The sequence below is a fragment of the Ammoniphilus sp. YIM 78166 genome (assembly GCF_004522215.1).
Taxonomy (GTDB): domain Bacteria; phylum Bacillota; class Bacilli; order Aneurinibacillales; family RAOX-1; genus YIM-78166.
This window is the reverse complement of the sequence record NZ_SDLR01000004.1, coordinates 576,717-692,059: the sequence shown is the minus strand read 5'-3', so window position 1 is coordinate 692,059 and position 115,343 is coordinate 576,717. Positions and strand designations below refer to the sequence as shown.

112 protein-coding genes and 1 pseudogene (2 of these 113 cut by a window edge) are annotated in these 115,343 nt (G+C 43.2%); 21 read left to right on the top strand and 92 right to left on the bottom strand.

The genetic code is table 11. From position 1 onward, the window contains the following. The 5 genes and pseudogenes from ggt to EIZ58_RS19990 all read right to left on the bottom strand — a co-directional run. Positions 1-60, bottom strand: a pseudogene (gene ggt / locus EIZ58_RS34505) (gamma-glutamyltransferase); its annotated part reaches 1,689 nt to the left of the window's first position; the annotation flags it as partial. A gap of 10 nt (positions 61-70) precedes the next feature. Next, entirely contained in the window at positions 71-703 is a 633-nt protein-coding gene (locus tag EIZ58_RS20005) for a cohesin domain-containing protein (protein ID WP_134702628.1), read from the bottom strand. A 61-nt stretch (positions 704-764) separates the two neighbouring features. Further along, a complete protein-coding gene (locus EIZ58_RS20000; RefSeq protein ID WP_134702627.1) occupies positions 765-4,442 on the bottom strand; it encodes a gamma-glutamyltransferase in 3,678 nt (1,225 codons plus the stop codon). A gap of 35 nt (positions 4,443-4,477) precedes the next feature. Continuing rightward, positions 4,478-6,412, bottom strand: coding sequence for a TRAP transporter permease (locus tag EIZ58_RS19995; RefSeq protein ID WP_134702626.1), 1,935 nt, complete (start codon positions 6,410-6,412; stop codon positions 4,478-4,480). Between the two features lie 3 nt (positions 6,413-6,415). Continuing rightward, entirely contained in the window at positions 6,416-7,453 is a 1,038-nt protein-coding gene (locus EIZ58_RS19990; protein WP_134702625.1) for a TAXI family TRAP transporter solute-binding subunit, read from the bottom strand. 222 nt (positions 7,454-7,675) lie between these two features. Here EIZ58_RS19990 and EIZ58_RS19985 point away from each other — a divergent pair, with 222 nt between their 5' ends. Both EIZ58_RS19985 and EIZ58_RS19980 read left to right on the top strand, forming a co-directional pair. After that, positions 7,676-8,596, top strand: a complete 921-nt coding sequence (locus EIZ58_RS19985) for a LysR family transcriptional regulator (RefSeq protein WP_134702624.1) — start codon at positions 7,676-7,678, stop codon at positions 8,594-8,596. Positions 8,597-8,689: 93 nt separating this feature from the next. After that, positions 8,690-9,697, top strand: a complete 1,008-nt coding sequence (locus EIZ58_RS19980; RefSeq protein WP_134702623.1) for an NAD(P)H-dependent amine dehydrogenase family protein — start codon at positions 8,690-8,692, stop codon at positions 9,695-9,697. A 125-nt stretch (positions 9,698-9,822) separates the two neighbouring features. Here the strand turns inward: EIZ58_RS19980 and EIZ58_RS19975 are convergent, their stop codons facing one another. Together EIZ58_RS19975 and EIZ58_RS19970 are read right to left on the bottom strand one after the other, a co-directional pair. After that, positions 9,823-10,899, bottom strand: a complete 1,077-nt coding sequence (locus EIZ58_RS19975; protein ID WP_134702622.1) for a M14 family zinc carboxypeptidase — start codon at positions 10,897-10,899, stop codon at positions 9,823-9,825. Positions 10,900-11,647: 748 nt separating this feature from the next. After that, on the bottom strand, positions 11,648-12,682 hold the full coding sequence (locus EIZ58_RS19970; protein ID WP_134702621.1) for an alpha/beta fold hydrolase: 1,035 nt from the start codon (positions 12,680-12,682) through the stop codon (positions 11,648-11,650). A 136-nt stretch (positions 12,683-12,818) separates the two neighbouring features. Between EIZ58_RS19970 and EIZ58_RS33565 the strand changes: the two genes are divergently transcribed. Together EIZ58_RS33565 and EIZ58_RS19960 are read left to right on the top strand one after the other, a co-directional pair. Further along, on the top strand, positions 12,819-13,034 hold the full coding sequence (locus EIZ58_RS33565) for a M14 family metallopeptidase (RefSeq protein WP_167577812.1): 216 nt from the start codon (positions 12,819-12,821) through the stop codon (positions 13,032-13,034). Next, positions 13,009-13,299: a hypothetical protein gene (locus EIZ58_RS19960; RefSeq protein WP_167577811.1), complete on the top strand. Its 291-nt coding sequence runs from the start codon at positions 13,009-13,011 to the stop codon at positions 13,297-13,299. Before EIZ58_RS33565 ends, EIZ58_RS19960 begins: the two co-directional genes overlap by 26 nt. A gap of 69 nt (positions 13,300-13,368) precedes the next feature. On the opposite strand, the gene EIZ58_RS19955 is transcribed toward EIZ58_RS19960, so the two are convergent. Next, on the bottom strand, positions 13,369-13,575 hold the full coding sequence (locus EIZ58_RS19955) for a YqaE/Pmp3 family membrane protein (RefSeq protein ID WP_134702618.1): 207 nt from the start codon (positions 13,573-13,575) through the stop codon (positions 13,369-13,371). Positions 13,576-13,857: 282 nt separating this feature from the next. Continuing rightward, positions 13,858-14,391 (bottom strand): helix-turn-helix domain-containing protein, encoded by a 534-nt coding sequence (locus tag EIZ58_RS19950; protein ID WP_134702617.1) that lies wholly within the window; start codon positions 14,389-14,391, stop codon positions 13,858-13,860. Between the two features lie 265 nt (positions 14,392-14,656). On the opposite strand from EIZ58_RS19950, the gene EIZ58_RS33560 reads away from it, so the two are divergent. Continuing rightward, complete coding sequence (locus EIZ58_RS33560; RefSeq protein ID WP_167577810.1) at positions 14,657-14,800, top strand: hypothetical protein; 144 nt, start codon at positions 14,657-14,659, stop codon at positions 14,798-14,800. Positions 14,801-14,880: 80 nt separating this feature from the next. On the opposite strand, the gene pdxA is transcribed toward EIZ58_RS33560, so the two are convergent. From pdxA to EIZ58_RS19915, 7 genes are all read right to left on the bottom strand, one after another. Further along, complete coding sequence (gene pdxA / locus EIZ58_RS19945) at positions 14,881-15,879, bottom strand: 4-hydroxythreonine-4-phosphate dehydrogenase PdxA (protein ID WP_134702616.1); 999 nt, start codon at positions 15,877-15,879, stop codon at positions 14,881-14,883. A gap of 1 nt (position 15,880) precedes the next feature. After that, on the bottom strand, positions 15,881-17,164 hold the full coding sequence (locus EIZ58_RS19940; RefSeq protein WP_167577809.1) for a four-carbon acid sugar kinase family protein: 1,284 nt from the start codon (positions 17,162-17,164) through the stop codon (positions 15,881-15,883). After that, positions 17,127-19,154: a YjhG/YagF family D-xylonate dehydratase gene (locus EIZ58_RS19935; protein ID WP_134702614.1), complete on the bottom strand. Its 2,028-nt coding sequence runs from the start codon at positions 19,152-19,154 to the stop codon at positions 17,127-17,129. Before EIZ58_RS19935 ends, EIZ58_RS19940 begins: the two co-directional genes overlap by 38 nt. Positions 19,155-19,236: 82 nt before the next feature. Continuing rightward, on the bottom strand, positions 19,237-20,712 hold the full coding sequence (locus EIZ58_RS19930) for a glycoside hydrolase family 5 protein (protein WP_205672268.1): 1,476 nt from the start codon (positions 20,710-20,712) through the stop codon (positions 19,237-19,239). 66 nt (positions 20,713-20,778) lie between these two features. Beyond that, positions 20,779-21,600, bottom strand: coding sequence for a carbohydrate ABC transporter permease (locus EIZ58_RS19925; protein WP_134702613.1), 822 nt, complete (start codon positions 21,598-21,600; stop codon positions 20,779-20,781). Then, on the bottom strand, positions 21,600-22,556 hold the full coding sequence (locus EIZ58_RS19920) for a carbohydrate ABC transporter permease (protein WP_240689217.1): 957 nt from the start codon (positions 22,554-22,556) through the stop codon (positions 21,600-21,602). The genes EIZ58_RS19925 and EIZ58_RS19920 overlap by 1 nt, the downstream gene beginning before the upstream one ends. 58 nt (positions 22,557-22,614) lie before the next feature. After that, positions 22,615-23,913, bottom strand: a complete 1,299-nt coding sequence (locus EIZ58_RS19915) for an extracellular solute-binding protein (protein WP_134702612.1) — start codon at positions 23,911-23,913, stop codon at positions 22,615-22,617. 378 nt (positions 23,914-24,291) lie between these two features. Here EIZ58_RS19915 and EIZ58_RS19910 point away from each other — a divergent pair, with 378 nt between their 5' ends. Further along, positions 24,292-25,926: a glycoside hydrolase family 43 protein gene (locus EIZ58_RS19910; RefSeq protein ID WP_134702611.1), complete on the top strand. Its 1,635-nt coding sequence runs from the start codon at positions 24,292-24,294 to the stop codon at positions 25,924-25,926. A gap of 89 nt (positions 25,927-26,015) precedes the next feature. Here EIZ58_RS19910 and EIZ58_RS19905 read toward each other — a convergent pair whose 3' ends face one another. Further along, the gene (locus EIZ58_RS19905) at positions 26,016-26,435 is read right to left on the bottom strand and encodes an RrF2 family transcriptional regulator (RefSeq protein ID WP_134702610.1); all 420 of its coding nucleotides are present in this window, start codon (positions 26,433-26,435) and stop codon (positions 26,016-26,018) included. A 199-nt stretch (positions 26,436-26,634) separates the two neighbouring features. Here EIZ58_RS19905 and EIZ58_RS19900 point away from each other — a divergent pair, with 199 nt between their 5' ends. Beyond that, positions 26,635-27,579 carry an alpha/beta hydrolase gene (locus EIZ58_RS19900; RefSeq protein WP_134702609.1) on the top strand — a complete coding sequence of 315 codons (945 nt, stop codon included), beginning with the start codon at positions 26,635-26,637 and terminating at the stop codon, positions 27,577-27,579. Between the two features lie 27 nt (positions 27,580-27,606). Beyond that, positions 27,607-28,908, top strand: coding sequence for an SGNH/GDSL hydrolase family protein (locus EIZ58_RS19895; RefSeq protein ID WP_134702608.1), 1,302 nt, complete (start codon positions 27,607-27,609; stop codon positions 28,906-28,908). Between the two features lie 136 nt (positions 28,909-29,044). Here the strand turns inward: EIZ58_RS19895 and EIZ58_RS19890 are convergent, their stop codons facing one another. After that, entirely contained in the window at positions 29,045-30,316 is a 1,272-nt protein-coding gene (locus EIZ58_RS19890; RefSeq protein ID WP_167577808.1) for an ATP-binding protein, read from the bottom strand. Between the two features lie 121 nt (positions 30,317-30,437). After that, positions 30,438-33,302, bottom strand: a complete 2,865-nt coding sequence (gene dacB / locus EIZ58_RS19885) for a D-alanyl-D-alanine carboxypeptidase/D-alanyl-D-alanine endopeptidase (protein ID WP_134702606.1) — start codon at positions 33,300-33,302, stop codon at positions 30,438-30,440. Positions 33,303-33,525: 223 nt separating this feature from the next. On the opposite strand from dacB, the gene EIZ58_RS19880 reads away from it, so the two are divergent. Together EIZ58_RS19880 and EIZ58_RS19875 are read left to right on the top strand one after the other, a co-directional pair. Continuing rightward, positions 33,526-34,056, top strand: a complete 531-nt coding sequence (locus tag EIZ58_RS19880) for a DUF8052 family protein (protein ID WP_134702605.1) — start codon at positions 33,526-33,528, stop codon at positions 34,054-34,056. Next, complete coding sequence (locus tag EIZ58_RS19875; RefSeq protein ID WP_134702604.1) at positions 34,053-35,672, top strand: carbon starvation CstA family protein; 1,620 nt, start codon at positions 34,053-34,055, stop codon at positions 35,670-35,672. The genes EIZ58_RS19880 and EIZ58_RS19875 overlap by 4 nt, the downstream gene beginning before the upstream one ends. Before the next feature lie 572 nt (positions 35,673-36,244). On the opposite strand, the gene EIZ58_RS19870 is transcribed toward EIZ58_RS19875, so the two are convergent. Then, complete coding sequence (locus tag EIZ58_RS19870; RefSeq protein ID WP_240689215.1) at positions 36,245-36,859, bottom strand: class D sortase; 615 nt, start codon at positions 36,857-36,859, stop codon at positions 36,245-36,247. Further along, a complete protein-coding gene (locus tag EIZ58_RS19865) occupies positions 36,856-37,602 on the bottom strand; it encodes a hypothetical protein (protein ID WP_134702603.1) in 747 nt (248 codons plus the stop codon). The genes EIZ58_RS19870 and EIZ58_RS19865 overlap by 4 nt, the downstream gene beginning before the upstream one ends. A 327-nt stretch (positions 37,603-37,929) precedes the next feature. Here EIZ58_RS19865 and EIZ58_RS19860 point away from each other — a divergent pair, with 327 nt between their 5' ends. The 3 genes from EIZ58_RS19860 to EIZ58_RS19850 all read left to right on the top strand — a co-directional run bounded on the left by EIZ58_RS19860 (position 37,930) and on the right by EIZ58_RS19850 (position 39,262). Then, positions 37,930-38,208, top strand: a complete 279-nt coding sequence (locus tag EIZ58_RS19860; protein ID WP_134702602.1) for an ArsC/Spx/MgsR family protein — start codon at positions 37,930-37,932, stop codon at positions 38,206-38,208. A gap of 85 nt (positions 38,209-38,293) precedes the next feature. Continuing rightward, positions 38,294-38,815: a sensor histidine kinase gene (locus tag EIZ58_RS19855; protein ID WP_134702601.1), complete on the top strand. Its 522-nt coding sequence runs from the start codon at positions 38,294-38,296 to the stop codon at positions 38,813-38,815. Positions 38,816-38,848: 33 nt separating this feature from the next. Continuing rightward, entirely contained in the window at positions 38,849-39,262 is a 414-nt protein-coding gene (locus EIZ58_RS19850) for a DUF4395 domain-containing protein (protein ID WP_134702600.1), read from the top strand. A gap of 32 nt (positions 39,263-39,294) precedes the next feature. Here EIZ58_RS19850 and EIZ58_RS19845 read toward each other — a convergent pair whose 3' ends face one another. The 27 genes from EIZ58_RS19845 to EIZ58_RS19715 form a co-directional block, all read right to left on the bottom strand. After that, complete coding sequence (locus EIZ58_RS19845; protein ID WP_240689213.1) at positions 39,295-40,194, bottom strand: glycine betaine ABC transporter substrate-binding protein; 900 nt, start codon at positions 40,192-40,194, stop codon at positions 39,295-39,297. 27 nt (positions 40,195-40,221) lie between these two features. Then, positions 40,222-41,055: an ABC transporter permease gene (locus EIZ58_RS19840; protein WP_134702599.1), complete on the bottom strand. Its 834-nt coding sequence runs from the start codon at positions 41,053-41,055 to the stop codon at positions 40,222-40,224. Continuing rightward, positions 41,052-42,281, bottom strand: a complete 1,230-nt coding sequence (locus tag EIZ58_RS19835) for a quaternary amine ABC transporter ATP-binding protein (protein WP_134702598.1) — start codon at positions 42,279-42,281, stop codon at positions 41,052-41,054. Before EIZ58_RS19835 ends, EIZ58_RS19840 begins: the two co-directional genes overlap by 4 nt. Positions 42,282-42,296: 15 nt before the next feature. After that, positions 42,297-43,139 carry a tyrosine-type recombinase/integrase gene (locus EIZ58_RS19830; RefSeq protein ID WP_167577807.1) on the bottom strand — a complete coding sequence of 281 codons (843 nt, stop codon included), beginning with the start codon at positions 43,137-43,139 and terminating at the stop codon, positions 42,297-42,299. 306 nt (positions 43,140-43,445) lie between these two features. Next, the gene (locus EIZ58_RS34500) at positions 43,446-44,621 is read right to left on the bottom strand and encodes a superoxide dismutase family protein (protein ID WP_240689212.1); all 1,176 of its coding nucleotides are present in this window, start codon (positions 44,619-44,621) and stop codon (positions 43,446-43,448) included. 153 nt (positions 44,622-44,774) lie between these two features. Beyond that, entirely contained in the window at positions 44,775-45,200 is a 426-nt protein-coding gene (fabZ, locus tag EIZ58_RS19820; RefSeq protein ID WP_134702596.1) for a 3-hydroxyacyl-ACP dehydratase FabZ, read from the bottom strand. Between the two features lie 138 nt (positions 45,201-45,338). Then, positions 45,339-45,638, bottom strand: coding sequence for a DNA-directed RNA polymerase subunit beta (locus EIZ58_RS19815; RefSeq protein WP_240689211.1), 300 nt, complete (start codon positions 45,636-45,638; stop codon positions 45,339-45,341). 12 nt (positions 45,639-45,650) lie between these two features. Continuing rightward, the gene (locus EIZ58_RS19810) at positions 45,651-46,463 is read right to left on the bottom strand and encodes a flagellar hook-basal body protein (protein WP_134702595.1); all 813 of its coding nucleotides are present in this window, start codon (positions 46,461-46,463) and stop codon (positions 45,651-45,653) included. Between the two features lie 19 nt (positions 46,464-46,482). Continuing rightward, positions 46,483-47,358 (bottom strand): flagellar hook-basal body protein, encoded by an 876-nt coding sequence (locus EIZ58_RS19805; RefSeq protein ID WP_134702594.1) that lies wholly within the window; start codon positions 47,356-47,358, stop codon positions 46,483-46,485. Between the two features lie 64 nt (positions 47,359-47,422). Then, complete coding sequence (gene mreB / locus EIZ58_RS19800; RefSeq protein ID WP_134702593.1) at positions 47,423-48,421, bottom strand: rod shape-determining protein; 999 nt, start codon at positions 48,419-48,421, stop codon at positions 47,423-47,425. A 146-nt stretch (positions 48,422-48,567) separates the two neighbouring features. Then, complete coding sequence (gene spoIIID / locus EIZ58_RS19795) at positions 48,568-48,858, bottom strand: sporulation transcriptional regulator SpoIIID (RefSeq protein ID WP_134702592.1); 291 nt, start codon at positions 48,856-48,858, stop codon at positions 48,568-48,570. A 430-nt stretch (positions 48,859-49,288) separates the two neighbouring features. Further along, complete coding sequence (locus EIZ58_RS19790; protein ID WP_134702591.1) at positions 49,289-50,020, bottom strand: M23 family metallopeptidase; 732 nt, start codon at positions 50,018-50,020, stop codon at positions 49,289-49,291. Between the two features lie 95 nt (positions 50,021-50,115). Beyond that, positions 50,116-50,235 carry an anti-repressor SinI family protein gene (locus EIZ58_RS19785; protein WP_370297734.1) on the bottom strand — a complete coding sequence of 40 codons (120 nt, stop codon included), beginning with the start codon at positions 50,233-50,235 and terminating at the stop codon, positions 50,116-50,118. 140 nt (positions 50,236-50,375) lie between these two features. Continuing rightward, positions 50,376-51,587, bottom strand: a complete 1,212-nt coding sequence (locus tag EIZ58_RS19780; protein ID WP_134702589.1) for an exo-beta-N-acetylmuramidase NamZ family protein — start codon at positions 51,585-51,587, stop codon at positions 50,376-50,378. 6 nt (positions 51,588-51,593) lie between these two features. Beyond that, positions 51,594-53,639: a glycoside hydrolase family 3 protein gene (locus tag EIZ58_RS19775; RefSeq protein ID WP_134702588.1), complete on the bottom strand. Its 2,046-nt coding sequence runs from the start codon at positions 53,637-53,639 to the stop codon at positions 51,594-51,596. 5 nt (positions 53,640-53,644) lie between these two features. After that, positions 53,645-54,763 (bottom strand): serine hydrolase domain-containing protein, encoded by a 1,119-nt coding sequence (locus EIZ58_RS19770; protein ID WP_240689209.1) that lies wholly within the window; start codon positions 54,761-54,763, stop codon positions 53,645-53,647. A gap of 616 nt (positions 54,764-55,379) precedes the next feature. Beyond that, on the bottom strand, positions 55,380-56,279 hold the full coding sequence (gene murQ / locus EIZ58_RS19765) for an N-acetylmuramic acid 6-phosphate etherase (RefSeq protein ID WP_134702586.1): 900 nt from the start codon (positions 56,277-56,279) through the stop codon (positions 55,380-55,382). Beyond that, positions 56,264-57,247: an N-acetylglucosamine kinase gene (locus EIZ58_RS19760; protein WP_134702585.1), complete on the bottom strand. Its 984-nt coding sequence runs from the start codon at positions 57,245-57,247 to the stop codon at positions 56,264-56,266. The genes murQ and EIZ58_RS19760 overlap by 16 nt, the downstream gene beginning before the upstream one ends. Then, complete coding sequence (locus EIZ58_RS19755) at positions 57,234-58,058, bottom strand: carbohydrate ABC transporter permease (RefSeq protein ID WP_134702584.1); 825 nt, start codon at positions 58,056-58,058, stop codon at positions 57,234-57,236. The genes EIZ58_RS19760 and EIZ58_RS19755 overlap by 14 nt, the downstream gene beginning before the upstream one ends. A 1-nt stretch (position 58,059) precedes the next feature. Further along, positions 58,060-58,932, bottom strand: a complete 873-nt coding sequence (locus tag EIZ58_RS19750; protein WP_370297771.1) for a carbohydrate ABC transporter permease — start codon at positions 58,930-58,932, stop codon at positions 58,060-58,062. 164 nt (positions 58,933-59,096) lie between these two features. Further along, complete coding sequence (locus EIZ58_RS19745) at positions 59,097-60,398, bottom strand: ABC transporter substrate-binding protein (RefSeq protein WP_134702583.1); 1,302 nt, start codon at positions 60,396-60,398, stop codon at positions 59,097-59,099. A 37-nt stretch (positions 60,399-60,435) separates the two neighbouring features. Next, on the bottom strand, positions 60,436-61,290 hold the full coding sequence (locus EIZ58_RS19740; RefSeq protein WP_134702582.1) for a MurR/RpiR family transcriptional regulator: 855 nt from the start codon (positions 61,288-61,290) through the stop codon (positions 60,436-60,438). A 101-nt stretch (positions 61,291-61,391) separates the two neighbouring features. Then, the gene (locus EIZ58_RS19735; RefSeq protein ID WP_134702581.1) at positions 61,392-62,135 is read right to left on the bottom strand and encodes a GntR family transcriptional regulator; all 744 of its coding nucleotides are present in this window, start codon (positions 62,133-62,135) and stop codon (positions 61,392-61,394) included. Further along, positions 62,120-62,866, bottom strand: a complete 747-nt coding sequence (gene nagB, locus EIZ58_RS19730) for a glucosamine-6-phosphate deaminase (protein ID WP_134702580.1) — start codon at positions 62,864-62,866, stop codon at positions 62,120-62,122. The genes EIZ58_RS19735 and nagB overlap by 16 nt, the downstream gene beginning before the upstream one ends. Before the next feature lie 16 nt (positions 62,867-62,882). Then, complete coding sequence (nagA, locus tag EIZ58_RS19725) at positions 62,883-64,100, bottom strand: N-acetylglucosamine-6-phosphate deacetylase (RefSeq protein WP_134702579.1); 1,218 nt, start codon at positions 64,098-64,100, stop codon at positions 62,883-62,885. A 74-nt stretch (positions 64,101-64,174) separates the two neighbouring features. After that, positions 64,175-65,161 carry a stage II sporulation protein D gene (gene spoIID / locus EIZ58_RS19720; protein ID WP_134702578.1) on the bottom strand — a complete coding sequence of 329 codons (987 nt, stop codon included), beginning with the start codon at positions 65,159-65,161 and terminating at the stop codon, positions 64,175-64,177. 84 nt (positions 65,162-65,245) lie between these two features. Then, on the bottom strand, positions 65,246-65,383 hold the full coding sequence (locus EIZ58_RS19715; RefSeq protein ID WP_134702577.1) for an anti-repressor SinI family protein: 138 nt from the start codon (positions 65,381-65,383) through the stop codon (positions 65,246-65,248). Positions 65,384-65,648: 265 nt separating this feature from the next. Here EIZ58_RS19715 and EIZ58_RS19710 point away from each other — a divergent pair, with 265 nt between their 5' ends. Further along, a complete protein-coding gene (locus tag EIZ58_RS19710) occupies positions 65,649-66,131 on the top strand; it encodes a hypothetical protein (protein ID WP_134702576.1) in 483 nt (160 codons plus the stop codon). A gap of 32 nt (positions 66,132-66,163) precedes the next feature. Beyond that, positions 66,164-66,340: a hypothetical protein gene (locus tag EIZ58_RS33555; RefSeq protein ID WP_167577806.1), complete on the top strand. Its 177-nt coding sequence runs from the start codon at positions 66,164-66,166 to the stop codon at positions 66,338-66,340. 73 nt (positions 66,341-66,413) lie between these two features. Here EIZ58_RS33555 and EIZ58_RS19705 read toward each other — a convergent pair whose 3' ends face one another. The 5 genes from EIZ58_RS19705 to EIZ58_RS19685 all read right to left on the bottom strand — a co-directional run bounded on the left by EIZ58_RS19705 (position 66,414) and on the right by EIZ58_RS19685 (position 72,058). Continuing rightward, entirely contained in the window at positions 66,414-68,096 is a 1,683-nt protein-coding gene (locus EIZ58_RS19705; protein WP_134702575.1) for a phospho-sugar mutase, read from the bottom strand. 863 nt (positions 68,097-68,959) lie between these two features. Continuing rightward, positions 68,960-70,294, bottom strand: a complete 1,335-nt coding sequence (murA, locus tag EIZ58_RS19700) for a UDP-N-acetylglucosamine 1-carboxyvinyltransferase (RefSeq protein WP_134702574.1) — start codon at positions 70,292-70,294, stop codon at positions 68,960-68,962. Between the two features lie 132 nt (positions 70,295-70,426). Continuing rightward, positions 70,427-71,191: a YwmB family TATA-box binding protein gene (locus EIZ58_RS19695; protein WP_134702573.1), complete on the bottom strand. Its 765-nt coding sequence runs from the start codon at positions 71,189-71,191 to the stop codon at positions 70,427-70,429. A gap of 66 nt (positions 71,192-71,257) precedes the next feature. Further along, the gene (locus EIZ58_RS19690) at positions 71,258-71,485 is read right to left on the bottom strand and encodes a DUF1146 family protein (RefSeq protein WP_134702572.1); all 228 of its coding nucleotides are present in this window, start codon (positions 71,483-71,485) and stop codon (positions 71,258-71,260) included. Positions 71,486-71,497: 12 nt separating this feature from the next. Then, positions 71,498-72,058: an NUDIX domain-containing protein gene (locus tag EIZ58_RS19685; RefSeq protein WP_134702571.1), complete on the bottom strand. Its 561-nt coding sequence runs from the start codon at positions 72,056-72,058 to the stop codon at positions 71,498-71,500. Positions 72,059-72,203: 145 nt separating this feature from the next. On the opposite strand from EIZ58_RS19685, the gene EIZ58_RS19680 reads away from it, so the two are divergent. Continuing rightward, positions 72,204-72,389 (top strand): hypothetical protein, encoded by a 186-nt coding sequence (locus EIZ58_RS19680; RefSeq protein ID WP_134702570.1) that lies wholly within the window; start codon positions 72,204-72,206, stop codon positions 72,387-72,389. Positions 72,390-72,441: 52 nt separating this feature from the next. Here the strand turns inward: EIZ58_RS19680 and EIZ58_RS19675 are convergent, their stop codons facing one another. Both EIZ58_RS19675 and EIZ58_RS19670 read right to left on the bottom strand, forming a co-directional pair. Beyond that, positions 72,442-72,645, bottom strand: coding sequence for a hypothetical protein (locus EIZ58_RS19675; RefSeq protein ID WP_134702569.1), 204 nt, complete (start codon positions 72,643-72,645; stop codon positions 72,442-72,444). A 25-nt stretch (positions 72,646-72,670) separates the two neighbouring features. Continuing rightward, positions 72,671-73,078: a hypothetical protein gene (locus tag EIZ58_RS19670; RefSeq protein ID WP_134702568.1), complete on the bottom strand. Its 408-nt coding sequence runs from the start codon at positions 73,076-73,078 to the stop codon at positions 72,671-72,673. 184 nt (positions 73,079-73,262) lie between these two features. On the opposite strand from EIZ58_RS19670, the gene EIZ58_RS19665 reads away from it, so the two are divergent. Next, entirely contained in the window at positions 73,263-73,595 is a 333-nt protein-coding gene (locus EIZ58_RS19665; RefSeq protein WP_134702567.1) for a helix-turn-helix domain-containing protein, read from the top strand. Positions 73,596-73,617: 22 nt separating this feature from the next. Here the strand turns inward: EIZ58_RS19665 and EIZ58_RS33550 are convergent, their stop codons facing one another. From EIZ58_RS33550 to EIZ58_RS19500, 36 genes are all read right to left on the bottom strand, one after another. Continuing rightward, positions 73,618-73,794 carry a hypothetical protein gene (locus EIZ58_RS33550; RefSeq protein WP_167577805.1) on the bottom strand — a complete coding sequence of 59 codons (177 nt, stop codon included), beginning with the start codon at positions 73,792-73,794 and terminating at the stop codon, positions 73,618-73,620. Between the two features lie 17 nt (positions 73,795-73,811). After that, complete coding sequence (locus EIZ58_RS19660) at positions 73,812-75,611, bottom strand: ABC transporter ATP-binding protein (protein WP_134702566.1); 1,800 nt, start codon at positions 75,609-75,611, stop codon at positions 73,812-73,814. Positions 75,612-75,623: 12 nt separating this feature from the next. Continuing rightward, positions 75,624-76,784: a nucleotidyltransferase domain-containing protein gene (locus EIZ58_RS19655; RefSeq protein ID WP_134702565.1), complete on the bottom strand. Its 1,161-nt coding sequence runs from the start codon at positions 76,782-76,784 to the stop codon at positions 75,624-75,626. Position 76,785: 1 nt separating this feature from the next. After that, positions 76,786-77,244 carry a lasso peptide biosynthesis B2 protein gene (locus tag EIZ58_RS19650; protein ID WP_134702564.1) on the bottom strand — a complete coding sequence of 153 codons (459 nt, stop codon included), beginning with the start codon at positions 77,242-77,244 and terminating at the stop codon, positions 76,786-76,788. Positions 77,245-77,271: 27 nt separating this feature from the next. Continuing rightward, the gene (locus EIZ58_RS19645) at positions 77,272-77,562 is read right to left on the bottom strand and encodes a lasso peptide biosynthesis PqqD family chaperone (RefSeq protein ID WP_134702563.1); all 291 of its coding nucleotides are present in this window, start codon (positions 77,560-77,562) and stop codon (positions 77,272-77,274) included. Continuing rightward, positions 77,559-78,491: a phosphoenolpyruvate carboxykinase (ATP) gene (locus tag EIZ58_RS19640; protein WP_134702562.1), complete on the bottom strand. Its 933-nt coding sequence runs from the start codon at positions 78,489-78,491 to the stop codon at positions 77,559-77,561. Before EIZ58_RS19640 ends, EIZ58_RS19645 begins: the two co-directional genes overlap by 4 nt. An 89-nt stretch (positions 78,492-78,580) precedes the next feature. Continuing rightward, the gene (locus EIZ58_RS19635) at positions 78,581-78,709 is read right to left on the bottom strand and encodes a paeninodin family lasso peptide (RefSeq protein WP_134702561.1); all 129 of its coding nucleotides are present in this window, start codon (positions 78,707-78,709) and stop codon (positions 78,581-78,583) included. 14 nt (positions 78,710-78,723) lie between these two features. After that, complete coding sequence (locus EIZ58_RS19630) at positions 78,724-80,664, bottom strand: lasso peptide isopeptide bond-forming cyclase (RefSeq protein WP_134702560.1); 1,941 nt, start codon at positions 80,662-80,664, stop codon at positions 78,724-78,726. 230 nt (positions 80,665-80,894) lie between these two features. After that, entirely contained in the window at positions 80,895-82,295 is a 1,401-nt protein-coding gene (locus EIZ58_RS19625; protein ID WP_134702559.1) for a stalk domain-containing protein, read from the bottom strand. An 18-nt stretch (positions 82,296-82,313) separates the two neighbouring features. Then, entirely contained in the window at positions 82,314-83,168 is an 855-nt protein-coding gene (locus EIZ58_RS19620) for a metallophosphoesterase (protein ID WP_134702558.1), read from the bottom strand. Positions 83,169-83,314: 146 nt separating this feature from the next. After that, positions 83,315-85,870 (bottom strand): right-handed parallel beta-helix repeat-containing protein, encoded by a 2,556-nt coding sequence (locus EIZ58_RS19615; RefSeq protein WP_134702557.1) that lies wholly within the window; start codon positions 85,868-85,870, stop codon positions 83,315-83,317. Positions 85,871-85,994: 124 nt separating this feature from the next. Next, on the bottom strand, positions 85,995-87,026 hold the full coding sequence (locus tag EIZ58_RS19610) for an acyltransferase family protein (RefSeq protein ID WP_134702556.1): 1,032 nt from the start codon (positions 87,024-87,026) through the stop codon (positions 85,995-85,997). 55 nt (positions 87,027-87,081) lie between these two features. Then, positions 87,082-88,251, bottom strand: coding sequence for an aminotransferase class I/II-fold pyridoxal phosphate-dependent enzyme (locus tag EIZ58_RS19605; protein WP_134702555.1), 1,170 nt, complete (start codon positions 88,249-88,251; stop codon positions 87,082-87,084). A 34-nt stretch (positions 88,252-88,285) separates the two neighbouring features. Continuing rightward, the gene (locus EIZ58_RS19600) at positions 88,286-88,978 is read right to left on the bottom strand and encodes an HAD family hydrolase (RefSeq protein WP_134702554.1); all 693 of its coding nucleotides are present in this window, start codon (positions 88,976-88,978) and stop codon (positions 88,286-88,288) included. 1 nt (position 88,979) lies between these two features. Further along, positions 88,980-89,957 (bottom strand): ATP-grasp domain-containing protein, encoded by a 978-nt coding sequence (locus EIZ58_RS19595; RefSeq protein WP_134702553.1) that lies wholly within the window; start codon positions 89,955-89,957, stop codon positions 88,980-88,982. Further along, on the bottom strand, positions 89,947-90,549 hold the full coding sequence (locus tag EIZ58_RS19590; protein WP_134702552.1) for a sugar transferase: 603 nt from the start codon (positions 90,547-90,549) through the stop codon (positions 89,947-89,949). The genes EIZ58_RS19595 and EIZ58_RS19590 overlap by 11 nt, the downstream gene beginning before the upstream one ends. 18 nt (positions 90,550-90,567) lie before the next feature. Further along, entirely contained in the window at positions 90,568-90,720 is a 153-nt protein-coding gene (locus EIZ58_RS33545) for a YwzD family small protein (protein WP_167577804.1), read from the bottom strand. A 35-nt stretch (positions 90,721-90,755) separates the two neighbouring features. Beyond that, positions 90,756-91,802, bottom strand: a complete 1,047-nt coding sequence (gene galE / locus EIZ58_RS19585) for a UDP-glucose 4-epimerase GalE (RefSeq protein ID WP_134702551.1) — start codon at positions 91,800-91,802, stop codon at positions 90,756-90,758. Between the two features lie 41 nt (positions 91,803-91,843). Next, positions 91,844-93,391, bottom strand: coding sequence for a lipopolysaccharide biosynthesis protein (locus EIZ58_RS19580; protein ID WP_134702550.1), 1,548 nt, complete (start codon positions 93,389-93,391; stop codon positions 91,844-91,846). Positions 93,392-93,405: 14 nt separating this feature from the next. Continuing rightward, the gene (locus tag EIZ58_RS19575; protein WP_134702549.1) at positions 93,406-94,677 is read right to left on the bottom strand and encodes a peptidase; all 1,272 of its coding nucleotides are present in this window, start codon (positions 94,675-94,677) and stop codon (positions 93,406-93,408) included. A gap of 29 nt (positions 94,678-94,706) precedes the next feature. Then, the gene (locus EIZ58_RS19570) at positions 94,707-95,678 is read right to left on the bottom strand and encodes a polysaccharide pyruvyl transferase family protein (RefSeq protein ID WP_134702548.1); all 972 of its coding nucleotides are present in this window, start codon (positions 95,676-95,678) and stop codon (positions 94,707-94,709) included. Positions 95,679-95,706: 28 nt separating this feature from the next. After that, a complete protein-coding gene (locus tag EIZ58_RS19565) occupies positions 95,707-96,909 on the bottom strand; it encodes a glycosyltransferase (RefSeq protein WP_134702547.1) in 1,203 nt (400 codons plus the stop codon). An 88-nt stretch (positions 96,910-96,997) separates the two neighbouring features. Continuing rightward, the gene (locus tag EIZ58_RS19560; RefSeq protein WP_134702546.1) at positions 96,998-98,119 is read right to left on the bottom strand and encodes a glycosyltransferase family 1 protein; all 1,122 of its coding nucleotides are present in this window, start codon (positions 98,117-98,119) and stop codon (positions 96,998-97,000) included. Positions 98,120-98,135: 16 nt separating this feature from the next. Further along, the gene (locus tag EIZ58_RS19555; protein ID WP_134702545.1) at positions 98,136-99,203 is read right to left on the bottom strand and encodes an EpsG family protein; all 1,068 of its coding nucleotides are present in this window, start codon (positions 99,201-99,203) and stop codon (positions 98,136-98,138) included. A gap of 31 nt (positions 99,204-99,234) precedes the next feature. Continuing rightward, the gene (locus EIZ58_RS19550) at positions 99,235-100,119 is read right to left on the bottom strand and encodes a glycosyltransferase family 2 protein (protein WP_134702544.1); all 885 of its coding nucleotides are present in this window, start codon (positions 100,117-100,119) and stop codon (positions 99,235-99,237) included. Positions 100,120-100,124: 5 nt separating this feature from the next. Then, on the bottom strand, positions 100,125-101,204 hold the full coding sequence (locus tag EIZ58_RS19545) for a glycosyltransferase family 1 protein (protein ID WP_134702901.1): 1,080 nt from the start codon (positions 101,202-101,204) through the stop codon (positions 100,125-100,127). Positions 101,205-101,226: 22 nt separating this feature from the next. Beyond that, positions 101,227-103,161, bottom strand: coding sequence for an asparagine synthase (glutamine-hydrolyzing) (gene asnB, locus EIZ58_RS19540; protein ID WP_134702543.1), 1,935 nt, complete (start codon positions 103,159-103,161; stop codon positions 101,227-101,229). A gap of 3 nt (positions 103,162-103,164) precedes the next feature. After that, the gene (locus tag EIZ58_RS19535) at positions 103,165-104,169 is read right to left on the bottom strand and encodes an SDR family oxidoreductase (protein ID WP_305034128.1); all 1,005 of its coding nucleotides are present in this window, start codon (positions 104,167-104,169) and stop codon (positions 103,165-103,167) included. 3 nt (positions 104,170-104,172) lie between these two features. Continuing rightward, entirely contained in the window at positions 104,173-105,480 is a 1,308-nt protein-coding gene (locus EIZ58_RS19530; RefSeq protein WP_370297770.1) for a nucleotide sugar dehydrogenase, read from the bottom strand. Between the two features lie 10 nt (positions 105,481-105,490). Further along, complete coding sequence (locus EIZ58_RS19525) at positions 105,491-106,591, bottom strand: glycosyltransferase family 4 protein (RefSeq protein ID WP_134702541.1); 1,101 nt, start codon at positions 106,589-106,591, stop codon at positions 105,491-105,493. Between the two features lie 4 nt (positions 106,592-106,595). After that, positions 106,596-107,942 carry an HlyD family secretion protein gene (locus tag EIZ58_RS19520; protein WP_134702540.1) on the bottom strand — a complete coding sequence of 449 codons (1,347 nt, stop codon included), beginning with the start codon at positions 107,940-107,942 and terminating at the stop codon, positions 106,596-106,598. Positions 107,943-108,029: 87 nt separating this feature from the next. Beyond that, on the bottom strand, positions 108,030-109,856 hold the full coding sequence (locus EIZ58_RS19515) for a polysaccharide biosynthesis protein (RefSeq protein WP_134702539.1): 1,827 nt from the start codon (positions 109,854-109,856) through the stop codon (positions 108,030-108,032). A 25-nt stretch (positions 109,857-109,881) separates the two neighbouring features. Then, a complete protein-coding gene (locus EIZ58_RS33540; RefSeq protein ID WP_167577803.1) occupies positions 109,882-110,037 on the bottom strand; it encodes a hypothetical protein in 156 nt (51 codons plus the stop codon). A 290-nt stretch (positions 110,038-110,327) separates the two neighbouring features. Continuing rightward, a complete protein-coding gene (locus EIZ58_RS19510; protein ID WP_240689200.1) occupies positions 110,328-110,963 on the bottom strand; it encodes a CpsD/CapB family tyrosine-protein kinase in 636 nt (211 codons plus the stop codon). After that, a complete protein-coding gene (locus EIZ58_RS19505) occupies positions 110,902-111,669 on the bottom strand; it encodes a YveK family protein (protein ID WP_167577802.1) in 768 nt (255 codons plus the stop codon). Before EIZ58_RS19505 ends, EIZ58_RS19510 begins: the two co-directional genes overlap by 62 nt. A gap of 213 nt (positions 111,670-111,882) precedes the next feature. Further along, positions 111,883-112,212, bottom strand: a complete 330-nt coding sequence (locus EIZ58_RS19500; RefSeq protein ID WP_134702537.1) for an XRE family transcriptional regulator — start codon at positions 112,210-112,212, stop codon at positions 111,883-111,885. 240 nt (positions 112,213-112,452) lie between these two features. Between EIZ58_RS19500 and EIZ58_RS19495 the strand changes: the two genes are divergently transcribed. The 3 genes from EIZ58_RS19495 to EIZ58_RS19485 are packed head-to-tail and all read left to right on the top strand — an operon-like array spanning position 112,453 to position 114,616. Further along, positions 112,453-113,556, top strand: coding sequence for a nucleotidyltransferase domain-containing protein (locus tag EIZ58_RS19495; RefSeq protein ID WP_134702536.1), 1,104 nt, complete (start codon positions 112,453-112,455; stop codon positions 113,554-113,556). A gap of 11 nt (positions 113,557-113,567) precedes the next feature. Then, complete coding sequence (locus tag EIZ58_RS19490) at positions 113,568-114,350, top strand: hypothetical protein (RefSeq protein ID WP_134702535.1); 783 nt, start codon at positions 113,568-113,570, stop codon at positions 114,348-114,350. After that, a complete protein-coding gene (locus EIZ58_RS19485; protein WP_134702534.1) occupies positions 114,347-114,616 on the top strand; it encodes a PqqD family protein in 270 nt (89 codons plus the stop codon). The genes EIZ58_RS19490 and EIZ58_RS19485 overlap by 4 nt, the downstream gene beginning before the upstream one ends. Positions 114,617-114,701: 85 nt before the next feature. Here the strand turns inward: EIZ58_RS19485 and EIZ58_RS33535 are convergent, their stop codons facing one another. Next, on the bottom strand, positions 114,702-114,905 hold the full coding sequence (locus EIZ58_RS33535) for a hypothetical protein (RefSeq protein WP_167577801.1): 204 nt from the start codon (positions 114,903-114,905) through the stop codon (positions 114,702-114,704). 149 nt (positions 114,906-115,054) lie between these two features. Between EIZ58_RS33535 and EIZ58_RS19480 the strand changes: the two genes are divergently transcribed. After that, positions 115,055-115,343, top strand: the beginning of a protein-coding gene (locus EIZ58_RS19480) for an ABC transporter ATP-binding protein (protein WP_167577800.1). Its footprint extends 1,478 nt past the window's final position; the window shows 289 of its 1,767 coding nt (coding positions 1-289); its start codon is at positions 115,055-115,057; the stop codon falls past the right edge of the window.

Sequence of the window (115,343 nt, the reverse complement as noted above, 5' to 3'; positions counted from 1 at the left end):
CATCGCTAGGGTAAAGCTCGTTAAGACAGCAAACACTTTCCGCCATTTTAACTTACGCATAGAATTCCTCCTATTTCTTCACTTGAATGGATAAGGACTTGAAAGATCCTGGAGCTAAACTGATCATCTCAACATTCGAATTTAATAGAGTTTGAGACTTCAGCTCAATCTTACTGTTTCCTTTCGCTCCCGCTTTTGCCTTTACGGTAAAACTAAACAGCTCCGCTTGCTCAACCTTCGGACTTGTTCGGTCCCCTAGCAAAGAAGCAGCATACGCAATGGTACCATTGACATTATCTACACTTTGAATAACCGTGATGTGATTTCCATTTTTTAATGGCGAAACATCAGGCAAGACCACTCCCCCTACTACCTCAATCTCGTTTGGATCAAAGGTAAACTTCATCTGACCAGCATAAAGATCATCTGCCGTTACCTGAACAGTAACTCTAGTAGATTCCCCGTGTTTAAGAGTTTCCTTATCCGCCTTCAATTGAAGTGCTGCTTGATTGGCAAATGGGGGAGGGGTTGGAACAGCTCCTCCTGGCTGACCCGGTGTCGGCAGCTGAATATTGCCCCCCTTCGGCAGGGTAATTTCGGTGGGTCTGGCTTGAGTTGGAGCTGTTCCCACGGCAACCATGAGCGTACAAACCGCAAAGCCCATCATGAACATAGAACGCAGCCGATTTTGTTTTTTCTTCATTTGTACCTCCTTGTCAGTGGAGAAGAAGAATTTCGGTACCCGAAACTCTTCTTCCAATCTATTAATTAGACTCTACATTTAATAGCACAGGCAAGATATCATTTAGTCGAATATACCCATCTTGATTCAGATCATAGAGAACATATTCTCCAGTAGCCTGCTGTCCATAGGCTTTAGAAACCAACTCAATATCTAGCAAGTCAATATCGCCATCAGCATTAAAATCCCCATACTTCAAAAGGTGGTCCACATCACGAACCGAACCCGTTAATTGGATCGAAATCTCAGACTTTTTATACCCAGGAGCTGTAACAATAATAGAGGCGGCTCCCGTTCGCTCTGTTAGAATGGAGTATTGACCTGCCTGATTGGTAAAGCCTTCCCCTACTGCTTCCCCATCGATTAGAAGTTGAACCTTAAACCCGCTTAAATCGGATAAAGAGCGTCCTTTAGAGACCGAAATAGCTCCGGAAACACCAATCGATGCATCAAATTGACTTTCCACCATCGCGCTTCCCCCGCCGCGGCGAACGGGTTCAGCTACCGCCTGCACCTGTCCATCCGGCAAGAAGGCAATCGCGGTTACAGACCCAATCCCTTGAGCAAGCCCTGATGTTTCAAAGCCTTGGCCGCGCTGGCGAAGGGCTTGATAGTCAGGTGTTCCAACAAAAGCAGGCTCCACTGTTGTATTCCCGGATCTCAAGTTCCGCTGCGATAATCTTGGAGAAGCCACCGCATCAGGCAAGGTCATGCCGAAGTCTAAGTGATTGACAATCACCTGCAAAATCGTCGTAATAATCGTGGCGCTTCCCGGTGCTCCTGCCGTCATCACCGGCTTGCCATCCTTTAGGATGATCGTCGGAGACATACTGCTTAAATTTCTCATTTTTGGCTTTGGTGCATTCGGTTCTCCTGGTCCTGAGACCGATGGCACTCGTCCAGCCAATGCATCATTCAATAAAAATCCGTAGCCCGGCACTACCATTCCATTTCCGCCAATGGATACAATCGTGTTGGTGTACGCCACGATGTTTCCGTTTTTATCGGATACGGAGAGATGAATCGTTTCCGTATCAGCGTCTTTCTTTTCTACTGGCATCATCTCATCCGATTCAACTGTTACCGGCTCTTGTGGAACTTCTTCTTGAACTGGGGCCTCCACTACCTCTTGCGGAACCTCCAGTTCAACGGGTTCCACCACTTCCGGAACCTCTGGCTGAATCAAGAAGTTTAACGCGTTGATATCCCCCTCTAGATCCGGCTGCTGATCCAAGTTGGTCACAACCAAGTTCCCTAAGGAGAAAGACCCGCCCGCATCATTCTGCCATTCGAGCGAACTGATCATGAAACGACCTGGAGTTATCACATTTTGATCCGTGATCTGAATATCCCAAGAGGCAGGCTCTTCTTCGCTGTGCTTCCAGAACTTAGCTAGAATCTGATCATCTATTACTTTAAAGCGAAGCCATTGCCATTCCGTCGTACGCTCTCTCGTTATATCCTTCGGATAAGTAATTGCGTCCTGCCCTGTTTTGGTTTGCATCGTTCGGATCTGGTTACTTCCGGTACGAATCTCAATGCCATATCCGTTCGCTGGAGTGGTTGTCGTTCCCCATTGATCGGAGCGAAGCCAGAAGCGCAAGCGGCGATCTGCACCCAAATCATTAATTTTAAACGGAATGAGCAATTCACTGTTTAAAGCTGGATCCATCTGAGCTTCTGCCCGGCCGTAGGCCAACCTAACCCCTGGAAGTACAATCCGTCCCTGTCCTTCATAAACGTCCATTTTGACACCCGCATTGTTATTCCCGACTATAAACTTGGAAGGATCCCAAGCTGTACCGTTTACCCCTTCAAACTGGTAGGTAAAGTTTTCACCGCCAGGTCCAGGAATCGGGTTTGGAGTGCTGCCCTTTAGCTCTTTTACTTCAATGTCGCCGATCTGGAAGCTTCCGCCCCCTCCGCCGCCATCCTTAAATTCTAGAGCGCTCATCATGAAGTGGCCCTTGCCTGTGATATTGCCGTCGGTTAATTGAAGGTCCCAATCTTCTTGCTCAGTCTCTCCATCCTTCCATAGCTTGATGGATAACTCATCGCCTTTCACGCTATACCGAAGCCATTGCCAATCTGTTGAGCGTTGGCGGTCAATGACGCCAATCTCTGTCAAAGTTCCATTGATATACCGCAAGATGCGCACCTTATTATCCGTCGTGCGAATCTCTACGCCATAACCATTATGCGGGGTTGTGATATTATTCCAGCCATCCGTGCGAAGCCATAATCGCAAGCGGCGGTCTGCTCCCAACTGATCCATTTTGAAAGGAATTAAGAGTTCAGCATCAGCAATCGCTTCCATATGGGGTGTAACGCGACCGTATGAGTTTCGTCGATCTGCCAATGTGATGCGACCTTTGCCATCTACAATATCAAAGCTGGCATCTGAGCTTTTTTCGACTAAAAACTTGTTTTGGTCCCACTCACCTTGACCAGAAAAGCTATGAACAAACCCGCCTGTTTGCGGCTTAGGCTTAGGGGTAGGCCAGAGATCTGGGTTGGCATCATAAGGCCAAGGATTGCCTGGAGCTACTTTCCCAACAGAAGCCTTAGTCCCGATTTCGTACCGGCGCTCTTCGGCATAGCCCTTGGTAACCATTCCTTTAAAAGGTATCTCCGCATGAGCCGGATCCTGAAGATATTTATCTCGGTCAGCAAAAGCATAGCGAGAAGCTTCTATATAATAGTGAAGCGCTTCTTCTCGGGGAAGGCCTGCCATATCATAAGCTTCCAGTATGTTCAAAGCCTGGCCGATCGTAGTTCCTCCACTCGAGGAAGGCGGCATGCCGTAGACATCATAGCCGCGATAGTTGACTTTTACCGGATCGTACTCTATCACCTCGTAATCTTTCATATCTTCCTTCGGCAGGTTTCCTTTTAGAATGGGGAAGGAAGGATTCGCAACAACCGGTGGATTGTTGATGGTTTCTACAATAGCATCCGCGATTTCACCCTCATAGAACACTTCACTGCCGTGTTCTCCTAAGAGCCGATACGTTCTCGCCATGTCAGGATTCTTCAAGGTACTTCCAGCCGCAGGGACTCCCCCTGTTTCTGTCAGATAAATCTTGCGTGTAGATTCAAAGTTATTGAATCGATTGCGATTCTCTGTTACCTCGCGTACAAAGTTATCATCAATAATGAACCCTTCTTCCGCTATGCGGATGGCTGGTTCTAACACCTCTTTGAGCGTCATGGTCCCATGTTCCTTCAAAGCCTTTTCCCAAGCCTTTACCGCACCTGGAACCGCAAAGGCAGGTCCGCTCGATCCACGAATGGTGGAGGAGTACTCATTTCCGTTCCCATCCAAGAAGGAATGAGGGCCGAAGGTCGAGGGCGAAAGCTCTCGGTGATCATAGGTAACAAAACGCTTCTCGTCCGCCAAGTAGATCATCATCATTCCGCCCCCGCCCATTCCACCGGAGAAGGGTCGAGTGACCCCTTGTGCAGCCGCTGCGGCAATTGCGGCATCCACAGCATTCCCGCCCTTGCGGAGAATTTCCATCGCAGCGCGTGACGCTTCGGGATGTTCCGTTGCGGCTGCTCCGCCTGTACCCGTCGCCGTGGCGTGCTGTTCATACCACGGACTCGTGCTTGGACTAGCAAGCCCAGCGACAGGCAGTGAGAATAACATAGATAAAGCTAGATTTACACTAATCATTTTTCGCCATTTGCTCTTAACCACCGTTTTCCTCCCTTGTTGTATATAGTGCTTACTATCTACGACACTTGTGTGTCTACCGTTCGATCTTCCTTTTTATTTTTCTTTGCCCACTGCCAAGCAAATAGGACGAGCAATCCTCCAAACCCTAAGGTATCTGTCACAGCCCCTGGAACAATCAAGGTTAAACCTGCTGCTGCACTAATCATCCGTTCCCACCATGTCAGTGGATGAAGCCAGTAGCCAATAATCGCTACACTTAATCCCAACATTCCTGCCAAGGCCGTTAGGATGGAGAATGCGGACTCACCGAAGGTTGAATCGATGAGTAAGAGCTCCGGAGACATGACGAAAATATAAGGAATAATGAACGCGCCAATTGCTAACTTGGCCGAACTAAAGCCGGTCTTAATGGGTCCACTTTTCGCTATACCCGAGGCTGCAAACGCCGCCAAAGCAACTGGAGGTGTAATGTCCGCTAGGATACCAAAATAGAAAGTGAACATATGAGCCGCTAAGGCCGGTTTCCCCAAGGCGATGATCGCAGGTGCCGCTATGGTTGACGTAATAATGTAGTTTGCCGTTGTCGGCGTTCCCATCCCCAATAGCAGGGATGCGATCATGGTTAAGAACAGGGTAAGCAGGATAATTCCGCCTGATAAAGAAAGTAAACCATTGGCAAACTTCAGTCCCACACCGGTAAGGGTCACAACCCCTACAATAATCCCTGCTGTAGCGGTAGCAGCCGCAACGCCCAAAGCCGATCTTGCCCCTTGCTCAAATGCTTGAATAATATCGGTAAAAGACATCCTTGTTTCTTTACGGATTGCCCCAACAAGAATGGTAGTTACGATTCCATAAAGAGCCGCTCGTACAGGCGACACACCCATCATAAGAAAAGCAATTATCGCAATGATGGGAAGGAGCAAGTAAGATTTCTTGGCCACTTCCTTTTTATCGGGAAGCTCTTCTTGACTTAGTCCTCGAAGCCCTAAACGTTTAGCCTCTAGATGGACCATCAGCCATATTCCTGTAAAGTAGAGCACCGCAGGAATCGCTGCAGCCTTCGCAATCTCCCAATAGGAGATTCCTGTGAATTCAGCCATCAAAAAGGCTGCCGCTCCCATAATCGGCGGCATTAATTGGCCTCCTGTAGAAGCTGCTGCTTCGACTCCTCCAGCGAACTCTTTCTTATATCCCAAGCGCTTCATCATAGGAATGGTAAACGAGCCTGAGGTCACCACATTCGCCACAGAGCTTCCGCTGATGGTTCCTTGCAGCGCACTGGAAAAAACAGCTACTTTAGCTGGTCCCCCAATCCTTCTCCCAGAAATGGCCATGGCCAAGTCATTAAAATAAGCACCTACTCCCGTTTTCTGCAAGAACGCACCAAACAGCAGGAATAGGAAGATGAAGGTGGCCGAAACACTCAGCGGAGTTCCAAAAATCCCTTCCAGTGTAAAGTACATATGACCGATTAAGCGTTCTAGAGATACCCCCCGATGGGTAAAGAATCCTGGCAAGTGGTTGCCATAGAGCGCGTAGAGCATAAACACGACAGCTATCACCACAATCGGAACTCCTACGACCCTGCGAGTAGCCTCCAATACTAAGAGGATGACGATGCCTCCGATAAGGAAATCCATCTTGTTGAAATTTCCTATTCTCGAGATAATCTGTTCGAAGTTATACAGCCAATATAAGCTTGTTCCCACGGATAAGAGGGAAAGTAACCCATCTGTCAGAGCTACTTTAGACCGATCCCCCTTCTTCGTCGCCGGAAAAAGCAAGAAAATAAGGCCTAAGGCAAAAGCTAAGTGAATGGAGCGATGAATCTGGGCTGGCGGAGGCGGAAAGATCGATGCATACAGCTGATAGATGGAAAAGCCCACCGCCAAGAAGGTGACCAACCAGCCCATTTTTCCTTTTAAATTTCGATAAGTGGATTCTTTATCATACTTCTTTAACAATTCTTCATCGACTTGTGCTGTCATATTCTATTTCTTAATCCCTTTTTCTTCAAAATATTTTGCTGCACCAGGATGAACCTTCAAGCTAACTCCCTGTAATGCCTCATCTAGCTTGATTTCCCCTGCTTTTGCATGAACGGTTTTCATCTGCTCCAAGTTCTCGTATAAAGCCTTGGTCATCTCATACACCACTTCTTCATCAAGCTCTGCTCTTGTCACTAATTGGGCTTTCACTGCTACCGTGTTAATCGCTTGGTCAAAACCAGGGTAGGTTCCTGCATCAATCCCTTGCTTCGCATAATAAGGGTATTTGGACACGATTTTATTGATCTGCTCATCTGTCATCCCAAGTACACGTACCCCTTTAGTCGCCGCCAGTTCATTTACGGCAGCTGTTGGTGTTCCTGCTGTGACAAACGCCGCATCAAGTGTTCCATCCTGAATGAAGCTCGCCGATTCACCAAAGGCTAGACGATCGGTTTTTCCTAGATCCTCAAAGGATAATCCGTGCATTTCAAGGATCTGCATCGCGTTTGCTTCCGTCCCGCTACCCGGAGCTCCTACGGAAACACGCTTTCCCTTTAAGTCTTCAACGGTTTGGATGGCACTGTCCTTCGCTACGATGATTTGCACGGTTTCACTGTACAAAGAAGCGATCGCATTGATGTTTCCGATGGCTCCCCCTTCTTTGAACATCACCGTCCCATTCGCTGCGTAATCGGCGATATCCCCTTGGGTAAAGGCCAAATCCACCTGCCCATCTTTGAGAAGCCTCATATTTTCAACTGAAGCTCCTGTACTCTGAGCTGATGCTTGAATTCCGGCTTTATCCGAAATGATCTGAGCTAAGCCTCCCCCTAGCGGATAGTAAGTCCCTGATGTACCTCCCGTCGCGATAATAACTGAGCTTGGAACTTCACCCTTTGGCTGTTCTTGCTTTGCTTCCTCAGGTTTTGGAGCGGGTGCCGGCGCTGCTTGATTTCCTCCTCCGCCACCGCAAGCAGTTACAATTGCTGCAATCGTTAAAGGCATCATCAATGTGGAAAGCCATTTTCTTTTCTTCATCCGTTTTACCCCCTTATCTTTTTAGGCCAAGTTCACCACCCTTGAAATTTTTCCTCCTTTCCTCCGAATGCGTCAAACTTTGGTGGGGTTTGGCTTTGTTGTTATAAAACTATCACAAATTTCGTCAAAAATGGTTGATTTTTTTTAATATTTAGTATACATATATTTTATATACCTATAATTCCTGCTTATAAATAGAATAAGATAAGGAGCCCTCACCCCATGAATCTATTAGGTCTACGCTATTTTATTAAGGCCGCAGAAACTCTTAATTTTAGTCAGGCAGCCAGAGAATTGCATATCTCTCAACCTGGTTTAAGTCAGCAGATGAATACATTGGAAAATGAATTAGGGCTTAAGCTGTTTCACCGGAGTACAAAAAAACTATCCCTGACTAAAGAAGGCGAGTATCTCTATAAAAAACTTCTGCCCTCATTTGAGAATATTGACCGAACGATTCAAGAGCTCATCGTCCACAAGTCGATTCCTCAGACGTTGATCCGTTTCTCTACTGTCCCTTCCGCCGCAAGCAATTGGCTGCCTTTTCTGATCAAGGCTCTGCATAAGAAGCAGCCCCGACTAACGATCCACGTTCAAGAAACGACCTCTTCCCAAGCAATCGAAGATGTTATCCAGCAAAAATCACATATGGCCTTCATTCGAACTCCAATGGATAAAAGCCAGATTACCACTCAAGGCATGAAGCTTCTTGAGCTCTCTCAGCATCCTCTTCAACTGGTCGTCCACGCTAATCATTGGGTTGCGAACGAAGATACCATTGATTTGAGTCAATTGAAAAACGAGCCCTTTCTTCACTATGATCGCATCCAGGCTCCTGCACTTTATCTCTTGCTAGAAAGAGCTTGTCTTACTGCTGGCTTTTTGCCCAATGTCATTTGCGCGGGTTCAGAAATTTTGACGATTGAAAATATGATTGAAAATGAGCTCGGCATTACCCTCATGCCAGAGGATATGGTTCGCCTGCTTAGGTCCAAGCATGTTCGTGCGATCCCCCTAGAAAACCAACTGCTTTCTAGCTCGATTTCGGTTATTTGGCAGAATGCTGACTTTATCCCTTCCACCGTACAGAGCACTCTCAAAATATTAGGAGAAAAGAAAGATTCAGCCTATCCTATAATGTAAACTTATAGGTTTATAAACAACACGTATTTTAAAAATATTCAAACCGATGTTACCATTGCCAAGAACTCTAAAAAATATGGATGGTGATGGAAAATGTCGAATCATAAACTTAAATTAATATCTTACGGATTAGGCCCCATTGGGCTTGAAATCCTCAAAAGAGCAACCCAAGCTCCTGATATTCAAGTCATGGGAGCTGTAGATATTGACCCAAACAAGATTGGTCAAGATATCGGCACCCTAGTCAGTGATGAAAAAATGAATAGCTATGTGGTCTCTTCAATAGCAGCACTTCAAAACAACGCAACGGATTTTAAAATTGCGGTTCATGCCACTGGCTCCAATTTAGAAAAGATGTGGCCACAAATCAAAGAATTACTTGACCATGGCTATAACGTGGTATCAACCTGCGAAGAACTATCGTATCCTTGGCATCGTTACCCTGAGCTGTCCGCCGAAATGGATCAGTATGCGAAGCAAAGAGGCCTCGCTGTTCTTGGAACAGGTGTAAATCCTGGCTTTATCATGGATATGATGGTTGTTGCTTTAACGGGTGTGACCAATAGCCTAACTGGAATTAAAGTCAATCGACGTGTGGATGTATCCAAGCGTCGCGTTCCTCTGCAGAAAAAAGTAGGAATCAGCATGTCCAAAGAGGAATTTGAACAGCTAGCGCATGAGAACCAAATCGGTCACGTCGGCTTGGAGGAATCCCTGCGTTTGATCGCTTACGGTCTAAACTGGGAACTTGAAGAAGTCACGAATTCGATTGAACCGACCATCTCTGAGAAAAATGATAGAGTAGCCTATTCCGAGATTCTAGCTGGTCAGGTCAATGGTCTACACCAGGTATCTCGCGGAACCACGAAAGACGGCAGGGAGATCGTTCTTGACCTTGTAATGTCTGTCGGCGTCAAGCAAGAAGACGAGATTATCATCGAAGGCCCTGAAGCTAAGCATCTTGTGATTCCAGGAGGCATCTTCGGAGATACCGCCACAGCAGCTATCGCCCTCAATAGTGCCAAGCTCGTTAGCTTAACGAAAAAAACCGGCTTGTTAACGATGGTTGATGCCGGTGTTCCAAGAAATGTGACCCTCTAGATAACGGATAGCTGAGCCCACAATTGTGGGTTTGGCTTTTTTGCTTCATCCCCGTTTTTTCTAGACTCAAACGAAAAAAATCCTGAAGGAAGAGATATATCGTCCTTCAGGAATTATAAAACTATTTACTCGTTTCCTTCTTCTTCGCCTTCTTCTTCACCGGTTCTAGTTCTTTGGACTGGTGTAGTATCCCAGAAGCTTGTATCTGCATTCTCAATAGAACCATCGGCAATAGATCTGACCGCCGAATCGAGGGTAACAATCGATTGTTGAATTAAATATCCATTACTTTTTTGCCCCAAAATAGCAGATGCACTTGAATGGTCTGACATTCCACGCATTTCAAAGAGGAGTGTTGAAATATCATACCTTGCGGCGATTCCATTTCGACCAATATTCTGCGTGTTACCGCCATTATAGATTCCTAAGTGTCCCCAACCCTTTGAAGTTACTGCGTGGTAAACCACGGCACCTAATTTCTTCGACTTTGCAACCACTTCAGGCTTTACATCTCCATTTGTTGGATACAAAATCGAGCCTGAAACATACTTTCCATCTACTTCACTTTGAGTTCCTTGGTGATGCAGATCAATCAAGTAGTCAATGCTATACTTTTGAAGTACGTTCTCGTGTAAAGCTCGTGCTTCTGGTTGCATTGCTGATGTAGCTTTATCATGCTCCCGGTTAAGGTCATAATTATTAGCATTCGCACGTGTCAGATGTCTTCCTCCATCAGCATGGTACCTATCCGTAGAGAAGTTAACATCTCCCATAGCACCATCGGGATTTAACATCGGAACAACTAATATATTTACATTGTCTAATAGACCTTTGGTTTTTCCTGTTCCCAAGTGCTTAATGTATTCTAGTGCACCCTCGGTGTTCAACTGCTCATTTCCATGTTGCTGTGTTAAAAACAAAATCGTAGGGTTTTCAGGATTACTAATATATTTAACTAAATAAAGGTCTCTGCCTTTCACACTTTGTCCAATCACTTCAAGCTCCATGTTCGCTTGTTTGGCTTCCTGCTTCTTTAAATAATCTACCATTTGATCATATGTAACTAGTATGCTCGTTTGGATAGATTCGTTCCCATTATAGTTAGGGCCTTCTCCCACGGCACCGACAGGAACAGCACCTCCTACAAGACCTCCAATTGCTAATGTCGTTGCAAGCGATAGAGCTAAGAATTGCTTTTTCATTTTTCTTCCTCCTCTAGTTTTATAACGCTTTCATTTAACATCTAGCAAGACTATTAATTTCTGTAATCTCCTACTCAACAGTATCCAGAATATAGCATATTAGGGGTTATTGCCCATAGATCAATTGGTCTAAATTTTACGAATCACCTTTTCTCCAGTTATACCAAGGGTTTTCAGGAATAGCCTACTTTTAATGGTAGTTCAAATTTATTAGATCAAATTTCGGTAGAGGTAAAAATAACTAAAAAAACTTTAGTGCTTTTTATCTATTTCGCAATCATATTTATATTCACTCCATCTCTTGGAGGTGGATAGAGTTAAGTTTATTTGATACAAAAACAAAAAGCGAGTTCCAATAGAGCCCGCTCGTTTCTTTGAATTCTTCTTCACCTACTTGTAGTCATTACCGGTTTGGGAGCAAATGGCTTGGTTTCGTGATCAAACAGCGTATGTTAATTTAAATTGCACCAAGTAGGTGAGCAAACGGCATTTCTTCGTGAGCATCCACCACCTTTCCGTGAACATATCAAAATTTTCATGATCATTCCGGCCCGAGCGAACAGTAGCCATACGCTTCCGAACCAGGCCATGGTGAAAAATAAAAGCCTAATCACCTAAAATCCAGCTTACTATTGGAGGCTCTGGACCAAAGTTTAGATTGCTCTCCTAAAAAGCGAACCCAAATCACAGTACACCTGCACAAAAAAGACCCAAACCGAACATTCGGTTTGGGTCTTTTTAGATGATCCTACTTTAAGAACAAAAGTACTTTTTCATGAAATAGCTCCGGCTGTTCTAAATGCGGAGAGTGACCCGCACCTTCTACTATCCACTCTTCATAGCTGCCCCCATTCTTTGCATATTGATCTAACACCGTCCTCATCTGCGTCACCATGGGTTGCGGAGGATAGACGTCATCACCCGGCCACCCCGGGATAAGTCCTAATTTCCCCAGATATCCCATATCAAAAAAAGATGTGTCAGAAACAATCGGATCCTCAGCTCCTCGAATCCATAGTACCGGAACCTTGGCAGGAAGATCAGCAAAAGTAGATAGGTTCATATACTTAGGGGACATCGCGTTATTTATTCCGTCACGACCAGGCAGGATCCCAGGCCATTCCTGACACGATTCAAAAGAACCAGGATAAAAGCCCTCCCCTACCTTGGTCTTTAGCATACTTGAAACCAAGCGGTTTTCTTGTTCCTCTTCCACCCGAAAAGGCGATTTCATATAAAACTGCCGCAGGACATTCCGTGGACTATGAGGTTGTTCTTCTCCTTTATCCCCAGCAGATAAAAGCTCGGCAAACAGAGGGTTGGCCGTACCTCCGCCAGAACCCGCATAGTTCGCATAGCAAGGGGTTCCTTGTGCATCCTTTGTCCCTCCAAAGCCAAACGGCGAAACTGGATTAATTAAAATGAGGGATGCCACGTCCTTCGCATGATCAATGGCATATTGCATAACAACTCCTCCCCCCATGGACCAACCGGCCAGGTGGATGGGTAATGGGAGATCTAGGGTTAGGATAAAAGAACGGAGGTCATCCGACCAGTCCCGCAACCCTCTTGTGCCATCGATCCCGATGGCTTCCGTGTTGCCATACCCTCGCAAATCTGGTGCGATGACTCGAAACTCCTTTGACAATACCTGAAGCGATGTCTCCCAGAATACGGAAGAAGAAACATTTCCATGGATAAGAAGTACGGTCGGCTTGTGCTGTTCCCCTGCTTCTAAATACGAGACCTGAAGACGATTGGTTTGTACCGTTTTGGATTCCACTTTCCCTCATCCCCCTTCCGATTATCCTTCCATTTTACTAAAGGTCAGTTACAGCTCAGTTACTCATTACTATAAGGAATTTGTAATTGAGCCTTGCACACCTCCACACAATCCAAACTACGAGTATGACCTGCTCATGGATGGAATGATGGAACAAGCCCACGCCATGGGGAAGGCTGGAGTGGCCAATACGAAGTATGATAGCTACCTGATTCCGTTGGAAGGCTGGGAAGATAAATTTGATGATGCAACTCCTTCCTATACTTCTACTTACTCTATGTTTTTAGGTGCAGGGATTGATTCGTGCAAACCTGATCCAGAATCATGTGATCTCTGGTCCTTACAACAATGAAGAATTACTTTATATAGCAACAGGATCTTGGATTACGCAAATCCCTGAAACTGCACGTGCCCTCGCGAAAGTGAGCACAGCTAACGACTTCTACCTAGCAGGCTGGTGGCCTGGAAATGAGGGCCTAAGAGGCCAGACCTTGGCTATGACAGGATCTTTAGGTGAAAATAAAGGCAACATTACACTATTTGCAAATGACGTGGCACATAAGGCCCACGCTCAATTCACCTATAGAATGTTAGCCAATGCCATTTTCAATAAATAAGTGTATGAAAAGGACGGGGCTTTCCCCGTCCTTTTAAGTGTATAAACTTTCTTAAGAAACTACGTGTCCTTATAGTCGCCTATTTTGTTCTGCTATCATTTTTGCTTGGCGCTTCGCTCGTTTATCGGCATTCCGATCGTGGACGACAAACAGGGCATGAATTGCTCCAGGTAACCAGAAGAATAACGTGAGGATTAAGTTGAGGATGGCTTGAAAAGGCTTCCCGCACAGGAGAACGGCGACGGGCGGAAGGACAAGAGCTAACAGGTACATCATATTCATTCACTCCCTTCAGTAGTCATACGAAAAAGACTGGACTCTCGTTTCAGGAAGACAAGCCTATTTTCTGCTGTTTGCTTCATATAATATACGATAGAATGGAACGGAGGTTGAGAATGATGAGGGTGTATAAAGAATGGCATCGCTTCTGGTCCTTGTTTTATCAACTCCTTCTTAAGGACTGTCTGGATTCAGAGGAAAGGCAGAGGTTACATAAGAAAATGGGCTATCATACAAAAAAGTTAAGCCGTCCTGACTAAATGTCGGAACGGCTTATTTTCATGATTCTCCGTACTTTGCAAAAAAGTCTTGAAGGGCAATCTGCAGCAAATCCGATTTATTCATCCGTTCTCGATTCGCAAACTCATCCACGATTTGAATCACATCAAAGGGTAAGACAAACGTTTTCTTTTCTTTTTGTTGGCTGCTGTAGGCAGGTAATGCTTTAACCCTTTGGAACAGCTCCTTCTCGTCTCCTTTTTCTAATCCTTGTCTGCCTCTCCATTCGTCTAACATTTTCCTCAGGTCTTCTCGGTCTTCCTGACTAAATTCCTCTAATCCACTCCGTTCCACTCTGGGAATATACGGATTACTCAAGATTACCTTAGATGTAGTAAGATCATCAGTAATCTGTAGTAATAAAGGTTCTTCTCCTTTTCTACTCCATTTCCATCGTTTCTGTTCCTTGTCATAGAGATATCCTAAGTGGTTCAACCGCCTAGATATGGTTCTTCGGTGTATCCCTAGCTGATCACAAATCTGAGTCATCGACTCTCCTTGGTTTAATCTTAACAGCAGTTCTTCAAGTAACAAAAACACCCCTCCATTCTAAGGTAATGGTTTGGTAATCCGCGGTGGTTATGGTAATGTGTGATAATTTCTGCATGTAATTATATTACTTCTCGTTCCCCGACCAGTTATCCTGTTATGGAAGTCTACATCATAAAGTTTTTTTCCTCCCTTTACCTCCACTCACCCAAGACGAAAGTACGAGCCTTTCTTTGAGAGTAATGGCATCTTTATTTGGAAACAATTTCAAGTTATAATAAAGATACATCCAATCAAGGGGTTGAAAGGTATGATCATCCTTTCTCGCTTGCACCAGCGGTGGCATGAGTTTTGGATTCATTTTTACCAATCGCTGGTGGACGATGCTCTAGACAAAGATGAGAAGGAAATTATTTATCAAAAGATCACCCATCACAAGAGAAAGTTACATTGAAAAAAGCCAGCGAGAGAGAATCTCACGGGCTTTTTTTTGCTTTGGTATTCATTCGACAAATTCCGGGGAGTGACAGGCACTCATCGTTTAGGTGCCAGATCCACAGCTTGGCGCAAGGCTTCCTTTAAGCTTAATTCGTCCGCTATTCCCTTCCCTGCAATATCAAAGGCGGTTCCATGGTCTACACTCGTACGAATGATCGGAAGACCTACGGTAATATTCACTCCTGCCTCTAAACCAAGTACTTTCACGGGGCCATGGCCTTGGTCATGATACATGGCCACTACGATATCAAAGTCCCCTCGGACCGTTCGGAAAAAAAGCGTATCTGCAGGAAGCGGACCCACGGCTTGAATTCCCTCTTCTTGAGCTCTCGTCACACCAGGAATGATCTTTTCTTCTTCTTCTCCATAGCCGAAAAGACCGTTTTCCCCCGCATGCGGATTGACTCCGCAGACAGCAATGCGCGGTTGTTCATACCCCGCCTTCTTGAGGGTATCGTGAGCCAACTTGATCACCTTATAAACCCGATCCGCATTGATTTTCTTAACGGCATCAATAATGCCGATGTGGGTCGTCACATGGATGACTTTGAGCTTCGGTGCGGAAAGCATCATCGAGAAATCTTCCGTATTGGTGAGTTCGGCTAGTATTTCGGTATGTCCCGGATACATATGCCCGCCTTTGTGGAGGGCTTCCTTATTGAGAGGAGCCGTACAAATGGCATCCATTTTTCCCGCATTCGCTAGCTGAATGGCTGTTTCCAAATAACGAAAAGCAGCATTTCCCGCTTCCGCCGAGACCTGGCCAAACGGCAAATCAGCTGGAAGCAAGTCTAAATCCAAACAATCCACCGTACCGTACGCAAACTCCGCTTCACTCAAATCCTGAATGGAACGGATGTTTAGCCCACCTCCGACAAGATTTCCTGCTCGCCGTAGAATTTTGGCGTCTCCAATGACAAAGGGAGAACACCTATCATAAATTTGCGGATCGCCCAGAGCCTTCATAATGATCTCCGGTCCAACCCCTGCCCCATCACCCATCGTAATACCGATGACCGGCTTTTGAATGGACATGCTATCTTTCCTCTCTAAAATAGGATTGGGCTGATAACCCTTCAATTTTATTCACCGCATGAACCAGCGAATAAGGCGTACCGAATGCTCCTGACTTCGTTACCACTGGGAGCGACTGAGCCCTTCCTCCGAGTATCTGGGCAAACGGGATCCCTTCCTCGACTTCCCCTAAAATTTGCAGAACCCTTGCTTCAAGCTTATGGCAGGTTCGATAGGCAATATCCCCTCCAGTCAGAACCAATCCCTTTAAGGAACTCCTAGCATGCACTTCTGCTGCAATTTTTCCCAATTGGCTGGCAAGTTCTAGATGGGATGGGGTGGACTTCGAAATATCCGTCGTTAACACGGGATTTTTTTGTTGGTCAATCGCCTCCAAGATCTGCTGAACCAGACGTATTGCCTCCAGCTCTCTTTGCTCCTCATCGACCAGCGCTAACGGATTGGCCGTAATCACACAGTAGCCCTGCTGCTCAGAAAGAATAGAGACCTGCTCTCTTGTAATAGAACAAACACTGCCTGCCACGACTAGCGTTTTCCCTGCCCGTTCCCTTATCATGAATGGTTCTGTTCTTTTCAGCCCCATTTTTCCAGATAAGCTCTGGGCCAAACCCGCCGACCCCACCCATAGCACTCGAAGCCCGCTGGCACAAACGGCATCTGCAATCCCATTCAAATCCAGCTCGGACGCGCAATCAAAGGTAAGAATCCGATTCCCTTTTTCTACCTTAGAGAGAATCCGAGCCATCAGGCTCGATTCCCCTTTGCGAATTTCTTTGATTTCCACATGCCCGACGGATTGATGGCTTTGTTTCGATAACAGATCAGGCAAATAGGATTCCTTTACAGGTGAAGTAGGATCCGAAGCGATAACGGAATCTTCCACTAGGAATTGATGGATCATATGGTATCCCCCGACGGTCTTTCTCCCATTTTTCGGGTACGCCGGGACCACCACCGCTGCATCGAACGATCCATGCTCCATTAGCGCGTCAACTTCCCTCCCGATATGGCCGCGCAACGTGGAATCGATCTTTTTATAGACAAAGGGTACCTCTAAGATGGGTAGTTGTTTGGAGATGGCTTTCATCTTTTCATAAGCACTTTCTCCATCCATAGAGCGAGTTTCTGCGTTAACCACCCATATGTCGGACTCGGGTATAGAATCCTTTGCACTTAAATCTAGCAAGGATATCGTGGACAGACCTTGCTTAGCAAATTGAACCCCCGTGTCGTTGGCTCCCGTCAGATCATCTGAGATAATGATAGCCTTCGGCCATGCCTTCATTGCCTTCATCCGCTTGGTCCTTTCCTAGAGCCTTCTTTCCCGCTTCAATGACCTCAATAATACGATCTACGTCGTATACACTGCCTTTCCAGGTCCCCCCGCTTACGGCTTGCAAGGCGGCCCATAGTCTCGTATCATCGGGCAAATCCGGATCTGGCCTTAAGCCTGGATGAGGCTCGCGGTCAGCAAGGACTCTCTCCCCTTCTTTTGGACCAAAGATTTCATGGTTCTGGCCAACAAAGTTAAGGCTCGCGGTTAATTCATTGCGATCGACGATGATCTCAACGATGTCACCTGTACGAAGCTTGCCAAGCGGGCCTCCGGCAAGGGCTTCAGGTCCGATATGCCCAATGCAGGCCCCCGTGGAAACACCCGAAAAACGGGCATCGGTAATGAGAGAGACGTATTTGCCAAAGGATAGATGCTTTAATGCGGAGGTAAGCTGGTACGTTTCCTCCATCCCCGTTCCCGATGGGCCGCGTCCGATAACCGCCATAATATCGCCTTTTTCAATTCCGCCTGTTTTAATCGCCCGGATGGCATCCTTCTCTGCCGTAAATACCTTTACCTTACCCGTATGGCGGTAGACGCCGTCCTCATCAACCACGGACGGATCAATGGCCGTTGCTTTGATAACGGAACCTTCTGGAGCAATATTCCCCGTAGGAAAGGCCACCGTCGAGGTTAATCCCCGGCTTTTGGCCTTGTCCGGGCTCATGATCACATCATCCGGATCCACACCGTCAGCTTCCAGCAAGTGCTTTCTAACTGCTACCCGGCGTTCCGATGACTCCCACCAATCCAGAACTGTACCCAGCGTTTCCCCGGTTACCGTCATGACATGCTCTCTCAGGAGTCCTAGCTTACGAAGATGCAGCATGACCTCCGGTACACCGCCAGCCAAAAACGCCCGAACCGTCGGATGATGAGTAGGACCATTGGGCAACACGCTCACGATTCTCGGGACTTCCCGATTCACGCGACTCCAGTCTTCAACCGTAGGAATCGTGCATTTCGCCGCATGGGCAATCGCCGGAATGTGCAGCAACAGGTTCGTGGACCCTCCGAAAGCCGCATGCAAAACCATCGCATTGTAAATCGCGTCATCGGTTAAGATATCTCTTGTCTTTATTCCGGCTTCTTCCATTTTAATGGCGGCACGAGCCGATTGACGCGCCATCTCCAGCCAGATGGCCTGTCCCGAAGGAGCCAATGCCGAATGTGGCATGGACAGGCCAAGCGCCTCCGCTACCACCTGGGCCGTTGCCGCGGTACCCAAAAACTGGCAACCTCCTCCAGGGGTACCGCAAGCCCGGCAACCCAGATCCGCAGCATCTTGCAAGGAAAGCTCCCCATTGGCATAGCGGGCACCAATCGTCTGGACTTTCCCTGCGTCCTCACCATGGGTCGGGGGGAGCGTCACGCCGCCAGGAACAATAATCGTAGGAAGATCATGCATCGCGGATAAGGCAAGCATCGTCGCCGGCAACCCTTTGTCACACGTGGCCACCCCGATCACGGCTTTTCTCGTGGGAAGCGAACGGATCAGGCGGCGGTACACGATGGCGGCATCGTTGCGATAGGGCAGGGAATCAAACATCCCGGTTGTCCCTTGTGACCTGCCATCGCAAGGATCACTGACAAACCCGGCAAATGGCACGCCTCCCTTTTCTTTGATTTCTTCCGCAGCCGCTCTCATGAGAAGGCCCACTTCCCAATGGCCCGTATGATACCCTAAAGCAATGGGTGTTCCATCCTCGCCACGGATTCCGCCCTGTGTGCTCAAAATCAAAAACTGCTTCCCATTCAATTCCGTCGGCTTCCATCCCATGCCCACATTTTGTGTCATGCCAAATAAATCGCCGCTCGGGGCATTCAATAACATGTCATGCGTTAACGGCAGCGAACCCGAAGGACCTGCTGCATGAGTCTTGATTTCATACAGATCATTCTGTCCCTCTCCCATAATATATTGCAGATTGTTGCTCATCCTATCTACTCCCCCATATGATGGAAAATAAGGGTAGAATTACTTCTACCCTTAAGTCCCCGGATTACCCTGCCAAACCGTACTAACGGCTAACCGGTTGATTCGTATATTTTTTCAAAACATCAAGCAGGCCATCGTTGACTCTGCAGTTCTTGAACGAGAAGGACTGCATGATGCTGTCGATTTTCTCTTCCGATAAATCCTTGAACAATTTGGCATATGCAGGCTGAATCAAGGCGCCGGCATAGACCGTTAAGACCGACTGGGAAAGACAAGCGATATTATAGCTATGGGCAATGTCAGGATCCCCGATGACTTCCTCCAGATGAGAAGCCAGATCCTCAACTGCTCCTCTTGCTTTAAAGCCAGGAAGCCAAATCATCCAGTCATCGGTATTGAGCGCATGCTTCATCTTTATAATAGAAGAAATGCGTTCTAGATACTCCGATTCAGGATTGAGCGTGACCAGTCCCATTACGCCAACATCCTTATACGTCCATGTCGTCCAATGGGCGCCAAATTCTTCGAAGATGCCAATCTGGTCATCCATAGCCCGCAGTCGATCGGCAATTTCACCCTCAGGACCGTTGTAAACTGAACCGAACTCCCCTACCCATAAAGGAACATTGTATTTTTCCGCAAATTGGGTTCCTTGGTGCTTTCTGAACTCTTCGATTTGTTTTGCCTTATCCCAATACTTTCCGCTTTCAACACGAGGCGTTTTGGCATCCACGATTCCCGGATAGGAGCCTGGGCCGAATCCAGCTGCGGTGTAGTTATGGCTGCTGTAAACCAGGTTATCAGCGAATGGCGCTTCCAGGCCTTCAAACAGCTTGGAGTATACATCCCCTTCCAGGAAAATGATGTGATCAGGATCGATCTTGCGAACGGCATCAACCGCCCGTCTGTAAATGCGGTTCATGCGTTCCCAATCCGGCTTGTAGTTGGCAAAGAACGTATGAGGGTAATCTCCATGCGGGGTATTTACGCATGGTTCATTCATCAGGTTATAGCCGGCAATGACCGATCTTCCTTTATATCGGCGGGCAAATTCCTCCCACAGAGCAACAAAACGGTCTTGGTAATAGCTGTCGTGCCAGAAGAAGCTGTGGCGAATATCGTTATCAGAGTGCCAGTGCGTATTTTGGAATCCTTGGACCGCATGCAGATCCAAGATCACATACAGCCCATGCTTCTCACATAGGTTCACGATCTGATTCAACCGTTCAAACGCGGTCTCCTTGTACGTGAACGGATTCTCATCATCCTCAAAATGACGGTAATTTAAAGGCAGGCGAACGGTGTTCGCTCCCCAGCTTTTGATAAATTGGATATCGTCTTCCCCAAAGAAGTAGTGCTGCATTCTATCAAATAAGAACTCAGCCTTCCCATTTCCAATGATTTCTGCAACGGTATGGCGCAATCCATGCTCGGAACCCGTATACCCGTTAATGAAATCTTCCATATTCATCCAACCACCGATGCATGTCCCTCTTAATTGAATGGGATTTCCAGCTGAATCGGTGATCTTATTCTTAATGACCTTAAGCATATCCATGCTTCTCTTCACCCTTTCCAAGACCAATTTCTCTAGCAAACTATTGATATTATCAAACTATTGATATTATCCTTTTACCGCACCTGCAGATAAGCCTTTCACTACTTTTTCTTGAGCTACAAAATAAGCAATCAATAAAGGAAGAGTAGCTAGCGTCAGAGCCGCCATGATCCCTGGGATATTCACGGAGAATTCGCCATAGAAGGCTCTTAATCCAAGAGGCAACGTCATCTTCTCCGGACTTGTGGTTAGGACCAAAGCGAATACGAACTCATTCCAAATGTGGATGAAATTATAGATCACCACGGTTGCTAAAGCCGGGGTCATTAACGGAAGATGGATTTTCCAGAAAATGGCGTAGGGCGAACACCCATCCATCACCGCCGCTTCTTCTAGCTCCTTCGGGATTTCCTGCATAAATTGGGTTAGAATAAAGACTGAGATGGGCAAGCTGAAAGCGATATAGGGACCAATCAAGGCCCATAAGCTGTTATATAGTCCCCAGTTTTTCGTTAAGACATAAATGGGGATCAGCGTGGTATGCACAGGAATCATCATTCCCGCCAAGAACAGAAAAAATAGCGGGCGATTCAGGCGAAACTTCATGCGAGCCAATGGATAACTAGCCATCGCTGCCAATAAAACGGTGGCGCCAACGGAAACGATGGAAACAACTAAACTGTTCGAGAAATAGGTATGGAGATTCATGGAAAATACAGCCGTGTAATTTTCCAAGGTAAAAGAACTCCACAGCGACGAAGGGCTTTCAAAAAACTCCTGTTGGGTTTTTAACGATGTGGCTATCATATAAACGAACGGATATCCGGTAAATATCAAGATAATGAAAGCTAGAATATAGAGCGGACTTTTCTTTAATGTGGCATTCATTATCCTTCACTCCTTTTTTTCCGGTAGTTATCAACAGAAAGGAAAACGACCGTAATCACGAAAGCGATAGCAAACATAGAGAAAGAGATCGCACTGGCATATCCCATATTGAATTGGGCAAATGCTTGCTTATACATGTATGTCGCCATGAGCTCCGTTGAGCTGTCTGGGCCACCGCCGGTCATGACAAAAATCAAGTCAAAATATTTTAAAGAACCAATGATGGCAAGAATGGAAGACGTAATGATCGTCGGTCTCAACATCGGCAAGGTAATATGCCAGAATTTTTTCCATCCGTTCGCTCCATCAATGCTCGCCGCTTCATAAATATCCTCCGGAATCCCTACGATGGCCGCCCGGAAAAGAATCATATAGAATGGCGTAAACTGCCAGCAAACGGTTCCGACAACCGCCCAGAACGCTGTTTCTTTTTCCCCAAGCCATCCAGCCTGCCAGGCTTCCAGACCCACGAGACCTAAACCTTGGTTAACGATCCCAAAAGAAGGATCATAGATGAAGGTCCATAGAATCCCAATCGCAACCGTTGACATGAGTAAAGGTAAAAAATATACCGTTCTAAACAGCCTGATCCCTCTAATCGGCGCAAACAATAATAGCGCCAGAATTAACCCAAGCGGCAGCTGGGTCAAAATCGAAGCTAGGGTTAGCAATAAATTGTTCTGAAGAGATTGCAGAAAAATAAAATCGGAAAGAAGCTTAACGTAATTGCTTAATCCTACAAAGGTTTGCGTTGACCCAATCCCCGTCCAATTAAACAAACTATAGTAGAAGGTTGATATGATGGGGTATACAACATACGTGAGATAAATGGCAAGAGCTGGTCCCATAAAAGTTAGGATAAGCAGCCCCTTTTTCCATGTCTGGCTTGAGACGGACCGTCGGGCAGCCGTCTGGACCGAAATCACGTTGGGGTCGGTAGTTAGCTCATGTTTCACTAGGGAACCCTCCCTTTTATTTTTAATGGAGGAGAGAGGAATCCCTCTCTCCAGCTTACTATTTCAATAATTCCGCCGCTTTTTGTTCCATCTGCTTCGCAGCATCTTCAGGAGTGATGGATAATCCTAGCACGGATTGAGTCAAATCCTTCTGCAGTTCTGCGAGCTCAGGCGGTAGAGTCTGATCGTAAAACGTTTGCATAAATTCAGCGTTGTTCAACATTTCAACCGCTTGGATAGCAAATGGATCTTTATACTCTACCCCTTTCACGGCTACAAGAGCTCCTGTTCCATCCGTGAATTGCTGGGCTGTTTCTACACTGGTCAATTCTTTGATTAATGCAAGGGCGAGTTCCGCATTTTTGCTGTTAGCCGAAACGGAGAAAATCGGTGAAGTTCCTCCCACCACATTAGTAGGGTTCCCTTGCCCCCCCTCTATTGCAGGAAACGGAAACATCCCTAATTTCTCTACAAAAGCTGGGTTCTCCGTTTTCACGGCGTTGACATAACTGCTAGTTTGTAATTCCATAGCCGCCTTGCCTGTATACATGAGCTGACGTGATTGTCCGTTATCATAGCTCAAACCGTTAAATCCTTTGTTAAACATTTCCTTTTTAGCCATATCTTGTAGAATCTCGCCGGCTTTCGCATAACCCGGATCATCAAATTTTGCTTCTCTTGTAACGGATTGTCTGAACAAGTCGGAGCCCGCTACGCGATCGGCAACGTACGCGAACAATAACAATCCTGGCCACTTTGCTTGATTCGCCATGGCGATCGGTTCAATCCCATTGCTCCTCAACGTTTCAGCAACCTTTATAAATTCCTCGTAGGTTTTAGGTATCTCTAAATTGAATTTTGCGAAAATTTCTTTATTATAATAGAAAGGAACGATACTTACTCCCAGCGGAGCGCCATAAACCTTGTCGTTGAACGTAGCGTTATTGATAGCAACTGGCAAGTAGTCATCCTTGTTCACTTTCCCTGATATATCCAAAACTTGTCCTGCATCAACAAACTGCTTCAACCATCCCCCGCCCCAGGAATGGAACACATCCGGAGCATCGCCTCCTCCAATCGCAACGGACAGCTTGGTCTTGTAGGCATCGTTAGGGATCTGAACCGCTTCGACTTTCACACCCGGATTCTTCTCTTCAAAACGTTTTACAGCTACTTCCAACACTTCCTTGCGTTTTCCCGGTTCTATAAACCAAAACGTTAATTTCTTCTGTTCACCGCTTACTTCTTTTGCTGCCGATGGCTGAGAAGATGCCGATTCATTGGACCCTCCTCCTCCCCCGCATGCCGATAGTAAAACCATAGATGCAACCGTTAGCCAAGATAATAGTTTTCTCAAAGAAAGACCCTCCTTTTTTTTGTTTTAAAAATAAAACCGCTTGCAATATCAGTTATTATGGATAGCCACACCCCTTGTCAGTTAAGTTTGAATTGTTTCACTAGTAGCTATAGTATCACTTCCTAATTTCTTTGTCCAGTGGTTAAACAAACTAAATATTATTTATCTTTTGTGATGTTTTCCTGTATAATGGTTTTACGAAAAACCCGCTACAGCTATGAGTTTTCTCCTTTTTGACTCCGCGCTAAGGTAGTTACTAAGGACATTGGACAAACAAAGTAAAAGGAGGTATAGAATTGTAAGTAACAGAAGCTCCGTATCGAGCCAAACAACTGTATCGACTCTTGTTAACGAACTATAGTAGGAGGCAAATGAGAAATGACCATGATCCAAAATCCTGTCTTGCCTGGTTTTAATCCAGACCCATCCATTTTAAGAGTTAACGAGGATTACTATATTGCAACGTCCACCTTCGAGTGGTTTCCCGGCGTGCAAATCCATCATTCCAGAGATTTGGTAAACTGGAGGTTGCTCCCCCATCCTTTGACCCGCAAGTCTCAGTTGAATATGGTAGGAAACGTGAACTCAGGAGGAATATGGGCTCCATGCTTAAGCTATGCGGATGGGGTCTTTTATCTTATTTTTACGGATGTCAAGAGCCGGAAGGGCGCATTTAAGGATACTCATAACTATTTATGCACCGCAACGGACATCATGGGCCCTTGGTCCGATCCCATCTACTTGAACAGCAGCGGGTTTGATCCTTCTCTCTTCCACGATGAAGATGGATCCAAGTGGCTCGTGAATATGCTGTGGGACCATCGCAAAGGAAAGAACAAGTTCGCGGGCATTGTAATTCAGGAATTTTCCGTGGAGCAGCAAAAATTGGTCGGGCCTGTAAAGAATATTTTTAGAGGGACGGATTTAAAGCTGACTGAAGGTCCGCACCTATACAAACATAACGGATATTATTACTTAATGACGGCTGAGGGTGGAACGCAGTATGAGCATGCGGTAACCATGGCTCGATCTGAATCTCTATTCGGCCCCTATGAAGTGGATCCGACGAATCCGATTCTTACCTCATCCGGGCATCCCGAATTGGAGCTGCAGAAGGCCGGTCACGCCAGCCTTGTACAGACACATACGGGAGAATGGTATCTGGCCCATTTATGCGGGCGTCCTGTGAAAGATAACTACTGCAATTTAGGAAGGGAAACGGCTCTCCAACGCTGTGAGTGGACAGAAGACGGGTGGCTTCGATTGGCTGGAGGAGGAAACACGCCAAGGCTGCAAGTAGAAGCGCCTGATATGGTTCCTCATCCGTTTGATAAGGTTCCGGAAAAAGATGACTTCGATTCGCAGGAATTGGATGTAAACTGGAGCACCTTGCGGATTCCAGCGGAAGAGTCATGGCTTTCTTTGAGTGAGCGTCCGGGGTACTTAAGGTTAAGAGGGATGGAGTCGATGAGCTCCGAGCATCGCCAGAGCCTTCTGGCCCGGAGGCAGCAGCATTTTTGCTGCGAGGCAGAAACGGAAATCGAATTTCAACCAGAAACATTCCAGCAAATGGCCGGATTGACGGTATATTACGATACAGAGGACTACGTGTATTTGCGCATTACCCATGATGAGACACTCGGCAAATGTCTGGGAATCATTCAATCTAAGCATGGCCAATATGATGAGCTGCTGGCTAAGGATATCCCCCTCCTTGACGGCCCTTGCCGGTTAAAGGCGGTCATCGAAAGAGAATGGTTGCAATTCTGGTACTTCCAGCCCCAGCAATCTGAGGAATGGATCAAGATCGGCGATCCCATCGATATTACCCATCTTTCGGATGAATCGGGAGACTACATCAAGTTTACCGGCACTTTTATCGGGGTCTGTGTTCAGGACTTAAGCGGCACTCAAAAACACGCTGACTTCGACTACTTTATCTATAAGGAGTGCCTGTCACCCCCCGAAAATGCTCGAAGGGTGTCGAACCAAAGGGATGGAATAAAAGTATAGAGGAAAAATCAGGAAGGAACAGCGAGGGCAGAATGCATCTCCCGAGGGAGATGCTTCTTCCTCACTATCATCGAACAGAGCGGGCTTTGTTATTTTTTATGGCTTTGCTTTACGATGTCCTTAATCGTATATTTGTCCAAAATCGACTGAAATTCTTCTTCAGCTCTTGAGATGATTAACGAAATAAAGAGCTCTGAACCCGTTGCCGGGACCGTCCAATGAGGAGTTGCAGGTGTAGCCCCTAGGGCTCTATAGATTTCTCCTACCGTAATCTCGCTAGGATCCTTTTTTAGGGCATAGCCTCCATAACGGCCGCCATGACTGACTACAAGATCTGATTTAGTCAGTTGAATTAATATTTTCCTGACAAAAGTGGGATCTGCCCCAAGTGTTTCCGCAAGTTGATGACTCTTTGCCAAATCGTCACTATAGGACATTAGTACCATAGCACGTAAAGCGACATGAAACCATGTAGGTCCTAGGTCTCCCGATCGAAGGATAAGCTGCATTAGAATCACCCTCTTTTACCATACCAATAAAGGGAATGTTTCGCAATTTAAGAATCTATCATAATGAGTCTTTTGATAGATTGTTGATTCGTTGTATTGACAGAATAGTAAATATTCTGTAGATTCTAATTGTGATTAATTTTTCACATTTATTTTTTCCTCTCTATGTTGCATGTAACAGATCCTAGGAGGTGTAGATATGGAAATGGAACAGAAACTGGATCCTGAATTAAGAGTTTTCTTTTCTGTTTTGCCTACCAAAAATTTTGCTGATGTAACAGCTAGAAGGCATTTGCTGTTAGAAGAGTGCAAAGCCAAAAAATCACCGCCCAATCCCAACGTTTTCATCTCAGAACGCTACATTCAAGGGGGTGAAGGGGCACCGAACATCCGAGTCAAAATGTATGAGCCTATGGATAAAAGTGGCCTCTTGCCGGGGCTTTTGTGGATTCATGGCGGCGGATACTTTCTAGGTGCTCCAGAAATGGATGATGACCTTTGCCAACGTTTTGCCGAAGAAGCCCATTGTGTGGTCTTGTCTGTAGATTATCGCTTAGCACCCGAGCACCCTTTTCCAGCAGGGTTGGAAGATTGCTATGCGTCTCTAACCTGGCTCTTCCAACATGCGGCAGAGGTGGGCGTAGATCCTTCCCGTCTTGCCATTGCTGGTGCGAGTGCAGGCGGAGGACTTTGCGCTGCATTAGCTTTATTGGCCAGGGATTGCAAAGGTCCTTCGCTCCGATTCCAGATGCCTCTCTACCCCATGATGGATGATCGCAACGTGACTCCGTCCAGCTATGAAATCACGGACACGAGAATTTGGAATCGGGAAGCCAATCTACTCGGGTGGGAAATGTACCTGGGGACACGGGATGGTACAGAGATTTCCGCTTATGCCGCTCCCGCTAGAGCCACGGATTTATCAGGATTACCTCCTACCTATACTTGTGTCGGATCCGCAGATTTGTTTCGCGATGAAACGATCGATTATGTGATGAAACTTTCCCAGGCAGGAGTTCCCACTGAGTTTCATCTCTATCCAGGCGGTTACCATGGATTTGAGGTCGTGTGCCCTCAAGCGGAGATTAGCCAACGGGCAACGAGACAATATGTCGATGCATTAAAGCGAGCTTTCCAAAAGTAAAATAAACGGAAATTACAGGAGGTCACTATGAAGAAAAAAGCTTTTTCATTCTTATCCACCGTCCTTGCCGCTAGCTTAGTCTTTGGTGTAAGCGTATACGCCGCACCTGAAACCCAAAACGCCAAACCAGTCAAAATAGAAAAGGAAGAAAAACAACACAAAGAACCGATCTGGATCGGGGCTTGGGCTGCCAGCCAACAGCACCCACGCAGCACAGGTATCTCTCAACAGGGCTTTATTAACCAAACCGTAAGAATGATTGTTCATCCCTCGGCCTCAGGTTCAGAGATTCGGCTAAGGTTCTCGAATCTTTACGGAACGGCTCCCCTAACCTTCGGCAAAGTGGATGTTGCCCTTGCCAGCGATGGGGCGTCTACAGTTGCCGGCACGAACCAACCCGTTACCTTTAACGGAGAACCAACGGTAACCATCCCCATTGGTGCTGAACTATTCAGTGACCCAATTCCTTTAGCCATCCAGGAAGGGGAGAGCTTGGCTGTCAGTGTATTTGTTCCCGAGGCTACGGGACCTACAACATGGCATTCTCTAGGGAGACAAGCCGCTTATGCTGCGGTAGGGGATCACGCAGCCGATCATGATGCGGGTTCCTACTCCAAAGTTGCAGAATCTTGGTTTTGGCTAAGTGGCGTGGATGTGGTAACCAAAAATAAGAAGGCTCGCGTTATTGTAACCTTTGGCGATTCCATCACGGATGGACACGGAGCAACGGTTAATGCCAACCACCGTTATCCTGATTTTCTGGCCAAGCGGCTAGCCGAAGCCTACCCGAACCAAGAAATCTCCGTATTGAATGCAGGAATATCAGGAAATAAGATTCTTCGGGATTCCGACGTATTTGGAGAAAAAGCCCTCGCTCGTCTGGATCGGGATGTTTTATCCCAAACCGGTGTAACCGATGTGATCCTCCTGGAAGGAATCAATGATATCGGACATGCTCCCCATACGTTGGATGCTAGTCTTATTATTGCAGGCATGAAGGAGATTGCCGACCGCGTCCATGCTAAGGGGCTGCGCATTTATGCCGGAACTCTGCTGCCGTTTGAAGATGTGACCTACGAAGGCTATTTTACAGAAGAAGGCGAAAGAACGCGAGATAAAGTAAACGAGTGGATTCGAACCAGTGGCGTGTTCGATGGAGTTATTGATTTTGATCAAGTCATGCTCAATCCCGAGTATCCTGATAAGCTTCTTCCTACCTATGATTCCGGAGATCACCTGCACCCGAATGATGCCGGTTATCAAGCAATGGCCGAGTCCATCGATCTTACTCTTTTTAAACCCGTGGGATCGATTAAGCAAGATCAATAATACTTATTTCCTTTGAATGAGGTCTGGATTCGGACCGGATTAGGCTTTTGGTCACTCCCCTGTAGCTCACTACCAGCATTCGACAAAAACCGGGGAGTGACAGGCACTCACTGAAATAAGCCTGCGAGAAAGGATCTCACAGGCTTTTTTTACTTTGATATTCACTCGACAAATTCCGAGGGTTGACAGTGGTCACCACCGATGATGGCACCGCCAAGGGCAACAGTACCACCACAGATGTCCCCTGCTGAGGCTGGCTATGTATCATCATCTGGCCACCATGGTTTTCCACAATTTTATAGCTTATGACTAACCCAAGGCCTGTTCCCTCCTCCTTGGTCGTGAAGAAAGGCTCCCCGAGGCGATGGATCTCGCTTTCTGGGATGCCTACCCCTTCGTCGGCAACGACTACAGACACCTGTTGGCCTTCTGTTTCCGTTAATTCAATCGTTAGCTTGCCTCCACCCGGCATGGCCTCGATTGCATTTTTAAACAGGTTAATAAATACCTGCTTCAGTTGATTGGCCTCACATCCCACTAGAAATGAACCCTCCGGATAACAAGTCTTCATTTGTACATTTTTCAGATTGGCTTGCGCTTCAAACAAAACCACGACATCTTCAATGATTTGTTTTAAATCATTCATCCTAAACGAGTAGCCTTGAGGCTTAGCTAAAACAAGAAATTCACTTACAATCAAATTTATCCGGTCTAACTCTGAAAGCATAATTTGAGCATATTTTTCTCCTAGCTTTGAACGAAAGAATTGAATAAATCCTTTTAACGTGGTCAGGGGATTTCGAATCTCATGGGCTACCCCTGCTGCAAGCTGGCCTACCACCGATAATTTCTCCGAACGGCTGAAACATTCCATCGTCCTTTTCATCTGAGTAATATCACGCGCCACGGTAAGGATGGATGGTTTTCCTTCATACATGATGGGAATAGAACGAATTTCAGTTTCTACTATTGAGCCATCCGGCCGGATATATTGATGTTCTCCAACGATTTCTTCGTTTCCTTCCTTACATCTTAGAAGTCGGACAAACGTTTCTTCTCGCTGTGACGGATGAACTGTCTCCCATATCGACTTACCAATAATACCATCCTTATTAGAAAGACCAGAAAGCTCTAACCCCGCTTGATTGACGTACACAAACTTATCATCACGATGAATGCAAACCGCTACAGGTATATTCTCCACTAGCCAACGGTAACGCTGCTCGCTTTGTTTCAACCTTTCTTTGGTTAAAAAGATATACGTAATAATGGCTAATGCCCCGAAAAGAAGGAACGTATCTAGAATCTCCTTACCTAATTTAAAATGAGCATGTGCGTACAGAAGACATATAGCTGCTGAAACACCTTGAGAAACCATGACAAGCACGGTCATCTTTCCCCACGACATAAATTCACCTCTCTCTAGTTCAACTACCTTTATATCAGCTTTTCCGTTTGAGAGAGAGGGCATACTAGAGTTGGTAAATATAAAAGGCTAACCTGAAGTCATCTTCAAGTTAGCCTCTCTTTTAGGCTGCTGGCGGCAGCTCGGATTCCTCTGTTGGCTCTTGCTCTGCTAGCACTTCCTCTTCCACCAGCGGTTGATAAGTCAGAAGCGTTAGCAAAATGGCCTCTTGTAGCTCTTTCATGACTTGCTCCTCTTCAGCTAAACCGTTCATAATCAGAGATACAGACAGCCTTTCACCTTGATTGGTCATGACATACCCTGCAAACGATCGGAGACCCTTTGACACCCCCGTACTTGCGAGAATAGACTCCTCCGTAATTGGCACTCTCACCACATCGCTGGCAACCGAAAGGATGGAATCAAAGCTTGAATGAGAAGCTAGCAAATCTAAGACCCCTTGAACTTGACGTGCAGACAGAAGATTATAACGCGTATGTCCGGATCCATCTCGAAGCAAATAAGTCGTGCTCAAACCGTTTTCCTTCATAAAATCCGTTACGACTTCTATCCCCTTCGCCGTAGACCCTGCTCCTTTTAACTCAGCGCCTAGAGTCTTAGTGATCATCTCGGCATAGTAATTATCATGAGCTTGATTCAAGTAGGTCACCATCTCACCCAAAGCAGCCGAGCGGTGCTCCTCCACTTTTATGGCATCCAATGGTGTCACCGTCTTCAATACTAGACCCTTAGAACTCAGCTTCACTCCATTGGCTTCTAATTTCTCAGCCAACACGGCTCCTGTATACAAAGCAGGATCATGCACAGGAACCTTACGGGTTGCAGCTTCGGCGGAAATCGGAAGATTTCCCGAGATCTTAATGACATTTTGACCCCGAACTCTTTCAATCTTTAAGGTGTTGGCTTCCCGTGTGGAAACCGTCTTCGCCTCATTAACCACCTCAACAAACCTCGTTTGGGGTAAAAGGGTAACTTGGATGGCTTGACCCTCTTTCTTTCCTGGCTTATAGTCCAAACGAACGGTTGCTCCATTCAGTCCCACCGCACTCATCTGCGGATTCGACTCCTCACTTTCATCATCCCAAAACCATCCTAAAGGATAGCGCTGTTGATCAAAATAAGATTCATCGACAAGGACATTTCCGCTAACCCTTTTAATCCCTCTGGACTTCAAGGCTTGGACAAGCTGTTCCAAGGTTTCTGTGTTCAGACTAGGATCCCCGTAGCCTTTTAGAATAAGGTCACCCTCAACCGTACCCGACTCCACAGGACCTGTGATATAAAGCTCCGTTTTGTAGCGATACCCCTCCCCCAGCTTCTGTAGAGCCGCACTGCTCGTCAATATTTTGACAATCGACACCGGAGTCATCAGCTTATCCGCTTGTTGCTCGAAAAGAATTCGGTTTTGATCCTGCGACTTTACCACGAGACTAGCGCGAACATTTTTCACCATGGGATTTTGTAGGAGGCTGTTCAACTGTTCAGATAAAGCATAAGAATTCCTGTTTCTTGCCACTGGCTCAGTGGGCAAGACCTCCCCAGCTAAAGCTATACAGACAGCATCTTGTAAATCTCTAGCATTCTGAGATGTATGAATTCCATTTAACAGAATGGAAAAAGCAAGCTGATCCCCGTTCGCAGCCGTAACATATCCTGACAAACCGTTCACACCGTTCATGGAACCTGTCTTAGCATAAACCTTTCCTTGAGCTGCCGTATTCTTCATCCGCGAAGATAGGGTACCATCCACTCCGGCAATGGGAAAAGACTCTTTTAAAGCGGCCCCATACTTCTGCGTGCTCGCATAGCTTAAGAGCTTCGTCATATGGTCAGCGGTAATCCAGTTATACCGGGATAGACCCGATCCGTCCTCTTGGTGGAAATCGACCGTTACGCCAGCTTTTTTCATCATGTCCGCAATAACCTTAACACCCGCTACTGCACTACCTTCTTTTCGAATCTCTGCCCCTAAAGTCTTCAAAAACATTTCCGCATAGAGGTTATCGCTCGGCTTGTTAAGCTTAGAAGTTAGTTCTGCCAGGGGAGCGGAATAGTGGGTTCCAACCCACTCACTCTTTTTATCCAGGACTCCCTTTACAACCTGACTGTTCCGGTGAAAAGTAATTCCTTTATCCATCAATTGATGCTTCAATACATTCCCTACAAACAACGCAGGCTCTTCCATAGTTCTAGCAACCGAGTACACCGTGGCTCGATTTCCCATCGTTCCTTTAAAAATCACCCTATTTTGAGCAAGCGGTCGATCCGCCGTAATCGAGCGGGTCGTTGCATCCGTAATGACAACCTGATTCTCAACGGTCATATAATCATTCTTTGGACTCATCGTCACCGTCGTCAACTGGCCTACGGGATGATCCGCAGTCATCGTGTATGTAATAATATTGCGGTTTAACGCAAAAGCACTGATCTGTGCACTGTAGTCATAAGGCTCATCATCCCACATCCAACCAGAGCCCAACCGCTTCGAGTCAAAGAAGGTTTCATCCATGACTAGGTTCCCGTTGATCGAACGAATCCCCATGTCTTCAAGCTTATCTACAAAAGTTTGGAGATCCTCCGTTGTAAAGGAAGGATCCCCGTAGGCTTTTACGATGATGTCTCCCTTCAACTCTCCTTCATCTGAAATTTTCCCTTTAACATAGACCTCTGTCTTGAATTGGTAATCTTCACCTAACTGATCCAACGCTGCTGTAGATACCCAAACCTTCATATTGGAGGCGGGAATCAGAGGGGTGTTGGGGTTATGCTGGTAAACATACGCTTGATTCGTCAAGTTATAAACACTAAGACCTGCGTAAATCCCTTTGCTGCTTTCCGCCTGCTCCAAGTCATAAAGGAGCTTGTCCAACTGGGCCGCGATTCCTTCGGCATGACTTTTCTCCGCTAACGATACACCTGGGAAAACGACTTGGATGAAAAGCATGAGTGCAAGGAGCAATCTAGTCATCTTCGTAAAAACCTCCTCATGTTAGTATGAATGTTATGCCTAAATCTAACACACGTCTAACATATGAGAAATGCTACTTTTGGGTTATATTACCAATATTTACATGGTAGGAATTGCCTACTTTAGTTTGAAATCAATATATATTCAAATTTATTTTGATAATTTTACCAATACCGAATATAATATTATTGTTTTAGGAACCCCAGTTAGAAGGAAGGTTGCCATGGAAAATCAAACCCTCAAGGAATATGTGCATAAACTGGCCAATCGTTATGTAGCATATTTTGATGTGTATCGCGATGATTACATAGGAAGCATCCCCTTAGCTTTCAAGGCCCTCTACAAAAGAAGGGATGAGCGCTACCTCATGACGAAGACCATTAAGGTCTGGGGCGTTGAAAATCAGCAAGCTGTCTTTGTATCGACCTCCGATACTCCCGTCACCCAGGAGTTTATCCATAGATTCCAGAACGATATGAAAGATAAAGTTGACCAATTTGTCACCCATGACAAGGATCATATGTCAACAATTCTTTTAGGGGTTATCGTAACGGATCAACCGGTACCGGAGGAAGTGAAGAAAGGAGTGAAGAACTACCGTAAAATCAAATGGATTCGTTATGGCTTACACGGTTGGGCTGAGCTTTACATCGCTGTCGTAGATTTAAAAGTTGGAAGCGTTTACGTTAATCCTAAGGCACAGAGCTTTGTGGAACCCTTTCAAAAACTTTTAACCGAGGAGGATAAATCTTGAACTTATTAACCCTTTTATTAATTTCTGGCGTCATCTTCCTTATCGCCTACTTTACGTACGGACGATTTATTGAGCGTAAGCTTATGATTGATCCCAACCGTGAAACCCCTGCAAACACCATGTATGACGGGGTCGATTATGTCCCTGCTAAAAAACCGGTCTTGCTCGGTCACCACTTTGCCACGATTGCCGGAGGTGGTCCGATCGTAGGGCCTATCACGGCTGCTTTATTTGGTTGGATTCCTGCCGTGATCTGGATTATTCTTGGCAGCATTTTTATCGGTGGTGTTCATGACTATACTTCTCTGCAAGCTTCTATCCGTCACAAGGCGAATTCCATCGGAGCGATAATTAAAGAATATATTGGAAAACGAGGCCAATTGCTGTTCCTCATTTTCTCCATCGCAACCCTCATTCTGATCGTAGGTGTCTTTATCATCCTCGTAGGCAACACTTTTGCCGCTGTACCTGAAGCCGCAACCGCTTCTGCGTTGTTCTTAGCTTTAGCCATTGTTTTCGGCTTCCTAGTCAACCAAATGCGCATGAATCTCGTGCTTGCTAGTGTCCTTGGAGTGGCAGGTATGCTAGCCTCTGTATGGCTTGGACTCATGTTCCCTATTTCGCTTAGCGCTACAGCCTGGTATCTCATTCTCGTAGGTTACGCTTATTTAGCATCGGTTGCTCCTGTTTGGCTGCTGCTGCAGCCTAGAGATTACCTCAACTCCTTCTTGCTTTATGGCATGATTGCTGGAGCTGCGGTAGGTATTCTCTTAGCCGCACCCGCGATCCAATTCCCTGGATTCACAGGCTTCTATAATGAAAAATTAGGGTACTTGTTCCCGATTTTATTTATCACCATTGCTTGTGGAGCCATTTCTGGCTTCCACTCTCTTGTATCCTCCGGTACCACAGCGAAGCAGCTGGACAGTGAGAAAAACGGAAAGTTTATCGCTTACGGCGGAATGCTGCTCGAAGGGTTCCTAGCCATCATCACGGTTGGAACGGTAGCTTATCTTTCCCAAGCCGAGTTTGCCGCTCGGATGGAAGCCTTAGGCGGACCGATCGGTACGTTTGCTGCGGGAATCGGCTACTTTATGTCACACTGGGGGATTCCTGAAAAAACAGCCGTTACCTTCACCGCCCTTACCGCTTCCGCGTTCCTCTTAACGACCCTGGATTCTGCTACACGTTTAGGTCGCTATGCGGTTCAAGAATTGGTGGAAGATCGTTCTCCTGCGTTGGCTAGAAATAACCACTTCAGCACAGGAATTGTCGCAGCCGGTGCAGCCGCTCTTGCTTTATCCGGAACATGGAGCTCGGTATGGCCATTGTTCGGTGCAGCCAACCAAATGCTTGGGGCTCTAGCCTTGCTTGCCGTGACTGTTTGGCTGAGCAAGATGGGGGTTAAATCCTATTTCACAGCGATCCCGATGGTCTTCATGTTTGTTGTGACCATCTCCGCCTTGCTCGTGTTAATCCAAACCAATTTCGCCAGCGGAAAGTATTTCCTAGCCTTCTCGTCATTGGCCCTATTTATTCTTTGTATCGTCCTCATCCTCGAAGCATGGAGAAACTTCTCCTCGCTCAAGGGTAAAGATAATACCGTGAAGCTTTAAAGCTGAAAGCACAAAACCAGCAGAGCCGATTGCCCTGCTGGTTTTGTGTGCTTTACAATGGAATATTCGGTTGGAAAAACAAGGTACAACCATGCAAACCACCTAGTTATAGACGGATGGACCATCATCCGCTTTTCCTACGACCAAGTAGTTGAGCATACCCTCATAAGGCCCCAAGAAGTCCGCACCTTACTCTCCTCTCTAAATTAGTTCCCATCCCCGGTAAACAGCGTATCCATACTTATCAGTTAAACGAAACAGCAGTCAAAAATCCACCCTAGCGAGGGGCCGAAAGCAGACTTGCTCCTTATTCGCTAGTGTTAGTTACGCGGTCCGATTAACGGTCACAGCTTCCTCTCTATCCGTGGAATTACCTCCCCCTTTATACTCTCTAACCGGAGCTTCCGCTTACTGCCTGGCGAGGGGCAGTAAACGGAATTCCTCCCGTTATTCGCTAGTTGTTGGTTTATCTCCCGTTGCAATCCTCGGGTACCCCCCCTTCATACTCTCTCTAACCGGAGCTTCTCCGCTTACAGCCTGGCGAGGGGCAGTAAGTGGACTTGCTCTTAGTCTCATTTTAATTTTGCCGTTAGAATATACCTATTCGGTGCCGCTCCTACATAATCGAAAGGATAACATGTCACTACAGTCAGAATAGCTTCAGAATGGGGAACAATCACCGTCCGATCTTCCTTGTCTACGATTCGTTGTTCAATCACATGGTATGAGAACGTTCCAGCTACGGTTTGCACATTAATCACATCTCCAACCTCGACCTCCCCCAATCTGCGAAATACCGTATCTCGATGCCCTGCGATGACCGCGTTATCGGACTCACCAGGTAGTACACTGCCAATATAATGCCCTACTCCTTTCGCAAGTTCTTTATTTCCCGTTCCCTCAATGAGAGGAAAAGATTCTTTAAGCTTAGGAATCTCTACTTTTCCAATCAACTCCCCTTGTTTTGGTCTTTTACTATAAAGAGGCGGGGGCCCTCTATCCACTTCAGCTACTACTTCCACCTCATCTACTATTTCCTCCCCCTCTATCACCTCTACATATCCAACGACATCCTCCCATTCTTCTAACCCCGCTTGAACCTGATCATCTGCAAGGCTAATTTGGTAGAACGAGATTACCATCAGCAATAGCGAGAGAAAAAAGCCTCCTTTCACCAACAACTTCATGTTTTATCAGCCCGTATTCTTATTCTCCACCAACCTAATCCTGTAGCAAAGAGAGCTAAACTACTTAAAAGCATAAGGTTATACCATGGACTAGCCGTATCGGGAAGCCTTCCACCATTTATAGTCCCCACTTGTTGGATTGGATCGGATGCTACGACCTCAGGATTTTTAACCGGTGCTGTTTCCGAAATGAGTTCTTCAACCTTTGGTACAGCAGGTTGTTCTAGCTCCCCTTCAGGCTGCTCTGGTTTGGGCACTTCATCCCCAACGGGCGGATCCTGCTTACTTTCTTCTACAGGCAGTACCGCCTCAGCACAACTCGGACCAATTACTGACTGGGTAAATATATCTTGTCCTGCTTTAAAAGCAGTCGTCATTTCAAGCCCTTCACAATTTCCTTTTACCTTAATCCAAAAATCTAGAGAAGAATCCACCTTAACTGGTATATCAAATTTGATTCCCGTAACATTCGTTGTTGGATCTGGTTTTATCATCACCTCGAATGCATGTGAAGCTTCCACAATCTCCAAGCTTGGATCAACCGCTAAGCCCCAGTGACTGAGATCGTGCCCTTCACCAGATCCCTTGATCTGATAATGAAACGTTGTAACATCCTGATTCGCATCATATACTCTTTCTTTTAGTTCGATGGAAAAATAATTTTGGTTTTCTGCACCTGTCGCACTAATCAAAAAGAATACCATCGCAAAGATACTTAAAAAGGTGAATAATGGCTTTTTCATATTAGTTACTACCTCCACTTATTTTTAGTATACCTATCGTTTTATGAGACTATTATTCTATTAACCTAATCCTCACTCCTATTCTATTGATTTGCCGGCTTAACTAGAGTTAAGTATACTAGAACGAAAATGAAAAATATGTAAAAATACCACAGTAATTAACTTGGAGTTTTGTCGAAATCAGTGTATTATTATTATGAATATTTGACAAAAGAGGTGACCCTAGTGTCTAAAGAGTGGTTAGTATTGAGCAAAGTAGGCTGAGGCCCCTGTACCCAACTGAAAGCGTGGCTTTCAGATCATCAAGTTCCATTTCATGCCCAAGACATGATTAAAGAAGCACCCAGTAAAGAAGTGATCGCCCAAATTGCATCAGAACAACCTAACGGAGCCAAGGGCTTATTAAGCCCCATTAAAGTGGAACAAAATGACCCTTACTATGTAGCCCATATTAAAGGTCAAGAGGATCAATTAACTGATGAACAGTATATTGATTTATTTCATCGATTCCCTGATCTATTAAAGAAGCCTATTTTACTTGGTCCTACCCAAAGTATCATCGGCTTTAATGAAGATAAACTAAACGCAGTATTTTGTAACAGCTGATAGTTTTCCCACGTGTTTCGGTGAAACACTAGGTAGAGAATAGAAGCGCTTCTGTCCAAATGCAGCCTTATTCGGAATTCAAGGCTTGGCTTACCTAAATAAGACCGAGGAAATCAAGGCCTATCTCAATGATTTAGGAAAAGAGCTTCAGCAGGTCAATCAGTTCATGACGACGAACCCTATTCTTTCTTCCATCCTCCTCTCCAAAAGTGAGGCGTACAAAGAGCAGGAAGTAGAGATTCAGACTTGCATCGAAGCCAATCTTAAAGAGTTGAACATGAAGCCTATCCATCTCATCAATATTGTCGGAAACTTACTGGATAATGCGCGCGACGCGCTCCTTACCACGGATCTAAACAAGAAGATCATTTACGTGTCCACTATAAAATTAAATGATCAAGTAAGAATTACGGTGAGGAATGAACGCCCCATTTTAGATGAAGAAATGATTGAAAAAATACTCGCTAAAGGCTTCAGCACCAAAGGGACAGATGGGTTAGGCCTCTCCATTGTTCAGAATATGAGTGCGCTTTACCATGCCGATTTCCAAGTATACAGTGAATTTGAGGGCGGCACTCGATTTGAAGTGATATTTCCTTTAAAATAGATCTAACTACATCTTAGGAAGGGGAATACACCGATGAAGGAAATTCCTATCCCTTATGTCCGAGCGAATCAGTGGGGTATTGTGATCTTCATTTTGGCAGGAATCCTCTTGCAGCAGTACACACTGATCGTCGCCTTATTCATCATTCAGATCATCGGCTTTCTTGGGGGAATCCAATGGAACCTCTTCGTCCAAGTGGCGAAGCCTTTTCTTAAGGATCGACTGCAGCATGCCGAAACCGAGGCACAAGAACTGCAACGGTTCAACAACAGTATTGCCATCATTCTTTTAGCCGCGTCCACGCTAGCCTATTCCGTAGGTTTGACCACCCTCAGCGTGGTATTAGCCGGGATGGTGGCCTTGGCCGCGTTTGTTGCCATCTGTGGTTACTGCATCGGTTGTACCCTTTACTTTCAGTATAAGCAATGGAAACTCAGAAAAAGGTAAAACCCTCTCGCATGGAGAGGGTTTTATCTTCTTTATTCACCTTTCATTTCTTTGACGCGGTCCGGATTTGCTTCCACCCATTCCTTCGCGACCTCTTCAGGCGTAGCGCCGCCCTCAATCTTTACGATCATCTCCTCGATGTCTCCCACCGGCATGCTCCACTTGCTTAGGAAAGCAAAAGCTTCTGGTGCTTTTTCTTGCAATCCTTTATTGGTGATGACATGTACCTCAGAGGCTTCAAAGAACCCTTTTGAATCAGGCAAGACCTTCAGATCAAAATCTACAAACATCGGGTGCGGACGCCAACCGACAAACAAAACAGGCTCCTTTTTGTCCATTAAACGTTTCGCTTGAGTCAACATGCCTGGTTCAGAAGATGCGGCATATTCTAGCTTCAGATCATAGCCCTCAATCATTTTCCTAGAAGTTTCAGTGATCCCTGCCCCTTCTTCAATCCCATAGATCGTTCCGTTGAACAGATCTTCTTTTCCCACAAGGTCGTCTATCGAGTTAATATCCTCCATATACGTTGGCACTACCCATCCCAGCTCCCCATCGGGATAACTGATGGCTGTATCTACGAGCGTATCTCCATACTTCTCCATGTAGTTCTTATGCATATCCGGAAGCCACGCGTCCATGAAGATATCAATATCGCCTTTAGAAAGTCCGGTATAAACCACCCCGGCATCGGCTTTCTGCACGGAAACCTTATAGCCCATTTCTTCTAATAAATGCTTCGCTACATACGTAGGGGGAACGGTACTGGTCCACGGGGTTTCTCCGATGGTCAGCGCCACCTCCTGATTAGTTGCCCCAGATCCTGCTGCAGGTTCTGCCTGCTGATTCGTCTCTTGTGCTCCACCACATGCAGCTAAAACTAGGGCAGATATTCCAATGATGCTTAATCCTTTTTTAAATAGATTTCTCACGTTAAAAACACCCCTTATTTATATAGGTTAAGTTGCCTTTTTCCCAATAGCTTCTGTTACGCGATCCAAAATAATGGCGAGAACTACAATTCCCAATCCACCAACCAACCCAATTCCTACATCGACTCGGGAGATACCCGCCATAACAATCGATCCTAGCCCTGGCGCTCCAATCATCGAGGCAATAACCGCCATGGATAGAGCTAACATGATTGTCTGATTGACACCGGCCAAGATCGTTGACAAAGCCATCGGAAGCTGGACTTTTACGAGCATCTGCCAAGCTGTACAGCCAAACGCCTTCGCTGCTTCAACTACATCCTCTGGAACTTGGCGAATCCCTAAGTTTGTAAATCGAATGGCAGGTGGTGCGGCAAACACAAAGGTAGCAAAGACAGCTGGAACCCCTCCAATACCGAACAAAAGAATGGTCGGAATGAGATAAACGAAACTCGGCAGGGTCTGCATAAAATCAAGAATCGGTCGCATGACGCGATCTACTCGGTCGTTTTTGGCACTCCAGATTCCTAAAGGGATTCCTACCACAATAGAGAACAACGTAGAAACCAATACAACGGCTAAGGTTTGCATAGCAGGCTGCCAGATATCTACCGAACCGAGATAAAGAAGTCCAAGTAAACTAAAAATCGCAAGCCCTTTTCCTGCTGTACGCCAAGCCACCAGTGCAATCACGACAGCGATCAGCTCAGGTGGAAGCCATATCAGGAATCCTTCGAATCCTTTAAGAAAAAAGGAGATATACTTACTAATTTGATCAAAAAAGCCGCCTAGAGTCGGGATCAACCAATGATCCACAAAGCCATTCGTCCAATCGGCTAACGGTAATTGAAAATAATTCACGCCGAGTTCACCTCCTTCGTTGAGTCATTCTCAGCAGGAGTGGAGTCGTTATCCATCGCCAACGCTAGACCAGATAGAATCGATACGCGGGATACAATACCTTTAAACTTGTCATTCGATACCACGGCGATTGGATATCGAGCTTCCGCTGCAACGCCAAACAGTTCACTCACCGGGGTATCCGGATCGGTTACATGGTAGTCCTGTGTCAACATGTCTTCTACCCAGCGGTTTTCCTTCACCGCTTGAAGAGCTGCATCAATCGTCAGCAAACCTTTCAGCTTTTTCTCCTTATCGACAACGAAAAGACTGGAAATTCCCTTCTCTTCCATCATCCGTATTGCTACACGAGGTCCATCTTTCCAAGTGGTGACAACGTCCGGCTGCTTCATAACATGGGAGGCAAGCAGCACCTTCGAACGATCGACGTCCTGTACAAAGGTAGAGACATATTCATTGGCTGGGTTTGTTAAGATTTCCTCCGGTGTGCCAATTTGCACAATTACGCCGTCTTTCATAATCGCGATGCGGTCCCCGATTTTCAAGGCCTCATCCAGGTCATGCGTAATGAATAGAATGGTTTTCTTTAATTGACCCTGTAGTTGTAAAAGCTCATCCTGCATTTCCTTGCGAATGAGGGGATCTAATGCACTAAAGGCTTCATCCATCAACAATACATCTGGATCATTGGCTAGAGCCCTTGCAAGTCCTACTCTTTGCTGCATTCCTCCGCTGAGTTCTTTAGGCTTCACTTGTTCATATCCCTTAAGACCCACAACCTCGAGAGCTTCTCTTGCTTTTTTCTCTCGCTCCTCTTTTGGAACTCCTTGAACTTCCAAACCAAACTCTACATTTTGCAAAATGTTTCGGTGCGGAAACAACGCAAAGTTTTGAAAGACCATTCCCAGCTTTTTTCTCCGCGTCTTCATGAGCTGATCCTGATTCATCTTCACAATATCCTCACCGTCAATCAGGATTTGGCCGGATGTCGGCTCAATTAGCCGATTAATCAGTCGAATAAGAGTCGATTTTCCACTTCCCGATAACCCCATGATGACGAAAAACTCTCCTTCTTGAATGTCAAAGGCTGCCTTATTAACCCCAACCGTCATTCCCGTATCTGCAAATATTTTTTCTTTTCCCTCACCACGCTTGACGCGTAAAAGGGCTTCCTGCGGTTTTTTCCCAAAGATCTTATATAGATCCTTTACAACAATTTTACTCAAGAAACTCACCTCCGTTTATTCATCTAGATATCGGACTACACTTTTAATGGTCAGATAACCTGACAACCTCATAATCAGATCTAATGGTTCGTTCCTTTCTACCATCCTTCGGCAATAGGTATGCCGCAAAGTTTTACAAGAGAGCGGAAAACCCATTTTCCCGCTAAAGCCTTCGATCACGAATTGAATCGAACGAGGTTGCATATATCCAGATCTTTCAGTGACAAAAAGGAAGACACTTTCCTGATGAACCTTTTTTTCGGATAACGAGCGATGCTTCATCCACTCTAGCAGCTTAACTTGTAATAAGGGAACAATCGGAACTTTTCTAGCAGCCGTTTGACCTATCACAATCTGCCCTTGCTCAATGGACTGATATTGGAGCGAAGAAATCTCCTCCACCCGCAAACCCGCATGAAGCATAATATAGACGAGGGCTTCGTTCCTTGCCTTTTTTACAGCATTCCGCTCTTCGCTGACGATGTTTAACAGCTTCTCTTCCTGCTCAACGGTCAACCAATCCCGTTGCTCCTTTTTCATCTCCACGAATCTAAGGTGTTGGGCCACATTTTCCTGCAGCATTCCTTTTTCCACAGACCATTTTAAAAATGAGCTAATAATCGATATCCTTTTGTTAATAGTTGATATTTTCCTGCCTCTGCCGACCATTTCATCGCGGAATGAAATGACATCTTCTTGACTCAGCTCTTTCAACGTCTTTTCCTTCGTTTCCATCCAGAAAAGAAAGTGCCTGATTTCGGTCAAGTACATCTTCACTGTACGTGGTTCTTTCTCATCGCTGATAAAGAACTCATAGCTCCTAAGCAATGCTTCGTGTACAGGCCAGAGAGGTATCACTCTATTCACCTGCCTTTGCTGCCGTAAATACTATGATGAATCAGTTGTTCTATCTAAAAGTATAGGGACTTTTCCTTCCTTTTACAATTTTGATATTCCTTGCAATATCTGAATATTATCTAATATATAAGGGTGAGGCTAGATTAAATAGAGGATCCTTAAATATCTTCCCATATCGTATCTTATCCTCCCATATGCTCCCGAATTGTTTAAAAATTCCATTTACTGTAATCAGCGATGAATTTGCGAGCGATCACACAAACCCTCGAAAAAGAAAAACCACCGTTAACGGTGGTTTTTACTACATTATTGAGGAAGATTTCCGCCTGCGATTCGAGCTCCCGAGTCGCCAGCTGGATCGGTTTTATAGTCATCCGGACCTGCATGGATGATGAGGGATTTTCCATAAATGGAGTTAGGTTGACCCTTTTCAAGGCTAATGCCATTTACTGGAATAAGAACACTAACGTTACCATTGCTGTCTGCAACAAGGTTTGGAAGATCTCCCGCATGAGCTCCTTCTGGATTATCGTGACCATGCTTCTTGCCCTCTGGGTTAAAGTGGCCTCCCGCTTTAGCAAAATCATTATTCTCGATTTGAGCGGAATGGATATGGAATCCATGCTGTCCATTAGGAGTCAAACCAGAAGCTACTACTTTGGCGACCACTTGAGGCCCATGGTTGTAGAATGCAGCATACCCAATTTTTTCGCCCTTGGCATTGGCTAATTCGGTATAGACCGTCCCAATCTGGTGCTGCTCTTCATCGGTAATAAAGTACATATGAATATCATAGTGAGGAATTTCGAATCCAGGATGCCCGACAGGCTGGAATTCAATATCCGTATGCACCACTGCCGGAGACGGTAATCCTTTCATTCCCGGAATATCAGGATAAGATTTTCCTTTAACAAAATCGTCCTGAGCGATCATATATTCTAAAAATACAAGTCGACCTTCATGGACCCCATAGATCGGACCTAACGGCATCTCAGCCGGATTGGCCCAATGCTCGCCCATGGCAGGAACAACCGCACCTGGCTCTAAATTAATCGTTCCTTCCGGCAACACTAAAACATAGGCTTCTTTTCTCTTATCATCCCATGTGACTCTACCATTTACAGCGCTACTCAAATCTTGTATCCAAGCTGTTGCCTCACCGTGAGACCACTTCACATTCGAAATCGTCTTTCCGTTGAAGGATACAGACTTCTTGTCTGCTGATACGCTATACGACTTGTTAAACAAGTCAGCAAAAGCCTCTACCGAAACATAGTATTTTCCATTTTCAACATGATTCGCTCTCGATTTAATTTCCAGACCATTGACTAAAGCTTTAGTATGTAGTGCAACCTTCTCAGCTTGCTTCACAGCAGCTGCTTGAACAACCGTACCCGAATGGGCATGTCCTCCGTGTGCAGAAACGACACCACAGGTAAAAAGTAAAGAACTTGCTAAAACACCAGTTAATAATTTTTTCATCAGCTATACCAACCTCACCTATATGAATTATGTCTCTATAGTAAAATTGTAACATAAGTAGCATAATATAGGAAGTATGTACTATTATTTATCATGCGAATTTTTTCAATAAAACAAAAAGGAGCCTCCGCACTTGGAAGCTCCTATAGTTGTTTATTTTCCAATGGCAAACATCAAATCGCCTTCTACAGCGATTTTATCTCCCACTCTGGCAATCGCATGACCTTTCCCAATTCCTCGGCGGAGAGTGGTCATCTCTACCTCCAAAGTCAGCGTATCACCCGGGCGGACTTGTTCTTTGAAACGAAGGTTATCAATTCCTGCGAAAAAGGCTATTTTCCCTTTATACTCTTCAACACTCAAAACCGCTACCGCCCCTACCTGGGCTAGGGCTTCAACGATCAAGACGCCAGGCATAACCGCATATTCCGGGAAATGTCCTTGAAAAAAAGGTTCATTGATGGTTACATTTTTCACTCCAACCGCACGCTTACCTGGGTCGTTTTCAAGGATCTTATCAATCAGTAAAAAAGGATATCGATGAGGAATAATTTCTTTAATTTGTTCGATATTTAGCATGTTTTTCCCTCCAGTATTTAACTACATAACAAACTTCGACAAAAGCTAAACTATAACTAACCTCCCAAAGCCCGGCCGGCTAACGGGGTTAACATAGAAGGAGCACAGTCTTCCCCTGTGCTCCCCGCTTACAAACTCCTAGCTTGTCTTAAAGACCAGATTATACATATGCTTATAAGTATCAGCATGAAACACGTCTGTGACTGGACCTTTTCCCACTACACTGTATCCGGCCGCTAGACCCCCAACCAAGGACACGAACAGAAGAAAAAGCGTCAGAAAAAATTTCACAAACCATGGTATTCTCCTTCTCGAAGAATCCTCGCCTGATTTCGACTTGGATTTGGATTTGCTCCTTCTGCTTTCCCGACTCCTTGTTCTTTCTTCCATGGTTTCTTCCCCATATGGGGAGGCAGTTACCTGTGTTTGCTGTTGCATTGCGATTACTCCCTATCTTCCATAAATGTTATTGATCGTTTGACCCATTTCATTAATAATGGTCAAAGCACGAGAGTTCAACTGGAACTGTCGCTGCACTTCAATAAGTGAAGCCATCTCTTTCGCCAGGTCTACATTGGATCCTTCAAGAAAGCCCTGTTTGACTAAGACTTCGCCATTCTCCCCGACCTGTACGGGTTCAACGCCTGGCGGTACGCCATATACATGCTCCCCTAACGGAATAAGCGCTTGCCGGTTCGGAACTTTGACGAGGGATAGCTGCTTTCCAGAGTCGATCACGTTGGTAGGATCAGCCGAGCTAATAAAACTGATTTTTCCGCTGGAGTCTACTGATAGCTTATAACCTACCGGGATTTCAATGATCTCTTCATTGCTATCCAGCACACGTCTGCCATCGGTGGTGCCTAACACCATACGCCCATCTCCATGGTTTATGGGTTGAAAGGACCCCATACGAGTTAGACGAGTTTCTCCTTGATCTCCTTGCACTTGAAAAAAAGCATTTCCCTGTAAGTATAAATCCGTCTCCACGTCGGTTTGGATCATGGCCCCAGCCTGCATGTCATAGCGATGCAGATTGGCTACAGCCCCCATACCCACCCTTAGGTGTAAGGGAGTCATTCGTCCTGTCTTGGACGGAGCTTCAGGCGTGGCTCGATGCTGGTCCGCTAGGATGGATCCAAAGGAGATCTCTTGGCCTTTATAACCATGTGTGTTGGTATTAGCTACATTATTCCCTATTGAATCCATCTTTATCTGTGCAGAACGCATGCCGCTGACCGCATTAATCATAGACGTATACATCGAACTCACCACCCTGACCTTAGCTTAAACGAGAGGATTCAAACAATCTTTCTAATGTTTGGTTGTAGGCAGACAGGACCTTTTGGTTGCTTTCAAACGATCTGGCCGTTTGCGTTAAATCGACGATGGTCTGTTGAACGTTCACGTTAGACCGCTCTACAAATCCCTGCTTTAATCGGACGAGTTCCCCAGCCGAAGCAGGCGCTTCTTGCCCCTGCCAGCGAAAAGCTCCATTTTCTGTTTTGATCAAATTATAGGGGTTGTCCACTTGGACGACTTGAAGCTGGATGGGGTAAGGCTGTTCGTTCGGATCGTTTGGAGTGCTCTGGATAGCTTGTCCAAACTCATCATAAAGGTAGCCTCGTTCATCGATTAGAAACCGATCGTTGGCTAAAGTGATCGTCTTGCCTTCACTATCCAACATCAGGCTTCCATCTGCGCTCACCAGTTGATTCAACGCGTCTATCGTAAAATTTCCGTTTCTTGTATAGAATGTTTCCCCATTCTTCTGTACGGCAAAGAATAGCCTAGATTGAACTAGGCGTCCATTCTGCTCCGTAGACGGCAGATGGTCATCCATGATGGCCAAGTCAAAGGGACTACCCGTTTCTTGCAGGTCTCCTTGCTTGAAATCAGGAATCATCTCATGGGTGTACACCCCTTGCGGCAGCTTGCCCAATGGAAGCTTCTGTTGCCCCATGACCGGCGCATTCGGTGGTAGTGGTGACCGATTACTCTGTACCGCCGAGATCAAATATTCGGGAAACGAACGAAAAACAGCCTCATCTGCCTTATATCCGGTGGACTGACTATTGGCCAGGTTATTGGTTAATGCCTCAGATCGACGTTGGTTGGCGATCATACCTGAAGCCGAATTGTAGATGCCCCTCAGCATATGGAGTCCCCATTTCACGTATGTATGGTATTCCTATTTTAACATATTCTGAGAGGGCTTGTCCTTAAATGAATTGACGTCTTGGTCTGTCTAAGTTTTCCAGCATAATTCCTGTCCCTTTAGCCACACAGAACATGGGCTCTTCTGAAACGAGCACAGGCACGCGCAATTCTTCAGCCAAAAGCTTGTCCATACCGTGGAGTAATGCGCCTCCCCCCGTCAGCATGACGCCCTTATCAATGATATCCGCGGATAGTTCAGGCGGGGTTCTCTCTAATACATTCTTAGAGGCTTGTACAATATGGGTAACCGATTCAGCCAGTGCTTCATGAATTTCATGTGAGTATACTGTAATGTTGCGAGGAAGCCCTGATACCATATCACGACCTCGAATGTCCATTTCATCCTTACGGCTTCCTGGAAACACCGTAGCGATTCCCTTCTTGATGTCTTCTGCTGTTCGCTCGCCGATCATTAATTGATATTTTTGTTTAATATAGCGCATGATGTCGAGATCAAACTTGTCCCCAGCGATTTTAATAGAAGAGGCGGTGACGATATCCCCCATGGACAGTACTGCCACATCGGTCGTCCCTCCGCCAATATCCACTACCATGTTTCCGCTCGGTACAAAAATATCCATACCCGCGCCAACGGCTGCGATTTTTGGCTCCTCTTCTAGATATACCGTTCTTGCACCGCTGCGTTCCGCGGCTTCTCTAATTGCTTTTTGTTCTACTGAGGTGATATTTGTAGGGCAGCAAATCAAAATTCGGGGACGGACGAAGAAGCTCTTTACTCCGATTTTCGCGATAAAATGCTTAAGCATAGCTTCGGTAATTTCAAAGTCTGCAATCACGCCATCACGAAGCGGTCGAATCGCCACGATATTACCCGGCGTACGTCCAACCATCCGATAGGCTTCATTACCCACCGCCAACACTTTTCTAGTCATGCTATCGATAGCGACAACCGATGGCTCATCTAGCACAATTCCGCGTCCTTTTACATATATTAATACATTAGCCGTTCCTAAATCGATTCCGATATCCTTCCCTAACATTGCAAGGTCCTCCCTGTACTGGTTCATCTATGTGAATGCTATTCTAGCGATTAGTAGCTCCAAAGGTATATACTTCGATGCGGAACAAGGAATTCCTTTCGATTATTCGACATTTTTTCGACAGAATGTGACGGGTGACAGGCACCTTATGCCAATTCTTCGGTTGCTCCTTTCTTCTGGCTTTTGGTTGATTTTCTTTTATACTTGATCTTGGTGGCCTCTCCTCCGCGCAAATGACGGATGGATTTGTGGTACTCCAATATTTCTTTAACCTTATTAGCCAATTCGGGGTTGATCTCGGGTAGTCGTTCGGTCAAATCTTTGTGCACAGTGCTTTTAGATACGCCGAATTCTTTGGCTATCTTACGGACGGTGTTGCGCGTCTCCACTATGTAGCGACCGATCTTGATGGTGCGCTCTTTGATGTAATCGTGCACTCCCCTCGCCTCCCTGTTAGAGATAGTCTGATACATTATATTGAGACGAGAACGCATATATGCGCGAAAACAACAGAGAACGTTTAGAAAATTAATAAAATGGGGGTTGTCCGTGCATCTTGTGGGGGCTTTCGATCCTGTTGGGTGGTTCATAGATAGGTGGAACCACTTCAATAAGAGGAGATTTCCGGTTAATTCAAGGATGGATGTCCTTCAAGACCAATTAACCGTAGATTTACGACTATTGGGGCTGCTACCCTTCAATTTAGGTCCTCTCCAGCCAATTAACCGGAGCTACTGCGACTATTTCTCCCAACAACTCATCCACCAGAGTATTTAACCGGAAATCTACGACTAATCACTTAGGCCCCAACCAATCGCAACCTAAACAAAAAAGAAGGCACCCCCTCGGGCACCTTCTCTATATTACTTATTGAGCTTCATTTTTCTTGCTGTCTCTTGTAAGATACTTATCCGGAGAAACGGCTTGGCCATTCTCTTTCACTTCAAAGTGTAGATGGATGCCAAGATCCTTCTCAAACAAGTTGCGGCCGGCTTTGGCTAGAAGGGCACCTTGCTCTACTTCATCGCCGACAGCCACTTGCACACTGTCTAAGCTTTGGTATACCGTGGAAATTCCGTCGGCGTGCTCGATTTCTACGATATAGCCTACCATTGGATCTTTCTCAGCTTTGGTCACTTTACCAGGAAGAGCTGCCGTAACCTCGAACACGGCTCCATCCTTCGTGGCTAGATCGATTCCTGTATTCGGGAAATAGGAATCTTCATAATGGATCAGCGCTGCTGCTTTTACATCATCCTCGGCTGTTTCATCAAAGAAGTTCCTTACGATATCGAATTCTACTCCTTCAGCAACAGGCCAAGCCATTCCCTGCTCATGTGCATTCACTTCAACGGCTTCTGGTGTTACTGGTGCTGCTGCAATCGGTTGCTGTTGTGCTTGTTCCTCTCCCATGCTTACACCCGGCATCTCGGCTTGTTCAAGAGAATAATCACTTGAATCCTGATACCACATGATTAAAGCAAGGATAAGTGCTGCTGCTCCCATGTAAATTACTGGGAAAGTCCATTTCTTACTGAAGAACGCCTTCCACTTCGATTGAGTTGGTGGTTGGATTGGTTGTTTTTGTTCTCCATTCATTTATTCATCACCTCATCAACAATCTTCTCCAGTTCGGATAAGATTTAAACATGAGGCGTGTACAAAACCTAAAAAATTATACACCAAAAATTTTCTTAGATTCCTTCCTTCACTTGCCCACTCAAAAATTGCTGTATCTCTTCTAGCGAAATCCCCATATCCCTTGCTTCCTGAATAAGCTGCAGCCATTCCTGATCCAACTCTATTTTAGACAAACTGCCCATCCCCTTGCCCTATAAATTGAGACGAATTAACAGTACCTAGATAGTAATTATAGGGCTATTATACTAGAGTTACTTTCTTTTTGTCTGTCACTTCCTGTCGGCAAACTTAAATTTTTGTTAAAATTTACTACTTAATAGAGCGAATAGTCCTTTCGCACCCCTCGAAATTGCTTTAAATCTTCCTGCCACCTACTCACCATACTATCCACTGAAGCCCCCCGTTTTATCTCCTCCATGACCCATTCATTCCCTATCAATTGATTAAAGAACGAGCGAAACTTCATCTCATTCGGATAAAGCTCGTAGACTGCTTTCACTATAGCAAGACCCGTCTTCAAAGGCTCGTAAACTCCAGGTTCCACAACATGGATCTGCACCCCTTCACAGGCCTCTCCTTTATACTTAGAAAATTCGGGCGTGAAATAGGCCTCGCGAAAAAGGACTCCTGGCAATCCTACATCATTAAGCTTCCTTGCCAACTGTACGCCATCCACGAAAGGAGCTCCAACCAGCTCAAACGGCTTAGTCGTTCCTCTTCCTTCAGAAAGATTCGTTCCCTCCAACAATGCCGTCCCAGCATAAACGAGAGCCGTATGGGCTGTAGGCATATTAGGGGAAGGAGGAACCCAAGGCAGACCTAAGCTGGAAAAATCAACATGACGTTCCCACCCCTTCATCTTCACCACGGTCAGGTCACAGCCTATCCCAAACTCTTCATTAAAAAGCTGGGCCAGCTCTCCGACCGTCATGCCATGACGCAAAGGAATGGGATATCTGCCAACAAACGAAGAAAACTCTGATTCAAGGACGGGTCCTTCGATTACGTTACCCCCTAGAGGATTAGGGCGATCTAACACCACAAAGGGAATCTCATTTTCCCTCGCTGCCTCCATCGCATAGGCCATCGTATAAATATAAGTATAGTAACGAACTCCTACATCCTGAATATCAAAAAGCAACACATCGATGTCCTCTAACATGAGGGACGTCGGCTTCTTGGTTTCACCATACAAACTATAAACTGGCACCCCTGTTTGCTCATCATGGGAAGAATCGACCTTCTTCCCATCCTGTACATCACCACGAGCCCCATGCTCTGGCCCAAAAATCGCTTTTAACTCCACATCAGGATGCTCGTGTAAAACATCCACAATGCTCTTTAACCACCGATCAACCCCCGTGGGATTGGTAATTAGTCCTACTTTTTTCCCTTTCACCAAGTCCAACTGTTCCTCTAGTAGCACCTCAATCCCCAAACGCAGGGGCGCCTCAACCGCTTGTCCCACCCCTCCAAATAGAAAGAAACATAAAACAACGAGTAATCCAACCTTACCCTGTTTCAACTTCTATCACCTCGCCTGATAGCCTAGTCCATGTCCAAAAGGATATAAGATCCCGCCCTTACCATCCGGTATGGTCACAGGCAACCTTCCCTTAGGCTCTTCTACACCAAATAAGACCTTCGCCGTGGCTTGAGAGCTGGAACCTCGATGACCATACTGCACCAAGTAGCCATCTACCACCTCATGAATGGTCTCAATATCATATGGGTTGCGTAGCCCTACGGCGATAACCGGAACCTTCACGGTTCGCGCAATCTCTTTTACTAACTTCATCTGCGCATGGTCAGCTGCACGATCCTCCGCCTTCGAGGTATACGTCCCCACTACAACCGCATCTGCCCCCATCAGCTCGGCCCACTGGCGAAAAGAAGGCTGATAGGCTCTTATGCCGGAAGGATTAAGCTGAACCAGTGCCGTCCGTGGATGATGAGCTCTTAGCGCCTCATATAAATCCTCAATCGCACGAGCGCCTACCACGACGATCTTCCCCTTATTCTTCATCTTAAGTGGTAATACAGCTCGGTCATTTTTCACCAACGTAATCGACCTTAACGCCGCTTCCTCTTTGAGCTCCTGATGCTTTTTAGGTCCGATCCACCCTAAAGCGTTTTGAACGTGCTCCTTCAGGGTTGGAGGCGTTTCTTCTTTTAAAATCCCTCGTTGCAGCTTGAGTGTCAGAATCCGAGTAACCGATTCGTCCAAGCGCTCTTCTAAAATCTCTCCATCCATCACCGCTTGAAAGATTCCTTCAGCCACCTCGGCTAAGCCAACCGGCATCAAAACGATGTCTGCTCCAGCTTTTACCGCTCGAATCGCCGCATCCACAGGCCCGAAATGATCCGCGATGGCCTTCATATTCATAGCATCCGTTGTGATGACTCCTTGAAATTTCATTTGCTCACGCAAAATCTTCGTTAACATCACAGGAGACAAGGTTGCGGGAATCGAAATGTCCGTTCCATCCAGTTGAGACTTCACTTTAGTCGACTCAAGATAAGGAAACGTCACATGCCCCGTCATGATCGCATCAATGCCATGAGAAATCGCTTTTCGAAAAGGATAGAGCGCAAGCCTTTTTCCTTCCGCTAACCCCAAGTGGCTATCCACTCCGGTATCTCCATGCCCGGGAAAATGTTTACCGGTCGCGGCCAGACCTGCCTTTTGCAGCCCCTGTTGATACGCCACGCTCAAATCCGCCACCAAACTCGGCGTTTCTCCAAAAGAGCGAACCCCAATGACCGGATTATCCGGATTATTGTTCACGTCAAGGACGGGGGCAAAGTTCATATTAATCCCTAGCGCCCGAAGTTCTTCCCCCAAAGCCTGACCCACCCGAAAGGCAAGCTCAGGATCCCGCGTTGCACCAAGAGCCATCCCACCAGGGAAATCCGGCGCGAAAGGAAGGCGGGTGACGATGCCTCCTTCTTGATCGATAGCCATAAATAAGCCAAACTTCTCTGCCGCTTTCTGATACTTATAAGTAAGGCTGGCCGCTTGTTCCGCGCTGAGAAAGTTCTCTCGAAACAAAATCACCCCACCGATATGATACTTTTTCACCAGCTGTTCAATCTCTGGTGTAAGGGTAGTCACACTCTGATCCCCACTTTTTAAAAACTCAGGCATCAACATCTGCCCGATTTTCTCTTCTACACTCAATCCTTGCACCACACGTTCGATCACCTGTCCATAGCGGTTTCCCTGCTCAGGGATGACCACGGGCTTTCCATCTAGGTTTTGCACCGCAATGCGGTCCGAGAACTCCCCATCCGTTACGGTAATCCAAGTCTTCCCCTGTCGCCCACTGAAGGTGACCAACCCGCGATCATTGACCTTGGCAATGCGGGATTTAGAAGATTTCCACACCAGGTTATCCGTCGCTTTGATAAAATGCCCTTCCCGATAAAGGTGAATGGCCCTCAGTTGCAACTGGTTGTCTTGTACGCTGGCTTCAACCTGCGGAAGATTCTCCAGCAACACCAGATCAGTGTATGGACTTGTTGCTTTTACAGGGGTGGCGACGAACAACAAGACCACCAAAAGCAAAAACCTCATGAACACTACTCCTCTCTTATCGATGCTAACGCCAAGCGAGCTACCTGTTGCCGCAGTGGGTTAATCGACTCGGTTTCTCTCGTGGGATGAACCCGATTGGTAAGCAATATCACGACTAACTCCTCCTTCGGACTGACAACCAGAGAGGTTCCCGAAAAACCGGTATGACCAAAGGTGGAGGGATACGCCAACACGTCCATGTACCATTCCTCCCCCAGTTCCCATCCCAGCCCATGCTTTTGCGTCACGTTTTCTGGTGCTTGATTTTCCGTCAGCAGCTTCACCGTGTCCGGTTTCAAAAGACGAGTCCCACCCTTCGCTCCCCCATCCAGCATCATCTGGGCAAAGACCGCTAATTCTTTAGCCGTCGAAAACAAACCGGCATGACCCGCTACCCCATCCAACGACCAGGCATTTTCATCCTGAACTGTACCCCAGACCAAGCCTCGGCCTTTCTCTGGCTGGTATTCCGTGGCCGCGATGCGCCCTTGCTGGGTAAGGGGCGGATTAAAAAAAGTATCCCTCAGGCCTAAAGGACGGATAAGCACCTCATCCATATACTCATCGAGCTTTTTCCCCGACACCTTTTCAATTACACAGCCAATGGTAATCATATTGAGATCGCTGTAGGTGTACACCTCTCCAGGAGGATGCTGTAAAGGGTGCTGGAGAACAAAAGCCAACCGGTCCTCCCTGCCGCTCCCTTTTTCATATAGAGGAATCCAGGCAGGAAACCCCGACGTATGGGTCAGCAAATGGCGCAGGGTTACGCCCTTATGGGCGAATTCAGGAAGATGCTTAGACACAGGATCATCCAGCCTCACTTTCCCTTCTTCATACAGCTTCATCAACACAGTCGCCGTAAAAACTTTTGTAATAGAAGCCACATCAAAAATGGTATCTTCCTTCATTTCCTGTCGTTTACCCTCATAGTCCAAGGCATAACCATAAGCTTGGTGCTTCACGATCTTCCCTTTATGCTGGACCAATACTACCGCTCCAGGAATTTGATTCTCTTGAATCGCCTGATTCAAAAGATCATCCAACTCATCCGCCGATGCGAAGCCTTGCCCACAAAGCACCCCGACTACCAAACAACTCAGGAACCACCCTCTGACCTTCAACGCACCCACTCCTTTTTTCTCAGTTTTTGAAGATCATGGAGATTTCATCCAATTTTTTTGTAACCAAGTTCATGGTAGGTAGGCTTGGAGGGCAGCAAAACTCAGCTTTGGTGCCCTGATCCCGGCTTCGGCTCACTTAGAGGACAGCAAAACTCAGCTTTGGTGCCCTGATCCAGGCTTCGACACGCATTGAGGGCATTTAAACTCGGCTTTGGTGCCCTGATCCCGGCTTTGGTGCCCCAATCTGGGCTTCAGCACGCTTGGAGGGCATCAATCCTCAGCTTTGGTGCCCTGATCCAGGCTTTCGCAGGCTTAGAGGGCATCAATCCTCGACTTTGGTGCCCTGATCCCGGTTTCGACACGCTTTGAGGGCATCAAAATTCGGATTTGATGCCCTGATCCCGGCTTCGGCTCACTTAGAGGGTATCAATCCCCGCCTTTGATGCCCTGATCTAGGCTTCGGCTCACTTGAAAGGCATCAATCCTCGGCTTTGCTGCCCTGATCCCGGCTTCAGCACACTTAGAGGGCCGCAATCTCAGCTTAATCACACTCCCTCTCATGGCCACTAACCAAAAAACCCCCAACCTCATAAGGTCAGGGGCTCACATCCACTATTCAATTCTCCAACGCCTGCCGTATTCGTCCACCTACTCGGTTCAGCTGGGCACGCGCTTCTCCCGAAGATATTCCCTTGAGCTTCATCAAGATCCCCACCCGGGCATCTCCTTCTGCTTGTTCTGCGAGCTTTTCTGCTTCTTCCCAGGTGCATTCTGTCGCATCCATGATGATTTTCTTCACACGTTCCCTCAGCTTCTCATTCGTCGCTTGGACGTTCACCATCAGGTTTCCATACACCTTACCCATACGGACCATCGAAGCTGTCGTCAGCATGTTAAGCACCATTTTCTGAGCCGTACCTGCCTTGAGCCTTGTCGAGCCTGTGACGGCTTCCGGTCCAACGACAGGGGCGATTGCTACGTCAGCGACTTTACTCATTTCCGAGTCTGGATTACAGGATAACGCGATCGTTTTGGCCCCTCTTCGCTTGGCTTCTTCCATTGCGCCCATCACATAAGGCGTCCGGCCGCTGGCCGCGATGCCCACCACGACATCCTCTGCCTTCACGCCCACTTTATCGACATCCTCACGACCTAAATCCGGTTCATCCTCAGCTCCCTCAATTGCTTCCACCAAAGCACTCAAGCCCCCAGCGATCACCCCTTGAACAAGGGAGGGATCGGTGCCAAACGTGGGCGGGCATTCTGCTGCATCCAGCATACCCAATCTTCCACTCGTCCCCGCCCCGAAATAAAACAGCCTTCCCCCTTGTTCAAATGCCTGGACAACCAGGTCCACCGCCTGCGCTACCGTATCCAATTCTTTTTCAACCGCTAAGGCGGCTTTTTGATCTTCTAAATTCAGTTTTTTTAATATATCCAGCGTCGGAAGGGTATCCAAGTTTTCCGTATCTGGATTGCGCCACTCCGTTAGCAGTTCTTTCAACTTTTCTGCCATACTTCCACTTCCCTTAGCTTATTTCTGATAGGTTCGGAGAGTTCAACTCCACTGGACTGCATTGCCATGATCAAAGCTCCAAACACGGGAGACAACACCCCTATCTCTACAGAAAACTTTCTCCCCGCCAAACGCTCAACAACTAATCGTTGAACCAAGCTTTCATGCTCCATCAGTCCTCCCGCCAAAACCACAGGGAAAGCCTCGCCTTGCCCCATCTTCCTCTGACAAGCTTCCACGAGCTCAACGAGCTCATCTGCTGCCTGAGCAACCAGACTCACAGCGACTTCATCCCCCTGTTCCGCCGCTTCCAAAACCATCCTCCCCGTATCCGCTATCACTTTACGCGGGTTTTCTGACCCATAAACATGTGAAATAAGGAGAGGAACCTCAGTGACCCCAAACCTGGATAAAGCCAGCTCAGTTAGTAACGTGGGTTTCCCTCTTCCATCATGGGCTCTCATGACAGAGATCAATCCCTGCTTCCCGATCGAAAATCCGCTGCCTTCATCTCCTAATAGATAGCCCCAGCCTCCGACCCGATAACGTTCTCCCTGCGCGCAAACCCCATAAGCAATGGATCCGGTGCCAGCGATTAAGACAATGCCTGGCTTTCCCCAGGTTCCGGCATACAACGCGGTGATCGCATCGTTGTCAATCACGAGACCTCCTGGACATAGGTCATGGAGCCCCCTCATCAACAACTCTTTTTCCCGCGGGCGATCAGCGCCCGCTAGCCCCAAAAATATGGCTCGAACCTCGGCCAGCGATCCCCCGGCTTTTTCCACGAGCTCCTGACACAAGGCCCTCAATGTACCTTCGACTTCGGGAAGAGAGCGCGAGAGCATATTCGAGGAATCGCCAACAACCGAAGCCAGAATCTCTCCTGATTCATCCCCTATTACCCCGCGCGTGCTCGTTCCCCCGCCGTCGATTCCGATAAACCAGTTTTTCCTATTTAACCGCACCGGCAGTCAGCCCTTCCATGAACTGTTTAGAAGCGAGCAAGAACACAATAATCATGGGCAAAGCGGAAAGCGTCAGACCGGAGAATAGCATACTCCAATCTGCTTCATATTCCCCAAACATCCCCAGCATCCCAACCGGAATGGTTTTCTTCATATCATCCTGAACAAAAATGAGTGGGAAGAAAAAGTCGTTCCAGGCCTGGATAAAGTTGATAATCATCACCGTTCCAAGCGCCGGGCGAATCAAAGGGATTAAAATCTTGTAAAACACTTGCACATGGTTGCAGCCATCAATCCGTGCAGCCTCCTCGAGTTCAACTGGCAAGGTCCGGAAGAAACCCGTTAAGATAAACACGGAAATCGGGATGCCGCTCGCCGTATAGATCAGAATTAAGGACCAAAGCGAGTTCACGAGCCCTAAATCTTTCATTAAGATAAACAAAGGAACAATCCCTAGCTTGATGGGGATCATCAACCCGAGCAAAAAGAAAAAATAGAGAAGTCCGTTCCATCTAAACGAAAAGCGAGCCAAGTAAAACGCGGCAAGAGATGAGCTTACGAGAATCAAAAGCACAGAGACACTGCTGACAATTAAGCTATTAATCATAAACTGTGAAAACGGAACAGCTTCCCAGAGCTTCTGATAAGGTGCTAAGCTGAGGCTCTTGGGTAACCCTAAAGGATTGGAGAAAATCTCGGCATTGCTCTTAAATGAGGAACTAATCATCAGAAAAATGGGGTAAAGCGCAACAAGCGCAAACAAGTAGGCAAAGAGGTATTGCATGGAACGAGCGCCAATGGAAGTCTTCATCTTAATGCTGCACCTCCCGTTTTCTCATGAAGTATAGCGATAGGGCGGAGATCGATGCGACGATGAAGAACAGCACAACCGCGAGCGCGGATCCCAGACCAATCGAGGTCGAATCAGCTCCACCGGAGCCCCCAAAGGCCAATCGGTAAAAGTAAACCGCCATCGTATCCGTCGAATAATACGGTTCCCCCTTTGAGCCTTGCATCGCGTAAACCAATTCAAAGGCTTCAAACGCCTGGATAAACGTAAGCACCGTCATAATAGTAATGGCCGGCATACACATCGGTAAAATAATACGCAACAGCAAGCGTGGACCACTTGCTCCGTCCAGCCGCGCAGCCTCCACCACTTCTTCCGGAATGGATTGCAAGCCAGCCAAAAAGATCAACACCCCAAAACCAACACCAAACCAGCTGTTGACTAAAATAATAGATAATAAGGCGGTATCCGGATCTCCGAGCCACGGCCGTGCCCAAGATTCCAAACCGATCTTGGCAAGCAACGTATTTAGTGCCCCGAAGTTAGGATTTAAAATCAGCTTCCACATAAAACCAACAATAATGACGGAAAGAAGACGAGGCATAAAATAAGCAATCTTTAAAAACTCCGAGCCCCGGATTTTGCGGTAAATGATATAAGCGAGGGCAAAGGCAATCCCGTTCTGCACAATCATCTCTACTATAAAGTAAATGACATTGTGGCCAAAAGCATTCCAGAACATCTTATTGAACGGCTCGACGGTAAACAGCTTAATAAAATTTCCTAGACCTACAAACTCGCCTCTGGCAATTCCCTTCCAATCGTACAAGCTATAGGTGAAGGCGGAAAGAATCGGATACACCACAAAAAGAAAATAGATCAGGAGGGCTGGCATTGGAAACAGATGGACCAAGTGCCTCGTCCATTTGCGCTTGCCTTTTTTCTCGACTCTCAGGTTGACCTTCTGCACTTCCATCTCCAGTTTGCTACTCATGTTTTTCACCTACTTCTATGGGAAAGGAGTAAAACCTCTCGTTTTACTCCTTTCATGGAATCGACTTACTTTTTCGGTTGGAACCACGTGTCCGTTGCTTTTTGTACTTCTTCTGCGACCTGCTCCGGCGTCAGCTGACCTAAGAACATCCCTTGCAGCGCATTCTCAATCGTCGCCTTCGTCGTTGGCTCTCCTTGGTTAAAGTTCACGACCATCAAATAAGGAGAAGCCACCGTTTGGGACAACTCCGCCATCTTGTTCACGAGAGGATCATTGACATTGACACCAGGAAGGGCCGGAATACGCTTGAATTCATTAGCAAACACATCGGCAAAGGACTTCGTGGTCATAAACTCCATGAACTTCATGGCTTCTGCTTTTTTACCCGACTTGGCATTGAGCCCATAAGAACCATCCACCCAAGTCGTAATGACCGATTGACCGTTATCCGTTGGCATCGGGAAGAAATCTAAAGCAAGATCCGGGTTCATCTTTTGCAAGACTTCTAATTCAAAGCTTCCTTGGATGTACATCGCTGCCTTTTCGGTAAAGAACAAGGTACGGATGTCGTTTCCATCTAAGCCCGTAAAATTATCGGGGAAGTAAGCAGAAAGCTCCTTTAGACGTTCAAGAGATTTCACAAATTCAGGGCTCTTAAAGTTCTTCTCTCCTTTTAATAGAGGGTCGACGAACTCGCCTGCATTATAGGTTCCGGGAGCAATCACCCCATGGCTTAAGGAAAGCAGCCAGCCTTCTTTGGAACCGAAGGCAAATGGTGTGACTCCCTTGTCTTTCAACGTCTTGGCCACCGTAATTAACTCATCCCAAGACTTCGGTTCGGTTAACCCATTCGCTTCGAAAATCTTTTTATTATAATAGATTTGAGTGGAGTTCAAGGAAAGAGGAACCCCGTATACTTTACCATCATTAGCAGTAGCTGCAGCTAATACGTCTGGGGCAAAATCCTTCAATCCACCTACTCCATCCAGCGGCTCCAGGTAGCCGGCTTCTGCTAAAGTCATACCAGCCCGATACGGGCGAAGCTGCATGATATCTGGACCGGTGTCACTTTGCAGGGCGGTATTGAGGATCGTATTGTATTCCGTAGCTTTGAACGGCTTAAAGTCAATTTTAATCCCTGGGTTTTCCGCTTCAAAAGCCGCAATAACCTTCTTATATCCCTCTGTATCTTCTACGCGCCAGCTATGCATGGATAGAACAACCGGATCCTTCGCCGGTGCCGTCGCTTCTGGCTTCGGCTGCTCCGCTGGCGGCTGACTTGCTTCGTTGCTTGATCCTCCGCATCCGCTCAATACTAGGGAAGACATTAACAACATAGAACCCATTGAAGTTAACCATTTTTTCATCGTTCTTGTTACCCCCTACATTCTATTTTTCTGTCAATCATCCCATCGACCGTTTGGTCCGGCTTACCGCTTGTCTGGTTTTATCTAATAGCGGAATCACCTGATCCTGCCGTCGGCTTGCCATCGCAATGAAAACGATGTCAATTACATTCAGCTGGGCAATCCTAGAAGCCATCGCACCGGTTCGAATGCTTTTCTCCACGGAGCTGGTGAACAGTCGAATGTCTGCCAATTCCGATACCGGATTGGAGCCAAATTTCGTAAGCGTAATGATCTTAGCTCCCTGTGCCTTGGCCTCCGTGATGGATTGAATAATGTCCTCCGTCTGCCCGGAATAAGAGATGCCAAACACCACGTCTTGCTCACTCAGGTTCACCGCCGAGGTCAGCTGGGCATGAAAATCGGAGTAAGCCTCGCACCATAAATTAATGCGGTGCAGCTTCTGCCTCAGATCATAGCCGATCACGGCCGAGGCCCCTACGCCATAAATATCAATCTTGCGAGCCTTCAGTAGCGCTTCCGCCGCTTCTTCCACAGATTCAGGAGAAAGCACCGAGACTGTATCCTGGATCGACTGCATATTATTGCTGCTTACGGAATGGATAATAGAAGTAATCGATCCATCCATCCCAATCTCCTGGTACTTCTCTTGAATGTTGCCCATCGTCAAATCTCCGGCAATCCGCAGCTTCAGCTCTTGGTACCCCGACATGTTCAGCGATCTAGCTAAACGAATAATCGTCGCATCCGACACTTCGCTTAGTTCAGCCAGCTTCTGAACCGATAGCTTGACCACCTCTTCCGGATGATCCAGGATAAATTGAGCTGCCTTCCGTTCCGACGGCTTCAATTCCTCCAGCATCGCCCTTAAACTCACCAAACCACCGTTCATCCTAAACCACTCCATTTACTTCCTACTTAATATCTATTTTATGTCGTAATATTTCATGCGTCAATATTTGTTTTGTAAACATTATTTCATACAAACATTCTTCATCTCGGCTCCGTCCTTTGCATATCGATCACAAACTTATATCGGTCACCCGGGTAGACGGATTTGACAATCTCCAGCGGTACCCCATCCGTCAAATACGTTTTCCTTTGAATCAGGAGAACCGGCGCCCCCTGCTCCAGCTCTAAAATCTCGCATTCGGAGCCCCTCGCTAAAGAAGCCTCAAGCACTTGATGGGCATTCCCGATCTTTAACTGGAGAATGTTCTCAACATATTCATAGATTGATCCCTCTGCCGCTTCCGCTGAAAAACCAGGAAGAAGACTTGCCGACAAATACGAAATCTCATACGCCATCGGAATGCCATCAGCTAGCCGCACTCGCTTGACCTCGTAGATCGGTGCCTCCTCCGATAAACCCAACTTCTCCGCCAACGGCTTTTTCGCCCGGATCAACCCAAAGTGGAGGAGCTTCGTACTCGGCACCATCCCCCTCGCCCGCATATCCTCCGAGAAGCTGGTTACTCCTCTTAACCCCTGCTCCATCTTTCCTTTAGAAACAAAGGTGCCGCGACCCTGCTGCCGCACCAGGTAACCATCATTGACTAAGTTATTGACCGCCTGCCGCACCGTCATCCGACTGATTCCATAAGCCTCACAAAGCTCGCGTTCAGAAGGAATCAGATCCCCTGGCTTCAAGCTGCCCTGTTCAATCAACTCCTTCATCCCTTCTTCAATTTGATAATAAATAGGAATGGGTAAATTTTTATTTATCGTAAGCTGCATGACTCTCGTTCCTTTACTTTTTGTAAGGCAGCGGTATCGGCGATTATGGTCACGTCTGCATGCTGCTTGAGGATACTTGCGGGCACTTGCTCATCAACCTCTCCAGCAGCCAAGCGATAGAGAATGTCCGCTTTTTTGTCCCCGGAAGCCAACAAGATGATTTGCTTGCTCTTCATGATCGTAGCAATCCCCATGGTAATGGCATGCGTAGGGACCTCACTAAGATGGTTGAAAAATCTTGCATTAGCCTGTCTCGTCGCCTCGGTCAGGGCCACGATGTGCGTCGTGGACTGAAACGAAGTACCCGGTTCATTAAAGCCAATATGACCATTGGTCCCAATCCCCAATAACTGCAAATCGATTCCCCCCGAAGCCGCAATCCGTCCTTCGTAACGCTCACATTCCAAGCCTAAATCGGAAGCCATGCCGTCCGGCAAATGAGATGTAGCCAAGTTTATATGATGAAATAAATGATGATCCATATAAAAACGATAGCTGTTGCGGTCTCCCGGAGCGATCCCTACATATTCATCCAGGTTAAAGGTGGTGACTTGATGATAATCCGTTCCACCCACTTTTGCCTCCCGAACCAGCTCCGTATAGGTACCAATCGGTGTCCCGCCCGTTGCTAGTCCAAGGACCGTCTTTGGTTTTTTTCTCACTTGGTTCACGATCAATCGCGCAGCCAGAACGCTCATCTCTTGAGCATCTTTCGCCTCAATCCACTTCATGAATGACTTCCTCCTCCTACTGTTGATAAGCTAATGTCCCCCGGCAAAAGGTCATCCTTACGTTCATCTGTTCATCTAACACGACCAGGTCAGCATCTTTCCCCACACGCAGACTCCCTTTTCGATTCCAGAACCCTAGCTGCCTGGCTGGGTTCTCTGCTGTCATTCGAATTACGTCTTCCAACGTACACTTCGTATAGCTCATCATATTCCAAGCGGCATCCTTCATTTTTATAATACTACCCGCTAGGGTGCCATCTTCTAGAACCGCCTTGCCCCCCTCGACTTGAACGTCCTGACCCCCAAGCGTATAATGGCCATCTCCCAAGCATTTTGCTCGCATCGCATCGGTGACCAGAATAATGCCTTCTGCTCTTTTCAATCGATAGGCCAAATCAATCATTTCGGGGCAAGCATGCACCCCATCCACAATCATCTCGACTTTGATTTCATCACGCAACAAAACAGCCCCTACCACCCCAGGCTCACGATGGTGCATTCCCCGCATCCCATTATATAAGTGAGTTGCATGCGTCACGCCTGCTTGAATCGCTTGCACAGTTTGTTCATAGGTGGCGTCGGAATGGCCAATGGAGGCCACCACACCCGTTTGCTTCAAGTAGGCGGCGAACTCGAGCCCTCCTTCCTGTTCTGGTGCCAAAGTCACGAGGCGAATCGCACCCCCGGCTAACTCTTGCCACCTTTGAAACAAGGTGACATCCGGAAGCCGAATGGCCCCAGGCGGTTGGGCTCCTGCCCGAATAGCAGATATGAAGGGTCCCTCCAAATGAATCCCCAATACTTCAGCTTTTCCAACCTTATTGTTTCCTTCTATATAGACAGCTGCATTCTTCAACGCTCGCTCAATCGCTTCTTGATCCTGCGTCATCGTTGTCGCCAAAAACGCCGTCGTCCCTTCCGCCGGCAAGGCTCGGGACATGATCTCCAACGCTTCTTCCGTAGCATCCATCGTATCCGCTCCCGCTGCCCCATGAATATGAACATCAATCATCCCAGGGACAACCTTCCAAGACGCAGGAAGCTGAATCGCTCCCTCTATAAGTGCTGGATCTACCTCTGCCGCACATCCTACCTCCGTGATCTGATCTTGCGCCACTTTGATATACCCATTTTCGAGCTGTCTCTCTTCTCCATACACCTTAGCACCTGCTATGATCCATTCGCGTGTAATACGAATCACTCCTGTTATATTTTGGTGGTTAAATTCTACCATCTAGTCGTTTGGTTGTCTAGACCAGTATAGGCAAAAAAATAGAGACTGGTGCAGTCTCTGTGTCTGTCTCTCTCTTATTGTATCCACTGATGATAGTCCTCAATGGCAATCCCTTGATAAAAATAGGTCACGATATCTGTGGCCGTTTTCCCGCTTTGCGCCATGCCATGCGCCCCCCATTGACTCATGCCTACGCCATGTCCATAGCCAAAGGTCCTCACAAGCAACTTTCCATTTTTCATTTCCCACGTAAAAGACGAGGAAGGAAGGTTCATTTTCTCTCGAATCTCTCGACCTGTAAAGGTTTTTTCCCCAACCTTTACCTTCCCGACCCGATTCCCCGTCGTCCGCTCTAAGATCTGATACCAAGCATTGGGTGCTGCAGCCGTAATTGCAATTTTCACCCCTAGCATCTTCTCAACGTCCTGCAGGGAAAATTCTTTTTCTCCCTCATATCGTGGAGAAGCCTTATCCCAAGGAACCTCTACACTGCGCAGGTAAGGGATCTTTTGAGCCCAGTATTCCTCCGAATTTTCCGTAAAACCATTACTCGTAGAAAAAAACGTCGCATCGATGGGCTTCCCGTCAAAGGTTAAGACCTTCGCCTGTGTCTCTACAACCGCTTGACGAATGCGCTGAATCTTCCAAGCGTATTCTTGGCCCCATGCAGCACGCCGCTGCTGATCATCCATGAACACCTGGTGTTGAACCGTATCCGTTACCTGAGCTCCTTCTGGAACATCCTTAAACTCCTTATTCGCCAACCTCCGAACAATATAGGTCCGAGCCGCCATCGCCTGTGCTTTCAGTGCTTCCAACTCAAAATCAGCCGGCATCTCCGCAGATAGAACTCCTACAATGTATTCTTCGATCGGATACGTCTCTACGCGTTTTCCCTCCGTCCGATAGACCGAGATGGAAATCTGATTTTCTAATTGACTGGGAGAAGGGATCTCCGGCAAACTGACCTCAGGTTCCTTCGAGGCGAAAAGTGTGATGATAGCTGGGATGACCATAACGATCGTAAGCAAAATAGCTAGTCCAATTCCTATTCGTTTCATTGAATCCCTCCTGATGAACACACGGTTGTCTCTCTCTTGACTCTATACATGTGTATTCAGACAAGCGGGGGAGTATGAAAAGATTTAGGCGGATACTAGCTTTTGATGTTGATTCAGAAAGTCGCGGATCTCTTCGATGGATAATCCGAGCGAGACAGCTTCGTTAATGAGTTCTATCCATTCCGGGTCTAACCAAGTTCCTTCCTCATGCTGCGTTGACATTATTATCCTCTCCCCTAACCTTAGTCCTATCTTGTTGTGTACTATCGCCATTTAACATTATTAGCATCTTGTTTATAGGTACATTATACTATCTTGGTAATTTTTAGTGTGTCATTTTGTGTCGAGGTATTTCAAATTTTGTATTAGTATTTCTATTACTAAATCCACTTTTTGACTATTTACTCATTGCATAAGTGACTAAAATCAACTATTATTTATATAGAACACTAACGTTCTAAAACAAGAACATAGGACGGTGTATTAAATGAAAAAGTTCATCAAAGCTCTGGTTGTAGCTAGTCTATTAATAACAGGATCTGCTCTACCTGTTGGAGTTTCAAACGCCTCTAGTTCCACTGAATTCATTAGTAGAAATTTTTCAATTGAGGTTGACTACATCGTACAAGGTTGTGATGAGCCCATTCACTTGACTGGTTGGCTTCATTATAACGATCACTTTACAGATAATAAAAACAAGTCATTAGTTGTACTCCATGGAAATCCTCAAGGAATAAAAGGAGTAGGATTACATAGTGGAGCTGAGTATAATGGCGTTGGAAGTACCATTTGTATCATTAATGATAATCTTCAATCATACAATACGACATATATAGACAATTTTCATTTGATCAGTAAGGGAAAGACCCCCAACCGAACTGTTCACATCAATTATCACCTTACAGAAAACGCCAATGGGGAAATAACAGCTGAGTTAGAGCATATTAGTATCGAATGTAAAGACAATTAGTTTCAATATAGAGGCTAGAGGGAGGTGATAATATGAAAAAGCCCTATGAACAGCCTTATGTCATGATTCATGAGGCAATTAGATTTGAAACAAGCATGTCATGTAGTAATTGTTATACTCCAGACCCTGGTACAGGATCCTGGCTTGATCCAATCACCTATCCCATAGGTGATGACAGTAAAAAAGGAGGAAAAGGAAAAGGGAAATAGTATCTGCCTACTCATAGTTCCATTAAGAATTCCCTAGTTATATAATAACTAGGGAATCTTCTTAAAAGATATTTTACACTATCTGCATTACCGCACTCTTCAGTTTCTCCAACCTATCTTCTGAATCGCTCAAACTAACCCCCTTTACTCCAATGTAAAATTTAATTTTCGGTTCGGTTCCAGATGGACGAGCAGCGAACCAAGAGTCATCATCGAAGAAAAACTTAAGCACATTCGATTTAGGCAAACCGTCAATTCCTTTCTTATAATCTTTAATTTCTATAACTTTCATGGACCCGAGCTGACTTTGCTGATTTTGACGAAGCCGCTCCATTATTTCGTTAATTTTTGTAACCCCATCAACACCTTTTAGGGTCAAGGAGACGAGATCTTCTTTAAAATAACCCACTTTATCAAACAGCTGAAGAAGAGCTTGATACACGCTTAATCCTTGCTTTTGATAGTAAGATCCCATTTCCGCTGCAAGCATGCAGGCTTGAACGGCATCTTTATCCCGGCAGAACGCTCCAGCCAAGTATCCATAGCTTTCCTCATAACCAAACAAGAAAGTCTTTTCCTTTGTCTCTTCAAATTCTTTAATTTTCTCGCCAATAAATTTAAAGCCGGTCAGAGTATCTAGTGACCCCATCCCATATTGCTTCGCTACTTCCGCCCCCATTTCGGAGGTAACAATCGTCTTGATGACTACCCCGTTAGTAGGTAACTGACCCTGAGCTTGCTTTTGCAAGAGGATATAATCCACTAAAAGCGCACCAAGCTGGTTTCCTGTTAACACGGTAAACTGACCATCCAATCCCTTAACGACAACCCCGGCCCGATCGGTATCAGGATCCGTGCCCATAATCATATCCGCTCCCACTTTTTCCGCTAGAGCAATCGCCAATTTAAAGGCTTCATGTTCCTCCGGGTTAGGGGATTTAACCGTGGAAAAGTTAGGATCAGGCAGCTCCTGTTCAGGCACCACATGAACATGCTCGAACCCCATGTCTTTCAATACTCGTCGAACCGGTAAATTTCCTGTTCCATGGAGGGGAGTAAATACGACTTTATAATCCGCATTTGTTTCCTTTGGCTGCAAAGCAAGCGTTCTAAGCTGCTCTTGGTAAGCATCATCAATTTCGTTGCCAATCCATTGAAATAGCCCTTGAGCTTGTGCTTCTTCTAGATCCATGGCCTTTACCTGAAGCTCATCGCTTACGTGAGCAATCTCCGCGGTAACTGCATCAGCGAGATCGGTAGCAATTTGTGCCCCATCCTCCCAGTACACCTTATATCCATTGTACTCGGGAGGATTATGACTGGCCGTAATTACTATTCCAGATATCGCTCCTAAATGACGTACAGCAAAAGAAAGCTCCGGGGTAGGACGCAGCTCTTTAAAAACATAAGCCTTAATTCCATTTTGGGCTAAAACTAATCCAGCCTCCTGGGCAAATTCAGGAGACTTATGACGCGAATCGTAAGCGATCGCTACCCCTCTGTTTTTCGCCTCTTCCCCTTGACGTAGAATATATTGGGCTAATCCTTGGGTTGCTTTTCTTACGGTATATGTATTCATTCGATTCGTACCGGCTCCGATAACGCCACGAAGACCACCAGTACCAAATTCAAGTGATTTATAAAAACGATCTTCAATTTCTTTTTCATTTCCTTCAATAGAAGCCAATTGTTCTTGTAGTTCTTGATCTAGATGATTCGCCTGCTTCCAGCGCAAATACTCCTGTTTATAATTCATGCTCTCCTCCAGATATATTAATCTTTTCCTTATTTTATCAGGTGACTGGGACTTTGTGGGGATAATTTTTCTTAAGTTATATAGATATTCGTTATTGTTTGTTCTATAATAAGAACATTAGTAATTTTATTTAGTACAAAGGGGCTATGCCTTATGCAGGAAAAATTATCTTATACTAGTCCAGAAGTCCTAGATCATCAAAGAATTATCTTTGAGACTGTGATATCCTCCAATCCACTTCCCCCTAAAGACAACTCAAATCGAGAGCCAGGAAATGAGCTCGTTGTTCCTCCAATGGAAGATACTTCGGAACCCAACTCCCTAGTCCCTTCTCCAACCATCCTAGACAACATCCAATCCTCAGTAAGAACATTATCTTCCTTTTTTAAGGATACAACTACTGAACCAAAGTATATTCCCGATTCGGAAGCGGAACTTCCAATCGAACATCAACCACCATCTACAAGGAACACGACTCCACAGAACCCCAATCAGAAGTTCCATTACTCATCGGACATATCCCACCCCCAGGTCTCAGAGTCCATATTCTTACCGGTAACAACAGTGGACTCCCTAGTAGTAAAGCAAGAGGAAAGTACCATAGTACCTATAGCGGAATATCCCACTTCGAGCTCCCTGTTAGCCCTGCAAAGTCTAGAGCCCGTGCATTACAACCTCCCGAATGCAAGTACAAGCTCTAATTTTAGTAGTATGGAAGGCCTTATCATAGCCGGTGCCTCTGGGTTAACACTATGGATGCATCGAAGGCGAAAGCAAAAAAATGAAGACACGGACTAATATTCCTTAAATATTATTACCGTGAGAATGAAAAAATACCCCGTTACTCAGACGGGGTATTCAAGCTACGCATATGAAGTTCTAAGCTTAATCACATTTGGCGCTAGCAACTCAGCTTCTTTGATTTTCGCTTCTTCTTCAGACAAGCGTGTCACCTTTGCACCCAAGTCACGCAGCTTCCCACAAAGGTTCACGTAGCCTCGGTCGATGTGATGTAATCCTCCCACTTCGGTTTGGCCTTCGGACACCAGACCGGTAAGGACCAAAGCAGCTCCAGCACGCAAGTCCGTCGAAGTGACTTGAGCCCCTTTTAAGACGGAGTTGCCATGAACCACAGCACTACGCCCTTCAATCTTAATCTTTGCTCCCATACGCTTAAATTCATCGACATGCATAAAGCGATTCTCAAACACCGTTTCCGATACGATACTTGAGCCTTCACAAGTCAATAACAACGCCATGAACTGAGACTGCATATCGGTCGGGAAACCGGGATGCGGAAGAGTTTTCACATCGACAGCCTTCAGCTTGCCTGTAGCTGTCACATGAATACCGTTCTCCTCTTCCTTCACAATCACGCCCATCTCACGAAGCTTCGCAATCACCGGACGAAGATGATCACTAATAGCCCCTTCCACATAGACATCTCCACGAGTAATGGCAGCTGCTACCATAAAGGTTCCTGCTTCAATCCGATCTGGAATGACGGTATGAACAGCACCCGTAAGTTGCTCCACACCCTCAATCTTGATTGTTCCCGTACCCGCTCCGCGGACCTTTGCCCCCATCGCATTGAGATAGTTAGCTAAGTCTACAATTTCGGGTTCTTGGGCGGCGTTCTCAATGATGGTCGTCCCATCAGCCAAGGTAGCGGCCATCATAATATTTTCGGTAGCCCCTACACTCGCGATATCCAAGTAGATCTTGGTTCCACGAAGACGCCCTGTTACTGAGGCTTCGATATAGCCCTGACCGATGTCAATGTGAGCACCCATGGCCTCAAAGCCCTTTAGATGCTGATCGATGGGACGCGTCCCGATCGCACAACCTCCTGGCAAGGAAACTCTTGCCTTTCCTTTACGGGCCAACAAAGGACCCATCACCAAGAAAGAAGCGCGCATTTTGCGTATTAATTCGTATGGTGTTTCTGTACAATCGACTTCGGTTGCATCAACTTCCATTGTTCCGTTATGTTCATCATATGTGACATGAGCATGAAGTGCTTTTAAAACTTCGCCGATCGTATAAACATCATCCAAAGGCGGTACATCATGAATGATACTTTTGCCCGATTCAGGCAGAAGGGCTGCCGCGATGATCGGTAGGACGGCGTTTTTTGCTCCGCTAACTTTTACTTTTCCTGATAAACGTGTTCCACCGTGGACTATGATTTTGTCCAAAGTACCTTTCCCCCCGCTGCTAGTATTCCAATCCTGATTTGGTGTATGGGGTGCCAGTGCATCTCCGAAGGGGGACCCCATGTAAACATTTCGTATAGGCAGACTCCTATACGTCCGTTCCACCACTATATATCAATATTCTATAGTGATGATGGGGGTTCCAATGGTTATTCTGGTTAAGCCAAGCAGCTGATCCACATGTATGCCAGCTTGTACATTCATCGGACGGCCATTAGTCAGTATGTATGACGACAGGCGGGATGTATAAGCCGAGATACTTATGACCGTCGGATCGGCTACTTGTTCTACAACTTCAGCACCCAACAAATCAAGCAGTTTACGTAATTTCATTAATTGAACGTCATTTTCCAGTGTAACATTATAAAATCCTTGGACACAAGTGTTAAAATGAGGTAGTATTTGCGAACTTTCTAGGCCTTGATATACATGAAGATAGTGCTGTTTGAGGGCGTCTAGGGCTAAAGGCTCAGCCGAAAGTTTAACCGTCAAATAACTATCCCATGCATCAGCTCTAGATTGACTGGGTATCATCTTAACCATAAGCTCGGTTAAGACCTGTTCTTCGAGGCGTTGAAAACGGAATTCCTGTGTTTGTTGATGGTTGCGCGTTTCAGTAAGGCCCAGCGTGAACCCTAGTTGCTCCGCAAAGTTCTTTATTTCTTCAGGCTTCTCAAAGGTCCGGTAAGACGTCCCCATGTGTAGCAAAATTCGCTCCGCCTCAGCTCCTGTCTCCACCATACTATTCATGATTTCATCGAGAGCTTCCATCGTTGCTTGCTCACCTTGCTTCGGTTGCTGATCAGCAAATACCGTCCACGAAAAAAACAACAACATCAACCCCATAAGAAGGGTGTTTTTTCCCCATATGTTTTTCATTTTATATTCTCCTCTTCCCTGTTTATCTGTACTACTTAGTGTTCACAGAGAAGAGGAAATTTAAACCTAAGGAATGAACAACTGCTTCAGCATCATCGACCACCCCAAGTAATCCATAAAGAAGCGCGCCACACCATGCCCAAGCGATATAGCCACAAACATTTGCAGCACTTTTACCTGCGGACTCTTATAGTCTTTTACAAACAAGTCAAAACGAAAAGATTGAATCGCCCACCAGCTTAATGTAATAAATGCCAAGGATAAGACGATATTAATTAAACCTGTCGTACCCATACTAAACCTCCTCTATATATACCCCTTTGCCCTGCCATATAAGACAGCGTAAGACAGCTCTAAGTCCGTATAGTGACCTTCTAAAATATGGTCTATGACAACCTGTGCAGGTCGTAGCTCTATCACAAGATCCTCATAGGGATCAGGTGCTTGACAGCCAAAGGTTAGTCCCTTAGCAATAAACAAGTAGGTTTTCCTTGTGTGATGCGAAGCCATTGGATGATACATGCCGGCAGGAATCCAGGTATCAGCTAAGGCTCCCGTTTCCTCGCGAAGCTCTCTTTGAGCTGCTTGTTCTGGGGCTTCTCCCATATCAATCACGCCACCTGGGAGATTGTACTGGTGCTCCTGAATGGCATAACGAAATTGCTTTACTAGGATAATCTCTTGATTGTCTGTGATGGCAAGAACAATCACCGTTCCCGGTATCTCGTCCTCTAGATAAACATAGTCCGTTTTATCCCCTGTAGGAGACTCCAGGGTATCTTTTCGGACACGAACATACCTCTCATGAAAAGCGACAATACTCTCCAGTTTGCTCCATTTATCAAAGCCGATAGGAGTTCCCTCCAATCTTTCCTTTTTTCCTCACATAAGTATACATCAAAGCCCACTCTCATGCATAAACATATGGAAAATTGCGCTGTCGATTATTGCCTTAGGCTATATTGTCCTAAAAAGGATTTATATAGAAGTAAGCTATTAGAGGAGGGGTTCGATGAATGTCTTGTTCCGGTTTCGTTGCTCCTGCTGTGGGAAGGAAATATTGACGGATTCAGTCTTACTAAAATGCTGCAATCAATTAATGGATAATGTAGAACACGTCATTATCAGTCATCAGCAGTTAAGAGAGATGATGGGCGGGTTTCAGGGGAATGTACCGTTGAGTATGGGGCGGGGGTGAGAGATAAAATAAGGCTGCTTCGATTTTGTGCACGAGGCAGCCATCCTTTATTTTAGGAGGTAACATCAATAAATTGGCCCTTATAGGGGTGCTTAGCTGAAGGAACTGGCTTAGTCTCTGCTTTGACTTGAACAGAAATCTCTATTCGTATCGTTAAAGGGAGAGACGGATCTGGGTAACGATAAGGAGCCCTATGCTGATACCGCGGTTGTGACCAAACCGGATGGACAGGGTATAAAGAATACGGAGACCTCAATATACCTACCCCCTTATTTATTTTGTTAAATATATGCCAGGATATCGGTCAAAAATGCCCCTATCAAAAACAATAGAAACAAAAAGAAAGTTACTAGAACCGTTCGAACCCACATCGGGATCCGTTTCTTACTAGGCAATTTATATACGGGATACTTCTCAAGGGACTCCTTATCAAAACGTCTCAAGGCCTGCCTAGCCTCTTCATAATAAGAAGACCGATACCTAGTCACTTCGAAATAATGAAAAAGAGCTTTGGCGAACCGCCCCTTCTGTTCCCAGTCTTTAGCCAAGCGAAAATGCATCTCAGGGTCGTTCCCTCGCATATACTTGAGCATCTTCTCAAAGTAAGCTGGATCGTGGGGATCAATATAGACATTTCGGTCAATCTCAATCACTTGATCCTTTAAAAAGTTAGGAATCTTCCCCCCCATAATCCTCCTTCCCCCTACGAATAATATAGTATACAGGACGAGTTGTTCCCTATTAAGAACAAACATGCAAAAACCATCATTTTTCGTTGATATCATCAATAATTTTCAGCTAAAATAGTTAGGATTCAACAATCATTATCTGCTATAATGATTGCATAAATAAAAGAGTAGGTGATAATCAGTCATGATCGGCAAGCGCATCCAGCAAATTCGCCAATCCAAAGGCCTTTCCCTATCTGAACTGGCTGAACGTGCAGGGGTAGCTAAATCCTATCTCAGCACTATCGAACGCGATATCCAATCCAACCCTTCCATACAATTTCTTGAGAAAATATCTGCAGTACTGAATGTCCCTATGGATAATCTATTACATGACCCTGAGGATCGCGATCCCGCCCAGCTTGATCCTGATTGGTTTAAACTAGTACAAGACGCCATGGCTTCAGGTATTAGTAAAGAGCAGTTTCGGGAGTTTCTTGAATTTAATAAGTGGAGAAGTAACCGTGAAAAAGAGTAGTCTTTTTGCGGTTTTTTCTTTTCTACTTTAACCAATCCCATGTTCCATTTTGATGAACGCAGATGTTCTTATTAGTTCCAAATATCGTCGCGATTACACTTGGTGGCTTGCATTGGGATATGGCTGTTTCGAACCTTACAGGTTGATGATGGTTAATTTGTGGCTTAGTATACTTCTGCTTGTTATAAAGATTTTCCATGAATTATATCTCCCTTTTTACATTACTTTTGCTTGATTTCCTAATAAATGGATAAACACTCCTCTTTGTTCACTAGCAAGTTGATTAAATTGACCAGTCTGAACGATTTTTCCTTGATCCAATACAATGACTTGATCTGCGTTTCGTATCGTGGATAAACGATGAGCAATGACTATTATGGTCATTTTACCTTTTAATTGATCCAATGCTTGTTGGATCTTGGTTTCATTCTCTGAGTCTAGCGCGCTGGTGGCTTCATCTAGTACTAGAATAGACGGTTTGCGAAGGATCGCACGCGCGAGGACGAGACGCTGGCGCTCTCCTCCGGAAAGTCGTACTCCACGGTCTCCAATTTTTGTGTCCAATCCATCTGGAAGTCTCTTTACAAATTCAGCTGCTGAAGAAAATGTTAAAGCTTCCCACATCTCTTCTTCATTCGCGCTAGCTTCAATCATTTGCAGATTTTCTCTTATACTCGCGTTATACAAAAAGGGATCCTGAGGAACAAAGCTAATGGATCGTCTCAACGATAAAAGATTCTGATTTGATAACGGAACTCCATCTACAAGGACCTTCCCATGCTCCGGCTGAATAAGTCCCATTAAAATATCAATGAGTGTGCTTTTTCCAGATCCTGAACGTCCTACAATGGCCGTCATCTTATTAGCAGGAATAAACAAATTAATATTTTGAAGAGCGTAAACTGACTCCGCTTTATTGTATCGGAAATCTAACTCTTTACATTCAAATCCCTTTTCCAATCGATTCGGTCTTATATCTTGATACCCATCTGTCGGTCCTTTAATCTCTTTAGAATCCTCACATTCCTTATGTAAATCGATTAGCACTTTAAATGCAGGAATATTAGCAGCGATCTGCTCTAAATTCGATTGAATAGTTGTAAACCTTGGCCATAACCGCGAAAATATCACTATTATTACTAAAAGCTCCTCCGGTTGATTATGGAACATTTCAATTGCTAAGAAAATGAATAATACAATTAGCGTGGTAGATGATACTTTGTAGATAAGCCGGGAAGCCGACCTTACCTTCATCATTTCAACTTGTTCAACTAAAATTCTTTGAGTTAATGAGCTAAACCAAGAAATGCGCGGCTCTTCTATGCTATTACCCTTTATATCCTTAATGCCATTAAATTGATCTGTAATTCCAGACAGATAAATCGACGTAGATTCCGATGTTTGGTTACCTAGAACCTTTGATCTCTTAATATACCTTCTAGAGAAAAGAGCCAAAAAGATACCGCAAACTAACACGAAAATTGTCATTTTTGCTGATAACCAAAGGGCAATAATAATTTGAATTAGGGTGAAAACGATAGACGTTAACAGCTGTATAAAAAGATTAATACCGCTGTTAACACGTGCTAATTCCGTAATCATTAAATGGGTAAGATCTGATTTTCTTTTCCTTGAGAAAAATTCCCAGTTTGACCTAAGCAAGGATTTATAGGTTTCCAATCTTAAATGTCTAAAATATCCTTGTTGAATAACAGCGTCCCTAATAGTCAAACTTCTTTGTAAATAACCTTGACTTATTACTAATAGAATGTATATTCCAAGAATAAGCGGCAGTCCTAACGTGACTGGGAAATTACTCAAAAACCCAAAATACTTTGAAATACTAGCCGCACCTGGTTCAAGGCTTAAAACTCCGCTAAAACTCAACATCGGAATAAGGAGTAATATAGCAATGCCTTCAATTAGACTAACCAATGTCATACCAATCAAATTTACTATAAAGGTAAAGCCCGCAAAGGAATAAAAACCTTTAACAAAATGTAAAACGTGTCCCATCCACATACCCCCCTATGGCAACGCATGCTTCCTTGTTTTCCTCCATGCCCATAAGAAAGGTCGTAGTGGAAAATACAAAAAATGTAGGTGTTTAGGTAATGGCAGAATTTCAGCATCTGTAGAATACGGGTAAAAGAAGCTACAGAGAAATAAAAGCTTCTGCTGATTCGTCTTTAGATTGAACAGGTACCGTTGATGATAAGCGGACACCTCTTCAGGTAAGGGGTTTATATGTAGTTCTATTATTCTTTCAATATAAAATAAGGCTTGGTGTGCCAGCTTTCTTGGATGCTCTCCGCTTATATTGGATTGAAACTCTTCTGGGATGGGGGTGTGTAACAATTCACGGGCCAGTACTAATGCTTGGCCAACTAAATGAGAATACTGATATTGCTTGATCAGTATATTTAATTTCTCACTATCAAGTTCCCCCCTAACCATTTGGTTGATATCTAACAACCAACGAAGGCGAAACCAGCCTTCCCTCGCCCCATGTGTAATAAGAAATAAAAACAAATCTTCTCGACCTAAAAAATAAACAGGGAAATGAGTCAAGGAGCTGCATCTTTTCCTTTCCCACAGTTCATCAAAGCTTGGATCCTTGGATGGGCCAGGATTTAACCTCCAGTGGATTTCCACTTTAATCTTCTTTTGGGGGTGAAAAAAAGTGATATGATGATGTCTCCATTTCCAGTCATTTAAAACACTTTCAATATAGTCATCTTTTTCATATCCTTGGTTTATTAATAGCTTTTCTACTTGATCTAAGTCCTTCATTTGAACAAGAATATCCAAATCTCTGCAGGTTCTCTTAGAAATATCGCCATATAAATCAGAAGCCACGACAGGTCCTTTTAAGTGAAGAGAACAAATGTCATTTTCGGTAAATAGCTTACTTAAAAGCTCCATTTCCGCACATAATTGCAGCATTTTCAATGTATTTTGTTGAAAGTTATAACTTAATTTTTGGGTTACATGGGTAGGAACTTTCCCTTGCCTATTCCTTTTCAACCTGCTATATATTGTTGGATAAACACGATGATGCTTTACTAGAAGCAGAAACAAATCCCAATCAATGTCATCATATTGTTGTTGGTCATTTTCATTAGCCATAAGATTAAGTATCAACTTTAGTTCTTCCGGAAAATGAGAGTAGTTGAGATTGTAATCCATTCTAAGCTCCTTCTTGATAATTAGCGAATTTACCCACTATTGTAAACCTACTCTTCCCTTCTGCTCCAGTAATATAAATAGGTCCACTTCGAAGCCATGCGTGGGCAATCAATTCCCCATTCCTTTCCTTAGCTGTACCCAAATAAAGTGTACTCTCAATTCTACGTCTTTCTAACATTTTCAAAGCCGCAATAGCCCTTACTAGACACTTGCTATCCCAAAGGGTATATCGACTTGCAAGATTAATGACCTGAGCTACATTTTTAATTATTGGACTATGTTGGGGAGTTTCTGAACGAGAGGTTTCATTCATATAGGAACCTAATGTAGGTGCTACCTTTGAAAATGGCATATAGACAAGAAAACGCGCCCATCCTAGATATATGAAAGCCTCGATAAATAAAAGCTGTGTTTTTTTATCTAACGAAAGGAAAATGGATATTTTTTTAAGCACATTCATTTATTCCCCTACTTTTCCCCATAAAGTTCAATTGCACTCTATTAAATCTTCTTTCAATAGAAGTTCTAAGAAGGAAATTACTTGTTCTTCACATACACTTTGCGAAACATCGTACTCCTCTAATAATGTCTTAATTAATTCTGTAACCTGTACCGGTGTATAGATACGATCCCATATTGCCCCGCCCATGTCACCTAAGTTGTAGTACTTCCCTTTATGAATACTCAACATTACCTTTTCTCCATCCATATCACTAACAATATTCCCTTTGCCTTGTGAGATTTTTGAACTTAGTCGAATAGCTTTGCTCTCAATCATCTTAACTCCCCCTTAGTTAGTGTATTTAAAATAAGCGAAGACAATTTGTTGGCTGTGAATCCTGATAAAGGCCGCTGCAATTCAAAAATCTCTATTTGATTAACGATTTTAGCTGATAAGTTGAAATGCCAATCCATCAATCCCAACTGGGAGATGAGAAAATTACGATAGGTATGACGATACAACATGTAAAATCGATCCAAACCTTCTATCGCGTGTATTTTAATGTCCTCACCTTGAGTTTTTACCAACTCAAACACTCCCTTAAGGGGTACCTTTTCAGAATAGTAACTTGTAAGAACTGGAACTGCATATTTGGCTTCACGTTGAAAAATGGGGCGAAATTGATTGGACTCCATTCCCAAATTTTCTAAACTTTCCTGCCATAGCTTTTGCTGCGGATAGGAAGGAGTAACGATGGGGCCATGATCTTCTGAGAGGGACACAGCTATAATATCATCACTTATCAACGGAAACCCTTTGCTTAAAAAAGCTGAAGCTAGTGTGGATTTCCCAGCTCCCGATTCTCCTATAAAAGCATAGGCTCCTCCGTTAATAACTACTGCGCTCCCATGTAAGGGAAGTACTTTCCTTTGGGTCAGAAGTGCACCCATACATGTTCCCAATAAATAAAGTCGGATTTGGTCTTCAGCGGCACCTTCCATTGGTGAAACAATAATCTTGTTCCCTTGTTGAATAGAGAAGATTGCCGTTTTTGCGATTTTAAAAACGAACTGATTTTCTTTGGTTACAAAGTTAGATTTGGGTTTTTCTATTTTCTTCCATAATTCAGAGAGATCAGCCACTTCTATTGAGAAATCTACATTTCCCTCAAAAACTGGAAGTTCAATTAACTCCGGTAAATGAATTTCACTTGCTACGTTTAATCCAAAAATTGTGTAAGCTAACTTTTTCATTGTTCGGACCATTCACTTCACCACCTCTTTGACAAGCAGATAATAAAAGAGAAGCCCTCATACTGTTTTGCATAAGGTATAAGGGCGGACTGAAGAAATTTTTAGCTTTCATAATGAATTGTTTCATCCGGATCTGGCTGGAAAGCATCAGGAGTTGTAACCCCTGGACCTGCCATTGTCATCTTAACATCAAGAACTTCTAAAGCTGGTTTTTGCCACTGCTTTTTCATAGTATCACCTCCTTTCAAGCTATTTTCTTAATAAACCTATATACAATTAAGCTTCGCATGAGGACTTTAAAATCAGGTTCGAATACGTATCCCGGTCGCAGTTCTCCCTGGGCCTTTAAAATGGCTTCTTTTATTACTTCAACGTTAAGAATTTCTGAAACTTTTGGATCAACACAAAGCTGTTGAAGTTCATCAATAAACCTATTCCAAGAATTTGTCATACGATAAACCCCATCTGTTCCTTGAATCCCTCTTGTCTTTTGATTTAACCTGATTTGATCAGGAAGTAGATTTTTAGTTGATCTGCGAATTAGGGACCGATCTACCCCATTTTGAACAAATTGTCCTTCGGGTACTGATAAACAGTAGCGGATTACCCTGAGATCATTGGTTGGATCTCGATCCCAGAGCGAGTATCTTAAAGATAGCTTCGTTCCACTCGTACCATTAATGTTCCAATATACTAAGTGCTCAAATTGCTTTTGCCTAGCTTCATAGGCATTTATTATAGAAGTACCCGTAACATCAACACCATGTTCTTGAAGCTTATTTAACACGTTCGTTTTTCTTGCAAACTCGGGGTGAATCAACATCGGGAATGGATGAAGATTGTTTGATTTAAACAAGTTCCGAACAAAGGGAAATGCTTTTTTTCCAACAGCAGACATTACTCGAGACCTTTTTACCCCTATATTTTTGCTATATTGATTCAGTTCTTGAAATAACCTCACCCATTTCATTTGTTTTAGGAGCATAGCCTGATAGTCTAATGCTGGTCCCCAAGAAACTGTCCAGTTTCCTCTTGCCCCATTTAATAGAATTCCTATACCTTCTTCGTGTGCCTTCTCATAGATCCCCTTAAGCCAAAAGGAGTTCTCAAAGAATTTATAAGGCATTTCCATCGTATCTAGCCAATCGTTAACTTCAGTCAGGGGACTTTTCTCTTTAAAATCTAAGTAGTGGTCAAAAATATTTCCAACATACTGAACAGTTGATTGAATAAACGGCCTTTCATCGGCTACTCGGTTCCGAGGTGTCCAATCAACAAAACCCTCTACTGGCACATAGCTGAAAGTATGTAATTGCTTGTTTTCCTTATGCAACGCCCTTGCGGCAAAGCTTACTACCGAACCCGAGTCCAATCCTCCACTAAGATGAGCACCCACATTACGGGTAGTTCGCAGCCTAGCTGTTACAGCACTTTGAAAAACTTCACGAAAAGCTTCTTCATATTCTTCATCTGAGTTTAACTTTAGCTTCTCATTCGTATCCAATCTGCAATATCTAGAAAGGCTGACTCTCCCATTTGCTACAGTTATGGTATGTGATGGAGGAACTTGTTCTATATTATTAAATACAGTTGAAGAAGGATCTATGGTATCGTGCATACCAGGTACGGCTAAAAATTCAGCCAGCCACTGCTCATTTAGTCTCTTCTCAACATATGGCAACGAAAAGAAAGGCTTTATTATAGTAGAAAAGACAAACCGTTGTGAATCACGAAAATAATAAAGGGTTCGCGTTCCAGAAAAATCTCTAGCACCAAATAGTTGTTGTTTTTTTCCATCCCAAATTATGTAGGCAAAATCACCTATTAAATATCTGGGTGAATCCTCACCCCACTTTCGATAGGCGAGTAAGATCAACTCACTATCGGATATCATTTTTCTATGGGCCGTTTCCACTTGTAGTCTATCAAACAGCTCGTCACGATTATCTATAATAGCATCAGCCGTAATAGCTAACTGCCTTTCTGAGTCATAATATGGAAGTTGTTCTCCAATAGATTCAGGGGTGATCCATTGAGCGTGACAGCCAAGGAAGATATTCTCCTTATGCCATAGTTGAACATCATCTGCAGGAAAATCGCCTAATTCTCTCATTAAAAATCTGCCATGTTCTAAAGGAATCGAATGATTATGCTGCAAATGGAATATGCCTGTGATTGCACTCATTTAGTAGCTCCTCCTTTCTCTTGAAGTTAAGGGTAAATATTATTGAAATTGCTTATGGATATTCTTAATAGAGAACAACTAGGTGTTGTATATTTAGAAATTTAAAATCTATAATTTCTATCAATGTTCTTTATATAGAACATTATACAAGACTTTTTTCCTCTAGTCAAACTAATTAGATCAGAAAGTTTCAAAACTTTTCTACATCTTTCTACAAGAGTGGCAACTAACTACACTAACCATGGCTTATATAAGAGATGATAAACTTGGTCTATTTTAGACAAACCCACAGCTAACGACCTTTTAAGCTGATTTACCTTTAATTCTTCTTTCTTTACCTCAAGTAGAGAAGCTATTCCTTTTTCATATCTAGTTTTGACTTTAACCAAATCCTCCTCTGCAGCAAGAAGAGCTGCCTTACTTTTCAGATGTTCTTGTTCTAACGTCTTAACTGATTCATACTGCTTCCTTAAAAAATCCTCAAAGCGTCTTTTACCTTCAGTCCATGCCGAGGTAGTACTCTCCAAGTCCATTTTGGCTAACTCATAGGAACGATAACTAGCGGAATCGAGTTCTTTTTGGGCTAGCTCAACTTGTTTTCCAATCCTCCATAGTGAAGCATCCAAAGCCACCATCTTTTCTGTATGTTCATTCATATCAATTTTAATATTAGTTTCAGAATAAGTAGGTTTTTCCGCCAAAATATAGGAATGTCCCTTCTGCTTCCCCATCAGTATGCTAATTCTCGTCATGGCATCCTGGTAAGCAACCTCTGCTCTATACAATTCATTTTCCGCTTGTTCTCGAACAGCAATTATCTTATTTTTTTCATTCTCCGAAATCCTTCCAAGCAAAGCTTGCCCGAGGGCAATTTGTTCCTCCAACTTTGCAATTTCGCAGATTTCAATCTTATTCTTTAATTCAATTTCTGTAAGATAAATACTCCTATATCCTTCTTTAACGCTAAACATTACTTGATCCTTGGCTATTTCTACTTGCCTCCTTGCCATTTCCAAAGCCAAATCAGCAGAGTATATGATCTTCCACTCGGCATTATCACCTAAAAGTCCTTTATTAATCTCCATTCTTTTTACGTCTTGTTCAGCTTTTTTTAAGCTTTCACTGTGCTCTATTGCCCTTTTCAATACATCGTCAATAGATAGAGTTTCAGAAGTAGCTTGAAATGGCCTCACCTTATCTTGAGAAGATACGATATTAACCGTATTCGTTTTGCTATCCCAACTTACTTTAGCACCGAGCGATTCACTTATAAATCGCAATGGCACAAACGTCCTTCCATTAATTAAGAGAGGAGCAACATCGATTGGAGTTTTAATATGGTTGATTTTTGCAGTAGTAGATCCTATTTTCATCTCCACCGTAGTATTAGGTTGTATACTTGCAGTAATAATCTGATTACCTTGATCCCACTGGACTTCAGCACCTAACATACTAAATAATTCTCTCATGGGTACCATCGTAAAATCACGGTAAATAACGGGGGGATGATTAAAATGAACAAGATTATTATCTATATTTACTTGAATTACGGATTTTGCGCTTGTATAAGAGGATGGAGTAATAAAAATAACAATGGCTAGAATTACACTTCCCAGCAGAAACTTCTTCATATGTCATCACCTCCAATATTAACTCAAGTGAAATAGCGTGATCTCAGGCCTACAAAACAGACGAACAGGCATTTGTGTGGTTCCTATTCCTCGGTTGACGTAAAGGGGCATCCGCCTATTCCCTACGTGATATAATCCATTGACGAATAGCTTGGCATAGTCTTGGGATATAACCGGTCCAAACCAAGGTAACCGGACTTGCCCTCCATGGGAATGACCCGAAAACTGAGCACAAACTACAGGATACTTGCTGACCCAATCGGCAACATCTGGTTCATGTACAAGAAGCATTACACAATCTTCTTCAGATAACCCAGCGAAAGCACGCTCCAAATCTGGAACCCCATTAAGTGCATCATCTAATCCCGCTATGTATACTCGTTCTTGGTTAACTTCAATATGCCCCCGCCCGTTTTGCAAAAATATGAAATCGGAATCTCTCAGCAAACTCGGCACACTGTTGACTGGAAAGAAGTCATGGTTTCCCATAACAGCCCACTTTCCACCACGTCTTGCCTTAAGTTCCTTTAGTAACGGTAAGGCTTGCTCTGGATAAGGAAAACCTGTTTCAATCAAATCTCCAGTTAGAATAATAATGTCAGGGTTTTGAGCATTTATGATATTAATAACATGCCTAAAATCCTCAATTCCATAATGAAACCCGAAATGGACATCGCTAAATTGAACCATTTTCCAACCCTTAAACGAAGACGGCAACCTCGGGATCGTTAAACGAACTTCCTTTACCTTATACCAAAATCGTTCTGTAACAAAGGGATAGGTTCCAGCGGCTGCAACTGCCCCAAGCAATCCTAATGCTTTTGCTCCTTCCTTCAAAAAGGTACGGCGACTTAAGTCTTTTTGTGTTGTCACGAGTTACCTCACTTATTGTTCTAATTAAAATACAAATAACACAATAAGGTTCTATATAAAGAACAATACTACATAATCACTTCTAAATCAATACCATATTTTTTATCACAACAACCGTGGCTAGCTCTATGAGCTAGCCACGGTAATTAAGAGCTAATCGACCCGAAGGTTTTGAAGACTGCCACAAATCCAATTTGTTGCCACATAATATTATTATCCATAACCGTGCTTCCAGAACCAGTAGGAAATATAGGTGGAGTCGTGTGTGACGTACCGCTATTTAATGCTTCATATACATGACCCCCAGAATGGATCCTGCTACCTTTGGAATAGCTTTTATTTGGTGCCCATGTTTCACTATTTGCATAGCCTGCCTTAACACAAATCCATCCAATGAACCCTCCAGGCATTGGATTAGAATTTCTTACTTCTTGGCTCAATGCATAGTAACCCGTTACAGGTTCTGTTGAGCTTTTATAGTAAGGATCAATTTCACCATTAATTATATTATTTTGCACTAATTCTTTTTGGGCATAGCGAAGCGTAGCGCCAGTCATTACATTATTCCTGATAACCACTTGTGCCATACTTATACCAGGGAGATTATTTTCTACAGCTAATTGATTTCTCGAAGCTGAGATGGTATTATTCTCTACTGCTATCAGCCTCCCTGTATAGGTACTTTCAATCAGGATCACAGGCCGATTAAGAGTATCATTTGAATAGTTAATAATATTTCCCTTTATCATCACCTTGTCATTCGCATTTTGAATTCTTAGCAAATGGCCATTAGGTTTCTCAATGAAGCAGTCAATTAATCTAAAATCTTGCATATTATTTATCGTAAAGAGGGAGTTAATTGGGTCGGTACTAATAATTTTACATCCTCTAAATTCAATGGAATTTGTATTGCCTACACTCCCTGTACCTATTGTACCTATATCCTCCATCCTACAATTTGAATAAGTTCCACCCGGAAAACCAAGTTGGCTTATCTTCTTAAACAAGCAATTCTCAAATTTCCATCCTCCCTTAGTGCCGTTTAATATATAATTTAGATAATAGGTATCAGTACCTTCGAATGAACAATTTGAGAAGAATTGAGGTTCCTTCCTAAACTCAATAGACCAGTTAAAACTGGAGAAAGCATACTGTTTATCATAATCATTAAAAAACCTGCAGCCATCAATTCTAACATTATAGGAGAATGGATTATCTATTGATGTCACGCAATTATAGAAAAGACTATCAGAGATGCTGATCTCTTTATGATAACTGCCTAAAATTTGAGTTCTCGAGCCATAAACATGGTTGCCGGAAAATGTTACTTCGCCCGATAAGATAATCTTTGCATTATGAATTTGATTATCTCTAATCATAATTTTATCTGCACCTGCGTTGACACCCAATGATACATATTTTTCAACACTCGTAATTCTGTTCCTTGAAATTACGATATACTTCCCATTAACGATTATGACATCATATCCGTGATTATCATGAAAACTGTTTGCCTCAATATAGATAAATTGATTTAGATCAACTCCATCCTCAACGTCTATTCCACCCTGTGGATCAGTCCCTTTAATGTGATGAATACTATTTTCTCTTATATACAGATGTTTTGATCCACTAACACTTATCCCTTGCCTCCTGCAGTGGTGCAATTCACACTTTTCAATATAGATGTGTTGTGGAAAACTAGCTGTTCTTACATTGATTAGAGACTTATCACTCGAAGGAACGGTTGGCTGATGAATAACAACCTTCGCGTAGCTGGCTCCGACAGGGACTTCCACTTCATCGAAGAACTGTACTCTTGGCTTAGCTGATAAAAAGCTGTCATCATTCTTATAAAAAATCACGTCATAATAATAACCTGTTATTTCAGAACCCAGAGCCCCATAACCATTACCGTATAACCCAAAGTAACCATATTTCACTATGGCTGGTTGTTTCATGTCAATCTTTAATTTGGATCTTATCTTTTTTGTATCCATAGTTAATGTTCCGTCCGCTGTGCTGATCCCGCCTTGCTCGAATGAACTATTAAACTGAGAAGGAGTAGGGAAAATTTGTCCAAATGTACTGTTTAGGCTTATAGCATCACCTGTGCAATTATTTATTTCCAGGTTATCTATGGAAAGGTATCTAACATTATTCCCGCCATCTGATGGAGGCGTGAAACTGCCTACTGCAATTCCATAACCTCCTTCATGAGTACCTCCGTTGGAATAGTCATGTGTATCCTTATCACCCTCAATTATTCCATTTGTTATTCGACAAAATCTCTGATTTCTTTGATATTTTACTATTGAATATAATTCTAAACTATTATCTCTTATCCTCAATGTTGAACCACCTAAATTCAATGTCATAAAACTTTGTGGTTCTATTGGGTTGTTTTCATCTATTAAATATTTTCCTCTTGGCAATACAACCTCTACATAGCCTTTTTGAGATGCCCAAATCAAGGCCTCATTGATCCCTTTTGAAGTGTTAACAGCATCAGTACCATCATTTTTCACATTCCATCGATCTAGCTCTAAAACGTATGAGCCTAAAGAACGGTCATATGCGTCCGGTGCTTTTGGGATCCACTTAGATTGAATACTATCGTAGGTTAGTACATCCTTATCCGTAGGGGGTCTAGATGTTAGATCTAAGTCACAGAGATCGCCGAGGTTAGCCTTTATAGCCATTTAAATACACCCTTTCAACTTTTTTCTATATTATGTTCTAGTAGACTCAGTTGATTGGGTGTATTACAGACTTTCTTCTAATTTATTTTTTGTGTTTGCTATCTCTTATATAAATAAAGAAAGATTATCTAAGCTCAACATTTAATTCTTGTGAAGCAGGTTCAAATTTCTTCTTACTTACTAACTTTGATTTCAAATAATAATAATATTTCCTTTCAAATAATGAATAAAAAATACAACCGAGCATTATGGATAATGCACATATTAAAAATTTTGCTAAAATTAAATTCTCGACGAGAATCATTTCAGCAATATCTTCTAATACTAATAAACTAATTAAGTGAGTAAGATAGATAGAGTATGAGGCATCTCCAAAATATGTTAAGACCCTTGGAATATGTACCCTTCTTCTAATCTCTAGTTTAACTAATCCTAGTATTAGGATAGAAAAAGGGACCCCCCAGAATATAACACGATGCACCTCAAAAAAAACTTTATATTGTAAAAAAAATGAAATTATTATAGTTGAAATCCCCATCCCAGCTATCCATTTATAACTTAATTTATTTTTAATTATTACAAGTGCGATAATACAACCAAGTAGAAATTCAAGATTAAATGGACTAAAAATGAATTTTAATACTTTAGGGAGCTCTATAGGTAAAAAGAGGAAACTCATTGATGCCAGTCCCCACATCCAAAACATTGGGTAAAAAATCTTTTTATTTAAAATTAACAAACTAAATATTAAGTAAAATAGTAACTCAAATTGTAATGACCAAGCTACACCTACAATTGGCAATGTATCTTGAGGTAACAATAACAAAGATTTAACAATGTACTCAACAGACAAGGCATGACCACTAATAGTTACTAAAGTAATATAACAGAATGTAACCATCCAATATGTTGGGAAAATTCTAACCAATCGTTTTATAAGGAAGTCCCTTAGAGTATTACTTAGACCAATATCAGAATGGTGCGTATACATAATTATGAAACCACTTAATACAAAGAATAGATCTACCCCATATACACCATATACAAAGATACTATTTTCTCCAAACGCATGGAAAAAAACTATTAATATTGCTGCAACGCCTCGTAACAACTGTAGTGTTTCAAAATTGATTCTTGGAACCTCCTTTATGCCCAATTAATTACACTCCCTCTTATTATTTCCTAACGTATGCCCTCTAAACCCAATAATTTTATACTCCTTCTTCAATTCTAAGAGATTTCTTAATACAATGGATCACCCTCATTTGATCCTCTTCCGTCATATTTGACCCGGAGGGTAGGCATATACCAACCTTAAATAATCGTTCGGATACATTATCATATGTATTATGTTGATAGTATCTAGCACCTAGGAAAAGTGGTTGCATATGCAATGGTTTCCATACAGAACGAGCTTCAATATTCTCTCTACCTAATGACTCTACAATCACTTTTTTACTAACACCTACTTGACTCTCATCGATTGTTATAGCTGTGAGCCAACGATTAGACTTAGTGTTCTCCAGTTCTGGCATAAAATTTATACCGTTAATCCCTGATAGCTGTTTATAATATCTTTCAAATACTAGTCTTCTAGCTTGGACTCTCTCCTCTAAAACTCCTAATTGAGCTCTTCCAACCCCGGCTAAGATGTTACTCATCCTATAATTATATCCTATCTCACTGTGTTGATAATGAGGTGCATTATCTCTTGCCTGAGTAGCTAGGAATCGCGCTTTATTTAATAACTCGATATCATTCGAAACCAACATACCTCCACCTGAAGTCGTAATAATTTTATTACCGTTAAATGAATAAACTCCAAGTTTTCCAATGGTACCGCTAGCTTTTCCATTATAATAAGCCCCTAAGGACTCGGCAGAGTCCTCAATAACAGGTACATTGTAATAATTACATAAAGACATGATTTCATCCATCTTCGCATTCTGCCCATATAAATGAACCACAATGACGGCCTTGGGCAGCTTACCTACTTGATAAGCCTCTAAAAGTGCTCTCTCCAATGCTTGAGGTGACATATTCCACGTTTCTGGCTCAGAATCTATAAACACAGGTTCCGCACCCTCATAAAGAATTGGATTAGCACTCGCCACAAATGTAAGACTTGAACAAAATACTTCATCTCCCTTTTCTACCCCTAATAAACGTAAAGCCAGATGAATGGCAGCCGTACCGGAACTAACAGCTACAGCGTCTTCTACACCAATATAAGCTGCCATTTCTCTTTCAAATGCGTCCACATTCGGACCTAATGGAGCAACCCAATTTGTCTCGAGAGCCTCCAAGATATATTTTTTTTCATTACCGCTGAGATGAGGTGAAGAGAGATATACTCTTTCATTATTTGTTTTGACCGCCATAGTTTTACCCTACCTCCCATTTTAATAGACTCATCTATCTATTAAATAAATGCCTTAACACCTCAATATTTGATAGCTCTTTTAGATTCTCAATGCGAAAATGCGCCTGATACTTTTGTGGAAGCTCTAAATTAGAGTAGACTCCGTACTTTCGATTGATATGTACAGTCGTCCAGCCTATCTTTTTGGCTGTGACAAAGTCTTTACTGACATTGTCTCCAATATAAACGCAACTGTGATGCGGGATCCCCAAATCTTTACTGACTTGGTGATAGGGTCGCTCGCTTGGCTTCCAGTTATCTTTCCCCCATTGGTCAGTAAGAATAATAGAATCTATTCTTTTTCTTAGTCCCAAAGCTTGGACTTTGTTTTCTTGGGCAACATAAAATCCATCTGAGATTAGGCCAATTTTGACTGTAGTATCCAGTTGCTGGAGTACCCATTCGGCATCATCAAACAGATGGATTTGTGGCTTGTGGCTTCTATAATGATCTATCATATCCTTAATAAAAATATCATCATAATCAACGCCTAATCTTTCAAGTGTTTTATTAAACACATACCGTTTCTCTCCTGATCTCATCACATTAACTGCTTCAGCGTAGAAATTAGTTATCCCACGTCTCTGCTCGATCCAAGTATGAACAGCCTTATATCCGCTTAAAACATATTCGTACTCACTGTACAACGTATCATCCATATCAAAAACAACGGCTTGGATTGTCATGTTACATTTTCTCCGTAAATACGGCATGATCATATCGAAGCATCGTTAAGTCTTCACGCCAGCTGAAATCCTGCTCCAAAAACCGCTCTCCCCGTGACATTTGAATCGTCCATAAAGGGAATTTAGCCCCTGCTTCAATAGATAACGGAATGCCTCCGCCAAACCGCGGATTAATTTCAATAAAAACGATTTCCCCGTTCGGCTTCTTAAAGCATTGCAGGGTGATACATCCTACAGGTTCAGGTAGGGATTGAATCACTTTTTCTGCTGCTTTTATGATCATTTCATCCTTCTTAGTCACCCCTTTACTTACTTCACCTGCTCTCGTTTCAATGCGTAATCTAGGAACAATCGTTTTAATATTGCCTTCAAAATCCACCATCACATCCACTGTATATTCTTCACCCGAAATATATTCCTGTACCATTGCGTTCGGAATATATTCTTTAAAGAATTCTAATTCTTTCTTCGATTTGATTTTGGTAACCCCTTGGCTGGAGCTTCCGTCCAGAGGCTTAATTAATAATGGGAACGGGAGATCTTCATCTGTCAATTCTTCATCCACGAAAACCTTTGGGGTAGTAATTTGATTTTTCATGAAGAATTGATAGGTTTGGGTTTTGTCTGAAGCCAGTTCAACTAATTCCTTGCCAGAAACCAACACTTTCACACCCATCTCTTCAAAAAATCGCTTGTTTTCAGCTAAAAACAATAATTCTGTATCAATTAAAGGAATAATGATATGAATATCTTCCGTATTGCAAATATGAATAAGTGCCTGTAAATAGGATTTATCGGTTACTTTGGGAACAAGGTAATGATAATCACTAAAAAATGCTGTCGGTGCTGTATTTTTTAGATCTGCTGTAACGATCTTTCCCCTCATGTTATAGGCCACATATAATTCCTTAAAGGCTTGAATGAGTGAGACTCTCCTACCGGAGCTTGTAAACAGAATGTTTAGTACATCATTTTGCATTATTTATTCTCCCTTCAAATGTTGGCATTGTTGCATGATTAGCATTACTGATCCCTTCCGATCGAATGACTTTTTTAACCGTTAACAATAATATTTTCAGATCAAATAGAATGCTCCGATTCTCCACGTACCAAACATCAAGTTTGAATTTTTCCTCCCATGTAATAGAATTCCTTCCATTAACCTGTGCCCACCCCGTAATGCCTGGCTTTACGAAATGCCTTTTTGCCTGTTCTTCTGTGTATAATGGCAGGTAATCCATTAGCAATGGTCTTGGTCCTACGAAACTCATATCGCCTTTTAACACGTTATATAACTGTGGCAGCTCATCTAGACTATATTTCCGAATAAATCCTCCGAGTTTGGTAAGACGAATATGATCAGGCAGAAGCTCACCCTTTTCGTCCCGTTCGTCTGTCATCGTTCGAAACTTATAAAGAATAAATGGTTTACCATTTATCCCCGGACGTTGCTGCTTGAAGAAAATGGGTGTCCCAATTTTTATTCTGATAGTGATCGCTGTAGCAGCGATTACTATCCCTAGAAGGATAAGGGAAAAAAATGCTAAAATCAGGTCCAGACCTCTTTTCATTTTTCACCTCTTAAAGCCCTATTTCGATGAATGAATCACCGAGATAATATCTTTCTTAATTTCTATGATTATATCTTTTGCTTGTAAGGTTTCTGATAGTTGAGCTTTCTCATAAATATTCTTCAATATTTCCTGCAACTGTTGTCCTGTTAATTTCTCTGAGATACTCACTTTCCCTTTGCCCCCATTTATTTATATTTTTCTTATCATCCTATACTTCCTAAGCTGTTGACCATCGCATCCTCTTCATACCCGCAGGGATTATTCAATTGCCAACGCCAAGCATCATGACACATCTCTTCTATACCTTTCGTGGCAATCCAGCCTAATTGTTGTTTTGCTTTCGTGGGGTCAGCATAACAGACACCTATATCCCCTGGACGGCGATGCGTAATGGTATAAGGGATTTTTCTACCGGAAACTTTCTCAAAAACAGTAACCATTTCCAATACACTAATTCCTTGCCCAGTCCCCAAATTGAACGCTTCTACACCGGTTGTTTCCATAACTTTTTTAAGGGCACTCAAATGCCCCGCTGCTAGATCCATTACATGTATATAATCTCTAATGCCTGTACCGTCCTTAGTTGGATAGTCATCACCGAAGACTCTCAGCTTCCCTAGCTTTCCAACTGCTACCTGAGCGATATAAGGAAGCAAATTATTAGGAGTACCATTGGGGTCCTCCCCTATACGACCACTAGGGTGTGCTCCAGCGGGATTGAAATAACGCAAAAGAGCAACGCTCCACTGATGGTCAGATACATACAGATCTTTGAGGATTTCCTCGATCATCTGTTTGGTTCGTCCATATGGATTCATTGCTCTAAGCATACTATCTTCAGATATTGGCACTTGTTCCGGCATTCCGTATACCGTAGCTGATGAACTAAATACGATCTTTTTAACACCATAGCTTTTCATAACTTCACACAATCTAATTGTACCTGTAATGTTGTTATAGTAATACCAGAGCGGTAATGATACGGACTCACCAACCGCTTTGAGACCGGCAAAATGTATAACCGCGGTAATGGGATTTTCCGAGAATATCCGATCTATTGCATTTCGGTCTAATAAATCTGCCTGATAGAATGTAAAGCCTTTTCCCGTAATTTCCTGGACACGGTTTAAAGCTTCAGGTTTGCTATTTAAAAAATTATCTACCACTACGATATCATAACCCGCATTTAACAATTTAACACAGGTATGGGTTCCAATATAACCAGCCCCACCCGTCACCAAGATTTTCATAACCCTTTCCCTCCTAGTTAGATGCATGTTCACATAAGCAATTAAGCATGATAGGCTTTCTTTAGTAGCTTTGATGGAATATTGCTAGTTAGTGAGCTTACTATATTCCATAAGTACTTAAACTCCTCGGATTTTCTAAAGATAATAAAAAACAGGATATTAGGGATGGTAAGACATAAAACTGTGCGAATCCCTATATTGATAAGCATATTTTCATTAAAGATGCCGGCCAGCGTATCGGTCAATACTGCAGCAATAAAAACGATAAGCACTGACCAGGCATATCTAACAAAGTAGACCTTGACTGATTTTTGAAATACATATTTGAATACCACGTAAGGGTCGTACCAGAAATAGGTACAAAGTCTGCTAATCACTGTACCCAGGAACACTCCCGCTATGCCTATTTTATTTACAAGTATGATGGAAACGCCAATATTGATGAAGGCAGCTATGATGGGTCTATATTTGCCTTTCTTAAATAAGCCCGTTGTATCTCTAAATGTAGTAGAAGCGGTTTGCATACCTGCACTAAAGAAATTCAGGACTATCGAAAATACGATAAATTGACTAAATACAAATTGCTCACCAATCCACAGCATGATGACCGGGTTAAGCAAATTCCATAAACAAACCGCACAAAATCCATATATCCAGAAATTGGCGAAGTAGAGGACTCGGAAAATGAAGTATTTCTTTTCTGCGTTTTCTTTTACGTGCAAGTTTCCAACACTCGCCGTAATGGAATAAAAGATATATCCTATGAAGGTAGTCAGTGTTGTCATGATTAAGAGGTAATTAGAATACATCCCAACTGCTGTTACCCCAATAAATATCGAGATGACGATATTGTCCGTTCCATTTATTACAATACCGCTGATCCTGTATAACAGGAGGGCATATAAATTTTCAAAGAATAGCTTTTTCTCATCTTTAGATAAAGCTGCATCATTCTTTACCTTTAGGTATGGGTATAATTTATCGGCCCTCTTTGCAATATATACATTTTCAGATATTCGAAAGATAATCTGAGCTGCAAGCACGACAATATAATTACCTGTACCTAGCAATAACATAATCTGCAGTATATTTGATGAAATGATAAACACACTGTGTATTTTTGATATTATATGATTACGCTGATCAGCAATAATAATCGCTTGCTTATAAATAAAATAGTAGGATGAGACTGAATTGACTAGAAACAGTAGGTAGATCACATGAATATGATCTATTGTAGTCTCACCATTTATTAGGTATGGAAGAAACGGCAGTATGGACAATCCTATTAATAAAACAATAACGCCGATTAGTCTATACGCCCTTCTATATAAATTCATTAGTGCCTGGATCCTATAGGTATCCTTTTCGGCTAAGGGCTTATATAAACTATAGATCATTGCCGTATCAAAGCCTAAGTTAGCTAATGATAACATCATTAAGATACTCGTAAAAAGCCCTTCCACACCTAAGTATTCTATACCTAGCGTATAGATAAAAATGGTTCTAACGATAAAGCCCATTAAAATACTGATGAATTGTCCTGATAGACCAAAGAAGATATTCTTCAAGGAGTTTTGGATTCTCATAATAAGCCTTCTCTTTAATTACTCTGCTCAAAAATCCGGGTTAGCTGCGTATTAATCTTTCTTTTTAATATAGGATAGAATTTGGTTACTCTATAAATCAATAAAGCTCTCCTGCGCTGGGCTACAAAGTCATAGTCTAGAAACCAGTCTGCTAATTCCCTAAGTTGGATATTATCGTAGTTTTCTTTCATTCTATTTTGGATAATATTCCAATAAATAATGATAAACGTATTAGTAAAAAATTTAACTTCATCATTTAAAGATGCTATAATATGCTGCGTAAGATTATGAGGGATATAAAAACCATAATCAGCAGGATTATGCCCCTCAGCAACAATTCCCATAATCGTTCTTAAGCATTTTTCACATTTACAGCAATTTTCTTCTTTTTTAAAGCACACTCGTATATTTGCAGGTTGTTTTACCCCGGAATAATAATCAACAACAACCTTGACCTTGTTCTGTCTGGATAGCTCATATGCGTCATGGAAAACTCTTCCTGATCCATATCTTATTTCATTATCAATTGTAGGATCAGATGCACATGGCACCTGGTATAGAGGAGAATTGGAGCTGGCTATATAAATACATTCTATCTTCAGCTTAAAAGCTAGAGGGATCGCTGCTGATATTATGGCCAAGCCGTGATGTAACCCATGCCACCAAGAATCACCTAATCGTTTATTAAAGTCATAATCAATGGTTCTTCCAGCATTAATAAATGTTCCATAGTTAGACTGTATAAGAATATTTTTTAATCCATGAACACCTGCAAAGTTTATGGCATTTGCTTTATCCGCTTCCCAAACATCACTATGTTCTATCTCCTCCTCATGCCATCCATATTCCGTAATTAATATTGGTTTTTTGTCTCTAATTCTTATAAAAGTAGTAAGTGCATCCAGACCTCCGCTAAACAAGGAAGCAGCTTCTAGCTCAGGAGTATAGGAGTTATTAACAACAGTATCAACGGCTATTCTTCCCTCGAAAGTAACATTTGGGAACATAGCTTGATAGGCATCTCTTATCTTACCAAGACATTCATAAAACGATTGATCCAAGTCCCTAATTTGTAAAGTTGAATCAGTAATCCATATAAGCGGGACAACATTAGCCACAAAGGGAATAGCCAATATGCTTGGGGGTAGATCCGAAATATCATAATTATATTGGAGAAACAAATGATTCGCTGGCTTGAAGTATTTTTGAAGATTCTTACTTACACTAAAAAAATAATCCACCCTGTTATCTTTTACAACCATTTTATCAAGCACAATATGATTCATAAAAATTGTCCTCCCCATTCATATCGATTTCACTCAAACTCAAATTGACTTAGCCACTGATTTACGGTTTCAAAATTCATATTCACATCTGTAATGATTTCAGAATGAATCATTTGTTCAAGGTTATCGAAATCATCCCTATGGATCGTATTAAGGTTGTAGGTTTCACTCATTCCTTGAGCTCTTTCATCTATTGAAATAATAATGGAACGCTTTTTATGACGCATAGCAAAAATACCTCCGTGCAAACGAGTACCAATATAATCAATATCAGTTCTAAGAATTCTCTCATACTCATCTACAGACGGAGGAACGATCTTGATATTTTGCGTATTCTTCAACGCCCTGAAATACTTTAAATCTTTTGCATCCTGAATCCAAAAATATATATTTCTATAGCTTCTATTCATAACGTCTATTAATAACTGATCTTTTTCAATGTCTTGAGCATGATGAGTAAGTGTAAAGATAACGGACTCAGATTTTTTGGTTGGAATTTCCTTGCAGAATTCAGGCGTAAGAGACCATAAGGTGGCACAACCTGTATTTAATGCCTTAAAGCCCATTTCCTCTAAAAACCCTTTAGTTCTTTCATCTCTGACACTATGTATATATTTATGAGAAAGTACCCTCTTATATAAAAGTTTGGTATAGGCGTTTATCTTACTTCCTTTTCCTGCCCCAACCCCGACTAGTATACTCTCCTTCAATGGTCCATAATTGAATAGATTAATATTCCACTGCGGAAAGTGTGTTAGCATATCCATTGTCAGTAGATTTGAACCACCTACAAATTTGTATTTTGCATTACTATAAATCTTCACTCGATCGGAACCCCTTGCTACTTGGTACCAATGGAAGGGTGAAACATGTGTCGGTAAGGTTAATAAGTATGCGTGTTTCGTTATATTTGAAAGCTGGTATTTGACGCATTTCATAATGATATCGTCCCCTTTATTAAGGGAGCCCACCGATGTATCTAACAATAAAACATTATCCATATAGATTATACCTCCCACTATCTCTTGTTTAGGAAATTAAGGCATATAACTTCTCAATTTCACTGTTGTTTCCGTAATCTGCTGCCATCGTATTGCTAATTAGCCTATTAGTTAACTCTTTGTCTTCAATTAGTTTTTGCAGCCCACTTACAATACCCTCTACGCCCATACCCGTTATCAAGCCATCGATTCCATCGCGAACTTGACTTTTGGCCGTAGGAAAATTAGTAATCAATACAGGTTTAGCAAGTATTTGTGCCTCGCGGACGGTTACTGCCTTTCCTTCATACCTTGAAGGTTGCACATAAATATCGCATGCTTTTATATAGGGATATGGATTGGTTTTTTTTCCAAGTAGCTTAAATCGATCTTTAACACCATACTGCTTTATCAAATCTTGCAATTCACTTTCCAATGGTCCATATCCAACCACATACCATTCGATATCAAGTCCGATATCCAATAACCTTCGACAAGCACGCACGGCATCATCCATACCTTTCGCAAAGGTAAGACGACCAACCGTCAACAACTTTGTTCTCCCAGGTGTTTCGGGCATTTCTGGACTAATATCTTGATTACTCTGTCCCCATACAAAATTTGGAGATAGGATATTTTCAATGACTAACGTGTTTTCAGAATATTCCGGGAACATTTTTAAGAAAGAATTTTTACACTCCTCTGATACAGCAATAATTTTATCCAAATTATCCCACATTTTTTTATCTACACTCTTGTTAATCGCTATTTTGGAATAATCCGTGTGTATCCAACCTACCTTTCTTTTTGCTTGAACCTTGTGACCAACAAAATAATGAGGCCATAGAAAGCTTATTGCTAAATCATATTTAGTATGGTTCAACTGAGGTAGATATGGTTTAGATAGTGCCCACCCATATTGAATAGCCAAATAACCAGGCTCATCGCACCGTTTTAATAACCCATGACATGAGCCTAAATATCTTGCTAGAAGTCTAGTGAGAGCAATGGGAAGGTGTCCTTCCCTAAGAGTTTGAAGAATCGGCATTCTAAATGTAGTATAGGTAGGTATTTCCGGTAATAAGGTAGGCCCTTGCGGTAATAGGGGTAAGAATTCCCCTTCATGCTTGAATAGCATTAAGTCCACATCATATTTATCGTAATCGATTTGGCTGAGCAGCCCAATTAAACTTCGTTCTACACCGCCTATGGCCATATCAAAAGAGGATAATAAGATTTTTTTTTTCATCATTAGCTACCTCACCATGTCCTTTTAATATATAAAACCTCCCACGAATCCAACATTCGTGGGAGGTTTTATAAAAGGCTTCTATTTTAAATCAATGTTCATATAACGCTAACCAGTGATCCACATTCCTTCTTATATCAAAACCAGATTCTGTAATACGATGAATGATTTTTCTTTCTTCAAGTTCTTCTAGTGAAATTGCTCTATCAATTTCTTTTGACCACTTATCGATACTGTCGTTAAGACTGACAAAAGACATTAATCCTAAATCCATATCTGTACTTTTAGGAACTGCATCCGAAACCACACAAGGCGTTCCAGCACATTGTGCCTCTAATGTTACAATTCCAAAACCCTCAAAAATAGAGGGGAATAAAAAAACATCAAACTCTTTCATTAATCTAGGGATATCCGTTCGGACTCCTAAAAATCTGATATGGTTGGATACACCCATTTTTTCAGCTTCCTTCTCAATGTCTTGCCTCAACGGCCCCTCGCCTACTAATACAACTACGAAATGCTCATCTTTGGTTAATTTTTCTCGGAGGACCTTTAATATAAATTGATGGTTCTTAGATGCCGAGAATGTACCCACGTGTCCAATAATTTTCACTTTATTCGGTAAATTGATTTCGTCCCTTAGGCTCCAGTTGTTCCCTGTATTCTCAAATTGGCTAACATCAATTCCATTCTTCAGTAAAATAACCTTACCGTGATCAATGAACTTCCGACCATAGAGAAACCGTGCCGCTTCTAGGCTACATGCACAATAGTCCGTCGCAAAGCATTTAATAAGTGTTCGTAAAAAGGTTAGCGTGATTTTCTCCTTAAACGCAAACCCTCTATCCCAACTATTACTGTGAGAATGACATACTCTTTTTTTTATCCCTTTTAGCTTAGCCGCAATTACGGGAAAACCACTTTGGTAATCTGTATGGGCGTGGACAGCTATATATTTCTCATTTGATAAGATATTCAGTAATCCCTTTATATAGGATATGGAACCAACTTTACCCAAACTATTCGTTCTATATACTTTTCCGCCTAAAGCTAATATCTCTTCATCATAATCACCTGGTTCTGGTCTATGAGAAACAAAATCAAACTGAACTTTTGATTTGTCTATATTCCTATAAACATTCATTAATAACGTCTCAGCGCCACCGCGATTCATAGCACTTACCACATGTAATACTCTCTTTGGTTTCCCCATCTCCTACCCCCTGCAACTAAAATCCAATATAATCACTTCTATAGATAATTCCTAGAGCAATCACATGCTCGTAATAAAAGTAAACAAGATAACTGCCTAATATTGAAAAGTAAATAAGCTTTTGATCACGAGTAGAAAATAAATTAACGACCCATGAAATTAAGATTAAGCCATACAACCCAAAATAAATGGTGAACCTTGCAAAGATCCAATTTTGTGTTGCAATTAGCATAAAAATCAAACCCAATATAGACATGTTAACAATGCAGTCACTATTGGGGAACAGCTCCCTTAACTTATCTCTGCCATAATAGGCAAGGATAATAGGAATAGCCGTAACAGCAACTCTTATAATGCTTGCTCCACCTTCTTGGAAATCCTTATAATGACCATATTGAGTTTCTTCTAGGACAGAAAATAAAGCTTCTGAAAATTGACTAAACCCTATTACTAACATCACTGCTATGAATATAAATAAATACGTTGATTTAGTCCAAGCCTTTCTTCTAACAAAAAAATAGATGGGAATAAGAATTAATGCACTCGCGTGCAGTGTCGCCGCAAATAAAACTACAAGTGTGTATTTTACCCAGTTACCGGAAAAAATATATTTTGTGGCTGCAAATACAATAGCTGCTGTAAGAAATTGTCTAATTCCATTCATCGATACCAAAAACATACCAGACGCAATATAAACATAGAGGCTTATTTCAATAAGTCTCGAATATTGATATAAAACGATCACAATAATTATATTGGTTATTAATGCAGTAACAAAAATTAATATCTGGGGATCTTTTGAAAATTGGATTAATAACATCTGAAGTACTTTGAACCCAGGGTCTGACATGGACTTGATATTCTTCCATCCAAAATTACCCAGAGTATAGATGTGCATATATGCAATGGTATCACCTATATTATTTCGCAGTCCGGATATTAATACTAAGGACAAAACAACACAGAAAATCATGAGTTTGTTTGGTTTTACTGTATTCGGAACTAATGATAAACGTTTACTAAAATACCTGGAATATAAGGAAAAAATATACACTAAAACAAGATTAATCCAAAGTATAGCCATTGGTTTATCCCTTCACCTGATATTAATGATTCTAGGAAGTTCTCGTTTTAGACCGAACATAGCAATAGAGCAGAATACCAAACGGAATGGCCATAAACGTTAGAGCAGGAAGTGGAGCTTCACTAATAAAGCGTTTATTCGAAGATAGCAGGCTACTAGAAACGTAATGGATGGCCTGCTTAAATTTAAAAAGAATCCCTGCAAATGGCAGCTTCATCATTTCCTTTCTGTAGAAAGAAAAACCCTTTGGATTTCTTCTATATTGCTTTAACATATTCATTGTAGAACCATCGGGAAGATATTCTACACAGCAAATAATTTCATTCATGATCAGCATTTCATACTCTTGATCTATCATATAATATTTGTATGCTAATCCTACAAATTTTTCATCTTGAAAAAGGGGGTAGGGATATCTTCGTGTTAATTCCGTTCGATAGACTAGCTTTTTATCTCCCGTTACGCCATGTTTATGATAAAGATCGAAAACAGTAGTACTTTTAACATGTTGTGGAAGCTTTAACCCTATAATTCTTCCATCCGTATAGGAGTCTAATCCGATAATTCCACTAACTTGATCGCTACCAAATCGATTCCAAAAATTAATAATCTTTTCTACGGCATCAACAGGCATGTAATCATCTGAATCAATACAAACATTTAACTCCGTATCTACTAATTCATAGGCTGTGTTATGGGCGCCATGCATCCCTTTATTTTCTTGCCAGTAATAGCGTATGGTTAGCTCACCTTCCGCAATCCAGCCTTGCACCAATTCTTTGGTATTATCGCTTGATCCATCATCAATGATTAACCATATGAAATCCCTACTGGTCTGGCGCTTTAGGCTTTCATAGCATCGGGGAAGAATATATCCCCGATTAAATGTCGGGGTAAATACTGTAAGAATAGGCACATTAATCAACTCCATGCTCTAACATAGAATTCCTGAATCCAAGTACTAATTGAGGAAATATCATAGCCTTTATTTTTAATATGTTGGGTTGTATCTACCCGACCACAAGAAGTTCTCAAAATTTTATGCGCCCAAAAAGTGGCGTCTCCTAATGGAGCAAACTCAATCAAGCCAGCATCCATATCAACTTCCTTTGTAATGTTATCAGAAATAATACAAGGTAATCCTGCTGCCTGTGCTTCCACAAGGGTTACAGGAAGTCCCTCAAACAATGACGGAAAAACAAACACATCCATTGATTGCATCAGTTCAGCTACTTCTTGACGAATACCAAGGAAAAAAACATGTTTATGTAAGCCTAAGCTCCTGGCCTTTTGCTCCATCTCCGACCGCAATGCTCCATCACCAACAAGCAACAAAATGACCTTCTTCTTCAATTTATAGACCTCAGCAAAAACATCCAGTAAAAAGGAATGATTCTTTACTGCTTGAAAACTGCCTACATGCCCAATGACCATCGTATCAGAATCAATGCCCATTTCGTATCGAATCTTATCTCTAACATTTGGATTATATAAAAAAAGAGATGATGATACACCGTTTTTAAGTAAGATCATCTCCCCTTTTTCAGTAATCTTGCGCCCAAACATATATTTTCCGGCAGTCTCCGAGCAAGCAAAGCAATGCGTGGCATAGTGAGGGATTAGCCTTTTGGCAAGCCCTTTAAAGTATAAGGTTTTAATCAAAGAATAGATGGGATTACTTGTATGACTATGGGCAATCCTTACCGGCACCTTGTTTTTTTGTGCTGAGCGCAAGATGATTCCACTAGTTTCATTCATGTGGGAATGAACAATCCTATATTGAGGGTGATTTTGAAAGAAATCATTCAGGGCTCTTACATAAGCGAAATGACCTGTTTTGACACCGTAAGGCACAGTGTAGATTCGTCCCCCGTTTTTTCTAATCTCATCATCAAAAGCACCTACCTCAGATTGATGAGTAAGAAAATCAAATTGAACCTGAGAACGGTCAATATTTCGATAAAGATTCATGATTAGCGTTTCTGCCCCACCACGATTCATGATTCCTATCGCATGCAAGATTCTAATTAAAGCCATATGTAAACTCCTTCGCCTGAACGGTCATTTCCCGCTCCGAAGTTTGACCAAAGTAATTATCAAACCACTTCTGAAAAACATAAATACTCCATAATAGCCAACTATGATTCTTCTTCGCTTTTAAATGCTCATGAACAATTCTCTTTACCGTTTCTGGGTTGAATATTCCTTGAGACTGCAAGCGGTCATAGTCTATTAATTGTAATAATTCAGATTTGAGAGGCCCTCTAAACCATACATCCAACGGTACCCCAAACCCATGCTTCTTTTGCCTCATAATGGACATGGGAAGCATATCGGAAAATGTATCTTTAAGGATATACTTTTGGACATTCCCTTTTATTTTAAAGTACGAAGGTACTTGAAAGGCTAACTCAATTACCCCTTTGTCTAGCATTGGCACTCTCGTTTCTAAAGAATTAAGCATACTCATTCGGTCAACCTTTGCAAGCATGTCTCCCTCAAGAATAATGCTGAAGTCTGTGAATAATGTACGGGCAAGCTCATCCATATCAGATAACTGATTAATCTTATGGCCAATAAATCCTAGACTGTCTGCATCATAGTAACCCTCAGTCAGCAGTTCGGAACGCAGCTGTTCATTGGCTCCCATCATCATCATGTTGCGGCGACGAGCAACCTCATCTAGATGACTATTCTCCACAACCTTTCTTGCCTGTCGGGTATACTTGTTAGAATCTGGTGCAGAGTATAATACACGTTCGATTACTCCCTTTCGAAGAAATTGGGGGATAGAGTTATACATTTTAGAATAGCGGTGAATCATGTATTTGCTATATCCTCCAAATAATTCATCGCCTCCATCCCCCGTAAGGGCTACCGTTACTTTTTCTTTTGTAAATTTAGAGACGAAGTATGTAGGTAGCATGGATGAATCTGCAAAAGGCTCATCCATACTGCTAACTATAACTTCCAAATATTCAAGTATACTTTCTGGCGTAAGGATATGAAGATGATGATTAGTTTTATTCAGCTTTGAAACAGCTAGTGCTTTTTCGGATTCATCGAACTCTTTCTCCTTAAATCCGATACTAAATGTTTCAATTGGTCTATTAGACATACGGGACATTATACCAACAATTACGCTTGAATCTATACCGCCACTCAAAAACGCACCTAACGGAACATCACTAACCATTTGCCGCTCAACAGATTCAAAAAGACGTTTGCGAAGCTCGGTCTTGCATTGGTCATAGTCTTCTATAAAATTTCTAGAACTTGGTCTAAAATCCCAATACGATTGAACTTTTATATCTCCCTCCTTATATGACAAAAAATGACCGGGCATAAGTTTATAGACCTTATTATAAATGGTCAATGGTGCGGGGATATAGGTTAAAGAAAGATACTGATTTAAGGCCTCTCTATTTATTCCTTCCTTAGAAATGTCAAAGACTTTAATTAAACTTTTTAACTCGGAACAAAAAGCCAATCTATTACCATTCCTATAATAATAAAGCGGCTTTTCCCCTGCTCTATCCCGAGCGAGTATAAGCCGCTTTTCTTTTATGTCATATAAAGCCAATGCAAACATACCTTCTAAATGGCACAGAAACTCATCACCATATTCCTCATAGGCATGAACAATCACTTCTGTATCACTTTCTGTACGAAAATGATGCCCGCATCCAACCAATCGATTACGCAGGGTACGATAGTTATAAATCTCACCGTTAAAAACTACAACTTTGCTTCTATCTTCATTAAATATGGGTTGTTCTCCGCTATTAATATCAATTATAGCAAGACGACGCATACCTAAGCCAACATACTCATCGGTATAAACTCCAGCAGAATCTGGTCCACGATGAATGATTTGCTCATTCATTTTTGCAATGAAACCCAGATTGTCACTTTCACCCGTTCTCGATACATTAATTAATCCGTTTATCCCACACACCCACTATTCACCAACCTTAATCGTTAGTTCTCCTAGATATCGCCTATACCATTTAATCGATTGTTCAAAGCCGCCCTCGAAATCCCAGGTTGGTTCGTAGCTCAATTCTTGGGCGGACAGGGAAATATCCGCAAGAGAATGCTGAATATCACCATTCCTTTTAGGTCCATAAATTGGTTGGATGTAAACTCCTAGCAAACTACACATTTTCCAATACATTTCGTTCAGCGTAAATCTTTGACCAAAAGCGATATTATAAGATTTTCCGCACGCTCTAATTGGGGCTGCACAGCTTTTAAGATTTGCTTCTATAACATTCTCAATATAGGTAAAGTCTCGGCTTTGTTTCCCATCACCATGAATGGTTGGCGAATGTCCGGAGATCAATTTTTCAGCAAACACTGGAATAACAGCTGCATATTGCGAATAGGGGTCCTGTCTACGGCCAAAAACATTAAAATAACGCAGCCCAATACAATCTAATCCATATAACCGGGTGTAAAGATCTCCATAGAATTCATTCACCTTCTTTGTTACTGCATAGGGAGAGAGCAAGTTTCCTTCTTCCCCTTCTTTCTTAGGAAATTTCGGGGAATCACCATAGACAGATGAAGAGGATGCATACACAAACCTCTTAACCGTCCCAGCTAAACGGGCCGCCTCCATCATATTCAAGGTCCCTTGAATATTATTCTCCTCATACATTAACGGATATTTTATCGAACGAGGTACAGATCCAAGTGCTGCTTGATGAAGGATATATTGAACTCCTTTACAGTTTTCAACACAAGTATCAAAATCACGTATGTCCCCTTCTGTAAACTTAAAATTAGGGTGGTCCAGGAACATTTTTATATTTTCAAATTTACCTGTTGAAAAATTATCCAGTCCCTTCACTTTCATTCCCAAATTAAGTAGAGCTTCTACAAGATTGGAGCCAATAAAGCCTGCTGCACCGGTTACTAGAAACATTGTATCTTCTTCAAAACACACTTTTTCATAGCCCACTGTTTATAACCTCCAATAGCTATAGCCACTTGCTTCGGCTTCACTTTTATTAAATAAGCCCTTGATATCAACCAAAACATTCCTATCACAAGCCAATCTTTGACGAATAGAATCCAGGCTCAGTGTTGTATATTCTTTATGATTCACAGCCATGACGACTGCATCTACTGGCGGAATATCATTTCCTGCCAATTCAAAGCCATATTCCTTCCAAACTTCATATTCATCCGCATGGGGGTCGATGACATAAGTATCAATTCCATATTCATGGAGTTCTCGAACAATATCTACTACTTTAGAATTCCTCACATCCGGAACATTTTCTTTAAAAGTAACTCCCATGATCAGGACCTTAGCGCCCTTCACAGGACAATTATCCTTAATTAATTGCTTGACTATATTTTCAGCAACATATTTGCCCATGTTATCATTGATACGGCGACCAGCAAGAATAACTTCAGGGTGATAACCCATTTCTTCTGCTTTATAGGTCAAATAATAAGGATCAACACCTATACAGTGTCCTCCGACAAGCCCTGGAGTAAACTGAAGGAAGTTCCACTTTGTACTTGCCGCCTGCAGTACTTCACACGTATCAATGCTCATTCTATTAAAAATGATTGAGAGTTCATTCACAAAGGCAATGTTAATATCACGCTGTGCATTTTCTATTACTTTTGCAGCCTCTGCTACCCTAATAGACGGAGCCCTATATACACCAGCCTCAACTACCATTTCATAAACTTCTGCAATATATCCTAAGCTTTCTTCATCCATTCCAGATACAACTTTCGTAATATTCTCTAATCTGTGTATTTTGTCACCCGGATTAATCCGTTCCGGTGAATAGCCTATTTTAAAATCAACTCCACAAACTAACCCCGACTCCCTTTGAAGTATGGGTAAACAAACTTCTTCCGTTACCCCGGGATAGACTGTTGACTCATAAACGACAATTGCTCCTTTTCTCAAATTTTGCCCAACAATACAGCTTGTCTCTATAATAGGACCAAGATCAGGATTATTATGTTGATCTATCGGTGTTGGAACTGCGATAATAATAAAACTTGCTTGGCGAATGTCATCGGGATTACTAGTGAAGTATATGGAGGAATCCCTCAGCCCTTCATGACCTACTTCATTGGTAACATCCGTACCTCGTTGGTAGAGTTTAATTTTTTCCTTATTGATGTCAAATCCTATTACCCTAGCCTTTTTTGAAAATGCTACGGCTAACGGTAAGCCCACGTAACCCAGTCCAATGATCGCAATACTTGCTACACCTTCGTTCAATTCCTTTATCACATTCAACTCTCCCATTTTATAAATTCATAGCCGAAAGTATCGTTTCATTTATCTTTCTGACATCATACTTCTCTCGACAAATCCTGTTGCTCTCTCGGGCCATTCTTAGTACATCTGCTCTATTATTAATCATCCAGGTCATCTTCTCTGCCAAAGGATTAACTTCTCTTGCAGGTACTAGAAATCCATTCAATCCATTTACTACAGTCTCACGACAGCCGGGAACATCAGTTGTAATAACCGATCTCCCCATAGCCATTGCCTCTAAAACCGTCCGCGGTGTACCTTCCCTATAGGATGGTAGAACATAAACAGCACAGCCCGAAATAAACGGCCTTACGTCTTTTGTTTCTCCTAGATACTCCACACTGCCATCTTCTATATAAGGCTTTATATCTTCATAGCTTAAAGAATTTGGGTTTATATCAAAGGGACCAAGAAGCTGAAACCTAGCTTCTGGATAAATCTTTTTTACTTTTTGGGCTGCTGTCAGATATTCAATTACTCCTTTATCCTTAAGGATCCGGGCTATCATTAGAAACACTGGCTTATCGGGTAGCGGAACAGGTTCAAATTGATTAAGATTGACACCTGACCCATGAATCAATATGCTCTTATGATGATTGGTAATTCCTAAGTTCATAAATTCCCTCATATCATCAGGATTTTGGAAAAAGACCTTAACACAATTTCGAAGTCCTAAAAAATAAAGGGCCTTGCATAATCTCCTAATTAGAAAAGCCTTCGCCCCACTAGCAAGAAATACATACCCGAGTCCAGTTATCATAGAAAATATAGATTTCACTCCTGAAAGACGAGCAGCAATAGAGCCGTAGATAACGGGCTTGATTGTATAAGCAAATACAACATCCGGCTTTTCATCCTTAATGATGCTAGTCATTCTTTTAACTAACAAGATATCTTTAAGGAGATTAGTACTTGCTCTTTCAAGAGGTAACTGAAGGAATTTTGCACCCAGTTTATTTATATCCTCTTCATAGCCCGTTTCTGGACCAAGAGCAACAACTTCATGTCCCCTTTTTACCATTTCCTTAATTAAATCGCCTCTAAAATTGACTAATGATGGAGTATATCCAGCAATAATTAATATCTTCATAGCATCACTCACTCTTAACACTTACTTGCGCCTGCATGCCGGCCTTAATTTCATGATTATCGTTGTTCAACAATATCTTGGCCGGGAAGGTTGGTGCATCCCCATTTGCTGCTTGGGCAATATAAGTAATCTTTCCTTCTAGACTTATTCCTAAGCTCGGAATACTTACAATAGCAGTCTGCCCCACCTTCACTTTATTTAACATTGCTTCAGGAACATTGACGTTCACATATATCTGATCTATGTTAGTTATAACGAACATAGGTCCCTGGGAAACCGATGCGCCGATTACTGCATTCTTCTTTGTAATATATCCGTTGATGGGAGCCTCTACAGCTAGGTTATTTAATCGATATCGAATAATTTCAAGGTCTGCTTTAGCTTGTTCTACGCCCATTTTACTTAGCTTGGATGCAGCCAGTGTGGATTCTTGCTGCAATTTAGAAATAACCTGATCGGTCTCCTTTTGACTAGAAGCCTTTGTACTTCTTTGTATAACGAGTTGCTTTGCTCTATTGAGCTGTTGTTCTGCTTGGACGACCGCCTTTTGATCCTTCTCTATCTGCACCTGCGGGATCGCGCCTTGCTCAAATAAAAATTGGTTGTTCTCTAGGTTTTGTCGTGCATCCTCCAAAGCAATTTCAGCTTGTTTAACAGCAAAATTCACCTCTTCAATATCGTACGAACCGTCAGCACTTAATGCAACTTTCATTTGATTTAAAGCAATCTGTTGCTCTATCTTTTGAATTTGGGCATTGACTTCAACTGTCTTTACCTTTGCCTCTGCTTGACGAACTTGATGAGCTAAGTCTCCTTCGAACATAAGAGCTAGCTTATCTCCCTTACTTACTTTAGAACCTAATTCAACATAAACCTCCTTAATAATTCCTGAAACTGCTGGTGAAAGAAAGATTTCCTGATAAGGCTCCGTTCGGCCACTCAATACGATATCTTGATGTATGGTAGTTTTGGCGGCTTCTCCCTGGGTTTCAATTACAGGAGCAACTGCTTCTGTACCCATGCTGTCACTTGCATTACAACCTGCAAGCATGAGAATACTGCATAGGGTAGCAAGAATAGCTCTTTTTGGCTGTATTTTAAAGCGTTTATTATGACTTACTAAATTTAGTGCTTCCTTAGCAAGCTCAAGATCAATCTCTCGGTTTACAACTGCAGAATACGCCATTATTCGAATTAGTGCATCTTCTTGCGCTTTAGGATTCAGATCTTGTTGATTGACTATATATTCAAGTACGTTGTTAGGAAAATCCAGATGCTCTGCTTTTGCGATTTTCCTTAGTTGCTGTATTCGGTCTAACTTAGGAGCATCTCTTAGCTCGACATGTACCATTTACTTGCCTCCACTAGTATTATTCATTTACTGACAGTTATCGCCTTGCCCAGCCCTTATGCAGGGAAGATGGCTTAAACTGATCGCTTAACTAGGTATAGAAATAAGCTCCGAGGCTTTGGATTGATTATTAGCTAACTTTAGTAGCTGATCCCTCAAGGTGTTTTTATCATAGCTGCTATAGTTTCGAACGATCTCCTCTATTTCCTGGATGTAAAGATTAGAACGTTTCCCAACATAAATCTTAGGATAGATCTGCTGTTCATGAACTTCATCATCTTTTAGAAGTTCTTCGAACAGCTTTTCACCTGGTCTCATGCCTGTAAATTCGATTCCAATATCCTCAGTAGAGTTTCCAGATAATATAATGAGGTTTTTGGCTAAATCCACGATTCTTACTGGATCTCCCATATCAAGGACAAAGATTTCTCCCCCTTGGGCAAGTGCTCCTGCTTGAATCACCAGTCTAGAAGCTTCTGGAATCGTCATAAAATAGCGGACCATATCGGGATGCGTTACCGTGACCGGGCCGCCTTTCTGTATCTGCTCTTTGAATCGAGGAATGACGCTGCCGCGACTGCCTAATACGTTGCCAAATCGTACCGCCACAAATGTGGTAAAACTGGTTTGATCCATATGCTGAATAACCATTTCCGCCAGTCTCTTTGTTGCTCCCATCACACTTGTGGGGTTAACGGCTTTATCTGTAGAAATCATAACAAAGGTTTCTACCCCATAGGCACTTGCAGCTTTTGCCACATTCATTGTGCCTATCAGATTATTTTTAACTGCTTCTTCAGGGTTGCGTTCCATAAGCGGGACATGCTTATGTGCTGCAGCGTGATAAACAACTTGGGGGCGGTGGGATTTCATGACAGCCATCATCTTATGCTTATCCTGCAAGTCAGCGATTTCTGTGATGAATTCAATAGGAGAGTCTTTGAAGCTGTCTTTAAGCTCGGTTTCAATAGAGTAGATGCTGTTTTCACCATGTCCTAGCAGAATTAGCTTCTCAGGATTAAACTTGGAAATTTGACGACAGATTTCTGAACCGATCGATCCTCCAGCACCTGTGACCAATACTACCTTTTGGCTAACATAGTCCGAAATGGCTTGAATATCCAACTCCACGGGTTCCCGACCTAGCAAATCCTCTACTTGCACGTCTCGGAATTGGCTTACAGCCACCTTTCCTGTCACGATATCCTCCAGCATGGGAATAATCTGCGTTTTTGCTTGAGTTTTAGAGCATTCGAGGAAAATAGAGTTAAGCTCCCGCTTGCTTAAGGAAGGAATAGCAATGATGATGTTTTCGATATGTAGCTCCTCTACCGTCCGTACGATTTGTTCTACACCGCCGAGAACCGGGATACCCATAATATCTAACTGCTGTTTTTTTACATTATCATCGATGAAGGCCACGGGTAAAAGTTCCGTTTCTTGGTTATTCAATAGCTGACGGGCTACCATCGTCCCTGCCGAACCGGCTCCAACAATCAGGGTCCTTTTTTTATGATCACTTTTCTGAATGTAGCTATCTCTAAAAAGCCTCCAAACAAAACGTGATCCCCCGAATAGGAGGATATGAATCATCCAGGTAATAGCAAGCAGTCTAACATAGATATCTTGCACAATGATCAGCTGTACCACGGCTGCTATTAGGATAGTGTAGCTGGCCGTTTTCAGGATGGTTAGTAATTCACCGACGCTTGCGTATTCCCAAGCTTTCTTATAAATCTTAAATTTAAAGGATAATACATGATGACTTATCAATAAGGTCAACACACTGATCAACACTGGAAATGTCAATACATGCAGGCTTGTATTTAATAACAAGCGACTTATGAAAATCGTTGTGAGGATAATGAGCGAATCAAAGATAACCAAAAACGATAACCTTTGTCGGTAAGACAAGGAACTCACCCCTTCTATTCATTTTTCAGTTATGTGATATATTCTCAAGTGCTAAGGCTCTTCGCTTAATGGCATTCTCGATAACTTTTTTTATTTCTTCAAGCTGCTCTTTCGGTGCATCTTGTTTAATGTAACGAACAGCCTTGATTATGGACTTTGGATAATGATCCAGCTCTTTCATATTTCATACAGCTCCTTTTTCAATAAATAGAAAGACTAAAGTTCTTTACTATACGGCATCCATATCCCATAAGCCGTATAGTAAAGAACTTTAATGAATAATTAGGGCATCTAACCCTTCCTCACACCACACCCCTGACGACTGGCGCTAAGGTTGGTTCACAACCCACAGCATGGCCGAGTGCCTCCATCGATAATGGCAAGGAGACATTGCCAAATCACAAATTCTCATGATTAGTCTGTATTTTGTTCTTAATAATGAACGAAGAGATAAACCAAGCCTCTTAGCAATTACTTCTGATTCAGAATGACGCCTTTTACCTTTACTCTTGCTAAATCTAATAATCTCTTCGCTTCTAGAGCCCTAAAAATATCGGTCTTCCCGCTACGAATAACCAGGATCGCACCATCGCTTTGGTTGGCGACAACTCGTGCATCGGTTACATCAAGAACCGATGAGGTATCAAATAAAATCCGGTCAAATTGCTTGCGGGCAGAGTTCATCCACCTTTTCATCTCGTTCGAACCAAGAAGCTCCGTCGGGTTGGGTTGATACGGACCACTTGTCAAAACCTTTAGCTGATCTATATCTGTAGGTTGGGCAGCATCTTCTATTTCTATAAACTGAGTAAGTAATGTCGTTAATCCAACCTCATTATGGAGATCAAACATTTTATGCAAAGCTGGATTTCTTAGGTCTGCATCAACAAGGAGGACACGTTCTCCCTTTTGTGCCATCGAGATGGCTAAGTTTGAGACGGTGGTAGTTTTCCCATCGCCTGAGTTGGGTGAGGTAATGACAATGATTTTTTCCTTTTCATCCATTGAGACAAATTCTAGATTAGTGCGAATCATACGATACTGCTCAGCGATCTGGGAGTGCGGACTGCTGTAGCTTATCAGGTGCTTTTTGATTTTTAAAAGCAACGCCTCCTCCCCCTTTCGCTAATGTATTTTTGGAACTTCTTTTAAGCATCTTTTGTGCTATGTTCTTTCTATTCATCTTTGAAACTGCACCCAGTACAGGAAGATCCATAATCTTTTCTACCTCATGTTCTGTTCTTAGCGTTTGATCTAAGCTATCAAGTAGTAATACAATGCCTATACCCAAAACGAGTCCAACAGCGATTCCTAATAGAATTTTACTGCTCGGTTCGGAATTGGTGGGAAGTGGATTCTGATCCGCTTTGGCCTCCGATATGAGCTTTGTATCATAGATGCCTAGGATAGAGCCTATTTCCCGTGTAAAGACGGCTGCCGTTGTATTAGCAATTTGCGCTGCGATTTCTGGGTTAGGGTCTTCAGCTGTAATTCTCACAATTTGAGACTCATTTTCTACTCGAAAGAAGATCTGTTGACTTAAGGCACTTGCTGATTTGCCCAGTTGCAGCTGTTCGGAAACCTTATCCAGCACTGCTGGATCCTTGACAATTACGCTTAATGTTTTAAAGATATCAGGATGGAAATTGACTAGTATTCTTGCAGAGGATTGATATAATGGAGTCCATGAAGCGGCCGAATAGCTACTATATGCTCCACTTGAAGCAGCAGCCAGTACGGAAGCCAAGACAATGACCCAAAGACGCCTTTTAATGACTGTAAAAAAATCAGCTATTCTTATTTCCTTTTCCATACGCCCTCCAAATATCTCTCCATTATTCTTATTACACAAGTTCATTATATAGAACAAAGAACTAAAACAAGATCCCTTTACTATTTTTAGCTATACATTTGTACTGTTCTACTAACATTTTAGTTCTTTATATTGAACATGTCAATGTAGTTTTTGTTAAAATTAAGTTAAAGGTAGTTCAAAAAGCCTATTTCCTTGTTCTAAATAACGTCCTTAACTCCTATTTCCCTTCCACTTTTGAAATCGGACAAATTCCCTAAACTGGAGAAAGTCCTCTTTACTCATTCCTTCCTCTATACCATTTTCAATCAGCGTTCTCCATTCCTCATCGATCTTCTCGTCCTTTTTCCCATTCCCTAATAAATATTCTATAGATGTTTCCAGCGGGATAGTTAGTTTTGATAGAAATTGCAGGGATGGATTTTTTTGTAAATCACGTTCGATATAGCTGAGATAGGACTTAGAGACATGTGCTAGGTCAGCCAGTTCTGTAATGGAATATCCTTTCTTTTGTCGAAGCTTTTTAATTCGTTGTCCGATCATCCAGTTCACCTACACTATTCTTTTTATTATATTAAATAACAATATTAAAAGTGCAGTTAACCTAACCCTTTAACATGCACGAGATCCAGGTAAATGAAAACGTTACTTTCCATTTTAGTTCTGTATAAAGAACATGTCAATATTTTGTCAAACGAAGAATTACTCATCTGCAATTTTGTCTTTACATTCTCACTTTCGTTCTTTATAATGAACACAAACTGATGAAAGGAGCTTCCAATCTTGATTATCCATTTTCTCCGCTGCATGTATCATACAGAATTTCCGCTTTCTGAGGATTCCTCTTATTATGAGACTGTTATGCAGGACATTGAATACTTTTCATTAGCTCCTCAGATCTATTATTTACTAAAGAACAACAGGCAACTTGAACAAGTTCCTCAATTTTTGCAAAAATATTTAAAGGATCGTTCTGATATAGCCTTATATCAAAATATTTTCATAAAGAATCAGATGAACAAGCTATTTGAACAATTCGAAAAAGCTTCCATCCCTGTAATCCCTTTAAAGGGAGTTGATTTTGCGGAACAGTATTTCGGCCATATAGGGGCTAGATACACCTCAGATATTGATCTTTTGGTTAAAGAAAAACAGTTCAAGCAAGCGTCCCAAATTGTAAAATCACTCGGTTTCACATTTGAAGAAGAACCCATACCCTCACATTTTCATCATAGCTTCTCAAAACCATTACCCCACAGTCCCTATCCTCTAACGGTTGAACTGCATTGGGATTTGCTTAAGGAGAACACATCTAACCTTTTGATTGAGGAGTTTTGGGAAACGGCTACTCCCTACGAGAATCTAAGTTACGTTAAAAGATTATCTACATACCATACTTTTTATATGATTTGTTTACATGGGTGGAAGCATCATCTTAACTCTTTAAAATACTTTTTGGATATTATTCAGATCCTTGAAGCTAAAGAGCATGATATAGATCTCGGCCTTCTTCTTTCGGATGCCAAGAGGCATCAAACCTCTAAGCGCATCATTAGAACTTTGTCGATTATCTACCACTGGTTCCCTGAATTAGAAGAGGCCAAGCGTCTTCCCTTTAAAAAACCATCCTCACTCAGATGGGACTATGCTGCCATAAGAAACAGTAATGTTAGTACCTTAAATCAATATAGAAACATCCTTCAGTTTGAACTACTGGATTTTGACAACTATAAGCATACTCTGAATGCTCTTTCCCGCTGGCTCTTTCCCTCCCGAACGGAGATAGGCATGGAGCTCGGGACCCTTAGCCAAAACAACCCTCTTTTTTGGGAATATATCAGACTTCATTTTAAAAGATGCTCTAGTTTATTAAAACTGATGAGATAGGAGTGCATAAGATGAAAACATCGTACACAATCATTGGGGAACATCTTGTCTCCATTCAATCTTTTTCTGGACGATTCACCTCATGGCTTAAAGAACAATTTCAAATCAACGAATCACCCTCCCCTAGCGTCGACCTTACCCTCCAGATTCATGAGGGGTACGGATCACCTTTCGTCGATTATCAGGTTAAGATATCTAACACTGCAAAACACATTATCTATCGCCGGGCAGACTATCTGCTTAAAGTTAATTTAGATTATCGGCAAGCGGAGATTCACGCCTATGATGACTTGGCATTAAAGCATGCCCTAAATAATGTATACAGCGCTTTTATTGTTTACCATCGCTGGGGTCTTCTCGTTCATTCTTCCTGTGTCGATCATCAAGGTAAAGCATTTCTTTTTGCTGGCCCGTCCGGAGCAGGCAAGTCAACAGTAGCAAGACTATCTGCTCCAAGACCTTTGCTTTCGGATGAAGCTACTCTTGTGAAGATAACGGAAAGTGGGATTACAGTGTTCGATTCACCCTTTCGCAGTGAGCTGAAGACTCCACATTTCTCCCCTTCTTGTCCTTTATCAGGTGTTTATTTGCTTCATCAGTCCTTGGATGTGAAAACCACTCTCTTATCCCGATCTGATGCTCTGCTCAACATCATGGATAAGATCTTCTATTGGTCCCATGATTCATCGGAAACGATGAAGCTCTTTCACCTGTGCAAATTGCTTGTAGAAAAGGTGCCTGTGTACCGCATGGATTTTCAAAAAAACAATTCATTCTGGGAGCTGATATCGTGAAAATTGCCTATATATGTTCGAATCTTGAGATCATTGAGATGGACGATGATTGGATTATCATGGACACCGAACACTATACCATCACAAAAGTGAATGAGGTCGGCGCTTTTATTCTCACCAGAATTAAAGAAAGAAAAAGCTTAGATGAAATTGAGCATCTCATTACCAGCCACTATGATGCCGACCCTCTTACTGTAAAATCGGATGTTCTAAGCTTTATAGAGCAATTAGAAAACATTGGACTATTAATTCATGAAAGCAACTAAATTAGTAACCGTTACCTCTATTAAATATTTACTAAATAAGAATGGGTGGATTGAAATCCCTGCATCGGGTACAAGTATGTATCCATTAATCACAGATGGAGATATCTGCAGGTTCGAACCGATAAAGGAAGAAGGCTTCACCCACAAGGACATCCTCCTGTTTTGCTCGTCCGATGGCCAACTGATCGGTCATCGTTTTTCTCATAATCACATTCATGACGGGATTGAATATTACATTTGCAAAGGCGATACCAATTACGTGACTGATACTCCCATCACTAACAACCAATTAATTGGCAGATTGATAGTCATCAAAAAAAAGCAACTTCATCTTTATGCAGATGGATGGCCCGTACGCTTTTGGGGATGGCTCATTTCTCAGTTTCCCCTTCTTCCTATCTATTGCAAAAGATTCTTTTGGAGGAAGGAGTAGGTAAGATGAGCAGATGGAAAAACTACTTATTTTCCAATTTCTATTATCCGGTATCTAAACTATTACCCTATATTAAACCCTACTGGAAAACTTATTTAAGCTTAATGTTATTTCTTTTTATCGATATATTTATAACATTTCTGATGGCTTGGTTGCTAAAAAATGTCACTGACGCTGCCATTGATAGAGAGTTCCAGTTGCTTAAAGATTTCTTAATGCTGGGCTTGTTCATTCTGTTGTTAGTCAGTCTGTTCACTTTTGTTCGAACATACGTCTCTGCCTATGCTATCAATG

What these genes read in the sequence shown, in the direction of transcription:
- EIZ58_RS20005 (WP_134702628.1), bottom strand. Translation starts at nt 703, where the DNA reads ATGAAGAAAAAACAAAATCGGCTGCGTTCTATGTTCATGATGGGCTTT.
- EIZ58_RS19995 (WP_134702626.1), bottom strand. Translation starts at nt 6,412, where the DNA reads ATGACAGCACAAGTCGATGAAGAATTGTTAAAGAAGTATGATAAAGAA.
- EIZ58_RS19990 (WP_134702625.1), bottom strand. Translation starts at nt 7,453, where the DNA reads ATGAAGAAAAGAAAATGGCTTTCCACATTGATGATGCCTTTAACGATT.
- EIZ58_RS19985 (WP_134702624.1), top strand. Translation starts at nt 7,676, where the DNA reads ATGAATCTATTAGGTCTACGCTATTTTATTAAGGCCGCAGAAACTCTT.
- EIZ58_RS19980 (WP_134702623.1), top strand. Translation starts at nt 8,690, where the DNA reads ATGTCGAATCATAAACTTAAATTAATATCTTACGGATTAGGCCCCATT.
- EIZ58_RS19975 (WP_134702622.1), bottom strand. Translation starts at nt 10,899, where the DNA reads ATGAAAAAGCAATTCTTAGCTCTATCGCTTGCAACGACATTAGCAATT.
- EIZ58_RS33565 (WP_167577812.1), top strand. Translation starts at nt 12,819, where the DNA reads ATGGATGGAATGATGGAACAAGCCCACGCCATGGGGAAGGCTGGAGTG.
- EIZ58_RS19955 (WP_134702618.1), bottom strand. Translation starts at nt 13,575, where the DNA reads ATGATGTACCTGTTAGCTCTTGTCCTTCCGCCCGTCGCCGTTCTCCTG.
- EIZ58_RS33560 (WP_167577810.1), top strand. Translation starts at nt 14,657, where the DNA reads ATGATCATCCTTTCTCGCTTGCACCAGCGGTGGCATGAGTTTTGGATT.
- pdxA (WP_134702616.1), bottom strand. Translation starts at nt 15,879, where the DNA reads ATGTCCATTCAAAAGCCGGTCATCGGTATTACGATGGGTGATGGGGCA.
- EIZ58_RS19940 (WP_167577809.1), bottom strand. Translation starts at nt 17,164, where the DNA reads ATGAAGGCATGGCCGAAGGCTATCATTATCTCAGATGATCTGACGGGA.
- EIZ58_RS19935 (WP_134702614.1), bottom strand. Translation starts at nt 19,154, where the DNA reads ATGAGCAACAATCTGCAATATATTATGGGAGAGGGACAGAATGATCTG.
- EIZ58_RS19930 (WP_205672268.1), bottom strand. Translation starts at nt 20,712, where the DNA reads ATGGATATGCTTAAGGTCATTAAGAATAAGATCACCGATTCAGCTGGA.
- EIZ58_RS19925 (WP_134702613.1), bottom strand. Translation starts at nt 21,600, where the DNA reads ATGAATGCCACATTAAAGAAAAGTCCGCTCTATATTCTAGCTTTCATT.
- EIZ58_RS19910 (WP_134702611.1), top strand. Translation starts at nt 24,292, where the DNA reads ATGACCATGATCCAAAATCCTGTCTTGCCTGGTTTTAATCCAGACCCA.
- EIZ58_RS19905 (WP_134702610.1), bottom strand. Translation starts at nt 26,435, where the DNA reads ATGCAGCTTATCCTTCGATCGGGAGACCTAGGACCTACATGGTTTCAT.
- EIZ58_RS19900 (WP_134702609.1), top strand. Translation starts at nt 26,635, where the DNA reads ATGGAAATGGAACAGAAACTGGATCCTGAATTAAGAGTTTTCTTTTCT.
- EIZ58_RS19895 (WP_134702608.1), top strand. Translation starts at nt 27,607, where the DNA reads ATGAAGAAAAAAGCTTTTTCATTCTTATCCACCGTCCTTGCCGCTAGC.
- EIZ58_RS19890 (WP_167577808.1), bottom strand. Translation starts at nt 30,316, where the DNA reads ATGTCGTGGGGAAAGATGACCGTGCTTGTCATGGTTTCTCAAGGTGTT.
- dacB (WP_134702606.1), bottom strand. Translation starts at nt 33,302, where the DNA reads ATGACTAGATTGCTCCTTGCACTCATGCTTTTCATCCAAGTCGTTTTC.
- EIZ58_RS19880 (WP_134702605.1), top strand. Translation starts at nt 33,526, where the DNA reads ATGGAAAATCAAACCCTCAAGGAATATGTGCATAAACTGGCCAATCGT.
- EIZ58_RS19870 (WP_240689215.1), bottom strand. Translation starts at nt 36,859, where the DNA reads ATGAAGTTGTTGGTGAAAGGAGGCTTTTTTCTCTCGCTATTGCTGATG.
- EIZ58_RS19865 (WP_134702603.1), bottom strand. Translation starts at nt 37,602, where the DNA reads ATGAAAAAGCCATTATTCACCTTTTTAAGTATCTTTGCGATGGTATTC.
- EIZ58_RS19860 (WP_134702602.1), top strand. Translation starts at nt 37,930, where the DNA reads ATGATTAAAGAAGCACCCAGTAAAGAAGTGATCGCCCAAATTGCATCA.
- EIZ58_RS19850 (WP_134702600.1), top strand. Translation starts at nt 38,849, where the DNA reads ATGAAGGAAATTCCTATCCCTTATGTCCGAGCGAATCAGTGGGGTATT.
- EIZ58_RS34500 (WP_240689212.1), bottom strand. Translation starts at nt 44,621, where the DNA reads ATGAAAAAATTATTAACTGGTGTTTTAGCAAGTTCTTTACTTTTTACC.
- fabZ (WP_134702596.1), bottom strand. Translation starts at nt 45,200, where the DNA reads ATGCTAAATATCGAACAAATTAAAGAAATTATTCCTCATCGATATCCT.
- EIZ58_RS19815 (WP_240689211.1), bottom strand. Translation starts at nt 45,638, where the DNA reads ATGCAACAGCAAACACAGGTAACTGCCTCCCCATATGGGGAAGAAACC.
- EIZ58_RS19810 (WP_134702595.1), bottom strand. Translation starts at nt 46,463, where the DNA reads ATGTATACGTCTATGATTAATGCGGTCAGCGGCATGCGTTCTGCACAG.
- EIZ58_RS19805 (WP_134702594.1), bottom strand. Translation starts at nt 47,358, where the DNA reads ATGCTGAGGGGCATCTACAATTCGGCTTCAGGTATGATCGCCAACCAA.
- mreB (WP_134702593.1), bottom strand. Translation starts at nt 48,421, where the DNA reads ATGTTAGGGAAGGATATCGGAATCGATTTAGGAACGGCTAATGTATTA.
- EIZ58_RS19790 (WP_134702591.1), bottom strand. Translation starts at nt 50,020, where the DNA reads ATGAATGGAGAACAAAAACAACCAATCCAACCACCAACTCAATCGAAG.
- EIZ58_RS19775 (WP_134702588.1), bottom strand. Translation starts at nt 53,639, where the DNA reads ATGAGGTTTTTGCTTTTGGTGGTCTTGTTGTTCGTCGCCACCCCTGTA.
- murQ (WP_134702586.1), bottom strand. Translation starts at nt 56,279, where the DNA reads ATGGCAGAAAAGTTGAAAGAACTGCTAACGGAGTGGCGCAATCCAGAT.
- EIZ58_RS19755 (WP_134702584.1), bottom strand. Translation starts at nt 58,058, where the DNA reads ATGAAGACTTCCATTGGCGCTCGTTCCATGCAATACCTCTTTGCCTAC.
- EIZ58_RS19750 (WP_370297771.1), bottom strand. Translation starts at nt 58,932, where the DNA reads ATGCCAGCCCTCCTGATCTATTTTCTTTTTGTGGTGTATCCGATTCTT.
- EIZ58_RS19745 (WP_134702583.1), bottom strand. Translation starts at nt 60,398, where the DNA reads ATGAAAAAATGGTTAACTTCAATGGGTTCTATGTTGTTAATGTCTTCC.
- EIZ58_RS19740 (WP_134702582.1), bottom strand. Translation starts at nt 61,290, where the DNA reads ATGAACGGTGGTTTGGTGAGTTTAAGGGCGATGCTGGAGGAATTGAAG.
- EIZ58_RS19735 (WP_134702581.1), bottom strand. Translation starts at nt 62,135, where the DNA reads ATGCAGCTTACGATAAATAAAAATTTACCCATTCCTATTTATTATCAA.
- nagB (WP_134702580.1), bottom strand. Translation starts at nt 62,866, where the DNA reads ATGAAGTGGATTGAGGCGAAAGATGCTCAAGAGATGAGCGTTCTGGCT.
- nagA (WP_134702579.1), bottom strand. Translation starts at nt 64,100, where the DNA reads ATGGTAGAATTTAACCACCAAAATATAACAGGAGTGATTCGTATTACA.
- spoIID (WP_134702578.1), bottom strand. Translation starts at nt 65,161, where the DNA reads ATGAAACGAATAGGAATTGGACTAGCTATTTTGCTTACGATCGTTATG.
- EIZ58_RS19715 (WP_134702577.1), bottom strand. Translation starts at nt 65,383, where the DNA reads ATGTCAACGCAGCATGAGGAAGGAACTTGGTTAGACCCGGAATGGATA.
- EIZ58_RS19710 (WP_134702576.1), top strand. Translation starts at nt 65,649, where the DNA reads ATGAAAAAGTTCATCAAAGCTCTGGTTGTAGCTAGTCTATTAATAACA.
- EIZ58_RS33555 (WP_167577806.1), top strand. Translation starts at nt 66,164, where the DNA reads ATGAAAAAGCCCTATGAACAGCCTTATGTCATGATTCATGAGGCAATT.
- EIZ58_RS19705 (WP_134702575.1), bottom strand. Translation starts at nt 68,096, where the DNA reads ATGAATTATAAACAGGAGTATTTGCGCTGGAAGCAGGCGAATCATCTA.
- EIZ58_RS19695 (WP_134702573.1), bottom strand. Translation starts at nt 71,191, where the DNA reads ATGAAAAACATATGGGGAAAAAACACCCTTCTTATGGGGTTGATGTTG.
- EIZ58_RS19690 (WP_134702572.1), bottom strand. Translation starts at nt 71,485, where the DNA reads ATGGGTACGACAGGTTTAATTAATATCGTCTTATCCTTGGCATTTATT.
- EIZ58_RS19680 (WP_134702570.1), top strand. Translation starts at nt 72,204, where the DNA reads ATGAATGTCTTGTTCCGGTTTCGTTGCTCCTGCTGTGGGAAGGAAATA.
- EIZ58_RS19670 (WP_134702568.1), bottom strand. Translation starts at nt 73,078, where the DNA reads ATGGGGGGGAAGATTCCTAACTTTTTAAAGGATCAAGTGATTGAGATT.
- EIZ58_RS19665 (WP_134702567.1), top strand. Translation starts at nt 73,263, where the DNA reads ATGATCGGCAAGCGCATCCAGCAAATTCGCCAATCCAAAGGCCTTTCC.
- EIZ58_RS33550 (WP_167577805.1), bottom strand. Translation starts at nt 73,794, where the DNA reads ATGGAAAATCTTTATAACAAGCAGAAGTATACTAAGCCACAAATTAAC.
- EIZ58_RS19660 (WP_134702566.1), bottom strand. Translation starts at nt 75,611, where the DNA reads ATGGGACACGTTTTACATTTTGTTAAAGGTTTTTATTCCTTTGCGGGC.
- EIZ58_RS19655 (WP_134702565.1), bottom strand. Translation starts at nt 76,784, where the DNA reads ATGGATTACAATCTCAACTACTCTCATTTTCCGGAAGAACTAAAGTTG.
- EIZ58_RS19650 (WP_134702564.1), bottom strand. Translation starts at nt 77,244, where the DNA reads ATGAATGTGCTTAAAAAAATATCCATTTTCCTTTCGTTAGATAAAAAA.
- EIZ58_RS19645 (WP_134702563.1), bottom strand. Translation starts at nt 77,562, where the DNA reads ATGATTGAGAGCAAAGCTATTCGACTAAGTTCAAAAATCTCACAAGGC.
- EIZ58_RS19640 (WP_134702562.1), bottom strand. Translation starts at nt 78,491, where the DNA reads ATGGTCCGAACAATGAAAAAGTTAGCTTACACAATTTTTGGATTAAAC.
- EIZ58_RS19635 (WP_134702561.1), bottom strand. Translation starts at nt 78,709, where the DNA reads ATGAAAAAGCAGTGGCAAAAACCAGCTTTAGAAGTTCTTGATGTTAAG.
- EIZ58_RS19630 (WP_134702560.1), bottom strand. Translation starts at nt 80,664, where the DNA reads ATGAGTGCAATCACAGGCATATTCCATTTGCAGCATAATCATTCGATT.
- EIZ58_RS19625 (WP_134702559.1), bottom strand. Translation starts at nt 82,295, where the DNA reads ATGAAGAAGTTTCTGCTGGGAAGTGTAATTCTAGCCATTGTTATTTTT.
- EIZ58_RS19615 (WP_134702557.1), bottom strand. Translation starts at nt 85,870, where the DNA reads ATGGCTATAAAGGCTAACCTCGGCGATCTCTGTGACTTAGATCTAACA.
- EIZ58_RS19605 (WP_134702555.1), bottom strand. Translation starts at nt 88,251, where the DNA reads ATGGCGGTCAAAACAAATAATGAAAGAGTATATCTCTCTTCACCTCAT.
- EIZ58_RS19600 (WP_134702554.1), bottom strand. Translation starts at nt 88,978, where the DNA reads ATGACAATCCAAGCCGTTGTTTTTGATATGGATGATACGTTGTACAGT.
- EIZ58_RS19595 (WP_134702553.1), bottom strand. Translation starts at nt 89,957, where the DNA reads ATGCAAAATGATGTACTAAACATTCTGTTTACAAGCTCCGGTAGGAGA.
- EIZ58_RS19590 (WP_134702552.1), bottom strand. Translation starts at nt 90,549, where the DNA reads ATGAAAAGAGGTCTGGACCTGATTTTAGCATTTTTTTCCCTTATCCTT.
- galE (WP_134702551.1), bottom strand. Translation starts at nt 91,802, where the DNA reads ATGAAAATCTTGGTGACGGGTGGGGCTGGTTATATTGGAACCCATACC.
- EIZ58_RS19580 (WP_134702550.1), bottom strand. Translation starts at nt 93,391, where the DNA reads ATGAGAATCCAAAACTCCTTGAAGAATATCTTCTTTGGTCTATCAGGA.
- EIZ58_RS19575 (WP_134702549.1), bottom strand. Translation starts at nt 94,677, where the DNA reads ATGAATCATATTGTGCTTGATAAAATGGTTGTAAAAGATAACAGGGTG.
- EIZ58_RS19570 (WP_134702548.1), bottom strand. Translation starts at nt 95,678, where the DNA reads ATGGATAATGTTTTATTGTTAGATACATCGGTGGGCTCCCTTAATAAA.
- EIZ58_RS19565 (WP_134702547.1), bottom strand. Translation starts at nt 96,909, where the DNA reads ATGATGAAAAAAAAAATCTTATTATCCTCTTTTGATATGGCCATAGGC.
- EIZ58_RS19560 (WP_134702546.1), bottom strand. Translation starts at nt 98,119, where the DNA reads ATGGGGAAACCAAAGAGAGTATTACATGTGGTAAGTGCTATGAATCGC.
- EIZ58_RS19555 (WP_134702545.1), bottom strand. Translation starts at nt 99,203, where the DNA reads ATGGCTATACTTTGGATTAATCTTGTTTTAGTGTATATTTTTTCCTTA.
- EIZ58_RS19545 (WP_134702901.1), bottom strand. Translation starts at nt 101,204, where the DNA reads ATGAATCGTGGTGGGGCAGAAACGCTAATCATGAATCTTTATCGAAAT.
- EIZ58_RS19525 (WP_134702541.1), bottom strand. Translation starts at nt 106,591, where the DNA reads ATGAAGATATTAATTATTGCTGGATATACTCCATCATTAGTCAATTTT.
- EIZ58_RS19520 (WP_134702540.1), bottom strand. Translation starts at nt 107,942, where the DNA reads ATGGTACATGTCGAGCTAAGAGATGCTCCTAAGTTAGACCGAATACAG.
- EIZ58_RS33540 (WP_167577803.1), bottom strand. Translation starts at nt 110,037, where the DNA reads ATGAAAGAGCTGGATCATTATCCAAAGTCCATAATCAAGGCTGTTCGT.
- EIZ58_RS19505 (WP_167577802.1), bottom strand. Translation starts at nt 111,669, where the DNA reads ATGGAAAAGGAAATAAGAATAGCTGATTTTTTTACAGTCATTAAAAGG.
- EIZ58_RS19500 (WP_134702537.1), bottom strand. Translation starts at nt 112,212, where the DNA reads ATGATCGGACAACGAATTAAAAAGCTTCGACAAAAGAAAGGATATTCC.
- EIZ58_RS19490 (WP_134702535.1), top strand. Translation starts at nt 113,568, where the DNA reads ATGAAAACATCGTACACAATCATTGGGGAACATCTTGTCTCCATTCAA.